This is a genomic window from Burkholderia sp. 28_3 (assembly GCF_003253915.1).
In the GTDB taxonomy this organism is placed as follows: domain Bacteria; phylum Pseudomonadota; class Gammaproteobacteria; order Burkholderiales; family Burkholderiaceae; genus Burkholderia; species Burkholderia cenocepacia.
The window spans coordinates 682454-796148 of sequence record NZ_QKZF01000001.1 but is presented as its reverse complement, the minus strand read 5'-3'; the positions used below and the strand labels follow the sequence as shown (position 1 = coordinate 796148).

The following is a 113695-nucleotide window of genomic DNA, read 5'->3' as shown; positions in this document are numbered from 1 at the left end:
TTTTTCGCTCGGCGATCTCCTCGCGGTGCGCAAGATCGCGCTGCCGGGCGCCATCGTGCAGATCACCGTCGCGACGCTGCTCGGCGGCGGGCTCGCGCTCACCTGGGGCTGGAGCCTCGGTGCGGCGCTGGTGTTCGGGCTGGCGCTGTCGGTCGCGAGCACCGTCGTGCTGCTGCGCGCGCTCGAGGGGCGCGGGCTCGTCGAAACGGTCAACGGGCGTATCGCGGTGGGCTGGCTGGTCGTCGAGGATCTCGTGATGGTGCTCGTGCTGGTGCTGCTGCCGCCCGTGGCGGGGCTGCTCGGCGGCACGCCGCCCGGTGACGCGCACGCGGCCGGCGGCAGCGTGTGGAGCACGCTCGGCGTCACGATGCTGAAGGTCGCCGCGTTCATCGCGCTGATGCTGGTGGTCGGCAAGCGCGTGTTCCCGCGCATTCTGTGGCTCGTCGCGCGCACGGGCTCGCGCGAGCTGTTCACGCTTTGCATGATTGCGGCGGCGGTCGGCATCGCGTTCGGCGCGGCGAAGCTGTTCGACGTGTCGTTCGCGCTCGGCGCGTTCTTCGCCGGGATGATGATGCGCGAGTCGGAATTCAGCCGGCGCGCGGCCGACGAGACGCTGCCGCTGCGCGACGCGTTCTCGGTGCTGTTCTTCATCTCGGTCGGCATGCTGTTCGACCCGAAAGTATTGCTCGACGAGCCGCTGCACGTGATCGAGGTCGCGGCGATCGTGCTGATCGGCAAGACGGTCGCGGCCGTCGCGCTCGTGATCGCATTCCGCTATCCGCTGAACACCGCGCTGACCGTCGGCGCGGGCCTCGCGCAGATCGGCGAATTCTCGTTCATCCTCGCGGGGCTCGGCCGTGCGCTCGGGCTGCTGTCGGCCGAAGGGCAGAGCCTGATTCTCGCGGTCGCGCTGATCTCGATCGCGATGAACACGCTGCTGTTCGCGATGATCGATCCGGCGCTCGCCTGGATCCGCAAGCATTCGGCGTTCGCACGCAAGCTCGAGGCGCGCGACGATCCGCTCGCCGCGCTGCCGATGTCGACGCCGCAGACGCATCTGACTGGCCAGGTCGTGATCGTCGGCTACGGCAAGGTCGGCACGCGGATCGCGCATGCGCTGGACGAGCGGGGGATCGCGTATGTCGTCGTCGAGCAGAATCGCGAGCTCGTTGAGAAGCTGCGCGCGGACGGCATCGCGGCCGTGTCGGGCGACGCGATCGAGCCGATCGTGCTGGTGCAGGCGCATATCGCCCGCGCCGGGATGCTGGTCGTCACGCTGCCCGACGTGTTCGACGTGCGGCAGATCGTCGAGATTTCGCGCACGCTCAACCCGACGCTCGAAGTCGTGCTGTGCACGAACAGTAGCGACGAGGCCGCGCTGCTGTCGAACGAGGGGATCGGCACCGTGTTCATGGGCGAGACCGAACTCGCGCGCGGGATGACCGAGCACGTGCTCGGCCGGATGGCGAAGCCGGTCGCGGCCGCGCATTGACGGCGCGCGGCATCGCGCCGGGCATCGCACACCGGGCATCGCACACCGGGCAGCGCACGGCGGCGCTGCCGGCTTCAGTCTCAGTAGAACGTCTCGAGCGTCAGCTCCTGCGCCATCACGCGATTGCCGGCCAGCAGGCCGCCGTCGACCGGCAGCGCGACACCGGTGATGATCCGCGCGGCCGGCGAGCACAGGAACAGCGCCGCCTGCGCGACGTCGTCGGGCGTCGCGAAATCGTCGAGCGGATACCATTTCCTCAATTGGTCGAATACCTGCGGGTTGCGCTGCACGCGCGCTTCCCACGCGGGTGTCTTGACCGTGCCGGGCAATACGATGTTCGCGCGCACGCCGTCGCGGCCGTATTCGATCGCGAGCGACTTCGTGTAGCTGATCAGCCCGGCCTTCGCCGCGCTGTAGGCCGGATGCCCGAGCGCATGCACGCCGTTGACCGAACCGATGATCGCGATCGCGCCGCGCCCGCGAGCACGCATGCCGGGCAGCACGGCTTCCACGCTCACGTAGGTGGCGGTCAGGTTCGCATCGAGATCGGTGCGCCAGCTCGCGGGCGTCGTGTCGCGCAGCGTGGTCGAGGCGGCCGTGCCTGCGTTCGCGACCAGCACGTCGACTTCCGGATGCGATTCGAGCATCGAGCACAGGCGCTCGGCGTCGGTGAGATCGTCGACGACCGGCGTCGCGCGCCCATCGGCGAGCGTCCCGATGAAGCGGTCGAGCGCCGCGCGGTCGCGATCGAGCGCGAGCACGCGGTCGCCGGCTGCGAGGAACGTGCGGCACAGCGCCTGGCCGATGCCGCCGGCGGCGCCCGTCACGAGGGTGGTGCGTGTCATGTCGGCTCCTGGTGCGGGTTCACAGGCCGAGCGCGGCGCGCGCCTGCTTCTCGTTGTCGCGCGTGATCAGCGTGCCGGACGTCAGCACGAGCGGCGGCGCCTGGTTCTTCGTGATCCAGTCGTACATGTTGATGCTCGTCTGGTAGCCGTGCTGGCGCGGATTCAGCAGGATCGAACCGTAGAAGCCCGTCGGCTTCGGCTTCGCGAACTCGTTGAGCGCGATCTGGCTGCCGTTGATGCCGACCGCGACCATCGCATCCGCGCCGATGCCGCGCCCCTCGGCGGCGCGCACCGCGCCGACCGTCGTGTCGTCGTTCGAGCCGAACGCGACCCAGCGCTTGAAGTTCGCATGCTTGGTGAGCGCGATGTTCGCCGCGTTGAACGCGCCTTCGGTGTCGGCCGTCATCTCGGGCGCGTCGATCACGTTCGCGGCCGGAAAGCCGGCGGCCTTCAGCGCGTCGACCGCGCCGGTCGTGCGCTCGCGCGCGGTCGGCAACTGGTCGTACGCGAGCCGGATGATGCCGACTTCGGCCGGATTCCAGCCGCGCCGCTTCGTCTCGTCCGCGATCGCCTGGCCGACCTGCTGGCCGATCTTGTAAGCGGAGATGCCCATGTGCGGCACGCCCGGGAGCGGTGCGCCGTGGCCGTCGACGAGCTGGTCGTCGACCGACATCAGCTTGATCCCCGCGCGCCTGGCTTTCGCCGCGATGCCGGGGCCGAGCTTCACGTCGGGCGCGCAGATGATCACGCCTTGCGCCTTTTGCGCGGCGAGGCTGTCGAGCGCAGTCGACACCTTCTCGCCGCTCGGCGCCGCGATCCTGATCAACGTGAAGTGCTGTTCCTTCGCGGCCTGTTCGGCGAAGCGCCATTCGTCCTGGAACCACGGATCGTCCGGCTGTTTGACGAGGAAGCCGATCTTCACGTCGGCGGCATCGGCCGCCCGGGCCGGGGCGCCGCCCAGCAGCGTGACGCTCACGGTGGCCAGCACGAGCGTTTTCCAGTGGAATCGCATGCGTCTCTCTCCGTTGTTGTAGTCGGGCGCGCAGGCAAGGCCGCCTGCGGCGCGCAAAAATTGTAGGAGGACGCGGCGGGAACGCTCAAATGATGCGGTGCGTTCCTAGAGAGTGGGATGGGGCGGGGCGATGCGGACCCGGCATCGCCCGTGGCTTCGTCAGCCGGCGGCGGCCGGCTTCGCGGGCGCGGGGGGGCCGGCTTGCGCGGTGGTCCTGGGCGACGCCGACGGTTTCTGCGTGACGGTCGTCGTCGCTGCCGCCGCTTTCGGCGCGGCGACCGTCTTCTGCGGCGCGGCGGCCTTCGCCGGCGCGTTCTTCTCCGCTTCGACCGGCGCGTCGGGCGGCACGCCGAGCAGCTGCAACGAGCCGCTCGTGACCGACGCGAACACCGGGCCGGCCACCGTGCCGCCGTAGTAACCCTTGCCGCGCGGCTCGTCGATCATCACCGCGACGATCAGGCGCGGGTTGCTCATCGGCGCCATCCCCGCGAACAGCGCGCGGTACTTGCCCTTCGCGTAGCTCGCGCCGACCTGCTTGCGCGCGGTCCCGGTCTTGCCGCCGATCCGGTAGCCGTCGACGCGCGCGCGGCGCCCCGTGCCGCCTTCGCCGACCGCCATCTCGAGCATCGAGCGGATCGCGGCGGCGGTTTGCGGCGACGTCACGCGGTGGCCGCGGTGCGCGTCGATCGTCTGCTGATCGGTGCCGTTCTTCAGCAGCGACACCGGGTGCAGCGTGCCGTCGCCCGCATAGGCGGTGTAGGTCTGCGCGATCTGCAGCAGCGACATCGACAGCCCGTAGCCGTACGCCATCGTCGCCTGCTCGATCGGCCGCCAGCGCTTGTAGCCGCGCAGCCGGCCCGACGCGACGCCCGGGAACGTCAGCTCCGGCGCGCGGCCGATCCCGTACTCCTGGTATTTGTTCCAGATCGTTTCGGCGGGCAGGTTCAGCGCCAGTTTCGCGAGCGCGACGTTGCTCGACTTCTGCAGCGCCTGCGATACCGTCAGCGACCCGTGGTTCGACGTGTCGTGGATCACCGCCGGGCCGATCTTGTAGGTGCCCGGCGACGTGTTGATGATCGTGTTCGGCGTGACCTTGCGCTCGTCGATCGACAGCGCGACGACGAGCGGCTTGATCGTCGAGCCCGGTTCGAACGTGTCGATCACCGCGCGGTTGCGCAGTTGCTGGCCGGTGAGGCGGGCGCGGTCGTTCGGATCGAAGGTCGGGTAGTTCGCGAGCGCGAGGATCTCGCCGTTCTGCGCGTCGAGCACGACGACGCTGCCGGCTACCGCGTTGTTCTCGATCACGGCCGCCTTGAGCTGGCTGAAGGCGAGCTGCTGGATGCGGCGGTCGATCGTCAGCTCGATCGTCGCGCCGTGCTGCGCGGGGACGAGCGGGCGCGTGTCCGACACGATGCGGCCGAGCCGGTCGCGGATCACCTCGCGCTGGCCGGACGTGCCTTGCAGGCGCGCGTTGGCCGCGAGCTCGACGCCTTCCTGGCCCTTGTCCTCGACGTTCGTGAAGCCGACCACGTGCGCGGCCGATTCGCCTTCCGGGTAGAAGCGCTTCGAATCGGCGATCTGCGTGATGCCGTCGATCGCGAGCTTGTCGAGCCGGCTCGCGGTATCCGCGTCGACCTGCCGCTTGAGCAGCACGAACGTCTTGTCGTTGCCGAGACGCCGCTTCACCTCGACGAGCGGCATGTCGAGCAGCTTCGCGATCTGCGGGTAATCGGTGTCGGCGACCTGTTTCGGGTTCGCCCAGATTTCATAGGTCGACAGGCTGACCGCGAGCATCGCGCCGTTGCGGTCGACGATGCGCCCGCGCATCGCGTCGAGCTCGATCGTGCGCTGATAACGCTTCTGGCCCTGGCCGACGTAGAAATCCTGGTTCGCGACCTGCACCCAGAAAGCGCGCGCGATCAGCGCGGCGAACGCGAGGAACACGACGACCACGATCAGCCGCGAGCGCCACATCGGCAGGCGCGACGCGAGCATCGGATTCTTGGTCGCCGCTGCGTACGGATCGGCAGGGTGGGTCTTCTTTTTTACGCTCATGCAATGGCCGGGTCGGGCCGCCGGGCGGCGGCGGGTCAGTCTGAATAATGCGATTGTAATAAATGAGTAAACACCGTGTGGGGAAAGTATGTTCCGGCCCCGCAAAAAGGCGAATGGCAGGCGATCGGGAACACGGCGGAAAAGGGAGGAAGGCGGGGCCGGGCAGGCATTCGCGGCGGCTGCACAGGACGAAACACGCACGAGCGTCGCATGCCGATCCGAGCGTGCGGTCTTCGCCGCCGCTCGATCGCGAGCGTCCCGGCGCGCGATCAATTGCCCGCACCCCGGTTATTTCTTTAATCCAGAAAATGAAAAGCGCCTCGAACCGAGGCGCCATTCATGCTGAATATCGAAATGAATATCACCGATACCGGAATAAACCCGAAAACCGCAGACGATTCATGTCAATAATACCTATCGGGCAACGGAAATAAATTCCCGATATTCCGGCTGGGTGGTGCAGGTATCGACCGCCTGCAGCCGCCACGCGCCGTCGGGATGTTCGCCGGCGAGCACCGCGGGGCCTTGTTCACGCCGCGTCGCATCGAACGACAACCCCTTCAACTGACAGACGGCATTGCCGCTGTCGGCCGCGCAGAGCGCCATCGCGCCCTCGACGTCGCGGACCTTGCCCCAGGTCGGAAGGTCGATGCCCTGATGTGCCTCGCGCGACCACAGCCCCTCGTCGGTATCGACCCACAGTACCGCGAAGGAGTGCCGGGTTGCCGATTCGCTGCCATTAATCCGAATGGTGAGGCGCATTGCATCGTCTCCTGAAAAAAATGACACATTCGACCGTTTGGACTTGAACAGTCTAGATAGACTGGTGTGAAACGCAAGTGATAATCCGCAATAAATCCGTATTGGGTCTATTTCGGTTTCAGATGAAACGACGTCTGACGATTCATGGTCATTCCCGAGGCGTCAGCACACGCGGGGGACACCGGCGATCGCGGTGTCCATGCGAAGACGCGTGGCGGTCCAGACATGGGATGACAGTGCCGCCGGCCGCGTCGATCGGTCGCGCGCTGGCCGCCGCCAAAACCGCCGCGGCAGAGCGATGCGGCACCGCCCGGACGCGGCCCGAGCGAACGTTTCAGCGTGTTGACGCGGCGGCCGGCACGACACACTCCGACAATCGCGTACAAATCGGCACACTTTCACGAAACTTTCGGGACAGACTTGCATGCGTTCGGGCCCCACACTGGGACCTTCCCGATCCTGTGCCGCGGACGCCCGTCCGCGCCGGCTGCCGCCACCTCGTGCCAGAGCGCGATCGACGCGATCGCAGGCCGCACGCCCGATCGGGAGCCGCCGGGGCGCGCGTCAGCCCCGGCCCGGCCGGTGAGCCATGAGCCGCCCGCAACCGCGGGCACCGCGCCGCCCGGCCGACTCTTCGAAGGAGACTATCGTGCTGATCTGGAAAACCGCGTTGTCGCTCAACTGGCGGACGAGCCTCGTGTCGCCGGCCAGCGCACCGGTCGCGGCGGCGAACGTCGGACGGCTGGTGCTGACCGGCGCCACCGGCTTCATCGGCAGTACCGTGCTGACGGCGCTCGTCAATGCAGGGCTGCTCGAACGCATCGTCTGCGTCGTGCGTGCGCAGGACCGCGGCCATGCGGTCGCGCGGCTGCGTGAAGCGGCGTTGCGCGCGGGGCTTGCGCCGTACTGGGCGTCGCGCCTGACCGATGCGAACGTGATCGTCGGCGCGCTCGGCGACGTGTGGCACGGCGCCGATGCACCGCGCCTGGCCGGCGCGACGCACGTGATTCACTGCGCGGGCCACGCGTCGCCGGCCGACGGCGCGCATCTGCGGGCCGACATCGCCGATGCGGTGCACTTTGCCGAACGCTTTGCGCGCGCGCCGCGCCTGCAGCGCTTCGTGTACGTCGGCACGGCCTACGCGCATGCGGGCCGCGGCGGAATCGTGCAGGAGGAGGCGGAGCGCGACGCGGGGAACGACGCCGCGCCGGGCGACGACGGCCTGCCGGGCGCGGTGCTCGCGGCCGACTACCTGCGCGCGAAGGCGGAAACGGAGCAGCGTCTGCGCGCGCTCGGGCTGCCGCTCGTCGTCGTGCGGCCGTCGCACGTGGTCGGCCACACGGTGCTCGGGACGCGTCCCGCGCCGAATTCGTTCTGGATGTTCCGGCTCGCGCACGCGGCGCGCCGCTTCACCGCGCGGCCGATGACGCGCATCGACATCGTGTCGGTGGACGACGTGGCGCGCGCGACGATGCTGCTGGCCGTCAAGCCGACGCTCGCGCACGACGTCTATCACGTGTCGGCCGGCGACGAGGCGCCGCAGGTCGCGCAGATCGTGCGCGCGATGGACGAGGCGGCGGGGATGACCGGGGCGCCGCGCTACGCGGCGTGCGCGCCGGCCGAGCTGCCGCTCGTGGTGCGCGACGTGCTCGGGCGCCCCGATCCGGCGCTCGAGCGCGTGATCGGCCGGGCGCTGCAGCGCTGCGGGGAATTCGCGACGGTCGATCGCGTGTTCGACAATCGCCGCGTGCGCGACGAAATCGATTTCGAGCCGCTGCCGTTCATCGATTACGTCGAGGAGTGCATGCGCACGTCGCGCGGCGTGGCCGTGACCGAGCTGATGCGCGGCGCGATCCATTAGGGCCCGTTCACGCGAACGACCGCCCGCGCCACACCGGCGCCCGTTCCTGCCGATCGCGGGCGGGCGCCGTTTTTACGCGTGGCTGCCGAGCTCGATGAGCCGGTCGAGCGCGCGGTAGATGTCTTCGAGGCCGTCCTGGCCGAACCGCGACTCGAGCTGACGATATTGCTCGTCGATGCGCGGACCGATTTCCGTCACCAGTTTCCTGCTTTGCGGCGTCAGGCTGACCAGCAGCCGGCGCTGATCCTCCTGCGCACGCGTGCGCGTGATCAGGCCGTCGCGCTCCATCCGTTCCAGCACGCCGGTCAGGCTCGGGCTCAGGATGCAGCAGCGTTTCGCGATCTGACCGGCTTCGAGCGCCTGCGCCGGTTCGCCGTCGAGCACGCGGATGATCCGCCATTGCTGTTCGGTCAGCGAGAATTCCTTGAGAATGGGGCGAAACAAACCCATCAGCGTTTCGCGAGCCTCGAGCAGCAGCATGGCCAGGTTGCGATGGTCGAGCGTACGGTTCATCGGGGGAGAGCAGAGGACGGGGACGCATCAATCTTAACAGCCGAAGCTGATGAATTTCGCCTATCAGGGTAATCGAGGTTGCCAGCGCACGATTGTTTAATTAAGATATTAACTATTGACGATGCGCCGCGACGCGCGGCAGGGGAATGACGCATGGAGCTGTCTTGCACGACCGCCGCGGCGCCGCCGTTGCCGGTCGCCATCGGTACCGTCTACGGGGCGCTACTCAACGAGCGCGCGGCGCTCGACGCGCTCGGCGACGCCGTGAATGCGCCGCCTTACGGCCGCCCGCCGCAGGCGCCGATCCTGTACATCAAATCCGCCAACACGCATGCGGCCGACGGCGCCGCCGTCGTCGTGCCGGCCGGCGTCGACGCGCTGGAGATCGGCGCGTCGGTGGCCGTCGTGTTCGCCCGGCGCGCGACGCGCGTGGCGGCCGCGCAGGCGCTCGACTACGTGCACGGCTTCACGCTCGCGAGCGACGTGTCGGTGCCGCATCCCGACTACTACCGGCCGGCCGTGCGCTTCAAGTGCCGTGACGGTTTCTGCCCGCTCGGCCCGGCGATCGTGCCGGCCGCCGCGCTCGCCGACGTCGACGCGATCGGCCTGACGGTGCGGATCGACGGCGAGGTGGCCGCGTCCGCGTCGACCGCGACGCTGATTCGCCCGGTGCGCACGCTGATCGCCGACGTGACGGCGTTCATGTCGTTCGACGCGGGCGACGTGCTGTTGCTCGGCGTCGCGGGCGGCGCACCGCATGCCCGCGCGGGCAGCACGATCGAGATCGCCGCGGCCGGCATCGGCACGTTGCGGCATACGCTGATGGCGGAGGGAGCACGATGAAGACGGCGCGCGTGATCTACAACGGCGCACTGCATGCGGCCGAACCGGCAGGCGACGGCGCGATCCGCCTGGATACGGGGCGGGTGGTGGCCGAGGACGCGGTGGCGTGGTTGCCGCCCGTCGCGCCGCGCACGACCTTCGCGCTCGGCCTGAACTACGCCGACCACGCGAAGGAACTCGCGTTCAACGCACCGACCGAGCCGCTGATTTTCCTGAAGGGGCCGAACACGTTCGTCGGCCACCGGTCGCTCACCGTGCGCCCGGCGGACGCCACGCACATGCACTACGAGTGCGAGCTGGCCGTCGTGATCGGCCGCCCGGCGCGCCGCGTGAGCCGCGCGCAGGCGATCGACTACGTGGCCGGCTATACGGTCGCGAACGACTACGCGATCCGCGACTATCTCGAAAACTACTACCGCCCGAACCTGCGCGTGAAGAACCGCGACACCTGCACGCCGCTCGGGCCGTGGTTCGTCAGCCGCGACGAGATCGGCGACGCGGGCGACCTGATGCTGCGCACGACGGTGAACGGCCGGGAGACGCAGCGCGGCAGCACGCGCGACATGGTGTTCGACGTGCCGGCGCTGATCGAGCACATCAGCAGCTTCATGACGCTTTCGCCGGGCGACCTGATCCTGACCGGCACGCCCGAGGGGCTGGCGGACACGCAGCCAGGCGACGAAGTCGTGACCGAAATCGAAGGGATCGGCCGGCTCGTGAACACGATCGTCGGCGAAGCGGACTACTATCGCGCCGGCTGAGGCCGTCGCCCAAGGAAGGAGAGCACATGACCATCAAGCACTGGATCGGCGGCCGCGAAGTGGAGAGCCGCGAAACCTTCACGACGCTGAACCCGGCGACGGGTGAAGTCATCACCGACGTCGCGTCGGGCGGCGAGCCCGAGGTCGACGCGGCCGTGCGCGCCGCGAAGGAAGCGTTCCCGAAATGGGCGAACACGCCGGCCAAGGAGCGCGCAAAGCTGATGCGCAAGCTGGGCGAACTGATCGAGAAGAACGTGCCGATGCTCGCCGCGCTGGAGACGCAGGATACCGGCCTGCCGATCGCGCAGACGAGCAAGCAGCTGATTCCGCGCGCGTCCGAGAACTTCAACTTCTTCGCGGAAGTGTGCGTGCAGATGAACGGCCGCACCTATCCGGTCGACGACCAGATGCTCAACTACACGCTGTACCAGCCGGTCGGCGTATGTGCGCTGGTGTCGCCGTGGAACGTGCCGTTCATGACGGCCACGTGGAAGACGGCGCCGTGCCTCGCGCTCGGCAACACGGCCGTGCTGAAGATGTCGGAGCTGTCGCCGCTGACGGCCGACCAGCTCGGGCGGCTCGCGCTCGAAGCCGGCATCCCGCCCGGCGTGCTGAACGTCGTGCAGGGTTACGGCGCGACGGCCGGCGATGCGCTCGTGCGGCATCCGGACGTGCGCGCGGTGTCGTTTACCGGCGGCACGGTCACCGGCAAGCGGATCATGGAACGCGCGGGCCTCAAGAAGTATTCGATGGAGCTCGGCGGCAAGTCGCCGGTGCTCATTTTCGACGACGCCGATTTCGATCGCGCGCTCGACGCGTCGCTGTTCACGATCTTCTCGATCAACGGCGAACGCTGCACCGCCGGCTCGCGGATCTTCGTGCAACGCACGATCTACGACCGCTTCGTGCAGGAATTCGCGCGCCGCGCGAACAACCTGGTGGTCGGCGATCCGGCCGATCCGGGCACGAATCTCGGCGCGATGATCACGCGCCAGCACTGGGAAAAGGTGACGGGCTACATCCGCATCGGCGAGCAGGAAGGCGCGCGCGTGGTCGCCGGCGGCGCGGACAAGCCGGCCGGGCTGCCCGACCATCTGCGCAACGGCAACTTCGTGCGGCCGACCGTGTTCGCCGACGTCGACAACCGGATGCGCATCGCGCAGGAGGAGATCTTCGGGCCGGTCGCGTGCATCATCCCGTTCGACGACGAAGACGAAGGGCTGCGGCTTGCGAACGACACGGCCTACGGCCTCGCGTCGTACATCTGGACGCAGGACGTCGGCAAGGTGCATCGCCTCGCGCGCGGCATCGAGGCCGGGATGGTGTTCGTCAACAGCCAGAACGTGCGCGACCTGCGCCAGCCGTTCGGCGGCGTGAAGGAATCGGGTACCGGGCGCGAGGGCGGCGAGTACAGTTTCGAGGTGTTCGCCGAGATCAAGAACGTGTGCATTTCGATGGGTTCGCATCACGTCCCGCGCTGGGGCGTGTGACGGGCGCAGGCCGTGTTGTCGCAAGAACGATAGGGAGACTTGAACGATGGGCAAACTGTCCCTCGCCGCGAAAATCACGCACGTGCCGTCGATGTACCTGTCGGAATTGCCCGGCAAGCATCACGGCTGCCGTGAAGCGGCGATCCGCGGCCACCAGTTGATCGGCGAGCGTTGCCGCGCGCTCGGCGTCGACACGATCGTCGTGTCGGACGTGCACTGGCTCGTCAACGCGGGCTATCACGTGAACTGCAATGCGCGGTTCGCGGGCACCTATACGAGCAACGAGCTGCCGCATTTCATCCGCGACATGCAGTACGCGTATCCGGGCAACCCGGCGCTTGGCCGGCTGATCGCGGAAACGGCCACCGAGCGCGGCGTCGCGACGCGCGCACACGAGATCGACAGCCTCGAACTCGAATACGGCACGCTCGTGCCGATGCGCTACATGAACGGCGACCAGCATTTCAAGGTCGTGTCGATCGCCGGCTGGTGCATGTGGCACACGCTCGACGAAAGCCGGCGCTTCGGCGAGGCGCTGCTCGAAGCGATCGAGAAGAGCGATTCGAACGTCGCGTTCCTCGCGAGCGGCTCGCTGTCGCACCGCTTCAACGACAACGGCAGCCCCGAGGAATCGATCCATCAGATCAGTCGCGAATTCTTCCGGCAGGTCGACCTGCGCGTGGTCGAGCTGTGGAAGCAGGGCGATTTCAAGACCTTCTGCGCGATGCTGCCCGAGTACAACACGCATTGCCACGGCGAAGGCGGCATGCACGACACCGCGATGCTGCTCGGGCTGCTCGGCTGGGATCGTTACGACCGGCCCGTCGAGATCGTCACCGACTATTTCGCGAGCTCGGGCACCGGGCAGATCAACGCGATCTTCCCGCTGCCCTGAGCGTTGCCGCCCGCCACGCCCTCGAATCCGACCGGAGAGTTGCCATGCCACACATCGTCGTCGAATACACCGCGAACATCCGCGACGACGCTCGCATTCCCGCGCTGCTGCGCACGATCAACGCGACGCTGATCGCGCAGGGCGGCGTGTTCCCGACCGGCGGCATCCGGTCGCGCGCGATCGAGCTGCACGACTACTGCGTCGCCGACGGCACGGAGGACGACGCGTTCGTCCACGTGACGCTGAAGATCGGCTCGGGCCGCACCGATGCGCAGAAAAAAGCCGCGTGCGACGCGCTGTTCGACGCGATCAAGGCCCATTTCGCCGAGCTGTACGCGAAACGCTATCTCGCGCTGTCGATGGAACTGACCGAGTTCAGCGAAAGCGGCTCGTACAAGCACAACAACATTCACGCCCGCTACAAGCGGGCCGGCTGAACCCCATTCCCGATCCGACCATGCTCGAACCCGCCCTCATCGACCAGCTCGCGCACCGTCTGCACGACGCCGAGCGCGCACGCACGCAGATCCGCCAGATTTCGCTCGACCATCCCGACATCACGATCGACGACGCCTATGCGATCCAGCGCGCGTGGGTGACCCTCAAGCTCGCGGAAGGCCGCACGCTGAAGGGACACAAGATCGGCCTCACGTCGAAGGCGATGCAGAGTTCGTCGCAGATCGACGAGCCCGACTACGGCGCGCTGCTCGACGACATGTTCTTCGCGGACGGCGGCACGATCCCGACCGGCCGCTTCATCGTGCCGCGCGTCGAGGTCGAGCTCGCGTTCGTGCTCGGCAAGCGGCTCACCGGCCCGAACTGCACGATCTTCGACGTGTACGACGCGGTCGACTACGTGGTGCCCGCGCTCGAGATCATCGACGCGCGCAGCCAGTCGATCGACCCCGACACCCAGCGGCCGCGCAAGGTGTTCGACACGATCGCCGACAACGCGGCGAACGCGGGCGTCGTGATCGGCGGCCGGCCGGTGCGCCCGCAGGACGTCGATTTGCGCTGGGTCGCGGCGATCATGTCGCGCAACGGCGTGGTCGAGGAAACCGGCGTGGCAGCCGGCGTGCTGAACCATCCGGCGAACGGCGTCGCGTGGCTCGCGAACCGGCTGTCGCGCTTCGACGTCGCGCTGGAGCCGGGGCAGATCGTGCTCGGCGGGTCGTTTACGCGGCCGTGCGCGGCGCGCTCGGGCGATACGTTCAGCGTCGACTACGGCCCGCTCGGGACGATCCAGTGCTATTTCGAGTGAGGTGAGCGAACGATGCAGATTCCGTCGAATGTCTTCAAGGCCGCGCTCGCGCGCGGCGACGCGCAGATCGGTTTGTGGCTCGGTCTCGCGAATCCGTACAGCGCCGAAGTGGTCGCGGGCGCCGGTTTCGACTGGCTGCTGATCGACGGCGAACATGCGCCGAACACGGTGCCGACGATCCTCGCGCAACTGCAGGCGATCGCGCCGTATCCGTCGCATCCGGTCGTGCGCGTGCCGTGGAACGATCCGGTGATCGTCAAGCAGGTGCTCGATCTCGGCGCGCAGACGCTGCTCGTGCCGATGGTGCAGAGCGCGGACGAAGCGCGCGCGGCGGTGGCGGCGACCCGTTACCCGCCGCACGGGATTCGCGGTGTCGGCAGTGCGCTGGCGCGCGCATCGCGGTGGAATCGCGTCGGCGAGTACCTGCATCGCGCGAACGACGAGATGGCCGTGCTCGTGCAGGTCGAGACGCGCGCGGGGCTGGAGGCGATCGATGCGATCGCGCGGGTCGACGGCGTCGATGGCGTGTTCATCGGGCCGGCTGATCTTGCGGCAGATCTCGGCCATCTCGGTCATCCGGGGCACCCGGACGTGCAGACCGCGATCGACGGCGCGATCCGCGCGATCAAGGCGGCCGGCAAGGCGCCGGGCATCCTGAGCGCGGATGAAGCAGCCGCGCGGCGCTATCTGGAAGCGGGCGCGTCGTTCGTCGCGGTCGGCGTCGATACGACGCTGCTGGCACGGAGCGCGGAGCGGCTCGCCGCGCAGTTCAAGGGGAGCGGCGGCGCCGCCGCGAAGCAGGGCGACTGCACGTATTGACGCAGCGGCGGGCGGTTTTCCCGTGCCGAGCGCCGGCCGTTCGTCGCGCGGCGTCATGCCGGCGCATGGCGGCCCTACTTATCCCGGTGCTTGCCGTCCCGCCTCCAGGTACCTTCCCGGCGTCGTCCCCAGCGCGCGCCGGAACATGTCGATGAACGCGCTCACGTTGTCGTATCCGAGATCGAGCGCGATCGTCGTCACCGGCACGCCGTCGGCAATGCGTTCCAGCGCCCGCAGCAGCCTGGCCTGCTGACGCCACTGCGCGAACGTCAGCCCCGTCTCGGCGACGAAGCGGCGGCTCATCGTCCGCGCGCCGATGCCGGCCCATTCGGCCCATTCCTCCAGCCGCCGGTCGTTCGCGAGATCCGCGGCCAGCGCATCGGTGATCTTCACGAGCCGCGGGTCCCGCGGCCGGACCAGCCCCAGCGCCTCGGCTTCCGACGCCGCGATTTCATCGAGGATCACGTCGGCGATCCGCGTCTGCGCGGCATTCAGATCGGAATCGCCCCAGCTCGCCGCGCGCTGCACGGCTTCGCGCAGCAGCGGCGTCGTGCGGATCGCGCGCGGCGTCGCCGGCAGCGCTGCGCAGCGGGCTTCGGCGACGAACGCCGACCAGCCGGCAATCGGCCCGAACGAACGCAACGAATGCCGGCAATGCGGCGGAATCCAGATTGCATGAATCGCCGGCACGACCCACTCCTGGTCGTCGAGGCCGATCGTCACGAGCCCGCTCAGCGCGCCGACGAGCTGGCCGCGCGCATGCGAATGCGGCGCGGTGATGCGCGGGTCGCGTTGCGACAGGACGGCGGCGACCACGAACGGGCCGTCGTCGGACGTGACGAAGCGGGCGGGCAGGAGTGGATCGGACATGGCCGGATATCGGTATCGAATGGCTGTTATACCGGAGATCGGCCGGATTCGCACGCCTACACTGCGTCCATCGATGACAACCGGAGTACGACGCGATGCGAGCCGAACAGATGCTTCCCGACCATGCCGACCGGATCGATGCCGGCGGAACGACGATCCGCAAGGGGACCGTCGGCGCGTTTCTGGTCAACGCGCGCGTATTGATCGACCCGAACGCTGCCCCGGCCGAGCGGGCGCGTGCGGAGGCCGACGCGATCGATGCGTTGCCCGCGCTGCGTGCGCTCGGCCTGTTCGACGTGCTGGAAGTACGCGATCCCGCGCTGCGCGCATGGCTCGATGCCCGGTAAGGCCCACCCTCCAGAATCGAAGGAATCACCATGAAAGCAGCAGTCGTCGAAGGCGCCGGACAGCGTCCGGTTCATACGGAGTTCGAATCGCCGAGTGCGATGCCGGGCCACAGCCTGATCGACGTGACGGCGTCCGCGCTGAGCCGCATCGCGCAGGGGCGTGCGGCGGGTACGCATTATTCCTCCGTTGGCGCTTATCCGTTCGTTGTGGGTGTCGACGGCGTGGGGCGTCTCGATGATGGCCGGCGCGTCTACTTCTTCGGTGCGCCCGCGCCGTTCGGTGCGATGGCCGAACGCACGATCGCGCCGGATACGCAGTGCGTGCCACTGCCGGACGCGCTCGACGATGTCACGGCCGCGGCGATCGCGATTCCCGGGATGTCGTCGTGGGCGGCGCTGACCGAACGCGCGAGGTTCGTCGCGGGCGAGACGGTGCTCGTCAATGGCGCAACGGGCACGTCGGGGCGGCTCGCGGTGCGGATCGCGAAGCATCTCGGCGCGGCGAAGGTGATCGCGACGGGCCGCAACGCGGCCGCGTTGCAGGCGTTGCTGAGTGCCGGCGCGGACGCGGTGGTGTCGCTGCAGCAGGACGACGTGCATCTGGCGCGGGCGCTCGAACCGCATTTCCGCGCGGGCGTGGACGTCGCGCTCGATTATCTGTGGGGCGCCAGCGCGCAGACGCTGCTGGTTGTCGCCGCGAAGGCGACGCCCGGCGGCCGGCGGCTGCGTTTCGTGGAGATCGGCTCGATCAGCGGCGCGGACGTGCTGTTGCCGGGCGCCGTGCTGCGCGCGACCGCGATCGAGCTGATGGGCAGCGGCTTGGGCAGCGTGCCGTTGCCGCGCCTGCTGGCGTCGGTGCGCGGCGTATTCGAAGCGGCCGGGGAGGCAGGACTCGCGATCGACACGCGCACGGTGCCGCTGTCGGCCGTTGGCGAACACTGGGGCGATTCGAGCAGCGTCGTGCGCCCGGTGTTCACGATGCGTGGCGAGTGAGCGGCGGATCGCCACGTGGCGGGCCGGATGTAGCGTGAGCGTTGGATTGCGCGGCGGCATCGGGCCATTCGCCGTCATGCCGCCGCGCGTAACGTGAAAGCAGGCGGGGCGGCCGATCACCCGCTGCCGCTCGTCGCGTCAGCTTTAAAACCGCTGCTGAATCCCCGCCGTGACCCCGACCTGCGTGGTGCCATACCCGGCGAAATCGCGCGACACGCCGACCTTCTGGTCGTGTTTCGCGATCGCGAACGCGCCGGCCGCATACAGCACCGTCCGCTTCGACAGCGCGTAGTTCGCGCGCACCGACACCAGCGTCGGGTCGGCGTCCGTGCCGCCCTTGATGTTCTGGTGATAGACGGCCGCGATCAGCGAGAACGTCGGCGTGAACTGGTACGACCCGCCGAGCCAATACATGTCGCTCAACTGGTTCGCGGCCGTGGTGTGGAACGTGCGCCGATAGTTGCGATAGCCGGCCATCGTTTTCAGGTTGCCGAAGTCGTAGCTCAGGCCCGCGTGGATGCTCTGGATGTAGTTGACGGTATCGGCCGGCGTGACGCTGTCGGCCGCGCCGTTTTGCCGGTCGAACGTGACGACGGCGGCGAACGGCCCCGTCTCGTAGCCGACCGCGAAATCGTACTTCGAGCTGGTCTTCATGCTGCCCGGCACGTTGCCGAAACCGTACAGCGCGCCGAACTTGAAGCCGCTGAATTCGCCGTCGTAGCGCACCGCGTTCGACGAGCGCGTGAACAGGCCGTCCTTGCGGCCGCCGGTCGCCATCGACGAGGTCGCCCACGAGTAGTTCTGCGCGTAACCCATCGGGTCGAACGGCAGCATGTAGTCGTAAGTGACGGTGAAGTTGCGGCCGAGCGACAGTTCGCCCCATTTGCCTTTCAGGCCGACCGTCGCGCGGCGCGCGAAGATCGAGTCCGGGCCGTCGTCGGACGCGCCGTTCGCGAGGTCGATCCCGCTTTCGAGGCGGAACACGGCCTTCAGCCCGCCGCCGAGATCCTCGACGCCGCGCAGGCCCCAGCGCGACGTGTTCTTGTTGCCCGATTTGAGCTTGACCGAATTGCCGCCTTGCGGCGCCGCATGGTTCGTGAATTCGATGCCGGCGTCCATGATCCCGTACATCGTGACCGACGACTGCGCGTGCGCGGCGCCTGCCGCGAGGCCGGCCACGGCGGCCGACCCGGTCAGGACGGCGGCGCGAAGGGAACGGTGTGCGCATGACTTCATTGGCGGTGTCTCCTTGGTTCTTGTGGGTTGGGTGAAACGGATACGGCGCGCGACCGCCCGCGGCGGACGCCGGGAAGCGTCCGCCGGACGGAAGGCTGTTGCGTGGCGCGAGGCGCGCGACATGCGCGGCGGCAGGCGAGCCGCCGCGCCCGGGTCAGCCCGCTTTCGCGAACGCCCAGCAGTCGTTGGTCGGGAATTCGATCCAGTGCTTGCCGGCCGCGCGCGGCACATGGCCGAACGCACGCAGGCGCATCTCGCCGCAATGGAACAGGTATTCCCAGCGGTCGCCGAGATACATCGACGTGACGAGGTCGGCCTGCAGCCGGTTCGCGCCGGGGCCGTCGGCGACCTGCACGCGTTCGAGGCGGATCACGGCCTGGGCGTCCTGGCCGGGTGCCAGCGTGTCACGGGCAAGCGCCTGCAGTTGCCAGCCGTCGCCGGCGAGCGTCACGCATTCGCCGTTGATCGCGGCGACGCGCGCGTCGATCCGGTTGTTGCTGCCCATGAATTCGGCGGTGTACAGCGAGCGCGGCGCGCCGTACAGCTCGGCCGGCGTGCCTTCCTGCTCGATGCGGCCGTTGCGCAACAGCAGGATGCGGTCGGACATCGCCATCGCTTCGGTCTGGTCGTGCGTCACGCAGAGCGCCGACAGCCCGAGCGACACGATCAGCTCGCGCAGCCACGCACGTGCCTCCTCGCGCAGCTTCGCGTCGAGGTTCGACAGCGGCTCGTCGAGCAGGATCACGGGTGGGTTGTAGACGAGCGCGCGGGCGATCGCGACACGCTGCTGCTGGCCGCCCGACAGTTGATGCGGAAAGCGTTCCGCGAGATGGCCGAGGCCGAGCTGGTCGAGCGCGGTCTGCACGCGGCGCTTCTGTTCGGCCGGTGCGACGCGGCGCAGCTTGAGCCCGTAGCCGACGTTGTCGGCGACGGTGCGGTGCGGCCACAGCGCGTACGACTGGAACACGAGGCCGAGCGAGCGCTGTTCGACCGGCAGGTCGATGCGCTGCGCGCCGTCGAAGAACACGCGGTCGTCGAGCTGGATGCGGCCGTCGGACGGCTGTTCGAGGCCGGCCACCGCACGCAGCAGCGTGGTCTTGCCGCTGCCCGACGCGCCGAGCAGGCACACGACTTCGCCGGCCTTCAGTTCGAACGACACGCCCTTGAGGATCGGGTTGGCGCCGTAGCTGAGATGCAGGTCGTCGACGATGAGCTTATCCATGAAGTTTCACTCCGAAGCGCAGGGCCACGCCGAGACCGGCGCCGACCATCGCGATGTTGATGACAGAGAGCGCGGCGACCTGGTCGACGGCGCCGGTCGCCCACAGCGACACGAGCAGCGCGCCGATCACTTCGGTGCCGGGCGACAGCAGGTAGACGGCCGTCGAGTATTCGCGCTCGAAGATCATGAAGATCAGGAGCCAAGCGGCGAGCAGGCCGAAGCGCACGAGCGGCAGCGTCACGTCGAGCGATACGCGGCTGCGGGTCGCGCCGACGCTGCGGCCGGCTTCCTCGAGCTCGGGGCCGACCTGCAGCAGCGCGCTCTGGATGAGCCGCATCCCGTACGCGAGCCACACGACCGTGTACGCGATCCAGATGCTCCACATCGAGTTCTTCAGCTCGCGCAGGCCGGGCACGAACAGGAAGATCCACAGGAACGCGAGACCGGCGAGGAGACCCGGCACCGCGCGCGGCAGCAGCACGAGGTAGTCGAGCAGCTTGGTCGCCCAGTCGGGGCGGCGGTGGCCGGCGAACGCGACGAGCGAGTAGAAGCCGATCGCGAGCGCGCCGCCGATCACGCCGATGCCGAGCGTGTTGACGATCGCGCGCACCAGGTTGTCCTGCTCGAACAGTTCGATGAAGTTCGACAGCGTCAGCACGTCGGCGAGCGGCACGCCTTCGCCCCAGTTGGTCACGAACGCGCGCAGCACGATGCCCGAGATCGGCACGATCACGGTCAGCATCAGCCACAGCGCGACGATCGCGAGCGCGACCCAGCGCCACACGCCGAGCGGCAGCACCGTCGCGCGGCCGGCCTTGCCCTTCACGGTGACGAAGCGGTTCGCGGTCTTCAGCAGGCGGCGCTGCAGCAGCACGAGCGGGAACGTGATCGCGACGATGCACACCGCGACCGCGGCCATCAGGTGATACGACGGCACGCCGAGCTTGTTGGTCAGCTTGTACAGGTAGGTCGCGAGCACGAGGTGGCCTTCCGGATCGCCGAGCACGAGCGGCAGCCCGAACACCTCGAAGCCGAGGAAGAACACCAGCACGCCGGCGAACAGCAGCGCGGGCATCGTCATCGGCAGGCTCACGTCGAGCGCGACGCGGAACGGGCGGGCGCCCGTCACGCGGGCGGCTTCCTCGACGTCCGAGCCGAGGTTGCGCAGCGCGGCCGACGAATACAGGTACACGTGCGGCACGTGCGTGAGGCCGACGATCACCGTGATCGCGAAGATCGAATACACGTTCCAGGGCACGTTCTGCACCCCGAACAGTTCCTTGAACCACACCGAGTAGAAGCCGACCGGGCCGGCCGCGACCACGTAGCCGAACGCGAGCACCATCGGCGACACGAACACCGGCGTGAGCAGCAGCGGTTCGAGCCAGCGGCGGCCGGGCAGGTCGGTGCGCACCATCAGGAACGCGAGGATGCCGCCGAGCGGGATCGAGATGAACAGCATCCCGCCGGCGATGATGAACGAGTTCTTCACGGCCGACCAGAAGTCGGGATCGCTGAAGATGAAGCGGAAGCCTTCGATGCCGAGCGTCTTGTTCGCATCGAAGAACGGCGCGGACAGCAGGCTCTGGAACAGGATGAAGCCGAGCGGCAGCGCGACCGCGACGGTCAGGACCGCGACGACGATCCAGCGCAGCATGCCGGCGAGCGGCTGCAGGCTGCTGACCGGCAGCGCGGGAATGGCGTCGCGCGGGCCGGTGGCGGGCGGAACGGCCGGTGCCGTGCCGCGGGTGCTGGTTGAAAGCATGAGTTCGCCCCTGCGGCCATCCGGATGGCCGCCTCAAGGAAGTCGGTAAGGGGAAGGGGCCGCCCGCGCGACGTGCGGCGGGCGGCCGAGGTCAGCGGCTCAGCGCATCAGCGCTTGATCGCCTGCTGCCATTGCTTCAGGAATGCGAGGCGCTTCGACTGGTCGAGATAGACGAGCAGACCGGTGCCGATCTGGATCGGCTTCAGCGAATCGCCGAGCTCCTTCGTGAGGCTCGCGGCCGACGTTTCGCCGCTCACGTCCGTGCGGATCGCGTACAGGTTCGCCTGGTTCGCGATCAGCGTCTGGCCGCGTTTCGACAGCAGGTAGTCGACCCACAGCTTCGCGGCGTTCGGGTTCTTCGCCTTCTTCGATACCGTGGCGAGGCGGCTCACGACCTGCGTGTAGTCCTTCGGAAACACGTAGCCGATCGACTTGTCCTTCTTCGCCTTCGCGTACGCATACGACCCGATGATGTTGTAGCCGATCAGGTTCTCGCCCGACGAGATGCGCTCCATCATCGCGCCCGTGCTCGACTGCAGCTTCGGGCCGGTCGCGCCGATCGCCTTCACGAGTTCCCACGTGACCTTCTCGTTCACGTGCGCGTCCTGCGTCAGGTAGTTGAAGCCGACGCCCGATTTCTCGATGTCGTAGGTCGTGACCTTGCCCTTGAACTTGTCGGCCTGCGTGGTGAGCAGCTTGATCAGGTCGGCGCGGGTCTTCGGCACCTCGTTCTCGGGGATCAGGCGCTTGTTGTAGACGATCGCCAGCGGTTCGAACGTCGTGCCGTACGCCTGCTTCTGGTACTGCGCCCATTGCGGCACGTTCGGGCTTTCGGGCGAATCGTAGGACGCCATCAGGCCGTCGTTGACGAGCTTGACCTGCAGGTCCATCGCCGAGCTCCACAGCACGTCGGCGCTGGTGCTGCTCGCTGCGTTCTCGCTGATGTAGCGGTTGTACAGCTCGGTGCTGTTCATGTCGTTGTACTCGACTTTCACGCCGTACAGGCTTTCGAAGTCCTTGATCAGCGGACGCACGAGGCCCGTGTCGGTGGTCGAGTAGACGATCAGCTTGCCTTCCTTCTTCGCGGCGTCGATCACGCCCTGGTAGTTCCCCGGGTAGCCGGCCGGAACCTGCGCGACGGCGCTGCCGGCGGCAGTGCCCAGAACGACCGCGAGCGCGGCGGCGAGTTGCTTCGGTGCAAACGGCATGTCTTCCTCCAGTGATGCGTGGGTTTTGTTCGAGTGACGCGGATGTTAATTGCGGGGCACTTTCAGCCTGCTTTCATTCCGGTGCGCAATCGCGCCGTCCGTGTCATGGATTTCCCGAGGTCGACGCGGCCACCGCCGCGGGTTGCGCGGCGTGCGGCGGGGCGAGAAGGGGGAGGACGCGGCGCGTGGTCGCGCGCTATGCGGAGGCGGCCAGCAACTGGCCGAGGACGCGGCCGCCATGCCGCGCGTGCGCGGCCGTCAGCGCGGCATAGCCGACGACGACGCCCGCTTCGCACCGGGCGCTTCGACAGAAGCCGCGGATCGGCTGCAGCGCGATGCCGGCCGCGCGGGCTTGCGCGACCCAGCCCGCGTCGTCGAGGCCGGGCGGCAGCCACAGCACGAAATGAAAGCCCGCGTGCTCGCCGGTCACCGTGTACCGGCCGCCGGCATGTTTGGCCAACTGGTCGAGCACGATGTCGCGCCGCTGGCGGTACGCGTGGCGGGCGGCGCGCAGGTGCTTCGCGAAATCGCCGTGGCCGATGAAGCGGGCCAGCGCCAGCTGGGGCGCGACGCCGACCGAGCGCGCGGTCGCGTGCCAGACGGCGGACAGCGCCGGCCGCAGTGCCGCCGGCACCACCATGAAGCCGATGCGCAGCCCGGAAAACAGCGTCTTGTTGAACGACCCGCAATAGATCACGCGGTCGCACGCGTCGAGCGATTTCAGCGCGGGCAGCGGGGCGGTCTGGTAGCTGAATTCGCCGTCGTAGTCGTCCTCGATGATCCACGTGCGGTGGCGCTGCGCCCAGTCGAGCAGTTCGAGCCGGCGCGAGACCGACATCGTGACGCCGAGCGGCGCCTGATGGGCGGGTGTCACGTACGCGGCGCGCGCATCGGGATGGCGCTCCAGCGACGCGGTATCGATTCCTTCCCGGTCGACCGGCACGTCGATCACGGTCGCGCCCGCGAACGTGAAGATCTGCCACGCCGACGCATAGCCGGGGTCTTCCATCAGCACCGTCGAGCCGGGCGCGAGCAGCGTGCGTGCGACGAGGTCGATCGCGTGGCGGATCCCGGTCGTGATGACGATGTCGGCGGCCCCGCACGGGATGCCGCGGTATTCCCGCAGGTACGCGGCGATTCCCGCGCGCAGGCCCTCGACGCCTTGCGCCGGCGTCGCGCCGAGATCGTCCGCCGTCGCGGCGAGCAGGCTGGCGCCGAGCGCCTTCTTCCATTGCTGCATCGGCAGCAGGCCGGGATCGGCGAGCCGCGCGACGAACGGGACGCCGGGGCGCACGCCGTGCTCGGGCTCGGCCGGGGCGGCCGGCGCCGGCGAAGCCGGGATGGGGCGCGGGGCGCCGTCGCGCGACTGAGCCGTCGCGCGCAGATAGCTGTCCGGCACGACCGCGCACACGCGCGTGCCGGACCCTTGCGTGCGGGCGATGTAACCCTCGGCGCACAGGATGTCGTACGCCGCTTCGACGGTGCCGCGCGCGACATCCCAGCGCGCGGCCAGCGTCCGGCTCGACGGCAGCGGGCTGTCGCCCGGCAGCAGGCGTTTCAGGATCGCGTCGCGAATCGTGTCGGCGATGCATTCCTGCTTCGACAGCGGGCTGCCGCCCGACAGCCCGGCAGGGCGCGGCAGGTCCAGCGGAATCGCGGCTTTGCCTCGCGGCATAGTGGTCCAGTCAATGGGCGATTTAATGGTCCTTCAGCTTATATCACTTTCGCCTTAGATTGCAGTCGACTCCACTCATCCGACCCACACGGACCTACCGCATGAAGACGCGCTCATTACCCCGCCGGGGCTGGCTGTTCCTGTTGATGCTCGTGGTGTGCCTGCCGCGCGTCACGATCGATGCGTACCTGCCGTCGCTGCCCGCGATGGCGGATGCGCTGCACGGCACCGACGCGCAGTTGCAACTCACGCTGACCCTCTACATGGTCGGCTATGCGCTGTCGATGCTGGTGTCGGGGCCGCTGTCCGACCGCTATGGCCGACGCCCGGTGCTGCTCGGCGGCCTGTGCCTGTACGTCGTCGCGAGCGTCGCGTGCGGATGGTCGACCAGCGTCCCGACGCTGATCGCCGCGCGCGTGTGCCAGGCGCTGGGCGGCTGCAGCGGCACGGTGATCGGCCGCGTGATCGTGCGCGAGCGCTTTCCGGCCGCGACGCAGGCCACGATGCTCGGGCATATTTCGGCCGGCATGGCGCTGTCGCCGGTGGTCGCGCCGCTGGCTGGCAGCGCGATTGCCGAGTGGCTCGGCTGGCGCGGCGTGTTCGGCTGGCTGGCGGCGGGCGGGCTGGTCGCGACCGCGATGGTGCTGCGCTACCTGCCTGAAACCCGTGAACGCGACGCGCGGCCGCCCGCCGGCGCCGGGCTGCTGCGGACCTACGCCGGCCTGCTGCGCGACCGGCGTTTCCTGCGCTATTCGTTCGCGATCAGCTTTGCCTACTGCACCTACTATCCGTTCATCGCGGAATCGTCGACGCTGTTCCAGCGGCACATCGGCGTGTCCGGGCCGGTCTATGCGGCGATCTTCGGCGTGACCGTGCTCGGCTACCTGATCGGCTCGAATGCGTTCGCGCGGACCAGCGCGCGCTGGTCCGCCGATTCGGTCATCGCGGCGGCGGCGGTCGCCAATCTGGCCGGCGCCGCCGCGCTGTGGGGCGGCGGCGCGATCGCTCCGACGTCGGTGACGGCGCTCGTCGTGCCGATGTTCGTCGTGATGATCGCGGTCGGGATCGCGATTCCGGCCTGCCAGTTCGCGGTGATGCAGCCGTACACGCAGATCGCCGGCACCGCGTCGGGGCTGTTCTTCTTTATCCAGATGGCGATCACGGCCGCGTGCGGCGGCGTGCTGGCGTGGCTGTCGGACGGTACCGCGCACCCGATGATCGTCGTCACGGCCGGCGCGAGCATCGCGTTCGTCGCGGTGGTGGCCGGTTTTCGCGAGCGCGGCGTGGCCGGCGAGGCGCGCATCGCGGCGCGCAACCGTGCGGCGGCCGAACGCTGAGGCGCGGTGGCCGGCATCGCGCGCGGCGGGTTCGCGACACCCGCGCAACCCGTGTTTCCGCGAGGCGTGGAGACGGAAAGGATCATGTAATGTAGCGGGCTGTTCGCTGACCTTACCGGAATCCCCATGCGTGTGCTGCTCGTCGAAGACAACCCGAACCTGGCCCAGTCGCTGAACGACGCGCTGAGCGCCGCGCGCTTCGCGGTCGATCACATGGCCGACGGCGAGGCGGCGGACCACGTGCTGCGCACGCAGGACTACGCGCTGGTGATCCTCGATCTCGGGTTGCCGAAGCTCGACGGGCTGGAGGTGCTGCGGCGATTGCGTGCGCGCCGCAATCCGGTGCCGGTGTTGATCCTTACCGCGCACGGGTCGGTCGAGGACCGCGTGAAGGGGCTCGATCTCGGCGCCGACGACTACCTCGCGAAGCCGTTCGAGCTGACCGAACTGGAGGCGCGCGCCCGCGCGCTGATCCGGCGCAGCCTCGGTCACGAGCATTCGCGCGTCGAATGCGGGCCGCTTTCGTACGACAGTATCGACCGCAGCTTCCATCTCGCGGGCGAGCCGCTGTCGCTCACGCCGCGCGAGCGCTCGGTGCTCGAGGTGCTGATCCTGCGTAACGGTCGCGCGATCAACAAGGACACGCTGTCGGAGAAGATCTTCGGGCTCGACGAATCGGTCAACGCGGACGCGATCGAGATCTACGTGTACCGGTTGCGCAAGAAACTGGAGAACACGGGCGTCGCGATCGTCACGCTGCGCGGCCTGGGCTATCTGCTCGAAGCGAAGGCGGAGACGGCTGAATGAGCGGCGCCCGCGCTCACGGTCATTCGCTGCCTCCCGAGGGAGCGCATGCGTTCCTCGGGGCGGCGCGGCGGCAGGCATGATGACCCGCCCGAACCTGCGCGCGCAGGTCGCGCTGTGGCTGCTGTTGCCGCTGCTCGGCCTGCTCGCGCTCGACTCGTGGCTCACGTACCAGCGTGCGATGAGCGCCGCGCACGTCGCGTTCGACCGCACGCTGTCGTCGTCGCTGAAGTCGATCCGCGAAGGCGTGCGGCTCAACGACGGCGAGGTCGAGGTCGACCTGCCGTATCTCGCGCTCGAAATGCTCGAATCGAGCGACGGCGGCAAGATCTACTACCTGATCCGCGAGGACAACGGCCACACGATCACCGGCTATCCGGACCTGCCGCTGCCGCAGGGGCGCGACGCGGGCGACGGCGCGCCGTTCGTCACGCGCTACTACGACGTCGTGTATCGCGGCGAGCAATTGCGGATGGCCGCGCTGCGCATTCCGGTGCACGACGTGCCGACCGCGCAGTCGCGCATCGTCTGGGTGATGGTCGGCGAGACGATCGAGGCGCGCCAGGCGCTCGCGCGCGAGATCCTGATCGGGTCGCTGCTGCAGGAAGGGCTGCTCGTCGTGCTGGCGCTCGGGATCGTGTGGCTCGGCGTCGGCCGCGGGCTGCGGCCGCTGAACCGGCTGTCGGCCACCGTCGCCGCGCGCAGCGAGGACGACACGACGCCGCTCGACACCGGCGCGATGCCGAGCGAGCTCGCGCCGCTCGTCGATTCGATCAACCAGTACATCGGCCGCACGCAGCGGATGCAGGTGGCGCGGCGGCGTTTCTTCGCCGATGCGGCCCATCAGCTGAAGACGCCGCTCGCGGCCGTGCAGGCGGGCGTCGAGCTCGCGTTGCGGCCCGACGAGCAGCCGCGCGCGAACGTGCACCTGCGGCGCGCGAACGGCGCGGTGCGGCAGGCCGCGAAGATCGTCCAGCAATTGCTGTCGCTGTCGCGGCTCGATTCGGACAGCGGCCATGCGGTCGCGCACAAGCCGGTCGCGCTGCACCGGCTCGCGCGCAGCGTGACGCTCGACTGGTCGCCCGTCGCGCGCGCACGCGACATCGATCTCGGCTTCGAGCACGAGGCCGACGTCGACGTGCTCGGGCAGTCCGACTTGCTCGGCGAAATGGTCGGCAACCTGATCGACAACGCGATCCGTTATGCGGGCGACCGTGCGGTGATCACGGTGCGCGTCTCGCGCGACGGCGCGGACGCGCGGCTCGACGTGATCGACAACGGGCCGGGCATTCCGGCCGACGAACGCGACGCGGTGTTCGAGCGCTTCCATCGCGGCAGCAAGACGCAGACGGTCGAAGGAACGGGGCTCGGGTTGTCGATCGTGCGGGAAATCGCGCGTGTGCATCAGGGCAGCGTGACGCTGGCCGATGCGGCCGGCGGCGGGCTGATCGTGACGATCCGGCTGCCGGCGGCGGTGAGTGATGCGATGCCGCGCGCCGCGTGAAGGGAACGGATGGTGCTATCCGGCTCAATCGCCGAAGCCGATCTCCGCTTCGACCGGCTGCCCGACTTCGAGCCACGCACCCGCACCTTCGACGACGATCGCATTGATGCCGAACGTCAGCGCACCGTCGTAGTTCGGATTCGCGCGATAGGTCTGCATCGTGTCGGTCGGCTCGTGCGGCCACGCGGGATCGGGCGCGCCGGTCGCCTGGTCGATCGTCGGCATCGGGCAGCGCGTGCACAGCTTCACGAGCCGCAGTCGCACCGGCGTGTCGCCTTGCGTGTCGAGATGCTCGACGAAATCCTCTTCGTACGCGTCGAGATCCGACACGACGATGTTCGGCCGGAAGCGGTTCATCGGGATCGCCGGCGCGCCTTTCGCGGCAAGCCGCGCGTTCAGGTCGTCGAGCGACGACTGGCCGATCACCAAAAGCGGATAGCCATCCGCGAACTGCGTATGCGTATCGATCTCGCCGGTCCATTTGCGATTGCAGCCGCGGCGTGCATCGGGGCCGAAGCGCGCGAGCTTCGTCGGCACGCCGAGGAATTCGGTGAGCCACGCGGCCGTTTCGGCGCCCGTGTCGATCGCGTCGACGGTGTCGCGCCACACGGTCGCCGCCATCTTCGGCGTGGCGGGCGTCGCGTCGCCGTCGAGCGGCGTGCGCAATGCCGGCATGCCCGGTGCGTTCAGCACGAGCGCATCGCTGTCGAGTGTCGGACGGATCAGCGCGAGACGCGGATGCGTGCGCTGCGTGAGCATCTGCCCGCGCGGATCGGTGATCAGCCAGTGGCGGTCGTAGGCGAGGCCCGTTTCAAGCAGTTGCGCGCGCGTGAGCGCGATGCCGGCGCAGGATTTGATCGGGTAGACGAAGAGTTCGGTGATGGCTGGCATGACGCTGGCTGACGGCGGGATGATCGAATCGCGATTGTGCCAGATCGGGCCGAAGCCGTTTGGGCGGCTGCGTACGGCCTACCGCCACGCATCCGTCAGCCGAGCGGGAAGCCGGTGTCGAAGGTCGTGCGCACGTCGAGCGGCTGGCGCAGCAACCCGGCCTTCAGGTAGAAGTCGGCCGTGCGCTGCTGTTCGGCGATCACCGTCGCGTCGATCGGCAGCCAGCGCGTGCCGCGGCGCTCGAATTGCAGCTTCGCGGCGGCCGGCGGAATGCCGATGATGCGCGCGAGCGCCGCCGAATACGCGTCGGCGTGCCGGTACGACCAGGCCTGCGCGCGCACGACGCGTCGCAGGAAATCGTGCAGCACGTCGCGCTTCGAGGCGATCGCCGCGTCGGTCGCCGCGAGATAGCTGAGGCCCGACCACAGTCCGCGGCCGTTGACCAGCACGCGCGCGCGGCCGCTCGTTTCGGCGAGCGCGGTGTAGGGCTCCCAGGTCGCCCACGCGTCGATCGAACCGGTGGCGAGCGCCAGCATCGTGTCGGCCGGCGGCAGGAAGCGGAACGACACGGCATCGGGCGGCAGGCCGGCCGCATCGAGCGCCTTCAGCGTGACGAAATGGCCGATCGAGCCGCGCGTGGTGCCGATGCGCTTGCCCTTCAGGTCGGCCGCGCCTTTCAGCGCGGCGTCGGGTTGCACGAGCACGGCCGTGCCGTACGGATCGGAACGGTTCGCGCCGATCACCTTGATGCGGGCGCCCGATGCGAGCGCGAAGATCACCGGCGCGTCGCCGATCGGCCCGCAGTCGACCGCGGCCGCGTTCAGCGCTTCCGCGAGCGGCGCGGCGGCCGGAAATTCGGTCCACGCGATGTCGTACGCGAGGCCGTTCAGTTCGCCGGCCGCTTCGAGCAGCGCGCGCAGCCCGCCTTTCTGGTCGCCGGCGCGCAGCAGCGGCCGTGTACCGGATTGCGCGCACAGCGCAGTCGGGGCGGCGGCGATCGTGGCAAGGGCGCTCGCCTGCGCGAGGAAGTGGCGTCGGGTCGGATTCATCGTGAAGTTCGGTTGAAGGAAGGATTCGTGGGTTCAATGCGGGAGCCCGGCCTGTACGTCGCGCACGGGTTCGTTGTCGACACGCAGCAGCAGCGCGGTCAGGGCGTCGCCGCTGGTGGCGCGCGCGGCCGGCCGGGCCACCGCATCCGAGCGGCACAGCAGGTCGGCGTCCGACCAGCCGGCGCTGCCCGGCAACGCCCGCGCGCGCAGCCAGCCGCGTCGATCCGCAAGCAGTTGCGTGCCGCCGAGTGCCTCGGGCGCGACGCCGGCAATCATCGCGAACGCGCGCCACGCATCGGCGGTCGTCGCGACGCAGTTCGCGCGCGAGCCGGTCGACGGCGGCACCGCCCCCCCGTTTTCCGTGACCAGCAAGGTCTGCCAGCGCGCATCTTCCGGCGGTGGCGTGGCGCCCGGCTCGAGCGCGACGACGCGCACGCGCTGGCCTTCGCGCCAGCGCTCGAGCGCTTGAGGCGCGGCGTCGCCGCACCGCACGTCGAGGGCCGGCAACGGGACCGGCACCGGCCACGCGCCTTGCGCCTGCGCGCCGCTGCCGGCGGCCAGCGCTTTCAGGTAGTCGAGCACGGCCCAGGTGTCCTGCGGGCCGAGTGTCGCCGCGAAGCCGGGCATCGTCGACGCGCCGTGCTCGTCCTGCGTGCCGTGGCGCACGCGCCAGAACAGTTCGCCGTCGAGGCGACGCGCGAGCAGCGTGCCGGCGAAGGTCGGCGGCCAGTGCGCGAGCGTGGCGGCGAGCGGCCCTTCGCCGCGTCCGTCCGCGCCGTGGCAGGCCGCGCAATGTTGCGTATACAGGTGCGCGCCGCGCATCACGTTCGCTACGGAAAACGGCGCGGGATCGCGCTGGAAGCTCGTCGGCACGGCCGGCGCGAGCCACAGCGAAGCGGGCGGCCACGGCGCGAACCACGCGACGGCCAGTGCGGCGATGGCCGATGCGATACGCCACTTGCGCGAAGCGAGCGCGGTGCACGCGAGCACGACGGCCAACGCCGTCACGCCGCAGGCGAGCGCGAGCTGCCGTGTGAGCCCCGCGTCGATGCGCAGCGTTTCGAGCGCGATGCGATGCGCCCACGGCCACGCGGCCTGGCCATCGGCGTCGCCGGTCAGGCCGATCGCGTGGAGCCCATGCGCCAGCGCGATTTGCGCGCGATACAGCAGTTGCAGGAACGCGATGGCCCAGTCGGCGAACGGCGGCGCATTCATCGCGCACGTCTCCGCCGGACGGCAATCAAACGTCGAACGGCATCCGGCATCTACCAGCTCGCATCGAGCCCGAGATGCCGCAGCGCGTCGTGGCGCAAGGCGGCGAGGCGCGGGTCGCCGCGATGGCGCGGGTAGGGCAGGTCGACGCGCAGTTCGGCGACGATCCGGGCCGGCCGCGGCCCGAACACGATCACGCGCTGCGCGAGGAACAGCGCTTCTTCCACGTCGTGCGTGACGAGCAGCGCGGAGAACCCGTCGCGCTGCCACAGCGCGGTCAGCTCGGCCTGCATCGTGAGCCGCGTCAGCGAATCGAGCTTGCCGAGCGGCTCGTCGAGGATCAGCAGGCGCGGATCGTTGACGAGCGCGCGGGCGAGTGCGACGCGCTGCGCCATCCCGCCGGACAACTGATGCGGAAACACGTTCGCGAACTCCTGCAGCCCGACGCGCGCGAGCGCATCGTCGACGCGATGCTGCGCGGTGCGCGCCACCCCGCGCGCTTCGAGGCCGAGCGCGACGTTCGCGCGCACGCGCCGCCACGGGTACAGCGTCGGGTCCTGGAACACGACGATGCGCGACGGATCGGGGCGCTCGATCGGCACGCCGTCCTGCGCGATGGTGCCTTGCCGCGCGGCGTCGAGCCCCGCGACGAGGCGCAGCAGCGTCGATTTCCCGCAGCCGCTCGGGCCGAGCAGTGCGACGAATTCGCCGGCCGCGACCGACAGCGACACGTCGTCGAGCACCGGCAGCGCGCCGCCGGGGCCGTCGAACGCGTGGCTGACGCGGCGGATGTCGATGCACGCGCCGCGCGGCGGCGTGACGGCGGGCGCCGCGGCAATGGCCGCGGACGGTTCGAGTACGGCGGCGCTTACCATTTGACGGTTCCTTTCTGCCACGCGAGCACACGGTCGCGCAGCGCGAACAGCAGCGCGATCAGCCCGGAAAACAGCAGCGCCATCACGATCAGCGCCGCATACATGTTCACGTACGACGCCCAGCCCTGCGCCCAGCTCAAATACCAGCCGAGCCCCGACTTGACGCCCATCATCTCGGCGACGACCAGCACCGTGAACGATGCGCTGAGCCCCATGAAAATGCCGACGAACACGTGTGGGAGCGCGGCCGGAATCGCGACGCGCAGCACGAGGAAGCGCGCGTTCGCGCCGAGCGTGCGCGCGACGTCGTAGTACTGCTTGTTCACGCTCGCGACGCCCGACCACGTCAGGACGGCAACCGGGAAGCCCGTCGCCAGCGCGATCAGGAACGCGGCGGCCGAATAGCTCGACGGGAAGAAGTAGAACGTGAGCGGCAGCAGCGCGGTGGCCGGCACCGGCCCGAGCACGCGCAGCACCGGATGCACCCAGTAGCCGATCCGGCGCGACCAGCCGATCGACACGCCCACCGCGAAGCCGACCGTGACGCCGTACGCGAAGCCGAGCGCGAGCAGCTTCAGCGTGTTGCCGGCGCTGCCGGCGAGGCGCGGCCAGTCGTCGACGTAGACTTCGATCAGCGCCTGCGGCGGCGCGAAGAACGGCGTCGGCAGCCAGCCGGTTTTCGCGGTGACGATTTCCCACGCGGCGAGCACGAGCGGCAGCGCGACGAGCCACGGGCCGGCCGGACGCACGCGTGCGAGCCGCGTGCGGGTCGCCGCAACGAGATGGCCGAGCGTCGCGGCGACGAGCAGCAGCGCGGCGATCGTCCACGCGGCCGTGCCGAACGTGTCGGTGTACGCCCAGTCGCTGAAGCCGACGATCCGGTTCGGCCACAGTTGCGTGAGCGCGCCGAGCGCGGCCCACGCGACTGCGGCGGCGATCCCGGTCGGCCAGGTACGCTCGCGCCGCGCTTGCGCGGCCAGCGTGGCGTCGCACGTCGTGCAGGCCGGACGCGCGGAAGCTGTAGCGTTGGCGGCGGCGCCGACCGGAGCCGATGCGGTGCGTGCGGCGGAAGCGTGTTCGATCGTCGACATCGCGTTACCCCAGTACGTTCGCATAGACCTGCTGCGCGAAGCGCTGCGGGTCCGTGCTCTTCTTCAGTACGCTGATGCGGCGGAAATCGTCCGCATAGAACGCGATTTCCTGCTGCAGGTCGACGTTGGTCGGGTGATGTGTGTAGGTGAGCGTCGCGTACAGCTTGCGCAGATCCTCGGGGCTGATCTTCGGCGAATACTTCGCGAACACCTTCGCGGCTTCGTTCGGGTTGTCGTGCGTGTACTCGGTGGCCTGCACGATCGAGCGCGCGAGCGCGGCGGCCGACGGCCGGTCGTTGCGCACGAGGTCGCCGCGCGCGCCGATCACGCAGCACACCTTGCGCGCGTATTCGCCGGACAGGTTGGTCGCGAGTTCGGTATACGCGCCGTTGCTGCGCTTTTCGAGCAGATAGAGGTTCGGGTCGCCGTCGGCGATCGCGTGGATTTCGCCCTTGTCGACCGCGACGCCGAGCAGATCGGCCGGATACTGTCGCCACGTGATGTCGCGCTCCGGATCGATGCCGTTCTTCGCGAGCAGGATCGAGAAGAAGTGCTTGCCGGGCGCGGCCAGATCGCTGACGCCGACCGTCTTGCCCTTCAGCGCCTGCAGCGTCGTGACGCCGGCTGCCTTCGCGCCAAGCAGGCGCACGCAGCCGCCGTGCGAGCTGCCGATGATCTTCACGTCGAAGCCGGCTTCGAGCGGCTTGAGCCAGCGGTGGATCATCCCGACCGCCGCGTCGGCCTTGCCGGTCGCGATCGATTCGAGCAACTGGTCGGTCGAGCCGCTGTAGTTGATCAGCTCGACCTTCAGCCCGTTCTTCTCGAAGAAGCCGCGCTCCTGCGCGACGACGATCGGCGTCAGGCAGAACGCGTTCTGGTTCCACGCGAACGTCAGCTTCTTCAGCGGCGGCGCGGACCAGGCCTTGCGGCCGAGCGTGATCGCCGGTACGGCGAGCGCGGCGGCGCCGGCCGCGCGCAGCAGCCGGCGGCGTTGGTCGTCGTGCGCGTCGGCGGGCGCGGGTGCGGTGGTGTGGGTCATTGTGTGGTCTCCGGGGTAGCGCAAGGGCGGCTCAGTCGAGCAGGTCGGGTTCGTCGGCGACGACGCGCGCGAACAGGCTGTCGAACGCATGCAGCGCACCGTCGGGGCCGCCGATCTGGCCGTGCGTATGGCGCGCGGTCGCGTGATCGATCGGCTGCGGCGTGCCGGCCGCTTCGGCCAGCAACTGCGTGTGCGCGGCGTTGTCGAGCGCGATGTACCACCACGCGGCGGCCTCGACCGTCGGGCCGGCCGTCAGGATGCCGTGGTTCTTCAGGATCACGCCCTTGTGCGTGGTGCCGTCCGGCTTCGCGAGCGCCTCGGCGATCCGCGCGCCTTCGCTGGTGTCGACGACCATCCCCGTGAAATCGTCGAACAGCGCGTGATCCTCGTAGAACACGCACGCGTCCTGCGTGAGCGGATCGAGCGGGCGGCCGAGCGTCGACCAGGCCTTGCCGTAGGTCGAATGCGTGTGCGCGGCGGCGACCACGTGCGGATGGGCTTCGTGGATCGCCGCATGGATCGCGAACGCGGCCTTGTTCAGCGGCCGCTGGCCGATCGCGGTTTCGCCGCGTGCGTTGACGAGCAGCAGGTCGGACACCTTGATCTGCGAGAAATGCACGCCGAGCGGGTTCACCCAGAAATGGTCGGGCAGCTCCGGATCGCGCGCGGTGATGTGGCCGGCGAGGCCCGACGCGAAGCCGAAGCGCGCGAACAGCCGGAACGCGGCTGCGAGCCGCTCCTGCCGGTGGCGGCGCTCGGCGGCCACGTCGATGCGCGGCGCGGGCGGATCGAACCAGAAGTGCTGGCGCGGGGTGTCGGCGAGCACGAGGCCCGATGCGGTACGGTTGGGGGGCGAAAGGACGGCGGACATGATCGCGTAGGGCTCCGTTGGGCTCAGGCGGCGCGGCGTGCCGCGTCGCGTTCGGCGACGGCGTTGCGCACGCGCGGAATCAGTTCGCGGCCGTAGTCGATCGCGTCTTCCAGCGGGTCGAAACCGCGGATCAGGAAGGTCGTCACGCCGAGGTCGTAGTAGTCGAGCAGCGCGTCGGCGACCTGTTCGGGCGTGCCGACGAGCGCCGTCGAATTCGAGCGCGCGCCGGTGAGCTTCGCGATCTCGGTCCACAGCCGCTTGTCGACGCGCGAGCCGCGCTCGGCCGCGGCGAGCAGGCGGCGCGCGCCTTCGCTCTGCTGCGGGCCGCCGGCGCCGAGTCCCGCCGCTTCGCGCAGCCGGCGCGTTTCGTCGAGGATGCGGTGCGCGCGCGCCCACGCTTCGTCCTCGGTCGCCGCGAGGATCGGGCGGAACGACACGGAGAAGCGCACCTGGCGGCCGTGCTTCGCGGCTTCGGCGCGTACGCGGGTCGTCAGGTCGCGCACCTGGTCGAGCGATTCGCCCCACAGCGCATAGACGTCCGCGTGCTTGCCGGCCACCGCGAGCGCGGCTTCCGACGCGCCGCCGAAGTAGATCGGCACATGCGGCTGCTGGAACGGCTTCACTTCCGAAAAGCCCTGCTTGAACCGGTAGTGCGCGCCGTCGTGATCGAACGGCTGCGTGTCCGTCCAGATCCGCCGCAGGATGCCCAGGTATTCGTCGGTGCGCGCATAGCGTGCGTCGTGATCGAGGAAATCGCCGTCGCGCTGCTGTTCGCTGTCCGAGCCGCCGGAGATGAAGTGCACGGCGAGCCGGCCGCGGCTGAACTGGTCGAGCGTCGCGATCTGCCGCGCGGCGAGCGTCGGCGCGGTGAAGCCCGGGCGATGCGCGAGCATGAAGTGGATGCGCTCGGTCGCGGCCGCTGCAAACGCGATCGTCAGCGTCGCCGACGGGCCGGTCGAGTGATGCGGCACGAGGATCCGGTCGAAGCCGGCTGTTTCGTGGGCGCGGGCAAAGTCGCGCACATAGTCGGGATCGACCACGGGGCCGGACGCCGGGTGGATTTCCGACTGCTTCTGGCTCTGGATCATGCCGATGAATTCGACGCTCATCTGGGTCTCCGGTGCAGGGACGTCCCGGCGCACGGCCGGGCAGGAATGGAGCGCAGGTTAACGCCGGGATCATGCGGAATGGAAATAATCAATCCCGATTTGAATATCAGATTTGCATGGTTTGGGGCCGCATGCGTTGCGCATACGCTGTGGGCTCGCGAATGATCGGGCGCGCGTTGGCGCCGTTCTCGTCGCCGTGTCCGAACTACCCAGGGAATCCGTTTCGATGTCCGCCAGCCTTGCCGCTTCCTCGCCGCCACCGCAACCTGCGCTGCGCCTTCTGCCTGCCGGCACCGCCGACGTTGCGGACGCAGACGCCGACGGGACGAACGACGCGCGCCTCGCCGCGCGGCTCGAACACCTCGCCCCCGAACTCGCCGCCGATGCGGCCCGCAACGACGTCGACGGCCGGTTTCCGCACGAGAACCTCGCGCGGCTGCATCGTGCCGGGCTGATCGCGCAGGTCGTGCCGCGCGAGCACGGCGGCGCCGGGGCGACGCTGGCGCAGGCGAGCCGGATCGTCGCTGCCGTCGCGCGGGCCGATCCCGCCACCGCGCTGGTGCTGACGATGACGTACCTGCAGCATCGCGCGCTCGGCCGCGCCGACAACCGCTGGCCGGCGCAGGTGCGGCGCGCGGTGTTCGACAGCGCGGTCGCGCACGGTGCGCTGATCAATGCGCTGCGCGTGGAGCCGGCGCTCGGTTCGCCGTCGCGCGGCGGGCTGCCGGCGACCATCGCGCGCCGCGATGGCGACGGCTGGCGGCTCTCGGGTCACAAGCTGTACAGCACCGGCATTCCGGCGCTGCGCTGGCTGGCCGTGTGGGCGCGCACCGACGAGCCGACGCCGCGCGTCGGCGTGTTTCTCGTGCCGCGCGACCCTGACACCGACGGCGATCGCATCCGCGTGATCGAAAGCTGGAATCACCTCGGCCTGCGCGCGTCGGGCAGCCATGAAGTCGTGTTCGACGACGTGTCGCTGCCGGCCGATCATGCGGTCGACGTGCGTGCGCCGGACGCATGGGTCGTGTCGGCTGCCACGCACGCGGATGCCGACGCGCAGGCCGATCAGCAGGCGTGGATGGTCGCGCTGCTCGGCAGCCTGTACGACGCGGTGGCGCGTGCGTCGCGCGACTGGCTGGTCGAATTCGCGACGACGCGTGCGCCGAGCGGGCTTGGCGCGCCGCTCGCGACGCTGCCGCGCGTGCAGGAAGCGGTCGGCGAAATCGAGGGCTGGCTGCACACGAACCGGGTGCTGCTCGACGATCACATCGCGCGCACCGACGCCGGCAATGCGCCGTCGGTGACGACCAGCGGTCTCGTCAAGCGCACCGTGACCGAGCAGGCGATCCGCACGGTCGAGCAGGCGCTGAAGCTGTCGGGCAATCACGGGTTGAGCCGCGGCAATCCGCTCGAACGCCACTATCGCGACGTGCTGTGCAGCCGCGTGCATACGCCGCAGGACGATGCGATCGCGGTGGCGGCGGGGCGCGCGGCGCTCGACGCGGCGACGCCCGGCGCAACGAACGCGGCGGCGGGCGGAACGTCACGCGACGGGATCGAACGCGGCCGACGCGATGCGTGAACGGGGTCGGGTGGCCCCGCAGGTCATTCGGGCGGCGCGTTGCCGACGCCGCCCGGTGTGGTCACGCAGCCTTATCGTGCGTCTGCTCGGCGACCGCGAACGCGGTCCGCGCATGCGCGGCGACGGCCGCGAGCGGCGCGTCGAAGCGGGCCGCATCGTGCCGGCGCAGCAGCCACAGGTCGATCTGCGGCTTGAAATCGGCGAGCGGCACGATGTCGAGCGCGTCGCGCAGCGGGCTGCCTTCGACGAGCGGCAGCGGCATCAGCCCGAGGCCGAAGCCGTTCGCGACGCTCTGCAGTTGCAGGTCGCGGCCGTACGCATCGAGCGTGACCGGCATCGGCAGGCCCTGCGCGTCGAGCGCGCGCCGCAGGCCCGCACGAAAGCCGCAGCCGTCCGGATTGAGCACCCAGCCGCGCGCGTGGCAATCGGCGAGCCGGTAGCTGCGGCGCGGCCAGTCGCCCTTGCGGCCGACCGCGACGAGCCGTGTGGCCAGCAACCGAACGCCTTCGACCTGCGCCGGCAGCACCATCTCGCGCGCGAGGAAGACCAGCGCCGCCTCGAGTTCGCGGCGGGCGATGCGTTCGACGAGCTGGCCGCCCCATGCGGTCGTGACCTGCGTCGCGAGCGCGGGCCACTGCGCGCCGAGATCCGCGATGAGCGCCGGCAGCATCAGCTCGCCGAGCCCTTGCGTGAGCCCGATGCGGAATTCGCCGGCGGGCGGTTGCCCGCCGGCCGTCAGTTCGCGCAGCGCATCGACCTCGCGCAGGATCGCGCGACACTGGTCGAATACCTGCCGGCCGATGTCGGTCGGGCGTGGCGGTTTCGTGTTGCGGTCGAGCAGCGTCACGCCGAGCGCTTCCTCGAGATTCTGGACGCGCCGCGTGATCGCGGGCTGCGTCATCCCGAGCTCGGCTGCGGCCTGGCTCAGGGTCTGGCAGCGGACGACCGCTGCAAAAGCGTCGATATCGCTAATTTTCATGTTTGTTCTGCATGGTCTTTCGGGTGCATCATGACGATCCATCATATTCGGCATCATATTCGAGGAGACAGCCGATGAGTACGCTTTCGTTGCAACAGACGCCGCTGCGTCCGTTCGTCGAGGGTCTGGATGCGCTGCTCGCGTCCGGCGCGAACGAGGCGCGCATTCTCGACGAGGGCGGCGCGCTGCTCGCCGCGCTCGTCGAACACGACGACTGGTTGCCCGACGCGTTCGCGCAGCCCGATCCCGAGCGTTACCGGCAGTACCTGCTGCATCTCGACCCGGACGAGCGCTTCTCGGTCGTCAGCTTCGTGTGGGGGCCCGGCCAGGCGACGCCGATCCACGACCACACGGTGTGGGGGCTGATCGGGATGCTGCGTGGCGGCGAGTTCTCGCAGCCGTACCGGTTCGACGCGGCCGGCAAGCCGGTGCCCGCGGGCGACGCCGTGCGGCTGCAGCCGGGCGAGGTCGATGCCGTGTCGCCGCGCATCGGCGACGTGCATCGCGTGACCAACGCGTTCGCCGACCAGGTATCGATCAGCATCCACGTGTACGGCGCGAACATCGGCAAGGTCGAGCGCGCGGTGTACCTGGACGACGGGACCGTGAAGCCGTTCGTGTCGGGCTATTCGAGTGCCTGACGTACAGCCCGCTGGCGTGGCCCGTTGCGGGTGCGCGCCGGCAGGGCGAAGATCGAGCCGTTCCGCTTCATTCACCGACTTCAACGTATTCAACATAGAGACATCGTGACGCAATCCGCCGATTCCATTTCCCGCTTTCCCGTCGCGTCGTACCAGGACGTACGCGCACGCCTGCTGGCCCGTGACGAGATCGCGCTGATCGACGTACGCGAGGAAGATCCGTACGCGCAGGGCCATCCGTTGTGGGCCGCCAACTTTCCGTTGTCGAAGCTCGAACTCGACGCGTGGACCCGGATTCCGCGCCGCGACACGCCGATCGTCGTGTTCGGCGAAGCGGGCGGCGAGGATCTCGCACCGCGCGCGGCCGCCACGCTCGCGCGGCTCGGCTACACCGACGTGCGGCTGCTCGACGGCGGCCTCGCGGGCTGGGTCGCGGCGGGCGGCGAACTGTTCATCGACGTGAACGTGCCGAGCAAGTCGTTCGGCGAATGGGTCGAGGCCGAGCGCCATACGCCGTCGCTGTCCGCGCAGGAGGTGCAGGCGCTGCTCGACGCGAAAGCCGATGTGGTGATCGTCGATGCGCGGCGCTTCGACGAATACCAGACGATGAACATCCCGACGTCGACCAGCGTGCCGGGCGCGGAACTCGTGCTGCGCGTGCGGGCGCTCGCGCCGAATCCGCACACGCAGGTGATCGTCAACTGCGCGGGCCGCACGCGCAGCATCATCGGCACGCAGTCGCTCGTCAACGCGGGGCTGCCGAATCCGGTCGCCGCGCTGCGCAACGGCACGATCGGCTGGACGCTGGCCGGCCAGACGCTCGAGCGCGGCGCGGCGCGCCGCTTTCCGGACGAGATCGACGCGGCGCAGCGCGCCGATGCGCGTCGGGCCGCCCGCGCGGTGGCCGAGCGCGCCGGCGTGCCGCGTATCGCGCTGGCCGACGTCGCGGCGCTCGACGAACCGGGCTGCACGCTCTATCGCTTCGACGTGCGTACGCCGGAGGAATACGAAGCCGGCCATCTGCCGGGCTTCCTGAGCACGCCGGGCGGGCAGCTCGTGCAGGAGACCGACCATCATGCGGCCGTGCGCGGCGCGCGGATCGTGCTGGCCGACGACGACGGCGTGCGCGCGGACATGACGGCGTCGTGGCTCGCGCAGATGGGCTGGGACGTGCGCGTCGTCGAGCCGGCCGGCACCGCGGCATTCGCCGAGCGCGGCCAGCCGCCGCGCGACGTGCCGGCAACGCCGCCCGCGACCGACGTGTCGCCCGCGACGCTCGCCGGCTGGCTGAAGGAGGCCGCGCCGGGCGAGCTCGCGATCGTCGACGTGACGGCCAGCGCGAACTACGTGAAGCGTCATATTCCGGGCGCGTGGTTCGCGGTGCGCGCCCAGCTGCGCGACGCGCTGGCGGCGATTCCGCCCGCGAAGCGCTACGTGTTCACGTGCGGATCGAGCCTGCTGGCACGGTTCGCGGCGGACGATGCGCGCGCGCTGCTGCCGGAGTCGGCCGACATCCGCGTGCTGACCGGCGGCACGGCCGCGTGGATCGACGCCGGGCTGCCGCTGGAGAGCGGCGAGACCCGTCTCGCGTCGCCGCGCGTCGACCGCTACCGGCGCCCGTACGAAGGCACCGACAACGCGGCTGCCGCGATGCAGGCGTATCTCGACTGGGAATACGGACTCGTCGACCAGTTGAAGCGGGACGGCACGCACCACTTCAACGTGATCTGACCGACGCGAGGCGACCGGCTGCGGCGCGTCGCGCGCCGCGCCCGGTCACGATGCGGATCGGCGCTTCGTATCAGCGCGTGAACGTATCGACGGCCGTGCGGCCGACGGCCGGATCGTCGGTGAAGAAGCCGTCGATGCCGGCGCGCAGGTACGCCTGGATCTCGCGCACCGAGCCGGCCGTGTTGCGCGTGGACGGCGTGCCGCCGTCCTTCAGCGACGCGGGCAGGAAGTTGTTCTCCGGACGGAACGTGTACGGATGTACGACGAGGCCGGCCTCGTGCGCATAGCGCACGTACGGCGTCGGCTGCTGCAGCGTGCCGTCCGCGGCGACCGCGATGATCGACGTCTTGTACGGCCCGACGCCGTTCGCGTAGGTCGCGATCTCGCGCATGCCGTCGCGCGTCGACAGGTCGCCGTAGGTGCGCGTGTCGTTCGCCTTCACGAAGTCGTACGGGCGCTGCTGCGCTTCGTCCATCAGCTGCACGAGCTTCCAGTTCGGCTGGCTCGACTTGATCCGGTTGCGGATCGCCTTCAGGTTCGCGACTTCGAACGACTGGATGTAGACGGTCGCCGTGCGCGACGTGTACGCATCCTTCAGCAGCGCGTCGACGAGGCGGTCCTCGAGCGGCAGGCCGATCGACTGGAAGTAGGTCGGATGCTTGGTTTCCGGATACAGGTGGATCGTGCGGCCGGTCTGCGCGGACATCTGCTTCGCGAGCGCGACGATCTCGTCGAACGTCGGAATCTCGAACTGGTCGTTGTACGCGGTGTTGGCGGGGCGCACCTGCGGAATCCGCTCGCGCGCCCGCAGCGTCTTCAGCTCGGCGAGCGTGAAATCCTCGGTGAACCAGCCGGTCAACTGCGCGCCGTCGATCGTCTTGGTCGCCTTGCGGCTCGCGAACTGCGGCAGCGTCGAGACGTTCGTCGTGCCCGAAATCTCGTTCTCGTGGCGCGCGACCAGCACGCCGTCGCGGGTCGACACGAGGTCGGGCTCGATCACGTCCGCGCCGTCCTCGATCGCCTTGCGGTACGACGCCAGCGTGTGTTCGGGGCGCAGCGCGCTCGCGCCGCGATGGCCGACCACCTGGACCTTCGCGGAAATCGGCTGCGTGGGATCGCGCGTCAGGTCGTCGTCGCCGCCGCACGCGGCGAGCAGGAACGCGGCGGCGCAGGCGAACGGGACGTAGCGCAGGGAGGTCGGGCGCTTGAGGAGCATGTCGATGAACCTTCGAAACGGAGTCGGAAAAGAGGGCGCTCGCGCCGGTGGCCGGGCAGGGCGCCGGGCTACGCGGAATCGAACGGTGCGCGATCGTCGCACCGAATAATTACATATGTATTACTTCGACCTTTCCGTTCGTTTTTCGGCGGCGAGGCACGCGCCAGGCGGTTGATCCGGGGCTTGCCCGCCCCGCATTCCGGCCGCCTCGGGCTGCCCGCGCGCCGGATGCACTAAACTTGCGGGAATTTTGCATCGCCGCCGCGGGGCCGACGCCCGCCTGGCGCGACGATGCGGCGACTCGCGGGCCGGCGCGGGCGCCCGGCGCCCGTGTGCGTCCGGGCCCGCGCCGGCCGATTTTTTCCGACCCATGACGACCCATACCGATCCCGCCTATCTGCTCGGCGAGCTGCTGAAGAACGTTTCCCGCTCCTTCTACCTGACGCTGCGCGTGCTGCCCGACGGCATGCGCGACCCGGTCGGCCTCGCGTATCTGCTCGCGCGCGCGGCCGACACGATCGCCGACACGGCGCTCGTCGCGCCCGACCGCCGCGCGGCGCTGCTGACCGACCTGCGCGACGACATCGAGCGGCTCGGCGACGGCGTGGCGCTGTCGCGTTCGCTCGAGGACGTGACGCGGTTGCAGACCGATTCGCACGAGCACGTGCTGCTCGGCTCGATGGAGCCGATGCTCGCGCTGCTGCGCGCGCAACCGGAGGCCGATCGCGCGTCGATCCGCAAGGTCGTCGCGACGCTCACCGCGGGGATGGAATTCGACCTGCGCACGTTTCCGGACGAGCAGTCGGGGCAGGTCGCGTCGCTGCCGACCCGCGACGTGCTCGACCGCTACACGTATCTCGTCGCGGGCTGCGTCGGCGAGTTCTGGACCGACATGACGGGTGCGCACACGCGCGCCGCGCGCGGCTGGGATCTGCCGGACATGCGCGAGAAGGGCATTCGTTTCGGCAAGGCGCTGCAGATGACCAACATCCTGCGCGACTGCGCGAAGGACTTGCGCATCGGTCGCTGCTACCTGCCCGACGACGTGCTGCGCGCACACGGGCTCGTCGTGGCCGACCTGATGCAGCCAGAAGCATCGGAACGTGCGCGCGGCGTGCTGGTCGACCTGCTGCGCGTCGCACTCGACCAGTATCGCGACGCCTGCCTGTATACGCTCGCGATCCCGCGCCGCTTCGTGCGGCTGCGGCTCGCGTGCCTGTGGCCGATAATGATCGGCCTCGAAACGCTCGAACTGCTGGCCGGCCACGATGCGTGGCTCGACCCGGCGAAGCCGGCCAAGGTGCCGAGAAAGCGCATCTACCGGATCATGGCGGCGTCGCTTGCGCTGGCCGGTTCGAACACGGCGATCCGCGCGCGTCTGACCGCGCTCGCCGATGCGGTGTCCGCGCGGCTCGCGCGCCCCGCAGCGCAGCACTGAAGCGCGCCGGCGCGACAGGCGCCGGCATCGCTTCCGGCCCGCGTTCGCCGGGCCGTTCCCGTCCAGTCTCCGGCACGCCGACTAAAACGTTTTCATGATTTCGTGTCTCGAAATGTGGGTGTCACGAACGTCAGCGATCCTGCGCGGCGGCGTGAATCGCGGCGTCAGCTTCGATCGCGCATTTGTAAGATGATTTTTTGCCGAAGGCGTCTGACGACATTGGACGGCCGCGTTGCACCCGTAAAAATGTAAAGCTAGGGTTTTCACCGGGAAATGCCGGAAAGGCCCGCCGCACAAGCATTTCGAGGTGTTATGTAACCGTTTGGTGAACCCGCGCGTTGCGTCGATCATACGATGACCGACTGCTCGTATTGGGAAACAATTGGTAATCCGTCAGAATCGCGTCGGCATGTACTCGCACATGTGTCAGTCATAAAACCACACCAGAAAAGAAATCATTCTTTGAGGACGGAGAATCAATGAAAAAGCGCGTCGCTTTCGCCATGACGGCAGTGGGCCTTGCAGCCGCTACCGCCGCCCACGCCCAGAGCAGCGTGACCCTGTACGGTATCGTCGACAACGGTCTGGCATACCAGAACAACGCAGCCCCGACGACGGGCGCGACGACCGGCGGTCACTCGAAGGTGTCGATGTCCAGCGGCGTATGGGCAGGCAGCCGCTTCGGCCTGAAGGGCAGCGAAGATCTCGGTGGCGGCACGAAGGCGATCTTCCAGTTGGAAGCGGGCGTGAACTCCGCGACCGGTGCATCGCAATGGACGGGCGGTATCTTCACCCGCCAGGCATGGGTCGGTATGACGAACCAGGCGTACGGTACGCTGACGGCCGGCCGTCAGTACACGGCGTACTACACGCTGCTGTCGCCGTATAGCCCGACGACGTGGCTGACGGGCGCATACGGCGCGCACCCGGGCGATATCGATTCGCTGGATACCAGCTACCGCGCGAACAACTCGCTCGTCTACATGTCGCCGAAGTTCTACGGCTTCACGGTCGGCGGTTCGTACTCGTTCGGCGGCGTGCCGGGCAGCGTGAATCGCGGCTCGACGTGGAGCGCGGCGGTCCAGTACCTGAATGGCCCGGCAGGCATCGCGGTCGGCTACCAGAAGGTCAACAACTCGACGCTCGGCGGCGGCGCGTGGGGCGACAACTCGACGGTCACGAGCGGCGGCCAGCCGGCGGTGTCCGCGATCAACAACGGTTATCAGACGGCGCAGTCGCAGCAGCGCATCGGCGTGACGGCCGGCTACCAGTTCACGCCGGCGTGGGACGTGTCGGCGTCGTACACGAACGTCAAGTACACGCCGGGCATCGGCTCGGTGTTCCACAACAGTGCGATCTTCAACACGGCTGGCGCCGTGCTGCACTGGAAGGCAGCGGCTCAGTGGGACTTCGCAGTGGGCTACTCGTACACGGCGGCGACGCAGTCGAACGGCATCACGAGCGCGGCCAAGTACCATCAGGTCACGCTGTCGCAGTACTACAGCCTGTCGAAGCGCACGGGCCTGTACGCACTCGAGGCTTACCAGCACGCGTCCGGCAATACGCTGAGCAAGGCTGGCACCATCCAGGCAGCGACGACGCAAATCGGCGACGGCGTGGCGGCAGGTTCGAAGCAGAACCAGATCGCTGTCGGCGTCGGCATGATCCACCGCTTCTGATGTCGCGCGGCGCGCAAGCGCCGCTCACGGCATGCGGTATGAAAAAACCGGCCTTCGGGCCGGTTTTTCCGTTTACGTCGCGAGCCGATGCACGATGCGTCGTGTCGGATCACTGATCGATCGGCGACTTCAGCGGCTGATGCTCGCCCGTCAGCCCGAACACGACGAGCTGCGCGGGTTCGGTCGCGCTCGCGTTGCGCGACACCTGATGGCGCGAGCCGGGCGGCTCGTACCAGCCTTCGCCGGCGCGATAGCGGCGCAGCGGGCCGCCGTTCACCTGCGACAGCACTTCGCCTTTCGACACGACGGCGAACACCGAGCCGAGATGCTTGTGCGCGTCGGAGGCCTGGCCGGGCGCATAGTCGACGGTCGCGACGACGACGCGCTTGGCCGGCGCTTCGGGCACGGCCTGCTGCATGATCGCGTGCACGCTGTCGCCGGCGTCGTGCGCGTGGGCGCCGGCCGGCAGTGCCGCAGCGAGCGCGAGCCCGGCGTACAGCGCGACGCGAGGGTGCGGAGAGCGGATCATCGTCGGCTCCTTACTCGGGCATCTTGCGGAACGCGATCGCGAAGCGGTTCCACGAGTTGATCGTCGCGATCAGCATCGACAGGTCGAACAGTTCCTCGTCGGTGAAATGCGGCTTCACGGCTTCCCAGACGGCGTCGGGCACATGATTGCTGGCCACCAGCGTCAGCGCCTCGGTCCATTCCAGCGCCGCGCGTTCGCGCTCGGTGAAGAACGGCGTTTCGCGCCACGTGACGACGGTCGCGAGACGGCGATCGGTTTCGCCGCCCTTGCGCGCGTCGGTCGTGTGCATGTCGACGCAGAACGCGCAGCCGTTGATCTGCGACGCGCGCAGGCGGACGAGTTCGGCGAGCGGCTTCTCGATCGAGCTTTTCGCGAGGAATTCCTCGGCATTGCGCATCACCTTGATGGCATTCGGGCTGGCGGCATAGAAGTTCAGGCGCGGTTGCATGGCAGGTCCTTTTCGGTCGGGTTGCGCCAGGGTGGCGCGACAGGACCTACTTTAGGACGTGCACTGGCCTGCTTGAATAGCCAATTCCATCGAAATTCAGGTGACCAGTGGCGACCCGCCCGCGATACCGGCATCCAGCAGCGCGGCCAGCTTCGCGAGCGCCGTGTCGATGCGCAGCGCGTCGATTCCGCCATAGCCGAACAGCAGCCCGGGGCGCACCGGCACGCCCACGTGGAACGCGGAGATCCCGTACAGGCCGACGTCCTGCGCTCGCGCCGCGCGGACCAGCGCCGCTTCGTCGAGCCCCGGCTTCAGGTGCGCGGCGAGATGGATGCCGGCGGTCGGCACGATCGCGTCGAACCACGGCGCGAGCGCGCCGCGCAAGTGTGCGATCAGCATCTTGCGGCGCGCGTCGTAGTGCTTCTGCACGCGTTTCAGGTGCCGCGCGAAATCGCCTTCGTGCATGAAGCGGGCGAGCGCCGCCTGCGTGAGCGTGCAGGTGTGCCAGTCGACGATCTGCTTCGCCTTGGCCAGCGCGCCGCGCAGCGCGCGCGGCGGAATCGCGTAGCCGATCCGCAGCTCGGGAAAGATCGTCTTCGAGAAGGTGCCGACGTACGCGACGAGGCCCGTGCGGTCGAGGCTCTTCAGCGATTCGACCGGCCGGCCTTCGAAGCGGAATTCGCCGTCGTAGTCGTCCTCGATGATCACCGCGCGGCGGCGCTGCGCCCATTCGAGCAGCGCGACGCGGCGCTCGAGCGTCATCGGCATGCCGAGCGGGAACTGGTGCGACGGCGTCACGTAGACGAGCCGCGCGTCGTCGGGCAGCCGGTCCGTGACGAGGCCCTGCGCGTCGACCGGCACGCCGATCACCGTCGCGCCGAGCGACGCGAACGCGGCGCGCGCGGGCGGATAGCCGGGATCCTCGACCGCGACGACGTCGCCCGGCCGCACGACCACGCGCGCGAGCAGGTCGAGCGCCTGTTGCGCGCCTTGCGTGACGAGCACGTCGTCCCAGCTGCAGGCGACCGCGCGGCTGAAGGCGACGTAGCGCGCGATCGCACCGCGCAACTGCGGGTCGCCGGCCGGATCGTGATACTGGCCGGGGCCGCGCGCCTGCTGGCGCAGTGCGTGATGCAGGCAGCGCCGCCATGCGTCGAACGGGAACAGCGTCTTGTCGGTCACGCCGCCGCGAAAGTCGAAGCCGGGCGAGTCTTGCGGCGTGGGCATCGCGAGCGCGTCGGGCAGCGCGTTCCACAGCGCGCGCGCATCGACCGCGTCGATGCGCGGCACGTCGTCGACGATCGACGGCGCCGACATCGCGGCGGCGTGCGGCACGCGCGCCAGGCCGTCGGCGACGAACGTACCGTCGCCGGCGCGGGTATTCAGGAAGCCCTCGGCCACCAGTCGCTCGAACGCGTCGAGCGTCGTCTTGCGCGACACGCCGAGCTGTTTCGCGAGGTCGCGTGTCGACGGCAGCCGCGCGCCGCCTTCGAGACGCCCGTCGACGATCGCGGTGCGCAGTTGCCGGAAGATTTGCCCCGTCAGGTCGTGACGGCCTTCGATGCGGATCGCGATGTCCATCGCAGTGGTTACCTCGATTCGTGTAATTTCGCGTGGATCAGCATACCGGAAGTCCGGCGTGCTAGCGGCAGTTCGACGGCTCGCCGTCGCAGTCGCCCTCGCCGGATTGGACCGCCGCCCGTCGCTGCCTTACGATCGACGACACCGTCACCGTGGAGCGACCTCATGCTGTCCGAAGACGAACTGGCGCTGCTCGACGCGATCCGCGCCACCGGCAGCCTGTCGCGCGCCGCCGCGCGGCTCGGCAAGGCGCCGTCGACGGTGTCGCACGCGGCGCGCCAGCTCGAAACGCGCTTCGACGCGCTGCTGTTCGACCGGCGCGGCTACCGGCTGCAGCTCACGCCGGCCGGGCAATTGCTGGCCGACGAGGCCGCGCGGCTGGCGCTCGACGTCGCCCGGCTGACGCAGCGCGTGCGGCAGGTCGCGAGCGGCTGGGAGGACCGGCTGTGGATCGTCAGCGACGAGGTGCTGGAGTTCGATACGCTTCTGCCGGTCGTCCGCGCATTCGATGCGCTCGATTCCGGCGTGTCGCTGCGCTTCACGCACGAGGTGCTCGGCGGCACCTGGGAAGCGTTGCGCGACGGCCGCGCGGACCTGGTCGTCGGCGCGACCAACGAGCCGCCGGCGATTCCGGGCTTCAAGTGGTTCGAACTCGGCGCGATGGACTGGGTGTTCGCGGTGTCGCCGCGCCACCCGCTGGGGGCCGCGAGCGGGGTGCTGACGCGCGATGCGATCGGCGCGCACCGCGCGGTCGTCGTCGCCGATTCGTCGCGGCGGGCCGGTCGCGCGTATGGCCTGCTCGGCGGGCAGGCGGTGCTCGCGGTGCCGTCGATGCGCGCGAAGATCCTCGCGCAGCGCGATGCGCTCGGCGTCGGCTGGGTGCCGCGCCGGCGCGTCGCGTCGCTGCTCGCGCGCGGCGAACTGGTCGAGAAGCCGACGGCCGACCCGCGCGAGCCGAACCGGCTGTACGTCGCGTGGCACGGCGACCGCGATGGCCGCGCGCTGCAATGGTGGCTGGAGCAACTGCGCGAGCCGCGACTCGCGCAGCGGCTGCTCGACGGGATCGACGTGGTCGGCTGAGCACGCTCGGGCCAACATGTTCGACGTTTTCGAACATGTCCGTCGCGCCCGTCGTACGGCAACGCCGCGCGCCGCGCGCATCCTGTGTTCACGGTCAACTCACCGGTTCACAGGAGAACATCATGCAACGCTTCGAAGGAAAGACGGTCCTCGTCACGGGCGGCAACAGCGGCATCGGCCTGGCGGCCGCCAAGGGATTCGCGGCCGAAGGCGCGCGGGTCGTCATCACCGGGCGCGACGCCGAAACGCTGGAAGCCGCCCGTCAAACGCTCGGCGAAGGCGCGCTCGCGATTCGCAACGAAGCCGGCAGCGTCGCGTCGGCGCGCGCGCTGGCCGACGCGCTCGCCGCCGCCGGCGTGCGGCTCGACGCCGTATTCGTCAACGCGGGCGTCGCGAAGCTCGCGCCGTTCGCCGACAGCGACGAAGCGATGTGGGATCTCGTGTTCAACACCAACGTGAAGGGCGCGTATTTCCAGATCCAGTCGCTCGTGCCGCTGCTGAATCGCGGCGCATCGATCGTGATCAACGGCTCGATCAACGCGCATATCGGGATGCCCGGCTCATCGGTGTACGCGGCGAGCAAGGCGGCCGTCAATTCGTTCGCGAAGACGCTGTCGACGGAACTGCTGCCGCACGGCGTGCGCGTGAACGTGGTGAGCCCGGGGCCCGTGCAGACGCCGCTGTACGGCAAGCTCGGCCTCGATGCGGCGACGCTCGACGCGACGGCCGACAAGATCAAGGGCCTCGTGCCGATCGGCCGGTTCGGCACGCCGGACGAAATCGCGTCGACGGTGCTGCACCTGAGCGCGCCGGAATCCGCGTTCATCGTCGGCGCGGAGATCATCGCGTCGGGCGGGATGGGGTTGCTCTGACGGGCGACACGGGCGGGGGCCGTCACCGGCGTTGCGATGCCGGGCGATCGGCCCCGCACCCGTGGCTATCGGGCAGTGCAGGCGCCGCGCGTGTCGTCGCCGGTTTGCAACTGCGTCACCGTCAGCCCCGCGAACGTCGCGCGGCCTTGCTCGGCGAACACGGCCACGCGATCCGCATCGCGCGGCGGAAAGATCAGGTCCGTCAGTGCGACGCGGCCGCCGTTCGCGAATACTTCGACCGACCCGCGATCGACGACGATCTCGAGCCGCAGTTGCCCGCGTTCGAGCGGCAGATCGACGATGTGCTCGCGGCTGAACGTGCCGGCGAAATTCGCTTCGCCGGATCGCGCGCGGTCGAGCGTCAGCGTGCGCTTCGCGGTGTCGTACACGATCCGGGTGCCGATCGAACCATCGGCCGAGCGCCGGACGATCAGGCCCGCGCGTGCGGCACGCTGCGGCGAGATCGTCACCGTGATGCGCTGGACGACACCGCGTGTGGCGGCCGATAGCGGTCGGGTAGCGGAGTCGACCGTCAGGTCGCCTTCATGCACGGCCGGCCGGCCGTCGGCCCATGCGTCGAACGCGGCGGCGGGCGCGACGATGAGGGTCGGCTCGCCGTCGATCGCCTTCAGCGACAGTTCGCGCGGCAGCGTGGTTGCGCCACGCCATGGCGTGGTCGGTACCTTGGCCGCGTAATCCCAGTTGCTCATCCATGCGATCGCGACCGGCCGGGCGCCCGATGCGCCGGAGAACGTGCCGGCCGCATAGAAGTCGGCGCCATGGTCGACCCAGCGGAATTGCGCGGGATCGGAGCCCGCCGGCGCGACGCGGTCGGGCGTAAACGTGCGGCCGTCGAAATCGCCGACGAAATACATGGCGCCGGAACCGCCCGCGATCGACCACGGATTCACGTTGACGATCATCACCCACTTGATTCGCTTCGGATCGCCGTCGAGCGGCAGCGGTATGAGGTCCGGCATTTCCCACAGCGCGCCCGCATGCGGCACGTCCGGCAGCGTGAAGTCGCTCAGGAACGACCAGTGGATCAGGTCGTCGGAACGATAGAGCTTCACGACCTGCGCATCGGCGACGACCGTCGTCATCAGCCAGTAGCCGCCCGCCGCATACCACGACACTTTCGGGTCACGAAATTCCTTCGATTCGGGATCGAGCGTCAGCACCGGGTTGTGCGCATACGGCTGCCAGGTCGTGCCCTGATCGAGGCTGTACGCGAGCGACTGCGCCTGGATGCCGGGCGCGTGACCCGAGCCGGGCTTGTAGACGCTCGTGTAAAGCGCGACGAGCGGCGTGTGACCCGGCGTGCCGAGGCCGGTCGTGTTCAGGGTGTCGGCGACGATCGAGCCCGAGAAGATTTCCTCGGTGGCGCTCGCGCGCATCGCGACCGGCTGCTCGCGCCAGTGGACGAGATCGGTGCTGGTCGCGTGCCCCCACGACATGTTGCCCCAGTCGTTGCCGAGCGGGTTGTACTGATAGAACAGGTGATAGCGGCCGTTCTCGTAGACGAGCCCGTTCGGATCGTTCATCCAGTTGCGCTGCGGCGTGTAGTGGAGGGCGGGCCGCCATTGCGGCGTGCCGGTTTCGGGCGGCGCGTGGCACGGGGCGGCGACGACCTGCGTGCAGGCCAGGCAGGCGAACAGCAGGCGAACGAGCCGGACGGAACAGCGGAAAGACGTCGATTTCATGCGGGGCCGGGCGCTTCGTCGGGCGAAGCGGGTAAGGAGCGCATCTGCCGCCTGTACCGACGACATGCGCAAAGGTCAAAAGAAACGGCGGAAGAAAAAGAGGAGGCGCACACGCGACACGCGCGATACGCGCCTCCCGAACCTCGTGCCTTGATTGACTATCGTTATCGTGGCCTGGCCTGATTACGCTGGCCGTTGCCGTCAGTTGTGACCGGCCCCCGTCGCCGGCAGGTTCGCCGGGATGTCGCCGTAGCCGCCGAGGCCGGCGCGCCCATACGCGCGGTCGACCGCCGTCGACGTGCCGTTGATGTTCACCTTCACCGTCGGCGCGAGCGTGCCGCCGCGGCGCGGGCCGATCGCATCGATGAACGACTCGACGAGCCCGCCCGGCATCACGTAGTGCGAATACGACTGGAATTCGCGCGGATTCTGGTTCGGGTCCTGCGCATACGGTGCGCCGGCCGGCGCGGAGAAGTCGGTCGGGTTGCCGAGCACGAGGCCGCTGCCGCCGTTCAGCGGCAGGAAGTCGCTGCGGATGCCGTTGCCGACGAAGCCGTACACGCCGTCCGGGCCGTCGACGCCGGCCGCCATCGTCGTGCGGTGGCTGATCGTGAACAGGTAGTACTTGCCGTCCTTCAGATAGATCTGCGGACGCTCGGTCTGGTCGTCGACGCAGTTCGCCGACAGGATCGGCGGCAGGAACTTCCATTCGGTCAACTGCGGGTTGGTCGCGACCGCGAGGCCGACGTTGGCCTTTTGATACACTGCGCCCGAATTCATCACCGCGTTGAGATCTTCACGGTTCGGATCGTTCGGCGCGTAGCCGAGATCGGCATCGGTGCAGGTTCGTGCGCCGCGCGGGCCGCCGGTGTTGCCTTCGAACACCATGTAGGTCTTGCCCGGATGCGCGGGGTCGGTGAACACGAACGGATCGCGGAACGAGAAGTAGGTGTTCTGCTGGCCGGTCTGGTAGTAGTGGCCGTCCGGTTCCAGCAGCGCCTTGTGATCGTCGAAGCCGGTGAACCACACGTGCTTGTCGTCGGCGTGGATGTGGCCGTCGGCGCGCGTGATGATCGCCTGCGGCGGCGTGATGTCGGCGCCGCCGGGCGCCGAGCGGTTGAACGACGTCGCGGTGTAGTAGAGGCTGACGTTGCTGCCGTTCGTGAGGCGCGCGGAACCCGACCATTCGGCGTTGTTGGTCATCGGCGCGGTGCCGAACACCCGGGCGCTCGCGCCGTCCGGGAACAGATGGCCGCCCCAGGTCCAGCCGCCGTTCGCGGGGCGCTGCGACGCGGGGATGCCGGCGCGGCGATAGAAGAAGCCGATGCGGGCGTGGACGTGACGGTCGTCGAACGTGTAGCCCGCGTGCGGATCGGCGGTGAGCGAGAAGATCACCTCCCAGCCCTTGTAGCTGAGCTGGTTCGCTTGCAGGTCGGCCAGCGGCCACGTGTCCCACACCCACACGTTGGAGTTGATCAGCGGGAAATCCTGCGGGATGTCCGGCATCGTCAGCGCCTGCGGCAGCGAGTTCCTGTCGGCGCCGGCAGTGTGCGATTGCGCGACGATCTGGCGGATGTCCGCCCGCGTCCAGCGCATCGTGAAGTTGCCCTCGGGATCGTAGGCTTGCTGGGTATGGGGCGTGGGCACGGGCGCGCCCGTGCCGCCGGACTGCGCGTGCGCGACGGACGCGAGGGCGGCGAGTGCGCCGCCAGCGAGCAGCAGACGTTTGGCCGCGACCGGACGGAAAAGGGGAAAGTATGTCATCTCGTCGTCGTTTCCTAGGAAGGTGAAAGTGAACGGCTGAGTGGGCATCGATGTCCAAACCGGTTTGGATGCTATTTCAAACCGGTTTGGAACGCAAAAGATATTTATTTGGCGGTAATCGTTACCAATTGGAAATAATTACCCGGTCGGCGCGTCCCGGGCTTCGGGCAGCCGGGCGGATCGACGCATGCGAGGAATGACGGTGAAGGTGAATCTGAAGGCGCTGTCGGACGCGCTCGGTCTGTCGCGGACGACGGTCAGCCGCGCGTTGAACGGTTACGATGACGTCAGCGAGGCGACGCGCGAGCGCGTGGCGAAGGCCGCGCGGGAAATGGGCTACGTGGCCGATCCGACCGCGCGCCGGCTCGCGACCGGGCGGGCCGACATGATCGGGATCGTCTATCCGTTCGGCGCCGGCGATCTCGGCGATCCGCGGTTTGGCGAGGTCGTCGCGGGCATCACCGAGCGGCTCGCCGAGCGCAATCTCGATTTCATCATCGCGTCCGCGCGGCCGAACGCGGAGCTGGACACGTACCGGCGGATCGTCGACGGCAAGCTCGTCGACGGGCTGATCGTCGCGCGCACGCGGGTCGACGATCCGCGTATCGCGTACCTGCAAGGGAGCGCGTTTCCGTATGTCGCGTACGGCCGCACGCAGACGACCGGCCCGTATGCGTGGTTCGACTTCGACAACGAGGCGGGCGCGCGCGACGCGGTGCGCCGGCTGATCGGCTTCGGGCATCGGCGCATCGCGATGATCAGCGCGCCGCTGGCGCTGAATTTCGCCGCGCAGCGGCGCGCCGGTTATCTGTCGGCCTTGCGCGAAGCCGGGATCGACGCGGATCCGGCGCTGCTCGTCGAGTGCGCGTTCACGCACGACGGCGGGCTGCAGGCGGCGCGGGCGTTGCTCGCGCGGGCCGAGCCGCCGACGGCGCTGCTGGTCGACAACAACATCGCGGGCGGCGGCGCGTTTCGCGCGCTGGTCGACGGCGGACTGCGCCTGGGCGCGGACATGTCGCTGATCGTCTACGACGGCGTGCCGCCCGATCTCGCGCATCCGTATCGCGTCACGGCGGTCGTGCAGCCGACCGGGCATGCATCGGGGCGCGCGCTCGCGGAACTGATGCTGCGGCTGCTGGACGACGGTGTGCACGACCACCGGCTCGAGGCGCCGGCCATCGAGGCGGGCGACACGGACGGACCGGCGCGCGGGTAGCCCGCCCGGCGACGGCGGCGAGGCAACGGCGGGGCGCGACCGGACTGCGCCCCGGTCGCAAAGGCCATAACGACGGCAGGGGCGAACGCGCATTCTTCTAGACGACCGGTCTAATCCGGCGCTATCATCCGTCCTCAAGCGTGCGGCGACGTCTCCGGCGGGCTCAAGCAGGGGACGCCGTCGTTTTATTTCGGCCGTTTCTAGACGACTGGTCTAATAGGCGTATATCGCATGCGGATGAATGAATCGCACGTTGCCGCGCGCCGGCGGACTAACCGACAGGCGTGGCGCGCCGACGTGCGGCCCCGTTCCCCCGTTCATTTTCGAAGGAGTGTCCGATCATGAAGATCCTGGTTGTCCTGACCTCGCACGACACGCTCGGCGATACCGGCAAGAAGACCGGCTTCTGGCTCGAGGAACTGGCCGCGCCGTACTACACGTTCAAGGACGCGGGCGTCGAGTTGACGCTGGCGTCGCCGAAGGGCGGCCAGCCGCCGCTCGACCCGAAAAGCAGCGATCCGACCGCGCAGACCGACGCGACGCGCCGCTTCGACGCCGATGCGGCGGCCAAGGCCGAACTCGCGTCGACGCGCAAGCTGGCCGAGGTATCGGCGGACGACTACGACGCGCTGTTCTACCCGGGCGGCCATGGCCCGCTGTGGGATCTCGCCGAGGATCTGCATTCGATCGGCCTGATCGAGCGTGCGCTCGCGGCCGGCAAGCCGGTCGCGGCGGTCTGCCATGCGCCGGGCGTGCTGCGCCACGTGAAGAACCCGCAGACCGGCGAATCGGTCGTGCGCGGCAAGCGCGCGACGGGATTCACCAACAGCGAGGAGGCGGCCGTCGAGCTGACCGAAGTCGTGCCGTTCCTCGTCGAGGACATGCTGAAAACCAACGGCGCCGAATTCGAGCGCAGCGCCGACTGGGCGCCGCATGTCGTCACCGACGGGCTGCTGATCACCGGGCAGAACCCCGCATCGTCGGCGCCCGCGGCCGAGGCGCTGCTCGCGAAGCTCGGCCATCGCTAACCGCATGGCGCCGGCCGGGCCGGCGCCGCGTCCTTGCCGTCGCCGGGCGCTGCCGGCCCGCCGACGGCCCGCATCGTTGCGTCGTGCGCACCGCGCGGCGCATTCCCAGCCGTTTTGCAGAACCAAGCAAAGGAGTCGTGGATGTCTGCCCTGTTCGAACCGTTCAAACTCAAGGATGTCACGCTGCGCAACCGCATCGCGGTGCCGCCGATGTGCCAGTACGTCGCCGAAGACGGCGTCGTCAACGACTGGCATCACGTGCATCTGGCCGGCATCGCGCGCGGCGGCGCGGGCCTCGTGATCGCTGAGGCGACCGCCGTGTCGCCGGAAGGCCGCATCACGCCGGGCTGCGCCGGGTTGTGGAACGACGCGCAGGCCGAGGCGTTCGCGCCGTCGGTCGCGGCGATCAAGGCGGCCGGCGCGGTGCCGGGCATCCAGATCGCGCACGCGGGCCGCAAGGCGAGCGCGAACCGCCCGTGGGAAGGCGACGACCATATCGCCGACGGCGATCCGCGCGGCTGGCAGACCATCGCGCCGTCGGCCGTGCCGTTCGGCGCGCATCTGCCCAAGGTGCCGCGTGAAATGACGCACGACGACATCGCCCGCGTGCAGGCCGACTTCGTCGCGTCGGCGCAGCGCGCACGCGACCTCGGTTTCGAATGGCTGGAACTGCACTTCGCGCACGGCTATCTCGGCCAGAGCTTCTTCTCGGTGCATTCGAACCAGCGCACCGACGAATACGGCGGTTCGGCCGAAAACCGCGGCCGTTTCCTCGTCGACACGCTGGCCGCCGTTCGCAAGGTCTGGCCCGAGCATCTGCCGCTGACCGCGCGCCTCGGCGTGATCGAATACGACGGCCGCGACGAAGAGACGCTCGCCGAGTCGATCGCGCTCACGCAGCGGATGAAGCGGGAAGGGCTCGACATGCTGAGCGTGTCGGTCGGCTTCTCGACGCCCACCGCGCAGATTCCGTGGGGCCCGGCGTTCCTCGCGCCGATCGCCGAGCGCGTGCGCCGCGAGGCCGGGCTGCCGGTGTCGTCCGCGTGGGGGATCGACACGCCGCAACTGGCGAACCGCGTGGTGGCGGAACAGCAACTCGATCTCGTGATGGTCGGCCGCGCGCACCTGGCCGATCCGCACTGGCCGTACTACGCGGCCAAGCAGCTCGGCGTCGAGCGTCCGTCGTGGACGCTGCCCGCGCCGTACGCGCACTGGCTCGAACGCTACCGGGTCGCGGACAAGGTGGCGTAAGCGGGGGCACGTCGACGCCGCGCCGCGGCGCTCCGCGCATCGCGCGCGGCGCCGGTCGGGCGCCGATGGATAGAATGGCGGTTCGTCCAGGCCGATGGCCTGCGCGAACTGCCATTTTTTCTTTTCGACAGAGGTGCCATGGGCGCACATGTGCCGTCGTCTCACGATTCCGCCGCGCGGCCGCGCGCGCAACAGATCGCCCGCGTCGCGTTGTATGCGGCGCTGCTGGTGCTCGCGCTGTGGGTGATCCGCGATTTCATTCCCGCCATCGCGTGGGCCTGCGTGATCGCCATCGCGATGTGGCCGCTGCTGAAGCGCTTCGAATCGCACCGGCTGTTCCGCGACCGGCCGACGCTGATCGCGACCGTCATCACGGCGGCGATTTCGCTGCTCGTCGTGCTGCCGGTGGCGGTCGCGACGACCCAGGCGATCGCGCAGGCGCATGACCTGCGCGAGTGGCTGCACACGGTCCAGGACAACGGCATTCCGTTGCCGGACGTGGTCAGCCGGTTGCCGTACGGCGCGGCGCAGATCACCGAATGGTGGCAGGCCAATCTCGGCCATCCGCTGCATGCGGCCACCGCGATGCACGGCGTCAACAGCGAGAAATTCATCGCGTTCGGCCGGCAATTCGGCACGAAGCTCGCGCACGTGCTGCTCGAATTCGGTTTCATGCTCGTCACGCTGTTCGTGATCCTGCGCGCGGGCCACAAGCTGTCGGGTGCGTTGCTGCAGGGCGCGCGGCGCGCGTTCGGGCGCAACGGCGCGGAACTGATCGAGCGGATGGTCGCGGCCGTGTACGGCACGGTGACGGGGCTCGTCGTCGTCGGGCTCGGCGAGGGCGCGCTGCTCGGCGTCGCGTATGCGCTCGCGGGCGTGCCGCATGCGGCGCTGCTCGGGCTCGTCACGGCGGTCGCCGCGATGCTGCCGTTCTGCGCGCCGGTCGTGTTCTGCGGCGCGGCGCTCTGGCTGTTCGTGCAGGGGGCGACCATGTGGGCCGTCGTGGTCGCGGCGCTCGGGTTCATCGTCGTGTTCGTCGCCGAGCATTTCGTGCGGCCGGTGCTGATCGGCGGTTCGACACGGCTGCCGTTCCTGCTCGTGCTGTTCGGCATCCTCGGCGGCGCCGAGACGTTCGGCCTGATCGGGCTGTTCGTCGGCCCGGCGCTGATGACGGTGCTCACGATGCTGTGGGCCGAATGGATCGCTTGAGCGCGCATGCTGTTGCGTCGGCTCGACGCAGCGGTGCGACGACGCGGATGCCCACGCACGCGGGTGACGGCTGCAACGATCGCTGACGATTCGGCGGGCGAGGACGCCTGCGATCGCAGGGATCCGGATAACGATCTCTACATTTCTTTTCGATCCGGACCCAAAGGTCGAGTAGCATGGGGCTTTCGATCACGCCGGCATGGCGCAGCAGATTCCCCGAGCATGCGATTGATTTCGATGTCCCGTCCCGCAGCGACGCTGTCCCTGGCCGCCAGCTGCCTGATGTTGCATGGCTGTGCGTGGTTCGACTCGTGGCTGCCGTTTTCGTATTCGCGCACGCCGCTGGCACGGGCCGCGTCGAGGCACGGCGCGACGCGCGCCGACGTCGTCCGCGCCGCCGGCAACCCGCGCAGCGTCTGGATGGTCCGCAACGGCAGCGGTGTCTGCTACAACTATTTCATCGAGCACGGCAACGATCACCGGTCGTACTTCGTCGTGTTCGACAAGGCCGGCGTCGTCACGCAGTACGGCTTCGATTCGTGCATGGACGCCGACCGCAAGGGCACGCTCCAGCCGGGCAAGGCCGCATCGCGCTAGCGCGGCCGCCTGCGCCGCGCTAGCGTGTCACGCACGCGTCACGCGATCGTATCGAGCACGCCGCCGTCGGCGCGCAGCGCGGCGCCCGTCGTGGCCGAGGCGAGCGGCGAACACACGTACACGACCAGGTTCGCGATTTCCTCGGGCAGCGCCGGCCGCTGGATGATCGACGTCGCGCGCTCGGTGCGCACGAAATCCACCGCGACGTCGTCGATGCTGCGGCCCGTTTCGTCGGCCTGCGCTTTCAGCATCGCGCGCACGCCTTCCGACATCGTCGGCCCCGGCAGCACCGAATTGACGGTCACGTTGGTGCCGGCCGCGAGTTTTGCGAGGCCGCGCGCGATCGACAACTGCGCGGTTTTCGTGAACCCGTAATGAATCATGTCGACGGGAATGTTCAGGCCCGATTCCGACGAAATGAACACGATGCGCCCGGCATTGCGTTCGATCATCCCTTTCAGGTAATGCCGCGCGAGCCGCACGCCGGACATCACGTTGATCTGGAAATAATGTTCCCATTCGGCATCGTCGATGTCGAAGAACTGCTTCAGGCCGTAGATGCCCGCGTTGTTGACGAGAATGTCGGCATCCGGCGTGTGCTGCGTGACACGCGCGACGCCGGCCGCATCGGACAGGTCGGCGGCGACGCCGTCGAAGCTTGCGCCGGGCACGGTGTCGCGCAGTTTCTCGAGCGCGGATTGCACCGACGTGTCGCTGCGGCCGTTGACGACGACGCGCGCACCGGCGCGCGCGAGTCCTTCGGCGATCGCGAGCCCGATGCCGGCGGTGGAAGCGGTGACGACCGCGGTCTTGCCTTTCAGATCGATCTGCATGAGCGTGGCGGGGGGAAGAGTGAACGGGAAGCGCCGCGCGTGCCGCGGCGGACGGAATTCAAAGCTTAGGCAAATTCCGGTCAATAGGCCATCTCGCGAGCGCGTCGGCGGCGGTCATGCAGGAATGCCGGGGAGGGAAGTCGTGAAGTGCCGGCGTGGATCTCGGTCGCGAGAGATCCGTGCCGGCTCGGGGCAACCACGCGTGAGATCGGGTACCGCGCGTGCTTCACCCGCGCGGTACCCGACCGACGACGTATTCGCCGGCCGCGATGGCAGCAGGTCGAATGTCGGCCGGAAAGAGTCGGCGCCACTGCCGATGCTGGCGGATGCCGTGCATGCCGCCAGCCCATTTCGTGACTATTGCCCGCGGAACGGGTGAGCCGTCAACGCCGGAAGGCGAATATCAGGAGCACGTGACGAACCAGTCCCACCAGTAGTATCCGACCAGCTCCTGGGTGCTTCTTTCCAGCGTATAGAGCCCGAAGCACGCGCCAAGCGTTTCTATCCCGCTCTCTCTTGCCTTGGAGCCAATGCTGACGAAAGTCTGCGGCTTCGTCACCGGCGGCAGGCCGTCGCGCGTTTCAGGATTCAGTTGCACGGCGTTCACGTCGAGGAAGTCCTGCGAAAACGGGTTGAATACCTGCTGGCCGAACAGGTGCGAAACCTGATAAATCAGCACCGCGTCGTCCACGTTCCCATAGAGGGAGACTGCCCTCAGTGAAACCGTGTCGCCCGGATACAGCGTCAGAACAGGGTCGGCCGGGCCGTTTCCGATCGACCCGCCCCGCGCACCGGTATACAGCAGGCGCACGGCGCGGTGATCGACGGAGATCGGTAATTCGGGCTGCCTGCTCGGATGCGGGTATCTCCACTTGATGTATTCCGTGTCGATTACCGCAAGGATGTCGATTTGCTGCGCGCTCGGGTCGAGCGTGAGGCTTCCAAGATCGGCTGTCATACGGGTGCTCCATTTTGGTTTTGTCGTGGAAAAGGCGCGGCACCGTCCGGGGCGCCGCGCAAGATCTGCCGACTTGAATCGCTCCCGTATCGCTTCGGAGCGAGTTGTCGGCGGCGCTCGCGTCAAGCAGCGGCGGCTTGCCAGACCCAGAAGAAGTAGCCGAACAAGGATTTCCTGTTCTGGCTCCGCGTATAAAGCGCAAAAGACGTGGCGAGGTACTCGGATCCGGCGGATTTTGCGACGGATTCGAATGCCTGGAAGACCTGGGATTGCGCCGAGGTCGCGATGAGGTCCGGCGTTTCGGCAGCGCTCGCCGCGCCAGCCTGTTCGATGGTCACCGCGGTAAACGGAGCGAACACCTGAGCGCCCGAGTATTGCTGGACGTGGTAAATCAGCGCAGCGTCTCCGGAATTGTCGGCCAGCGACGTCCCCATCAGGGATACCTTGTCGCCGACATTCAATTTCAGGCCCAGATTACCGTTTCCCTCCGAACTGCTCACGCCGGGCGCGTGGCCGTTGAGCATGAACAACGCAGTGCTGGGGATGCTGGTCGGGTTCTGCGCGTTCAGGCTCGGATTGGGGTGACTTCTCTTTATGTAATTCGTGTCGATAACTGCAAGAATTTGAACGGACTGAGCGGCTTTTTCCAGATTGATACTGTTCGGATCGATTTTCATTGGAATACCTCCGTGGTGGGCCAATTGCCCGTGCGGTGCGCGTGGCGCATCGGCGATGCGCTTTTTCAGTATTGGCCATTTATATTGGTTTTAGTACCTGTCAGGTTTGATGGGGGATTTATTTTAATGAAAATTGCTTTTCGCGGACGAGATGGGGTCGATGTCGCGGTGTAATCGACTGTAATTGATTTTATGGATTTTTTCGGTCTGGAATCGGGTTGTCAGGTGTGAATTAAAACGTTCGTCGCCGCGTAATCGACTGTAATTGATTTCGATTGCCGAAGAGGACGATATTGTCCTTGACGCGCCAATGACGCGTCGTCGGATTTAAATTCATAACGCTTAATGAATGGAGATCAGCCATGGCTACCGAAGTCACTCTTGCATCGAGCGCACAGGACATCAACATCATCGCGGTGATCGATACGGAATGGGTCAAGAAAACGTATCCGAATCCGAGCCAGGATCCGAACAAGCCGACGGGCATCGCCCACAATGGCCAGTTCCTGATTTGCACCGGCGCGCGTGGCGTCAAGGGGCAGGGTACGGCCGACCTGGAAATCACCGCATATCCGGGTGACCGCGTCCAGTTCACCGGCGTGTCGATCTACGACAACTCCGACGATGCCGTGATCATCTACAACATCCCGCGCTATCAAGGCGACGAGGTATTCAACCCGTTCGTCTGCAACACCGTCGTCCGCAATGGCGCGGTGGAACCCAACCCGGATTCGGGGAGCCGCAATGGCCTCCCGCCGCTGAAGAAGCAACTCACGTTCGCGACTTTCGACTCGTCGGTCCGGAAAAGCGGCACCGAATATTTCGGCGTTTGCTTCGCGCTTTACAAGCTCGTCGGCGGGCAGAACCAGGAACTGTTCGGCTACTACTGGTGGGATCCGAAGATCTACGTGCCGGCCTGACCCGATCGTCTCGACGTCGGCGCCCGAGCAGGCGGAAACGCCTGTAGGCGGGTACAGGGCGCGATGTCCCGGCCCAAGCGCGACATCGTGTCGGGCGCCGGCGACGGGCAGGATCGTGCCCACGATCATCGTCGTGGGCACGATTCAACCGAACATCGAAGCCGGACGGTGCGGTTGCGCGGCGCCGCACAGTCTTGTACGGTGAGCATTCGTCCGAACCGGAGCCCGCCGCGTGAACCGTACCGCCAACCGATCCACCGTACCGTCGCCGTTCTGGCGCGATACCGCGCTGCCGTTCATCGAGGCGCGCACGGTCGACGACGGGCGTGCGATCTGCTATGCGAAACACACGCACGACACGCTGTCGGTGGGCGCGATCGTCGGCGGCACGAGCACGTACGTAAACGGTGCGACGAACGCGCACGTCGGCCGCGGCGTGCTCGTGATCATCGATCCGGAGCAGGTACACGCCTGCAATCCCTACGGCCCGGATGCGTGGGCATACCGGATGGTCTATGTCGACGTGCCGTGGCTCGCGCGGCTCCAACACTCGCTGGGGCACGATCCGAACCGCGATTTCCACGGGTTTTCGCCGAAGTGGACCGACCGCGGCGACCTGTTCGCGCAATTTGGCGGCTTCTATCGCTCGCTCGTGTCGCCCGGCATCGATGCGCTCGGCAAGGAAAGTGCGGCGGTCGAATTCTTCACGGCGCTGCACGGCGCGCTCGACCGTGAGCTGCCCGACCGGCGGCCGGGAGACGACAACGCGAAACTCGCCCGCGCAGCCGACTACATCGCCGCCCATTGCCGCGAGTCCGTCACGCTCGATGCGATCTGCGCGGCGGCCGACCTGTCGCCGTCGTACCTGATCCGCGCGTTCAATGCGCGTTACGGGATGACGCCCCATGCGTTCCTGATCGATCGGCGCGTGCAGTACGGCCGCACCGAGTTGCGCCGCGGCCGGCCGATCGCCGAAGTCGCGCTCGACGCCGGCTTTGCGGACCAGGCGCATTTCCAGCGCGCATTCCGGCGGATCGCGGCCGCGACGCCCGGACAGTATCGCAGCGCGATGCGCTGACCGGCGAAGCCGCTACACGTCCAGCAGGAACAGCGCGCTGCCCGCGAGCAGCAGCGCCATCAGCCGGTTGAACACGCGCATGCGCCGTGCGTTCGCGAGCCGGTGCCGCAACGACGCGCCCGCATAGCCCCAGCATGCGATCGACGCGAAGCAGATCACCAGATACAGCGCGGCGAACTGCCAGACCTGCGCGCGGTCGCCATCGGCCGCATATGCGCCCATCGCGGCCACGCACGCGAGCCATGCCTTCGGATTGAGCCACTGCATCGCCGCGCCGGACGCCGCCGACGGGCCGGCCACGTGCGGATCGGCCGACAGCCGGCCGTCGTCGAGCGCGAGCCGCAGCGCCATGTACAGCAGGAACGCGATTCCCGACCACTGCGTGGCCGTCGTCAGCACGGGCCAGCGCGCGAGCGCCGCGTGCAAGCCGAGGCCGATCAGCAGGAACAGCGCGACGAAGCCGAGCGTCGCGCCGGCCGCGTAGCGCAGGCTCGCGCCGAGGCCGTGGCGGGCGCCCGCGCTGAGCGCGACGATGTTGACGGGACCGGGGGTGATCGACGAGGCGAGCGCGAACGCGGCCATCGAAACCAGCATGCTCATCAGGTGTCTCCATGCGACATGTCTAAAGTCGTATCGAGACTACGGGCGCCGCGTCGGCCCGTATTGAAGAAAACTGCCCTCGGCGGCGCGCGACCGCCGTCAGTGCAGCGCGCGCGGCGCGTGCGCCGGCCGCGCGTCGCGCGGACCAGACGGATTGGCCGAATCGGCCGAATCCACCGCGCCGGCGACATCGGCCGGCCGCAGCGGCCCGCCCGAGCAGGGTTGCGTCGATACCGAGAAGCCGAACGTGTTGACGCCGCCCGAGCACGCGACGAACACGCCGCCGCCGTGCATCTCGGCCACGGCCTTGACGATCGACAGCCCGAGCCCGTGGTTTTCCTTGCTGTTCGCGCGCGCTTCCTCGAGCCGGTAGAAGCGCTCGAACACATGCGAGCGCAGCACCGGGTCGATCGGCTCGCCGGGGTTCGACACGGCCATTTCGACGAGCGTGTCGCGGCGCGTGATCGTCACGTTCAGCGTCGCGCCGGGCGCCGAATGCTGGATCGCGTTGATCAGCAGGTTCGTCATCGCGCGGCGGAACAGCGACGGATCGACGGCCGCGCGCGCATCGCCGTGCAGTTCGGCGCGCAACCGCGCCTCGTCGAGCGGGATTTCGAGGAAGTCGAGCATGCGCCGCACCTCGTCGGCGAGCGATACGTCCTTCAGGTCGGTCGCGCGTTCGCCGCGGTCGCTGCGCGACAGGAACAGCATGTCGTTGATGATCACGCGCAGCCGCTCGAATTCCTCGAGGTTCGACTGCAGCGTCTGGCGCATCCGGTCGACCGACCGGTCGCGGCTCGTCAGCGCGACCTGGGTCTGGCCGATCAGGATGCTGATCGGCGTGCGCAGCTCGTGCGCGACGTCCGCGTTGAACGCTTCGAGCCGCGCGTAGGTTTGCTGGATCCGTTCGAGCGCGCCGTTGAACGACGTTGCGAGATCGCGCAGCTCGGTCGGCAGCGCGTCGGTGTGCAGCCGCTGGCGGCGGTTCGTCGCGCTCACGCTCGCCGCGTCCTGCGAGAGCCGGTCGAGCGGCGCGAGCCCGAAGCGCGCGACCGCGCGGCTCAGCAGCAGCGTGATGACGGTGGCCGTCGCGATCAGCGCGGCCAGCGTCCAGCCGAAGCGGCGCAGCATCCGCTGCGTCCGTTCGCACGACGTCGCGACCACCAGTTGCAGCGTCGGCCGCTCGCCGGCGCCGGCCAGCGTGATGGTTTTCGTCATCACCGCGTAGCTGCTGTCGTTGAGCTGGTAGCGCTGGAACGCGCCGAACGGCGGGTCGAGCGGCACGCCGTCGACGGGGCTGCCGAAGCGGAACGCGGGGTTGTCGCTGATCACCTGGTAGTGCGTCGAGCCGTCGGGCGGCTCGAGATCGGCGAGCTTTTCCTGCATCAGGCGGCCGCGCGCGGCCGTGGTCGCGTGCGACACGATCATCTGGGCGACCTTGGCGCGCGTGTCGATCGTCGCGCGCAACTCGGCGAACAGCTGGCGCTCCATCATCACGAACAGCCCGCAGCCGACCAGCGTGAACACGAGCAGCGACACGATGCCGAACATCGCCGAAAGCCGCAGGATGATCGAGCGTTTCATGCGCGCCGCTCCGCGTCGCCGTCCTCGCGCGCTTCGAGCACGTAGCCCATCCCGCGGATCGTGTGCAGCAGCTTGTCCGCGAACGGGCCGTCGAGCTTCGCGCGCAGGCGCTTGATCGCCGTTTCGACGACGTTCGCATTGCTGTCGAAGTTCACGTCCCACACGAGTTCGGCGATGGTCGTCTTCGACAGCACCTCGCCGCTGCGCCGCGCGAGCACGCCGAGCAGCTGGAATTCCTGCGCGGTGAGGTCGAGCCGCGTGCCGTCGCGGGTCGCGCGGCGGCCGATCAGGTCGACGCGCAGGTCGCCGATCGAGATCAGCGTCGATTCCTGCACGCGGGCGCGGCGCGTCAGCGCGCGCAGCCGTTCGATCAGCTCGAGGAACGAGAACGGCTTGGTCAGGTAGTCGTCGGCGCCGCCGCGCAAGCCGCGCACGCGGTCGTCGACGCGATCGCGCGCGGTCAGCATGATGACGGGCGTCTGCTTCTGCGCGCGCAACGCACGCAGCACGCCGAAGCCGTCGAGCTTCGGCAGCATCACGTCGAGCACGACCACGTCGTAGTCGAATTCGACGGCTTTCCACGCGCCGTCCTCGCCGTCGAGCGCGGTATCGACGACCCAGCCTTCCTCGGTCAGGCCGCTCTTCAGGTATTCGACGACTTTCGGTTCGTCTTCGACGATCAGCACTTTCATGTTGGTTTTCCGCGTAACCGGGTTAAGGGCAGGTCAAAGGCCGACACCCGCGCCGCGCTGCGGGGCCGCCGACGCGACGTCGGACGGCGCCGGGCCACTCTCGGTGCCACCGTCCCAGCCGCCGCCGAGCGCCTTCGCGAGAAACACGACGAGCGCCGCGCGCTGGCCCTGGATCTGCACGGCCTGGCGCTCGCTCGTCAGCAGTTGCTGCTGGGCCGTCAGCACGTCGATGAACGGCGTCAGGCCGCCCGCGTAGCGATCCTGCGCGAGCGACACGAGCTTGCGTGCGTCGTCGACGGCCGCGGAGGCCTGCTGCGCGGCCTGCGCGAGCACCGACAGGCCGGTCACCGCATTTTGCACCTCCTGGAACGCGGTGAGCACGGTCTGCCGGTAGCTGGCCTGCGCGGCGACGTAGCCGGCCTGCGCGAAATCGACGCCGGCCTTCAGCTTGCCGCCTTCGAACAGCGGCTGGCTGAGCGACCCGCCGACCGACCACAGCAGCGCCGGCACGGTGAACAGGCCCGCGAAGCGGGTCGCGTCCCAGCCGAGGTCCGGCGACAGCGTGATGCGCGGGAAATACGCGGCGCGCGCGACGCCGATCTGCGCGTTCGCGGCGGCCATCGCGCGCTCGGCCGACGCGACGTCGGGGCGCCGTTGCAGCAGGTCGCTCGGCATGCCGGTCGGCAGCGTGGGCGCGTTGATCGGCACCACGCGCGGCGGCAGCGAGAATTCGGGGGCGGGCGCGCCGACCAGCGTCGCGATCGCGGTTTCAACCTGCGCGCGCTGCTGGATCAGCAGTTGCGCCTGCGTGCGCGTCGCGTCGAGCTGCGCGCGCTGCTGCAGCAGATCGAGCCCCGATACCGCGCCGAGGTCGTGGCGCGCGCTCACGTAATCCAGCGCCTTCTGCTGCAGATCGATCGAACGCTTGACGACGTCGATCTCGGTGTCGAGTTCGCGCAACGCGAAATAGCTCGACGCGAGATCGGCGCTCAGCACGAGGCGCGCATTCGCGAAATCGTCGCGCGCCTGCTCGGAGCTGGCCTGCGCGGCTTCGACGTTGCGCCGCACGCGGCCGAACAGGTCGAGTTCGTAGCTGACCGCCGCGCCGACCTGGATCTCGTTCTGCACGGTCGACATGCTGCGCGTCGCGTAGTTGGTCTGCGGCCGGTCGGCGGAGATCTTGAAGCGCTGGCCGCTCGCGTTCAGGCCGACGGCCGGATACTGCGCGGACGCGACCGACGCGAGCGTTGCCTTCGCCTGGTCGTAGCGCGCGGCCACCGCCTTCAGGTTCTGGTTGTTGCGCAGCGCGTCGGCTTCCAGCGCGTCGAGCTGCGCGTCGCCGAACGCGGTCCACCAGACCGGATCGAGCGGCGCGCGGGCCGGCGCGGCCGGCTGCCAGTATTGGTCGGCCGGATCGAGTCGCCACGTGGCCGGTGTATCGACGGGCGGGCGCCGGTAATCCGGGCCGACCGTGCAGCCGGCGGCGACGGCGGCCGCGACGATGGCGGCGAGCGCCACGGGCCGCACGCGCGTGCGCATCGCGCTCACGACTTCGCTCCCGCGACCGCGGAGGCCGGCTGCGCGGCCGGCGCCTGCACGACGACCCGGTCGCCGTTCGCGAGCGCGTCGCTCGGGTTCGCGACGAGGCGGTCGTTCGGCGTGATCGGCCCGTCGACTTCGAGCGTCTGGCCGATCGTGCGCACGACCGTCACCTGCTTCAGGTGGACCTGGCCGTTCGCATCGACGGTCGCAACCGTCGGGCCTTCGGCGCGGAACAGCAGCGTATTGGCCGGCACCTGCAGGCGGCCGACCGGCGTCATCGGCAGCGTCGCCTGCACGTACGCGCCGGGCAGCAGCCGCCCGTCCGGGTTCGGCAGCGTGATCTCGATCTGCAGCGAGCGCGTCGCGACGTCGATCGCCTCGGACGTGCGCGTGATCGTGCCGTCGAACGTCCGCCCCGGCAGCTCGGCCTGCGCGACGCTCACGTGCTGGCCGACCTTCACCTGCTGCGCATACGCCTGCGGCACCTGCACGTACAGGCGCAGCCGGTCGGCCTGCACGACCGTGAACAGCGCGCGGCCCGCGTTGCCGGAATTGACGAGGTCGCCGACGTCGACGTTGCGCTGCGTGACGATCCCGTCGATCGGCGCTACGATCCGCTGGAAGCCCTTCAGTTCGGTGAGGCGGCGCATGTTCGCATCGGCCGCCGCGAGGTTCGCGGTGCCCTGGTTGAACGCGCCTTGCCGGTCGTCGAGTTCCTGTTGCGACACCGCATCGCGCTGGCGCAACTGCTGCGCGCGGTCGAACGACGTCTTCGCGAGCGCGAGCGCGGCTTGCGCCTGCTGGCGTTGCGCGGTGGCCTGCGCCAGTTCCTGGTTCAGCTCCGGCGTATCGAGTTCGGCGAGCGTTTGCCCCTGTTTCACGTGCGCGCCGATGTCGGCCTGCCAGCGCAGCACGTAGCCGCTGGCGCGCGCATGGATCGGCGCCTCGATGAAGCCGCGCAGCGTGCCGGGCAGCGTCAGCTTGCCGCCGGTGGCCGCGTCGACCGGATGCACGACGTTCACGTACTGGCGCGTGTTCTGCTCGGCGACCGCGTCGAGCCGGTTGCGGTTCAGCCCGTTGACGATCAGCGTGCGCGCGGCGCCGGCGGCCAGCAGTACGCCGATCACGATCAGGACGACCCGTCCGCGTCGCGACACCGACGCGCGCGTCGGCAGGTGCATGCCGTGTTCGTCCACCTGGATGCCGACGGCGCTGTGATGTTTCTCTTCCATGAATTCAACCAATTCAACCGGGTAGTGGGGCGAAAGTCAGTGTCCGGCCTGGCGCGCGCGCCGACGGGCCAGCCGTGAATGCACGCCGCCGAACACGAGCGGCACGAACAGCAAGGTCGAAACGGTCGCGAACAGCAGCCCGCCGATCACCGCGCGGCCGAGCGGCGCGTTCTGCTCGGCGCCTTCGCCGAGACCGAGCGCCATCGGCACCATCCCGATGATCATCGCGAGCGCCGTCATCAGCACCGGCCGGATCCGGGTCGCGCCGGCCTCCAGCGCGGCCGTGAGCGGCGGCGCGCCGGCCGCGAGCCGTTGCCGCGCGAACGACACGACCAGGATGCTGTTCGCGGTCGCGACGCCGACCGTCATGATCGCGCCGGTCAGCGCGGGCACGCTCAGGTGCGTGCCGGTGACGAACAGCATCCACGCGATGCCGGCGAGCGCGGCCGGCATCGCGCTGATGATGATCAGCGGGTCGAGCCACGACTGGAAATTGACGACGATCAGCAGGTAGACGAGCACGATCGCCATCGCGACGCCCGCGCCGAGGCCGATGTACGACGTGCGCATCGTCTCGATCTGGCCGCGCATCGTGAGGTCGGTGCCGCGCGGCAGCGTCGCGCGTGCGTCGGCCACGATGCGGTCGATCTCGCCCGCCACCGCGCCGAGATCGCGGCCCTCGACGCTCACGTACACGTCGATCGCCGGGCGGATGTTGTAGTGCGTGATCACGGCGGGATTCACGGTACTGCGCACCTGCACCAGATTGCCGAGCAGCTGCAGCGGCGTGCCCGTGCGGCCGCTGGCGGAGATCGGCGTGCCGAGCAGGTCGTCGACCGACGACAGGTTGTATTGCGGGGTCTGGATCTGCAGCGGGTACTGGACGCCGGTGCGCGGGTTGATCCAGAACGACGGCGTCGTCTGCGAACTCCCCGACAGCGAGATCAGCATGTTCTGCGCGACGTTCTGCGCGGAGAGATTGAGCTGCTGCATGCGCGTACGGTCCATGTCGGCCAGCAGGGTCGGCTCGTCGTTGCGTTGCAGCACGTGCACGTCGACGGCGCCGGGGATTTGCCTGATCTTTTTCATCAGGCTGCTCGCAATGGTCATGTTACTCGCGAGATCGTTGCCGAGCACCTGCACGTCGATCGCGGCCGGCTGCCCGAAGTTGAGGATCTGCGTGATGATGTCCGACGGCTGGAAGAAGAACTCGACGCCCGGGAAGCGCTGCGGCAGCAGCGTGCGCAGCGTCTGTACGTAGTGCCCGGTCGCGCGGTGGCCGGGCTTCAGCGCGATCAGCAGCTCGCCGTCGAGCGTGCCGATCGTGCCCGCGTTGCTGTACGACAGGTTGATGCCGCTCACCGGCAGGCCGAGGTTGTCGACGATCGCGCCGAGCTCGTCGGGCGGCACGGTTTCGCGGATCACGCGCTCGACCTGGTCGGCGAGGCGCGCGGTTTCCTCGATCCGGTAGCCGGTCGGTGCGCGCATGTGCAGCCGGATGTTGCCGGAATCGGCGTTCGGGAAGAAATCGCGGCCGAGCATGAACACGAGGCCGGTCGACAGCACGCAGAAGCCGAGGAAGCACAGCGCGTAGAAGCGGCGGCGCACGAGCAGGATGCTGAGCAGCACGATGTACCACGCGCGCAGCCGCTCGAACGCGTGGTTGAACGCGTGATGGATGCGGGCGAAGCGCGACGCCGAATGGTCGGCACCGGTGTGCGCCTGCTGCGGGCGGAACAGCAGCATCGCGAGCGTCGGCACCAGCGTGCGCGACAGCACGTACGACGCGAGCATCGCGAACACCACGGCTTCCGCGAGCGGCACGAACAGGAAGCGCGCGACGCCCGTCAGGAAGAACATCGGCACGAACACGATGCAGATGCACAGCGTCGACACGAGCGCGGGCACCGCGATCTCGCCTGCGCCTTCGAGGATCGCGTCGTGCAGGTTCGTACCGAGATGGAGGTGCCGCTCGATGTTCTCGATCGTGACGGTCGCGTCGTCGACGAGAATGCCGACCGCGAGCGCGAGCCCGCCGAGCGTCATGATGTTGATGGTCTCGCCGAGCGCGGACAGCGCGATCAGCGACGTGAAGATCGACAGCGGAATCGAGATCGCGATGATCAGCGTGCTGCGCCAGTTGCCGAGGAACAGCAGGATCATCATCGCGGTCAGCACGGCGGCGATCAGCGCCTCGTGGATCACGCCCTGGACGGCCGCGTTGACGAACACCGACTGGTCGAACAGCGGCGTGATCGTGAGCCCCTCGGGCAGCGTCGGGATCACCTTCGGCAGCAGCGCCTTCAGGTCCGACACGACCTTGAGCGTCGACGCGTCGCCGCTTTTCAGGATCGAGATGAGCACGCCGCGCTGGCCGTTCTGGCGCACGACGTTGGTCTGCGGCGCGAAGCCGTCGCGGACCGACGCCACCTCGCGCAGGTAGGTCGTCGCGCCGTTGACGGTCTGGACCGGCAGGTCGTTGATGTCGGCGACGGTATCGGCGGACGCGTTCGTGTCGATCCGGTATTCGGTCTGGCCCATCTTCGCGGTGCCGGTCGGCAGCACGAGATTCTGCGCGTTGACCGCGTTGACGATGTCGGCCGGCGTGAGGCCCTTCGCGAGCAACGCCTGCGGATCGAGGTCGATCGCGACCACGCGGGTGCGCCCGCCGTACGGGAACGGGATCTGCGCGCCCGGCACGGTGATCAGTTGCGGGCGCAGGAAGTTGAGCGCGATGTCGGCAAGCGACTGTTCGCTGAGCGTCTTGCTCGACAGCCCGAGCTGGATCACCGGAATGCTCGACGCGGAATAGGTGATCACGAGCGGCGGCGTCGCGCCCTGCGGCATCTGCCGCACGATCGCCTGCGCGGACGAGACCGTCTGCGCGATCGCCGTCTGCACGTTCGAGCCCGGTTGCAGGAACACCTTCACGACCGCGATGCCGGGCAGCGACGTCGATTCGACGTGCTGGATGTTGTTGACGGTCGTCGTCAGCACCCGTTCATGCACGGACGTGATGCGGTTCGTCATCTCCGTCGCGGAGAAGCCGTTGTAATTCCAGATCACGCTGATCACCGGGATGTTGATCGCGGGCAGCACGTCGACCGGTGTGCGCATCAGCGCAAGCGGGGTGGCCAGCACGATCATGATGGCCATCACGATGAACGTGTAGGGGCGCCTGAGCGCGAGATTGACGATCCACATGGAGGCGGCGGGGCAGGCGGTGATCGGGCGGCGGTGAAGGGAACCCGAATGATAGGCGTCGGCCCGGCACGGGTTACTGTCGCGAAACTGGCGGAATCGTCAGGTTGAGGCGCGCGGGCCGTCGGCCGATTCCGCAGACGGAATGCGCCGCCGCGATCGCGACGGTTTCGCGTATCGGGCGGCGCTCACAGCTGCTCCATGCCGAAGCGGGCGAGCGCATCGAGATCGACGACGTCGATCTGGTTGTACGCGAGCCGCAACGCGCCGAGCTTCTCGAGTTGCTGCAGCGCCTGGTTGATCCGCTGACGCGACACGCCGACGAGCATCCCGAGTTCCTCCTGCGAGATCGACAACGACGGGCCGGTATCCGGGTACAGCGCGGGGTTGAAGAGCTGCGCGAGCGCCTGCGCGACGCGCGCGTCGACGTCGAGCAGCCGGCTGTTCTGGATCGACGCGATGAATTCGCCCATCCGGTTGTTCAACTGATGGATCACGAAGCGCGTGAACGGCAGGCTCGTGTCGAGCAGCGCATGGAACGTGTCGACCGGCACGAACAGCACGGTCGAGCGCTGGATCGCGACGACCTCGTACTTGCGCAGCTCCCGCTTGATCACGCTGCCTTCGCCGAACCAGCCGCCCGACGGCACGCCGGAGAACGTGCAGCCGCGCCCCGACACGTTGAAGATCGCGAGCTTCAGCAGCCCCCGATGGACGCCGATCCAGTATGCGGAAGGCGCGAGCCGGTGCGCGATCACGTCGCCGGCTTCGCACTGTTCGACGTGCGACTGGGCCAGCACGAGCGCCTGGTGCTCGGGCGCCAGCGTGCGGAACCACGCGCATTGGCCGAACAGCGTCGCCAGCGGCGGCAGCGGGCCCGGTGCGGGAGGCGGGTCGGCCGGGGCGGCGGCCGCGTCGGGATGGTCGTGCATGGGTGCGGGTTTGCGAGGATAGGGATAACGCGCAGCGCTCGAGCGGCACTCTGTCGTTTCGATGACAGACGGCTCACAATAGCGCCCGTTAGGCTGTCGGCAATTGAACCACATCAAAACGATCCGGGGTGCGTGCGCTCCGGTCGACAGAACACGGGAGACAGGATCATGACGCAGATGTTCGAGGCCGGGCTCGGCCGCCGCGATGCCAATTACGTGCCGCTCACGCCGATCGATTTCCTGATCCGGGCGGCGGAAGTCTACGGCGAGCGCCTCGCGATCGTGCACGGCGACGTGCGGCGCACGTGGGGCGAGACCTGCACGCGCGCGAAGCAGCTGGCGAGCGCGCTCGCGCAGGCCGGCGTCGGGCGCGGCGACACGGTCGCGGCGCTGCTGCCGAACATCCCGGCGATGGTCGAGGCGCACTTCGGCGTGCCGATGGCCGGCGCCGTGCTGAACACGATCAACACGCGGCTCGACGTGTCGTCGGTGCTGTTCATGCTGCGTCACGGCGAGGCGAAGGTGCTGATCGTCGACACCGAATACGCGGAGGTCGCGCAGCGCGCGGCGCTCGAGGTGCCGGGCCTGAAGATCGTCAGCGTGGCCGACGCGCTGCCGGCCGACCCCGACCGTTTCGCGGGCGCGACCGACTACGAGACGTTCGTCGCCGGCGGCGACCCCGACTACGCGTGGACGCCGCCCGCCGACGAATGGGAGGCGATCGCGCTGAACTACACGTCGGGGACGACCGGCGACCCGAAGGGCGTCGTCTACCACCATCGCGGCGCGTACCTCGCGGCGATCAGCAACATCCTCGAATGGGACATGCCGAAGCACGCGGTGTATCTGTGGACGCTGCCGATGTTCCACTGCAACGGCTGGTGTTTCCCGTGGGCCGTCGCGGCGCGCGCGGGCGTGAACGTGTGCCTGCGCAAGTTCGATGCGAAGACCGTGTTCGACCTGATTCGCCGCGAGCGCATCACGCACTACTGCGGCGCGCCGATCGTGCAGAGCGCGATCGCGAACGCGCCGGCCGAGTTCCGCGCGGGGATCGACCATACGGTGCACGCGATGGTCGCGGGCGCGGCGCCCGCGCCGGCCGTGATCGCGAAGATGAAGGAGATCGGCTTCGACCTGCTGCACGTGTACGGGCTGACCGAGGTCTACGGCCCGGCGACCGTTTGCGCGAAGCAATCGCACTGGGACGCAGTGTCCGACGAGGAACGCGCGCGGCTGAATGCGCGTCAAGGCGTGCGCTACCACCTCGAAGCGGGCGCGACGGTACTCGACCCGGACACGATGACGCCGGTGCCGGCCGACGGCGAGACGCTCGGCGAGATCATGTTCCGCGGCAACATCTGCATGAAGGGCTACCTGAAGAACCCGAAGGCGACCGACGAGGCGTTCCACGGCGGCTGGTTCCATACCGGCGATCTCGCGGTGCTGATGCCGGACGGCTATATCCGGATCAAGGATCGCAAGAAGGACATCATCATCTCGGGCGGCGAGAACATCTCGAGCATCGAGGTCGAGGACGCGCTGTACCGGCATCCGGCGGTGGCCGTGGCGGCCGTCGTCGCGATGCCCGACCCGAAGTGGGGCGAGGTGCCGTGCGCGTTCGTCGAACTGCGCGAAGGCGCGAGCGCGACCGAGGCGGAGATCGTCGCGCACTGCCGGCAACTGCTCGCGGGCTTCAAGGTGCCGAAGGCCGTGCGCTTCGGTGAGCTGCCGAAGACGTCGACCGGCAAGATCCAGAAGTTCCAGTTGCGCCACGCGGTCGGCTCGGACAAGGCGATCGACCTGGCCGGCGACAAGAAGTAGTCGAGGCCCGGCCGCGGCCGATCGCCCGCCGTCGGTCACGCGTCGCGTTCGAGCCGGAACACGCTGACCGCGTCCGACAGTTGCGCGGCCTGGTCGCGCAGCGCGACGGCCGCGCGCTCGGCATCCGAGATCAGCCGCGCATTCTGCTGCGTCGCGTCGCCGATCTGCGTGACGGCCAGGTTCACCTGCTCGATGCCGGTCGATTGCTCGCGCGACGCGGCGCTGATCTCGCCGATCAGCGTGCGCACCTGGTCGACCCGCGCGACGATGTCGCGCATCGTGCCGCGCGCGGCGTCCGCGATCCGGTAACCCTGTTCGACGGTCGTCGACGATTCGGTGCTCAGTGCGTCGATCTCCTTGACCGCGGCCGCGCTGCGCTGCGCGAGCGCGCGCACCTCGGCCGCGACCACCGCGAAGCCCTTGCCGTGTTCGCCCGCGCGGGCGGCTTCGACGGCCGCGTTCAGCGCGAGGATGTTGGTCTGGAACGCGATGCCTTCGATCGCGCCGGTGATCTCGGCGATCCGGCGCGTCGCGCGGCCGATGTCGTCCATCGTCGCGACCACGCGTTGCACCGCGGCGTCGCCGTTCGTCGCGGCGGCCGACGCGTCCGCGACCAGCGCGTTGGCTTGCGCCGCGTGCTCGGCGCTCTGCTGCACCGCGGCGGTGATCTCCTCCATGCTGGCGGCCGTCTGTTCGACGCTGCTGGCCTGCGTCGCGATCCGCGCGGCGATGTCGCCGCTGCCGGCCGCGATGCCGACCGTGCCGTGCGCGATGTCGGCGGCGCTGTTGCGCACTTGCGCGACGATCCGCGCGAGGCCGTCGCCGATCCCGTCGACCGCCTGCACGAGCCGGCCGATCTCGTCGTTGCCCGTGCCGCCGGGCGCGCCGCCCGCGCCGTCGCGGATGCGCACGCTGAGGTCGCCCGCCGCATAGCGTTCGGACGCGCGCGCGGCGGCTTCCAGCGGCCGGCTCACCACGCGTCGCACGACGATGACGAACAGCGTCGCGAACGCCGCGACGAGCACGGCGCCGATCATCAGGAAGCGGTTGCGGGTGGCGCGCATGGTGGCAAGCAGCTCGTCGTCGAGCGCAACGCCGCCGACGAGCCATTGCCACTGCGGAATCGTCGTGAACGACACGAATTTCGCGCTCGGCCCGCCGTCGTGCGCGGCGGGATCGGTCGACGTGTACGCGAGCCGGCCTTCGCCGGCCGCCAGCATCTGCGCGTAGGGCGCACGCGCGTCGTCGGCCCGCTGGCCGGCCGCATCGGGATGCACGACGAAGGTGCCGCGCGACGGACCTTGCGATGCATCGAGCACGAAGTAGTAGCCGTTGTCGCCGATCTTCAGTGCGCGGATGCCGTCTTCGACGAGCTTGAGCTCGGCGCCGATGTCGAGGCCGACGAACAGCGCGCCGATCACGCGGCCGCCCGCATCGGTCACCGGTTTGTACTGCGTGATGTACGGCCGGCCGAACAGCTTCGCGAGGCCCGTGTAGCTGCGCCCGGCGACGAGCGGCGCATACGCGGGGCCGGCGCGGTCGAGCTTCGTGCCGACGGCGCGCGCGCCGTCCTGCTTCTTCAGCGACGTCGTGATGCGCACGAAATCGTCGCCGTCGCGCGCGAAGATCGTCGCGATCGCGCCGCTTTTCTTCAGGAACTGGTCGGGAATCGAGTAATCGAGGTCGAGCGGCTGGCCGCCCGCGAGGAGGGTCGGCGCGGCCACGCCGCCGATGTCGACGGTGCGCGCCGGGTCGAGCGTGAAATCGGCCGGCAGGAAACTCGCGAACAGCGACATCGAGCGGTTGGCTTCGGCGCTCAACGCCTGGTCGAACAGGTCGACCATCGCGCGGATCGACTGCTCCTTGTCGGCGATCCGCTGATGCGCTTCATCGGCGAGCTGCTGGCCGGCGAAATGGGCGAGCGTCCACGCAAACACGGTAAACAGCAAGGCGACGAGCGCGCACGCGAGCGCGGCCAGACGCGCGCCGACGCTCACTCGGCCCAATTGGGTCATTCTCATGAGACATCCTGAGTGGGAGTGAGAGGAGGCGGAACGCACGCGTCACCGCTCGTGGTCCCGTTAATACGGCAACTTTCGCGAAATCTTTAGCGGATGTCGCGGATCACGGGCCCGCAGGCGGGCGAAGGGGAAGCGGAGGTCAGTGCGTGACGAGCCACGCGACGGCCAGATAGCGGCCGACTTTCGCGATCGTCACGATGACGAGAAAGGTCGGCAGCGGCTCGCGCAGCACGCCGGCGATCATCGTCAGCGGATCGCCGATCACCGGCGCCCAGCTCAGCAGCAGCGACCAGCGGCCGTAGCGCGCATACCAGCGCTCGGCGCGCGCGAGCGCGGACGGTTTGACCGGAAACCAGCGGCGCTCGCGAAAATGCTCGATGCCGCGGCCGAGCGCCCAGTTGATCGCCGAGCCGGCGACGTTGCCGACGCTCGCGACCAGCACCAGCGCCCACGCGGGTTCGCGCCCGGCGAGCAGCAGGCCGGCGAGCACGGCTTCGGACTGGAGCGGAAACAGGGTCGCGGCGACCATCGACACGGCGAACAGGCCGCCGTAAGTGAGCAATTCGGACATCGCGCGATTGTACCGGCCATGCGGCGGCCGGCTCCGGTCACGCGGTCATCGGCTCACGATCTCATGCGGCATCCGTCGTGCCGAACAGCAGGTGCGAGATCACCGACTTGTCGACCGGTTCGTCGTTGAGCGTGCTGGCGAGCAGTTCGCCCGCGAGCTGCTGCGGCGAGAACACCATGTCGGGCTTCAACAGCCGCAGCCGTTCGAGGTTGCGCTGCTGGTTCACGAGCGCGACCGTGCGCACCGACGGTGCGATCTCGCGAATCGCGAGGATGATGAATGCGTTTTCGGCGTCGTCCGAACGCAGCGCGAGCACCGCGCGGGCGGTCGCCGCGCCGGCGCTCTCCAGCACCGCATGGTCGGTCGCATCGCCGACGATCAGGTCGGTCGCGGCCGGATAGTTGTGCTCGACGCCGGCCGGCACGACGACGGTCACCGCGTAGCCGCGCTTGCGCAGCCCGTCGTGCACCGCATGCGCGACGGGCGTCGCGCCGACGATCAGGAAATGATGCTTGCGGATCACGTTCGAAATGCCTCCCTTGACGATCCGTTTCAGATTGCCGCCGATCACCGGGCCGACGACCGCGCTGATCGACGTCGCGAACACCGTGATGCCGAGCACGATCACCGACGCGGTGAACAGGCGTGCGGTCGGCGCGTGCGGGACGATGTCGCCGTAGCCGACGGTCGACATCGATACGATGGAGAAATAGACGGCGGTGGCGAGATCGTGGACGGGCGGCGTGAATTCGTCGCCGAGATAGAGCACGCCGAAGGTCGCGTAGATCAGCAGCGACACGATGCTCAGCAACGCGAACAGGCTGCTGGCGGCGATGCTCGCGCGGTCGAAGTGCCGCCAGTAGTACAGCAGCGCGACGACCAGCACGGCCGTATAGACGAACACCGCGTGGCTGCGATAGCCGCCGAGCACGCTGATGGCGGCCGCCGCGACCAGCAGCAGGATCGACAGCACCCACGCGACGCGGGCGCGCAGCACGATGCCGATGGCCATCGTCGCGAGGCCGGCCGCTACGACCACCTGCGGCAGCACGACGAGCCCCATGTTGTCGACGAGGTTCAGCGCATCGGCGAGCCAGGCGCGATGCAGGCCGAGCCGCGCGTGCTCGACGACGGGGCGCAGCACCATGAGTGCATCGAGCGCGAGCAGGAGGGCGAGATACCAGTGCAGGCCGATCGGCGCGAACAGGCGCCGCAGGCGGGTAGTGACGTGCTTCATTCAGTCGCCCGGCAGGGCATGTCCAACGAACCAGCCGCTACCCTAAAGCATTCGGCGTTCGGCTGCTTTTTCGCGGGGCCCGATGGTCGCCGCCACGGAGCCGGCACGCCGGCCGTTCAGTTCCAGCCGACCATGATCGCGCCCATCCCGACGAGCAGCCCGCCCGTCACGCGGTTCATGGCCCGCATCCGCGCCGGCCGCTGCAGCGCGCGGCTCAGCCGGTGCGAGAACAGCGCCATCGACGCGACGCCGCCCGCGAACAGCAGCGCGAACGTCGCGGCGAGCAGCAGGTATTGAAGGTTCAGGCTCCAGTCGGCAGTCGGGCTGATGAACTGCGGAAAGAACGACGGAAAGAACAGCAGCGTCTTCGGATTCAGCCCGGAAGTCGCGACGCCGCGCCAGAACAGCGCGCGTCCGGAGTCGGCGTCCGGCGCGGCGATCGCCGTTCCCGCGTCGACGTCGGCCGGTGCCGCGGCTGCGCCGGCCGGCGCGCGGCTCAGCCATTGCTTGCCGCCGAGCCAGACGAGATACGCGGCACCGGCCCAGCGCAGCACGGTCAGCGCGTGTTCGTCGAGGTGGACCAGCGAATTGAGGCACAGCGCGGTCAGCGCGAGTTGCAGCAGCACGGCGAGCGTGCCGCCCCAGACGCACGGCAGCGCGCGGCGCCAGCCGGTGCGCAGCGCCTGGTTCATCGCGAGCAGGTTGACGGGGCCGGGCGCGTAGATGAGGACGACGGAAGCGGCGAGGAACGACAGATAAAGCTTGAACGACATGACGGACGGGCAGGAACGGGGAAGCAGGCACCGGCCCCGCACGCGGTCGGATAGGCGTGCGGGCGGCGGGGAATCGCATGCCTGCCGGCCGGCACCGCAACTCGTGATTGCGGCCGTGCGTCCCGCTGCGAGGGGTTGTCGCGGGGAGCGTGCCGGGCAGCAGGCATGGAGAAAATGTATCAAGCGGCCTGGTTAAAAGGCTTCCTGTTTTCCAGCAAAACACGCCTGAAACCGGAATCCCGTTCAGATAGAATGCCGATTTTCAGTAGAAGATTCTTCTCATCATGGCTACCCGCGAACGCACGCCGAAAACGCTCGACAATCAGGACCGCAAGATCCTGGGGGCATTGCAGAAAAATGCGCGTCTGTCGAACGCCGAACTGGCCGAACAGATCGGCATGTCGACCACCGCCTGCTGGAACCGCACGCGGCAACTCGAACTCGACGGCTACATCGACGGCTATGTCGCGCTGGTCAACCAGCGCAAGCTCGGCTACGCGGACATCGTGATCCTCGAAGTCACGCTCGATCGCCATGAAGACGACGCGCTGGCGCGCTTCGGCGCCGAACTGGCGGCGCTGCCGGAGGTGCTCGAGGCGTATCTGGTGTCGGGCGAGTACGACTACTGGATCAAGGTCGCGGTGGACGGCACGGCCGGCTACGAGCGCTTCCTGCGCGAAAAGCTGTACCGGATTTCGAGCATCCGCCACAGCCGCTCGATGTTCGCGCTGCGATGCATGAAGGACGTGCCTTCGATTCAGGTGTGAGGGAGCGGAGACGGGCGCACGGCCGTCGCTGCAGCGACGGCGGGTGCGATCGGACGCAGGCGCGGAGGAAAGCCGGCGAACGGTTGACAGGAAGGGCGTGCTGGGCAGACGGCCCGCCGGGCACAAAAACGGATGAATCTTCCGTCCGGCATGGCCCGGCGCAAGCGCGCGCAAGTCGAGAAGAATGGCATCCCGTCCGGGCCGCAACCGGCTGACGGTCCGCGCCGACACGAATCGGCGCCGGTCTCGGCCTGAAACACGGCCTCGAGACGACCTTGAAACGCTTCCGATGCGGTGCGCGTATCCGGCCGGGAAGGATGAACCCCGGCCTCTTTCTACATGCCCGGCGCGCCCGTCGGGTACGCCGCGCGACCGCCGCGGTCGGCGTGCGTCAGCGCAAACGCGTCAGCCGGCCGGCCGTTCGCTCAGCGCGGCAGACGCGCGTGTGCTTCAGCGATGACTTCGCAGTTCTCGAGGTGGAGCGCCCAGGCCTCTGCCAGCAGCTCGCCAACACGTGCGAGCCAGCCAGTGGATTGGGTGGAACGATCGGAGACATTAGACGTTTGCATGACGAAGCCCCATATAGGTGGCGAGTTAGGGATAACCCTAATCATAGCGAAGCAGCACCGTCTTGTGAAATGCGATTTCGTTATATGAGAATTACTGACAATTTGTGTTGCTGCTGCGCAACATGAATGTCGGCCACCCGGGCACGCCGGGCAGGCGTGACGAGGCCGTGCCGGCACGGCCTTGCGTGGAGAAACAACGAAGTCGGGCGTAGGAAAAAAAGTGCGCTTACCGGCCGATCCACCCGAAGCGCCACGACAGCCGCCGCGTCGCGGCCCGCAGCGCTTGCGCCAGCGCGCTGTCCGGCCCGCGCGGGAAGCCGCGCGACGAGCCGATGATCGCGATCACGAGCCGGATGCTGCCGGTGTGATCGAATACGGGCGCGGCGATCGTCCCGATGCCGGGCACCGGCGCGTCGAACGCGAAATCGAGTTCGTCCGCGCGGATCGCGGCGAGCCGGGCGCGGAAGGCCGCATCGTCCGGCGCGGCGTGCGCGCCGGCGAGGCGCACCGGCTCGTTGGCGAGCAGGTCGGCCAGCACGTCGTCGGACATGCCGGACGCGAAAATCCGGCCGATCGCCGTATTGACGAGCGACATCACGGTGCCGACTTGCAGGCTCACGTGCTGCGGCCGCGCCGATTCTTCGAGCCGGATCACGGTCGGCCCGAGCGGCCCGAGCGTCGCGGCGGCCACGCTCATGTCGGTCGCGCCGGCGAGCGCGACGATCTCGGCTTCCGCATCGCGGGTCGGCGACACGCGCTGCATCGCGATCAGGCCGAGCGCCTGCGCGAGCGGACCGCCGTCGAAGCAGCCGGCGTCGTCGCGGCTCAGCAGGCCGATCTTCTGCAGGCTGACCAGATGCGGAAACGCCTTCGCGGCCGGCATGCCGGCCGCCGTCGCGAGATCGCGCAGCGGCAGCGCGCGGCCCGCCGACACCAGCGCGAGCAGCAACTCGCCGGTGCTGTCGAGCGCATTGATCCCGCGCTGCGCTTTTGCGTCGTCGGCCAGCGCGGGCGGTACGCGCGCGGCGGCCGGCGCGGGCGCGGACGCCGGCGCCGGGTCCGCACCTGCGGCGCCGAGCGACGCGGTCGCCTGCCGCGCCGCGTCGCGCAAGGCCACGGCGATCGGGCCGTCCCAGTCGACATCGATCGATCCCGTCGAACCGATCACCGTCAACGCGAGTTGCAGGCGCCCCTGCGCATCGAAAACGGGCACGCACATCCCGCTGACGCCGGGGCTCGGCCGGTCGATGCTGCGTTCGATGCCGCGCATGCGTATCGCGTCGAGTTCGGCGGGTTGCGCATCGGCGTCCGGCGCGACCGGCGCGCCTTCGGCGCCTGCCAGCGTATCGCCCGCGCCGGCCTGGCTGGCCGCCATCGCGTCGAGTTGCGCGGCGTCGCCGAACGCGCGGAACACGCGGCCGGTCGCCGTCGTGTCGAGCGACATCACCGAACCGACGTGCAGGTTCACGTGCAACGGATAGCCGCCGTGCTCGATGCGCACGATCGTCGGGCCGAGCACGCCCGGCACGGACAGCGCGACGCTCAGGCCGACCGTTTCCGCGAGCCGCACCGCGTGCGGAAGCGTCGCGCGGTAGGCCGGCTGGCGCTCGATCGACATCAACCCGAGCCGCAGCGACAGCGGGCCCGGCTCGTAGTTGCCGGTGAGCGCGTCGCGTTTCACGAGCGCGAGTCGCGTCAGGCTCACGAGATAGGTGTGCGCCTGAGCGGTGGAGAGATCGGCCGCCGCGGCCAGCTCCGACAGCCCGAGCGGCTTGCGCCGGCGCGCGAGCGCGTCGAGCAGCCGGCCGCCGACCTCGACACTCTGGATGCCGCGCTGCGCCTTGGGCGGCGCATCGTCCGCGCTGACTTCGTGGTTCTGCACGCGATGATTCTTCCGTTGACGAAACCCCGCATGGTATCCGACGCCATTTCTCGCGCCAGCCCGCAGGTTTACCCGTATTAGACAATAACAAGCACGTTTGCCATTGACAAATATTCGGCGCGAGCAGATGATCCGCTGACACCCCTCAACACATGGCTCGCAGCCACGGAACGCACAATGGCCAAAGCATTCGCCTCCCAAGCCGATCTGGAAGAGAAGAAAGTCACCTGGACGAAGCTGTCCGAGAACGCCTACGCGTACACAGCCGAAGGCGACCCGAACTCGGGCGTGATCATCGGCGACGACAGCGTGCTGATCGTCGACACGACCGCGACGCCCGCGATGGCGCAGGACCTGATCGCGAAGATCCGCAGCGTCACCGACAAGCCGATCAAGCACGTGGTGCTGTCGCACTACCACGCGGTGCGCGTGCTCGGCGCGTCCGCGTATTTCGACGAAGGCGCGCAGCACGTGATCGCGAGCCGCGGCACGTACGAGATGATCGTCGAGCGCGGCGAGGCCGACATGAAGTCGGAGATCGAGCGCTTCCCGCGCCTGTTCGCCGGCGTCGAGACGGTGCCGGGCCTGACCTGGCCGACGCTCGTGTTCGAGCGCGAGATCACGCTGTTCCTCGGCAAGCTCGAAGTGAAGATCATGCACGTCGGCTCGGGCCACACGAAGGGCGACACGATCGTCTGGCTGCCATCGCAGAAGGTGCTGTTCTCGGGCGACCTCGTCGAATACGACGCCGCGTGCTATTGCGGCGACGCGCAGCTCGAACAGTGGCCGGCCACGCTCGAGGCGCTGCGCGCGCTCGGCGCCGAGAAGCTCGTGCCGGGCCGCGGCCCCGCGCTGCTGAATCCGGCGGAAGTGAACAAGGGCCTCGACTACACGAAGGATTTCGTCACGACGCTGCTCGCGCAGGGCCGCAAGGCCGTCGAGCGCAATCTCGACCTGAAGGCCGCGATGGCGCTCACGCGCGAAGCGATGGACCCGAAGTTCGGCCACGTGTTCATCTACGAGCACTGTCTGCCGTTCGACGTGTCGCGTGCGTTCGACGAGGCGAGCGGCATCGCGCATCCGCGCATCTGGACCGCGCAGCGCGACAAGGACATGTGGGCCGCGCTGCAGGACTGAGCGGCACACGGCGGCGGGGCGGCGCTCACATGATCGCCTCGCCGTTTCCCTGAAGGTTGCGGCAGTCGCGGCGGCATCGCGCCGCGGTGCCGGCAACCGTATCCGGTCTCACAAGAAAGCAGGGCGCATGCACGCCCTCGGAGACTGCCGCGCGCTCGACATCGCGCGGCCCGTTTGGAGAGAGACATGCCCCAATCGCTTCCCGCCGAAGCGACGCTCGCGCACGCGAGCGCGTCGGCGCCGACTTCCGCATCCGCATTCAGCGACGCGCTGCTGTTCCGCAAGATCGCGTGGCGGATCGTCCCGTTCCTGTTCCTCTGCTACGTCGTGTCGTTCCTCGACCGCATCAACATCGGCTTCGCGCAGTTGCAGATGAAGCACGATCTCGGCTTCAGCGATGCGATGTACGGCCTCGGCGCCGCGGTGTTCTACGTCGGCTACGTGTGCTGCGAAGTGCCGAGCAACATGCTGCTCGCGCGCTTCGGCGCGCGCCGCACGTTCACGCGGATCATGCTGCTGTGGGGCCTCGCGTCGACCGGGATGATGTTCGTGTCGCAGCCGTCGCATTTCTACGTGCTGCGCTTCCTGCTCGGCGTGTTCGAGGCCGGCTTCTTCCCCGGCATCGTGCTGTACCTGACCTACTGGTTCCCCGCGAACCGGCGTGCGGCGGCGATCTCGGTGTTCTTCGCGGGCGTCGCGGTGGCCGGTGTGCTCGGCGGCTTGTTGTCCGGCTGGATCATGCGCGACATGAGCGGCGTGCTCGGGCTGCACGGCTGGCAATGGATGTTCGCGATCGAAGGGGCGCCGGCGATCCTGCTCGCGTTCGTTGCGTTCACGTTGCTCGTCGACAGGCCGCAGGACGCGCCGTGGCTCACGTCCGACGAAAAGGCGCGCGTCGCCGCGCTGTGCGCCGAAGGCCGCGCACACGGCAATGCGCACGACGGCCGCAGCGTGATGACCGCGCTCGCGAATCCGCGCGTGTATCTGTTCGCGTTCATCTATTTCTCGCTGACCTGCGCGTCGCTGACGCTCAACTTCTGGATGCCGCTGATGATCCGCGACTTCGGCGTGACCGACGTCGTCGCCGTGAGCCTCTACACGGTCGTGCCGAATGCGGTGGGCGCGGTCGGGCTGGTGCTGATCGCGCGCCGCTCGGACCGCACCGGCGAACGCCGCAAGCACTTCGCGTGCTGCACGATCGGCGGCGGCCTCGCGCTCGCGGCGCTGACGCTGCACCTGCACAGCTTCGCGGCGATGCTCGCGTGCCTGTCGATCGCGGCCACGCTGATCTTCGCCGCGCTGCCGATCTTCTGGGCCGTGCCGACCCGCTACCTGTCCGGCAATGCCGCCGCGGCCGGGATCGCGTTGATCAGCAGCATCGGGATCACGAGCGGCATCGTCAGTCCGTGGGTGATCGGGATGATCCGCACACGCACCGGCAGCATGGATCTCGCCGTGTACCTGCTGGCCGCGCTGCTGGTGGCGAGCGGCGTGGCGCTGATGCTCGGCGTGAAGGGCGAGGGCGCGCGGCGCGGCTGAACGTCGGCTTCGGCCGGTCGCCGTCGGCGGGCGGCGGCGACCGGCGTTGCACGTCCTGCGCGCTCCCTGTTGACCTCCGTGGAGGAGACGATCGATGTCAGCCCCTCTCCCGGCAGACGCCGCGCATGCCGCAGCGTCCGGCCCTCGTGCGTCGGACCACGACGCGCTGTACCGCCGCATCGGCATGCGCATCGTGCCGTTCCTGTTCGTCTGCTACATCGTGTCGATCCTCGATCGCAGCAACATCGGCTTCGCGCAGTTGCAGATGCGGCAGGATCTCGGCCTCACCGACGCGATGTACAGCCTCGGCGCGGTGCTGTTCTTCGTCGGCTACGTGCTGTTCGAGGTGCCGAGCAACGCGTTGCTGCGCCGCTTCGGCGCAAGACGCACGTTCGCGCGGATCATGTTCCTGTGGGGCGCGGTGTCGGTCGCGATGATCACCGTCGACAGCGCAAGGCAGTTCTACGTGCTGCGCTTCCTGCTCGGGCTTTTCGAGGCCGGCTTTTTCCCGGGCGTCGTGTTCTACCTGACGTACTGGTATCCCGCGCGCCGTCGCGCGTCGGTGCTGTCGATCTTCTATGCGGGCGTCGCGGTGGCCGGGATGGTCGGTGGACTGCTGTCGGGCTGGCTGATGCGCGGGATGTCCGGCGTGCTCGGTCTGCACGGCTGGCAATGGATGTTCGCGATCGAGGGCGCGCCGGCGCTCGTGCTCGGCGTGACGGCGTGGTTCTGGCTGTGCGATCGCCCCGAACACGCGCGCTGGCTGTCCGACGACGACCGGCGGCGGCTCGCGGCCGACCTCGCTGCCGATCGCGCGGAGGCACCCGCGCACGCGGCTTCGTCGCTGCGGCAGGTGCTGGCCGAGCCGCGCACCTATCTGTTCGCGTTCATCTATTTCTCGCTGACGACCGCGCTGCTGATGCTGCTGTTCTGGATGCCGCTGATGATTCGCGAATTCGGCATTCACGACGTGGTTCACATCAGCCTGCTGTCGATCGTGCCGAACGCGATCGGCGCGGCCGGGCTGATCGCGATCGCGCGGCGCTCGGACCGCAAGCGCGAACGCCGCCGGCATTTCGCCGCATGCGCGTTCGGCGGCGCGGTGGCGCTCGCGTTGCTGACGCTGCATCTGCCGAGCATCGTCGCGATGATGGCGCTGCTGTCGATCGCGGCGATGCTGATCTTCGCCGCGCATCCGGTGTTCTGGGCCGTGCCGTCCGCGTATTTCGCGGGTGCCGGTGCGGCAGGCGGCATTGCGCTGATCAGCAGCATCGGCGTATCGAGCGGGATGATCACGCCGTGGATCGTCGGCGTGATCCGCACGCGCACCGGCAGCATGGATTCGGCGATGCTGATGATCGCCGGATTGCTGGCCGCGTGCGCGGTCGCGATGCTGCTGGGCGTGCGTGCCGCACCGCGCGACGCGGGTCCCGCCGGCAATCAGCGCGCCGCGGTGTAGCGCGGCGCGGGCGTATCGGCCGACAGGTGCGGCGCCATCGTGCGGCGCGCGGCCTCGTATGCGTCCCATTCGTCGCCCGCGTGCAGCGACGGGATCGTCACGAGTTCGCCGCGCTCGAACCCGACCAGCGCCGCATCGACCATGTCGTGCGCGGTCATCACGATTTCCTTCGGCAGGTGCTCGAGCGGCAGGCCGCCCGTCTGCCAGAAATCGGTGGCCGTCGCGCCGGGCAGCACGGCCTGCACCTGCACGCCCTTGCCGGCGAGCTCGTGATGCAGCGACTGGCTGAACGCGAGCACGAACGCCTTGCTGCCGCCGTACACGCCGTTCAGCGTTTCCGGCGAAATCGCGACGATCGACGAAATGTTGATCACCGCGCCGCGGCCGCGTGCGACGAAGCCGGGCACCGCCGCATAGGTCAGGCGCGTGAGCGCGGTCACGTTCAGGTCGATCATCCGCGTCATCGCGTCGACGTCGCTGTCGAGCAGCGGCGCATGCGTGCCGATGCCCGCGTTGTTCACCAGCAGCGTGATGCTCGCGTCCTGTTTCAGCTTGGCTTCGACGGCGGCGAGCGCTGCGCGGTCGTTGAGGTCCGCGTCGACGATCTCGACGCTGCGCTGCGTGTCGTTCGTGATGCGCTCGGCGAGGGCGCTCAGGCGCTCGCGGCTGCGCGCGACCAGGATCAGGTCGTAGCCGCGGCGCGCGAGGCGGTCCGCGTAGACGGCGCCGATGCCCGACGACGCGCCGGTAATGAGGGCGGTACCGCGATGGGCTTGCGTCATGATGTACTCCGTTTCGATGAGGATGGCCGGATGGCGTGAAAGCATTCTGGCCTCGAAGCGCTTCGACACAAATGACGTAGATGGGTATGATTCCGGACATCGCAGCGATCGACACGGGACCGGAGGACGCACATGCACCGAATCGGCTTTTTGATCAGCGACGGCTTCCAGATCATGGCGCTCGCCGCGCAGTCGGTGTTCGAGTACGCGAACATGGGTCTGGAGAAGCCGTTCTACGCGATGGACAACTATTCGGTCGACGGCGGCGACGTGCGCTCGTCGCTCGGGCTGCCGGTCGCCACGCGCGCGCTGCGCGGGCGGATCGGCGTCGACACGTGGATCGTCGCGGGCGTCAACGATCCGCTCGCCGCGCCGGCGCCGGCCGGCGTCGTCGCCTATCTGCGCCGCGCGAGTACGCGTGCGCGGCGGATCGCCGGCATCTGCACGGGGGCGTTCGTGCTGGCCGAGGCCGGGCTGCTCGCGCAGCGTCGCGCGACCACGCACTGGGCGTTCGGCCGCGACATGCAGCGGCATTACCCGGAGATTCGCGTCGAGGACGACCGGATCTATATCGTCGACGGCCCGATCTGGACGTCGGCCGGGATGACGGCCGGGCTCGATCTCGCGCTCGCCATGGTGGAAAAGGATCTCGGCGCCGATGCCGCGCGGTCGGTCGCGCACAAGCTGGTGATGCACCAGCGCCGGGCCGGCGGCCAGTCGCAGCATTCGGAAATGCTCGATCTCGCGCCGAAATCCGACCGGATCCAGAACGCGCTCAACTACGCGCGGCAAAACCTCGGCCGCGCGCTGACCGTCGAGGATCTGGCCGAGGCCGTGCACCTGAGCCCGCGCCAGTTCAGCCGCATATTTACGCTCGAAACCGGACAGTCGCCGGCGAAGGCGATCGAGCGGCTGCGGCTCGAAGCGGCGCGGCTGATGATCGAACAGAGCCGCCATCCGCTTGACGTGATCGCGCAGGAGAACGGTTTTCGCGACCGCCGGCACATGCGCGAGGCGTTCGTGCGCGGGTTCGGCGTGCCGCCGCAGGCGCTGCGGCGCGACGCGCGGGCCGACGAGCGGGAAACGGGCTGACGAGCGTGGCCGCCCGCCGCCGGCGCGAGTCGGAAAAAGCGCGCAGAATCTCGTCGACATGCTTCGCGAGGAGACACGATGCACGCCGTACCGTTCGACATTGCGATACCTGATCAAGCGCTCGATGATCTGCGCCGGCGCCTGCGCGACGCGCGCCCGCCGACGCTGACCCCCGCCGAGCCCTGGCAGCAGGGAGTGGACGGCGCATGGCTGCGCGAGCTGGTCGCGTACTGGGCCGGGGGCTTCGACTGGCGTGCGCTCGAGCGTGCGCTGAACCGGCTGCCGCAGTTCGTCGCGGACGTGGACGGGCAGCGCGTGCATTTCATCCATCGGCGTGGCGCGGGACCGACACCTTATCCGCTCGTCATCACGCACGGCTGGCCGGGCTCCGTGTTCGAATTCGATGCGCTGCTCGATCGGCTGTGCGACCCGGCGGCATTCGGCGGCGATCCTGACGACGCGTTCGACGTCGTCGTGCCCTCGCTGCCCGGTTTCCTGTTCTCGCCGGCGCCGGCGGCCCCCGGCATGTCGGCGTTTCAGGTCGCCGATCGCTGGGCCGGGTTGATGGCCGGCCTCGGGTATCGACGCTTCGGCGCGCAGGGCGGCGATATCGGCGCGGCCGTGTCGGTGGCGCTCGGCGCGCGACATGCAGACAGGGTGGACGGTGTCCATCTGAACTACCTGCCCGGCAGCTACGAGCCGGCGATCGACCCGGCCGCGCCGCTGACCGACGACGAGCAGGCATTCCTGAAGCAGCGCACCGACTGGGTCGCGATGGAAGGCGGATACGCGCACGTGCACGCGACGAAACCGCAGACGCTGGCCGTCGCGCTCAACGATTCGCCGGCCGGGCTGGCCGCCTGGATCGCCGAGAAATTCCGCACGTGGAGCGATTGCGACGGCGACGTCGGGCGGCGGTTTTCGCACGACACGCTGCTGACGGGCATATCGCTCTACTGGTTCACCGGCTGCATTGGCTCGTCGATGCAGATGTATTGGGAAAACCGGCTGCAGCCGATGCGCTTCGCGCCGGGGCAACGCGTGGCGGCGCCCGTCGGCTTCGCGCGCTTTCCGAAGGAGATCAGCCGTCCGCCGCGCAGTTGGCTCGAACGCGTGTTCGACGTGGTGCAGTGGACCGACATGCCGAGCGGCGGCCATTTCGCGGCGCTGGAGGAGCCGGACTTGCTCGCCGACGATATTCGGCGGTTTTTCCGGCGTTTCCGGTAACGGGCGGGCAGCCCGCTCGGCGGAAACCTGGGCCGCAGGGCGCTCGCGCGGTTCAGGCGTGACGGGAGCCGGCGCGATGCGAATCGCGTCGCGCCGCCGCCGCGTGTCTTATCGCGTGACGAACGCCGTGGCCGCATCCGGCGCCGTACGCGCATGCTTGCGCTGGCGCAGCAGCGCGACGCGGCAGTTCTCGCGCGCCGTTTCGCGGCCGTCGTCGTCGAGCAGCACGAGGTCGCCGCGCATCACGTTCAGCGTGATCACGTCCTCGCCCGGCGCGCCGAGGGTTTCCGGCGTGTGCACCGAGCCGGCCGGTTCGAGCACCGTCGAGCCGGCGTGCGCGATCCAGTCGTATTCGCGGTAACGCCACGCACCCTGCAGCGTATGGACGAACACCTCGCCGTCGTGACGATGGCGCGGCAGCGTGCCGCCGGCCGGCATCTTCAGCAGCGCGGTCAGCGTGTCCTCGGCCGCATTGATGTGCAGGTACTTGATCGCGAGCCCCGGCAGGTCGGCGCTCATCGGCAGCCACGGCAGCGCGTCGCCGGGCAGGCAGGAGATCGGCGGCAGGTCGGTGGAGAGCGGGGCGGACGGCTGCGTCATGGCGGAAGGCGGAGCGGAAACGGAAAGAAGCCCGCATTATCGCAGAGCCGGATCACGCGGCCGAACGGAGTCGGCGCCGCGGCGAAGGCCGGCACGGCGGGGGCGATCCTTACACGCTGAAATATACAGTCAAACTGTACAGTTTGACTGTCGATGTGCTATCTTGAATTCATGAACGCGCCATCGTCTCCCCCCGACCCACTCCCGCTGGCCGGTCTCGCCGGCGAACTCCGCATCTCGGTCGGCAAGCTGATGCGGCGGCTGCGGGAGCAGACTCATCCGAACGACCTCACGTCCTCGCAGAAATCGGTGTTGCTGCGGCTCGACCGCGACGGCCCGGCGACCGTGTCGGCGCTTGCGCGTGCCGAAAGCGTGCGCCCGCAATCGATGCGCGTGACGGTCGCGACGCTCGAGGCGCTCGGCGCGGTCGCCGGCGCGCCCGATCCGAGCGACGGCCGGCAGACGCTGATCGCGCTCACGCCCGGTTTCCGCAAGGTGCTGCAAGCCAACCGCGCGGCCAAGGACGACTGGCTGTTCCGCGCGCTGCACGCGCAACTGTCGGCGGCGGAACAGGCCGAGCTCGCGGCGGCCGTGAAGCTGCTGCAGCGGCTCGCCGAATTCCAGGACCCGGCGCGTCCGTGAACCGCGCCGATCCACTCGCCGCAAGGACAATCCGCGCATGAACTTCCTGCCTCTCGTGTCGTACTTCTTCGGCGGTGCGTTTCTCGCGAACGTCGTGCCGCATCTCGTCAGCGGGCTGCGCGGCGAGCCGTTCCAGACGCCGTTCGCGAATCCGCCCGGCCGCGGGCTGTCGTCGTCCACCGTGAACGTGGTGTGGGGCGTCGTGAACCTCGTCATCGCGTATGCGCTCGTGTGCCGGGTCGGCGATTTCGACCTGAAGCGCACGGCCGACGCCGCGGCGCTCGGCCTCGGCATCCTGGTGCTCGGCCTGTTCCTCGCGCGGCGCTTCGGCGCGCTGCACGGCGGCAACGAGCCGGACCGGGAGCGGCCATGAGCGTGCCGGCCGCGGGCGTATTTCGCTCGCTTCGCAGTTTCAACTATCGCGTGTGGGCGATCGGTTCGCTGGTGTCGAACATCGGCACGTGGATCCAGCGCACCGCGCAGGACTGGCTCGTCCTCACGCAACTCACGCATCACGATGCCTCGGCGGTCGGCACGGTGATGGCGCTGCAGTTCGGGCCGCAACTGCTGCTGTTGCCGTGGACCGGCTACGCGGCCGACCGCTTCGACCAGCGCAAGCTGCTGATGGCGACGCAGGCGCTGATGGGCGCGCTGGCGCTCGTGCTCGGCGTGCTGACGGTCACCGGCGCCGTGCGGCTCGAGCACGTGTATGTGTTCGCGTTCCTGTTCGGCTGCGCGTCGGCGTTCGACGCGCCGGTGCGGCAGACCTTCGTCGCGGAACTGGTTGGCGACCGCGAGCTCGCGAACGCGGTCGCGCTCAATTCGACGTCGTTCAATGCCGCGCGGATGGTCGGCCCGGCGGCGGCCGGGTTCCTGATCGCATCGGTCGGCACCGGCTGGGCGTTCCTCGCGAACGGGCTCAGCTTCTTCGCGGTGCTGGCGTCGCTGTCGCGGCTGCGGGAGGACGAACTGCGCGCGAACGTGCGGGCGGATCGCGCGCGCAGCAGCCTGCTCGACGGGTTCCGCTACGTGTGGCGTCGCCCGGACCTGACGGCGATCCTCGTGATGCTGTTCCTGATCGGCACGTTCGGGCTCAATTTCCAGCTGTTCATTTCGACGATGGCCGCCAGCGTGTTTCACGTCGACGCGCGCGGGTTCGGGTTCCTGTCGTCGATGATGGCGGTCGGCACGATCTCGGGCGCGCTGCTCGCCGCGCGCCGCGAGCAGCCGCGGTTTCGTCATCTGTGGATCGGCGCGACGCTGTTCGGGCTCGGCTGCACGTTCGCCGCGCTGGCGCCCGGCTACTGGTCGTTCGCCGCGGCGCTGGTGCTGACGGGCATCGCCGCGATCACCTTCATGAACTCGACCAACAGCCTGATGCAGCTGTCCACCGAGCCGGCGATGCGCGGCCGCGTGATGGCGCTGCGCCTCGCGGTCGCGTTGGGCGGCACGCCGATCGGCGCGCCGGTGGCCGGCTGGGTGGCAAACCATCTCGGCCCGCGCTGGGCGCTCGGCGTCGGCGCGGCGTCCGGCTTTGCGGCCGCGCTCGTCGCGACCCATTTCGTCGCGCGCAAGCGGGCACAGCCGCGTACGGGCGGCGACGCCGCCTGACCGGACCGCAAGCCGCCGCTACGCCGCCGGCCGTGCCGCCGCATGCGCGGCGTCGAGGCACGACTGGAACAGCAGCGCCGCCCGCGACGGCCGCGGCGAGCGCCGCAGCAGGCTCACGAACCGGCAACGGTAATTGAACCGGTGCGGCGCGATCGGCTGCATCAGCCCCTTGTTTTCGAAACTCTCCGCATAGTGATCGGGCAGGAAGCCGAGATAGCGGCCCGACAGAATCAGCGTCGCGATCGATTCCTGGTCCGATGCGGTCGCGCTGCGGGTGAGCTTTGCGCGATGGCTCAGCTCCATGTTCGGCGAATGGAAACCCAGCCCGGCGAACGCGTGGTTGCGGATCGTCGTCCACGTAAGCTTGCCGTGCGGCGCATCGAACAGCGGATGCTGGCGGCCGCAGTAGAGCAGCATCCGTTCGTCGAACAGCTCCGAATACACGAGGCTGCCCGAGTTGCGGTGCACGGGAATGATCCCGACCTGGTAACTGCCGTCGATGATCCCGCGCTCGACCTCGTTGATCGACGCGACGTGCAGGTTCAGCGCGACGTCGGGCGCTTCGTCGGCGAACTGGCGGATCGCGTCGCCGAGGCGGGCATTCGCGTTGGTGGCCGTCTTGTCGAATACCGCGATGTGCAGTTCTCCGCCCATCCGGTCGTGAATGCCGTCGATCCTGCTGCGAAATGCTTCCATCGATGCGAGCAGCCGCAGCGTCTCCTCGTACACCGTCTGCCCCTCGGGCGTCAGCGTGAAGCCCGCGCGGCCGCGCCGGCACAGCACGAGGCCGAGCCGCGTTTCCAGATCCTTCACGTGCCGGCTGATCGTCGAGATGCCGATATTCAGTTCCAGTTCGGCCGCCGCCATCCCGCCGCACTGCACGACGCCCTTGAAGACCCGCAGCAAACGGAGATCCATGTCGCTGAGCTGCCCGAGCAGCGCGCGGCTCTTCGGTTTCTTTGCTTGCATAGTTGAGCAAGTGAACATTGATATTGCGATATTCAAAAGACTAATTGGCGTCCCGACAATGTGCAACATCATCACAAGGAGGAGGGGCGCGCCGCGCCGACCGACATGACCGACATCACCACCGCCCAGCACGACGACACGAACCTCCGCACCGACGCCGCCTGGCTCGATGCGCACTGGATGCCGTTCACGGCCAACCGTCAGTTCAAGGCCGATCCGCGCATGATCGTGTCCGGCAAGGGCGCGTATTACACCGACGCCGAAGGCCGCAAGATCTTCGACGGCCTGTCGGGCCTCTGGTGCACGGGCCTCGGTCACGGCCGCACGGAAATCGTCGAGGCCGTGAGCCGCCAGGTCGCGCAGCTCGACTACGCGCCGGCCTTCCAGTTCGGCCATCCGAAATCGTTCGAACTCGCCAACAAGATCAAGGAGCTGACGCCGGCCGGCCTCGACTACGTATTCTTCACGGGTTCGGGCTCGGAAGCGGCCGACACGTCGCTGAAGCTGGCCCGCGCGTACTGGCGCGCAAAGGGCAAGGGCACGAAAACGCGCCTGATCGGTCGCGAGAAGGGGTATCACGGCGTGAACTTCGGCGGCATCTCGGTCGGCGGGATCGGACCGAACCGCAAGCTGTTCGGTCAGGGCCTCGATGCCGATTTCCTGCCGCATACGCAACTGGCCGAGAACAGGTTCTCGCGCGGCATGCCCGAGCACGGCGCCGAGCTGGCCGACCGCCTGCTCGAGCTGATCGCGCTGCACGACGCGTCGAACATCGCGGCCGTGATCGTCGAGCCGTTCTCCGGTTCGGCGGGCGTGGTCGTGCCGCCGAAGGGCTATCTGAAGCGCCTGCGCGACATCTGTACCGCGCACGACATCCTGCTGATCTTCGACGAGGTCATCACGGGCTTCGGCCGCGCCGGCGCGATGACGGGCGCCGACGCATTCGGCGTGGTGCCGGACATCATGAACTTCGCGAAGCAGGTGACGAACGGCGTGCAGCCGCTCGGCGGCGTGATCGCGACGAAGGAAATCTACGACACGTTCATGGCCGCGGGCGGCCCCGAGTACATGCTCGAGTTCCCGCACGGCTACACGTATTCGGCGCATCCGGTCGCGTGCGCGGCCGGCGTCGCGGCGCTCGACCTGCTGGTGAAGGAAGACGCGGTGGCCCGCGTGCGCGATCTCGCGCCGCATTTCGAGGCGGCCGTGCACGGGCTGAAGGGCCAGCGCCACATCGCGGACATCCGCAACTACGGGCTGGCGGCCGGCCTGACGATCGCCGCGCTGCCGGGCGAGCCGGCACGGCGCCCGTACGAGATCGCGATGCGCTGCTGGGCGAAGGGCTTCTACGTGCGTTACGGCGGCGACACGATCCAGCTCGCGCCGCCGTTCATCGCCGAGAAGCGCGAGATCGACAACCTGGTCAACGCGCTGTCCGACGCACTGAACGAAGTGGACTGAGCCACCGCTCGCCCGCAGCGATAACCGAATTCACGAAAGAGCCCGAAACATGAAACACGACAGCAATGTGACTTCCACCGTCGGCCACCTGATCGACGGCAAGCGCGTCGACGGCGGCAGCCGCGTCCAGCCGGTGTTCGACCCGGCCACCGGCGAATCGCACAAGAGCGTCGCGCTCGCCGACAAGCTGACCGTCGAAGCCGCGATCGCGTCCGCGCAGGCCGCGTTCCCGGCGTGGCGCAACACGCCGCCGCTGAAGCGTGCCCGCGTGATGAGCCGCTTCAAGACGCTGCTCGAGGAACACGCCGACGAGCTGTGCGCGCTGATCACGGCCGAGCACGGCAAGGTGCTCGCCGATGCGATGGGCGAACTGCAGCGCGGGATCGAGAACGTCGAATACGCGACCTACGTGCCCGAGTTGCTGAAAGGCGAGCACAGCAAGAACGTCGGCCCCGCGATCGATTCGTGGAGCGAGTTCCAGGCGCTGGGCGTCGCGGCCGGCATCACGCCGTTCAACTTCCCGGTGATGGTGCCGCTGTGGATGTGGCCGATGGCCGTCGCCTGCGGCAACACGTTCGTGCTGAAGCCGTCCGAGCGTACGCCGTCGTCCACGCTGCGCATGGCCGAGCTCGCGCTCGAGGCCGGCCTGCCGCCGGGCGTGCTGAACGTCGTGAACGGCGACAAGGAAGCGGTCGACACGATCCTGACCGATCCGCGCGTGAAGGCCGTGAGCTTCGTCGGCTCGACGCCGATCGCCGAATACATCTACTCGACCGGCTGCGCGCACGGCAAGCGCGTGCAGGCGCTCGGCGGCGCGAAGAACTTCGCGGTCGTGATGCCGGATGCGGACATCGGCAATGCGGTGAACGCGCTGATGGGCGCCGCGTACGGCTCGTGCGGCGAGCGCTGCATGGCGATTCCGCTCGTCGTCGCGATCGGCGACGAAACGGGCGACAAGGTCGTCGCGGGGTTGAAGGCCGAGATCGAGAAGATGAAGGTCGGCCCGGGCAACGGCGCGGGCGTCGACATGGGCCCGCTCGTCACGAAGCAGCATTTCGAGAAGGTGACGGGTTTCGTCGAAGCGGGCGTGGCAGCCGGCGCGACGCTCGTCGTCGACGGTCGCGGCGTGAAGGTCGACGGCCATGACGGCGGCTACTACCTCGGCCCGTGCCTGTTCGACAACGTGAAGCCCGGCATGCCGATCTACCAGCACGAGATCTTCGGGCCGGTGCTCGGCGTGATCCGCCTGAAGTCGCTCGACGAGGCGATGGCGCTGATCGATGCGCACGAGTACGGCAACGGCACGTGCCTGTTCACGCGCGACGGCGAGGCTGCGCGCTATTTCGGCGACAACATCCAGATCGGCATGGTCGGCATCAACGTGCCGCTGCCGGTGCCGGTCGCATACCACTCGTTCGGCGGCTGGAAGCGTTCGCTGTTCGGCGACCTGCATGCCTATGGTCCGGACGCCGTGCGGTTCTACACGAAGCGCAAGACGATCACGCAACGCTGGCCGTCGGCCGGCGTGCGCGAGGGGACGGTGTTCAGCTTCCCGTCGAGCCGCTGAGCCCACGCGCGCACCGGCTGCATGCGGCCGGTGCGACGTGCGAAGCGGCCGGAGCCCGCCCCGATCGGCGATCGGGGGCGGGCTTTTTTTACGTCCTCACGAAATGCGCGGAAGGCGGCGAAAGAAGGCTTACGGCGCGACCACGTGCCACACGTTCTTGAAGTTGTCGCCGTTGCGCTCGCCCTGTTTCATGTCCTTCGAGAAGAAGTACAGCGGCTTGCCCTTGTACGCCCATTGCGGGCTGCCGTCGTCGCGCTTGACGATCGTGTAGGGCCCGACCGGTACGTCGGTCGCGCTGGCCTTGTAGGGTGGCCACAGGGTTTCGCATGGGCCTGTACAGGCGCTGGTGCCGGCGTTGGGCTTGTCCTTGTCGAATGCGTAGACGGTCATGCCGTTGGCGGCGACGAGCGCGCCGTTCTCGACTTTCGTGATCGAACCTTGGGCCGAGGCCGAGGCGGACGCCATGGCGAGCAGGACGGAGCTGACGAGCAGCGCAGCTTTCATGTGTGCCTCCTGGTAGTCGGTGGGCGGGCGCGATCGCGTGCACGGGCGAGCGTGCGCGACGACCGCGGTGAATGGCGCCGGAACGCAAGGCCGTTGCCGCGGCGGGCGACGCACGGTCGAACGGCGGCAAACGGGGGCGCTTCATTCACGATAGGCGGTTTTTGGCGGGGCTGCGAGAAGATCGGGGGGCGTATCGGCCCGACGTATGCAGCACGCAACGGCATGGCGGGCGCCTGCATCCGGTATTCGGCATCCGTCCCCGAACGCGGCGCACGCCGACGCATCAGCGGTTCGCGCGATTGGTCAGTGCGACGCCCGCGATCACGAGTGCGCCGCCGGCGAGCATCGACGGCGACAGCGGCTCGCCGAGCAGCACGACCGACAGCAGCACGCCGAACACCGGCACCAGGTTGGTGAACACGGCCGCGCGGGCCGGCCCGAGGAGGCGGATGCCCTGCGAATACCAGACGAACGCGATCACCGTGCCGACGGCGCCGAGATAGAGCATCGATGCGACGGCCTGCCACGTCAGCGGCGTGCCGCCAGTCGCCGTCGCGTCGAACAGGTGCGCGACGAGCAGCAGCGCGAGGCCCCAGAGCGCCGCGTACGTGGTGGCCGCGAGCGGCGACAGCCCGTCGAGCGCGCGCCGGCCGATCACGGTGTAGGCGGCCCAGCTCAGCACCGCGCACAGCATGAAGCGTTCGCCGGCGCCGAACGTATTGCCGAGATCGGTCAGCACGCGCAGCCAATCGCCGCGGCTGATCACGACCAGCGCGCCGCACAGCGCGACCGCGATGCCGGCCCAGCGCGACAGCGACAGGCGTTCGCGCACGACGACCGACAGCAGCACGGCGGTGGCGACCGGATTCAGTGCGACGAACAGCGCGGTGCGCCCGGCCGGCATCCGCGCGAGCGCCGCGAAAAAACACACGTTGTACAGGAAGATGCCGGTCGCGCCGAGGCCGAACGTCGTCACGATCTGGCGTCCGCTGAGTGTCGGCAGCCCGCCTTCGACCTGCCAGGTCAGCACGACCAGCAGCAGCGCGGCGATCGCGAAGCGTCCGGTGGCCGCCGAGGTCGCGGACATCGTCGCGGCGAGGATCCGGCCTGCGATGAACGTGCCGCCCCAGAACAGCGCGACGAGCGTGAGCTTCACGTAGATGGCCGCGTGCGGCGGGGGGGCGACGACGCTGGCGGGCGGGGCGGGAGCATTCATGTGGCGTGCAATCTCGAAAGGAAGCGTGTGCCGCGAGGCGTGCGTGGCCGCGCGCGGCTAAACGATGCCGAGCCGCGCGATGGCCGGCCTGCGGGCCGATTCAGGGAAGGGGGCCGGGCGGGCGTCGTCAGCGGAACGCGGGCGCCGACGCGAGCGCGGTGAGCACGGCCGGCATCGCGAGCGCGGCGGCGATCGTCTGGAACGCGGTGATGCCGGCCATCAGCGGCGCGTCGCCGCCGAGCTGGCGCGCCATGATGTACGACGCCGACGAGGTCGGCAGCGCCTGGAACAGCAGCGCGACGGTCAGCGCCGCATCGCCGAGCCCGAACAGCCGGCCGGCCGCAAGCGTGATGAGCGGCATCGCCACGAATTTGAACGCCGATGCGACGCACACCGGCTGCCACCATGCGCGGGCCGCATCGAATGTCAGCGCCGCGCCCACGCACAGCAGGCCGAGCGGCATCGACGCGGCGCCGAGCGCCCGCACGGCCGGCTCGACGGCGGCCGGAAACGCCACGCCGCCGGCCTGCATCGCCATCCCGAGCGCGCAGGCGACGACGAGCGGATTCGACAGGATCTGCCGCACGAGCGCCGCCGCGCCGAGCCGCGTGTCGCCGTAGCGCGCGAAGACCAGCACGCACATCAGGTTGACGGTCGGCACGATCGCCGCGACGCAGACGGCCGCGAGTGCAATGCCCTTCGCACCGAACAGCCCGGCGGCGAGCGCGGTGCCGACATAGTTGTTGAAACGCACGGCGCCCTGGAACACCGACGTGAAGCCGGCGCCGTCGACCCGCACGAACTGGCGGACCAGCAGAAGAAGCGCCGCGGCGAATGCGGTCGAACCGACCAGCGCCGCCGCGAGCGGTAAAACGGGCAACGATTGCAGCCGCGCATTCGCGAGGCCGTCCGCGAACAGCGCGGGCAGCAGTACGTAGTAGCAGAGCCGCTCGGCGTGCGGCCAGAACGCTGCGGCGATGAAGCCGGTGCGCCGCAGGCCATGACCGAACGCGACCAGCAGCGCGACCGGCGCGAGCGCGAGCAGGATCGGGCCGATCATCGGCGCGCCTTCATGCGGGTCGTGCCGGAGCGCCGGCGCGGCCGGCAGGCAACGCAGCGGAACGACGCGGGAATCCATCCGGCGGACGACATGGCGACATGCAATCGAAAGAGTGACGATGCCGCCAAGTTAACACGCGCAAGCAACAGGAATAATGGTGAATTATCGGGTGTTCAATGAGAAATTCTCATCGATGACGCGGTCACTTCGGCGGCCAGCGCGCGGGCGAAACGTTCGGCCGGACGCGACTGGTGTTCGAGCAGGACGACCGCGCGGCCCATCTGCGGCCGGCCGAACGGCAAGCGCGTGACCGGCGGCAGACGCGCAAGCGTCGCGTCGGGGAGCGCGACGATCGCCGCACCGAGCCCGCGCGCCACCATGCGCGCGATCGTTTCCGCGCTGTCCAGCACCATCTCCTCGCGCACCCGCACGCCGATGCGGCGCAGCTCGGCGGCGATCATCCGGCCGGCCCACGCCTGCGCGTCGAAGCGGATGAACGGCAGCGCATCGAGCAGCGCGCCCGCGTCGCGTTCCGCATGACCGGGCGGCGCGAGCAGCCAGAAGCGATCCTCGTACAGCGTGGTCCACGTCAGTTCCGCCGGATGCGGGCGCACCGGGCGCGTCGTGATCGCTGCGTCGAGCTCGCCGGCCGCGACGCGGTTCGCGAGTTCCACCGACATGCCGGCCGACACGTGCACGCGCAACGACGGATGCGCGGCACGCAGCGCGAGCAGCGCGTCGGGCAGCGGGCCGGACAACGCGGTCTGGATCGCGCCGATCCGCAGCCGGCCGACCAGCTTCTTCTCGTCGCTGAGCGCATCGGGAATCCGGTCGACCATCGCGAGCACCTGCTCGGCCTGCGCGAGCAGGATGTTGCCGGCTTCGGTGAGCACCGGCTGCCGGCGCGAACGGTCGAACAACTGCACGTTGTATTCGCTTTCGAGCGTCTTGATCTGCAGGCTCACCGCCGATTGGGTGAGGCCGATGGCTTCGCCGGCGCGCGCGAAGGTCCGGTAGCGGGCGATGGCGACGAGCGTTCTGAAGGCGCGGAGTGACATGGGCTCGGTGAGATGGACGAACGGGGCCGGCACGCGGATTGCTCGACGATGCCGGCGGCGCAGTGGCGGCATGCCGCTCGGGGTGTCGACGACCGCCGAAGCGGACGGCTGGCGCCGGCACGCTGGCGGACATCATGCCCGTGCGTGCGGAAACGGGCAACCGACGCGCGCCCCGGCCTGCGCCGAAAGGCGCGGTGCGGGACCGGCGGATCGGCCGGTGCGTGTTTTCTCATGCATGGCGTCGTGCCGGACATGCACGCCGGTCCGCGCACGCGTGAGCGGCCGCGGCCGTGCGTGCCGCCCGTGTCCGTTTCATCGATGCGCCGGGGCGACGCGAGCCGTTGCGGTCACCCCGACCCTTCGCGGAGGTAACGACGATGCCAGACGATCCCGGTGAAGTCGCGCGTGCGAGCTATCGCGCGTATGTCGACAAGAACCGCGACGCGATCGAAGCGCTGATCGCGCCGGACTTCCATTTCACGAGCCCGCTCGACAACCGGCTCGACCGCGACGCGTATCTGGCGCGCTGCTGGCCGAACAGCGCGATGCTCGCAGGATTCGAGTTCGTCGACGTGGCGGTGCATGGCGAATACGTGTTCGTCGTGTACGAAGCCGTCACGACCGCCGGACGGCGGTTTCGCAACGCCGAGCGATTGCGCGTACGCGACGGCCGGATCGTCGAGGCCGAGGTGTATTTCGGCTGGTACGTGCCGCACCAGGCGCCCGATGGCGGGTTCATCGAGGCGGGCGGGTGAAGGCAGTCGCGTGCATCGGCGCACTCATCCCGCCGCGTCCTCACCCAGCGCCTGGATGAACCGCGAAAACAGCTCCGGTTGCGACGAAATTCCGAGCTTTGCATACACATGCCGTCGATGCACCTTCACCGTTTCCGGTGAAATCGCGAGCCGCTCGGCGATCGCCTTCGACGAATTGCCGCGCAGCACCATGCGTGCGATCGACATCTCGCGGTCGGTCAGCACGCCCGCGCCGAAGCGCGCGAGTGCCTGCTCGACACGTGCGCCGAGATCGGCGTCGGGCATCACGCGCGCGGCGTCGCCCACCAGCCGCCAGTGCTGCCGGATCGCCGCGAGCACCCACGGCATCGCGGCCGTCAGCTTGCCGAGCGGCTCGACGTCGAAGCGCGTCGACGCACCGAGCGACAGCGACAGCAGCGTGTCGGCATTCGGCCGCACGAGAATCTGGATCTCGTCGTCGCCGACCGCGTCGCGGAAATAGCTGAGGAAATACTCGCTCTGCCGGAACAGGTCGGGCGCGACTTCCTCGAGCCGGTAGCAACCGTCGGCGAGCCCGTCGTGCGCGGCCTGCAGGAACGGATCGAGCAGATAGACGCCGTTCAGGTAGAGCGGCACGGGCGACGCGCTGTCGGTGCCGCCGGTGTCGTATTCGTCGAGCACGAGCGGCACGCCGTCGCTGCCGACCGCGGTCGCGAGCGCGTTGTCGAACGGCACCATTTCATTGAGCAGCAGCACCAGGAACCGCCAGAAGCGCGGCTGGCCGAGATGATCGATTGCGCGGCCAAGCGCCTGGTGCATTGCGATTTCCGAAAAGAGACGATCCATACCACCACCGGAAGGGCGTAACACGAAGGGGGAATAGCGGTCCTGAAATTGGCTTCCTAGACTGCCACGCAATCAATCGGGCCCGAGTATGGGTTGTCAAAAAAGAGCAGCATAGGCGCAGGAGAACGAAATGGCGATGATGTCGGAATCGACGGGCACCGTGCAAGCGGCGCCCGCAATGGAAGACGCGCCGCGCGCGCTGTCGCAGACGCTCAGCGTGCGCGACGCAGTGATGATCACCGTATCGGGCGTGACACCGGCCAGCTCGATCTTCGTGATCGCGCCGTTCGCGATCCAGCAGGCCGGCAGCGGCGCCGTGCTGTCGTTCGTGCTCGGCGGCGTGCTCGCGCTCGCGTTCGCGCTCTGCTATGCGGAACTCAGCGCCGCGCATCGCAGCGCGGGCGGCGAATACGTGATGGCCAAGCGCGTGTTCGGCACGCTGCCCGGCTACCTGACCTTCATCACGGTGCTGTCGGTCAGCGTGTTCATCCCCGCCGTGCTCGCGAGCGGCGCCGCGCCGTACCTGAACAATGCGCTCGGCACGCACTTCAGCAACCAGTCGGTCGCGCTGACGATCGTGCTGCTCAGCTATCTGCTCGGCATGCTGAACATCAAGACGAACGCCTGGATCACCGGCGCGTTCCTGGTCGTCGAAATCGGCGTGCTGATGCTGATCGCGGGGCTCGGCTTCGGGTCGCCGCATCGCGGCGCCGAAGTGCTGATCGCACCGGTCGTCGCGAGCGGCAATGCGCTCGTGCCGGCGACGCTCGCGGCCATCGTGCCCGCGATCGGCACCGCGATCTTCTGCTACAACGGCTTCGGCTCGGCCGCGTATCTCGCGGAAGACCTGCGCGGCGGCAACCGCAACGTCGCGAAGGCGGTGATCTATTCGCTGCTCGTGATCCTCGTCGTCGAACTGGTTCCGCTCACCGCGATCGTGCTGGGTGCGCCGTCGCTGACGGAACTGACGAAGAGTGCCGATCCGATCGGCTATGTCGTGCGCTCGCTGAGCAATCCGGCCGTGTCGCGGGTGGTCAGCGGCGGGATCTTCCTGTCGGTGTTCAACGCGATCATCGCGATCGTGATCACGATGGGTCGCCTGCTGTACAGCAGCGGCCGGCATGCGCTCTGGTCGCGCACCTGCAACCGCGCGTTCTCGGCGATCCATCCGCGCCTCGAATCGCCGTGGCTGGCGACGATCGCGCTCGCGATACCGTCGGCCGGGCTCGTGTTCGTGTCGAGCCTCGACGAGCTCACCGCGTTCACGGTCGACCTGTTGCTGCTGATCTACCTCGTCGTCGGGCTGGCCGCGCTCGCGAGCCGGTTCGTGCGCCGCGACGTCGAACATCACTACCGGATGCCGCTGTGGCCCGTGACGCCGCTCGTCGCGGTGGCGGGCGCCGCGTATACGCTGGTCACGACGTTGGCCACCGCGACGAAGCCGACCGACCTGATCATCATCGCGGGGCTGCTGGTCGCGGCACTCGTGATGTACGTGGCCTGGGCGCGCCACAGCGAAGCGTTCCGCGCGCTCTGAGCACCGGATCGACACCTTGCAGCACCGATATACCGAACCATTGAAAGACGGGAGGAATTGCATCATGCGCACGAGAGATCTCGGCATCCGCATCGGACTCGGCACGCCGGGCCGCTTCAACGCGATCACGGACGTACCGGGCGTGCGGGTCGGACATTGCACGCTGAACGTCGAGAACGGCGACGCGTCGATCCGCACCGGCGTCACCGTGATCGAGCCGCGCGCGGGCGCCGTGCACGATTCGCCGTGCTTCGCGGGCGTGCACGTGCTGAACGGCAACGGCGACGCGACCGGGCTCGAATGGATCCGCGAAGCGGGCCTGCTGACGACGCCGATCGCCTATACGAACACGCACAGCGTCGGTGCGGTACGCGACGCGCTGGTCGCGAACGAACGCGAAGCGGCGGCCGGCCGCGTGTACTGGTGCATGCCGGTCGTGATGGAAACCTACGACGGACTGCTGAACGACATCTGGGGGCAGCACGTGAACGCCGCGCACGTGCAGCGCGCGCTGGCCGCCGCGCAATCGGGGCCGGTCGCCGAAGGCGGCGTGGGCGGCGGCACCGGCATGATCTGCCACGAGTTCAAGGGCGGCATCGGCACCGCATCGCGCGTGCTGGCGGACGAGGCGGGCGGCTGGACCGTCGGCGCGCTCGTGCAGGCGAACTACGGCGTACGCGAGATGCTGCGCGTGGCCGGCTACCCGGTCGGCGAAGTGCTGCGGCACGTGCATTCGCCGTTCCGCGACGCGGACGCGAAAGGCGAGCCCGGCATGGGTTCGATCGTCGTCACGATCGCGACCGACGCACCGTTGCTGCCGCATCAATGCACGCGTCTCGCGCAGCGCGCGAGCGTCGGGCTCGCCCGCGTCGGCGGCGGCACCGAGGATTCGAGCGGCGACATCTTCCTCGCGTTCGCCACCGGCAACGACGGCTTGCCGGCCGCGAACTACGGCAGCAAGGGTACGCCGACCACCGGCGTGCAAATGGTCAACAACGACCATATTTCCGCGCTGTTCGTCGCGGCGGCCGAAGCAGTGGAGGAGGCGATCGTGAATGCGCTGGTCGCGGGCGGCGACGTCGCGTCGCGCGGGGCGCGGGTCGAGGGGCTCGGGCCGGCGCGCTTGCTGGATGCGTTGCGCGAAGTGGGTTGGCGACCGGGGCGCGGCGCCTGAAACGGCAAGCGCCGCTTCAATCGAAGCGGCGTGGGGCGGAACGGCGATGCGGCGATCGGCCGGACCGCCGTCCGCCCGCGCAGGTCATGCGCGCGGTGCGGGCGATACGGGCCTGGCCGTGACGACGCGGCGTCATGCTCAGCTGCCGAAATAGATGTTGCAGAAGCTGACGGGGCCGACGCAGGCATTCGGGTCTTCCTGCTTCGATTGCGCACGATCGACGCGGCCGGCGGCCTTGATCGCCTCGGCGCGGTTCGCCTGTTGCGGTGCGACGTCTGCCGGCGCCGGCTGTGCGTGGGCGACAGCAGCGGTGAGCGACAGGGCAACGAGGGCGAGGTGCAGCGGCTTCATTTGAGTTCTCCTGGGTGAGTGCCAGTCTCGCTGGCAGTGAGGAAACTATAGGCTCGCACTGCTTAAAGATTAATCACCGCGGCTGTAGAGCTTATTTCCATCCGGAACAACGATCCCGTTGCGCGCGCATCGGCCTTCAATGGCGGTGCCGGTTGAACGGCGCGTCCTTGTCGAGCAGCGCGCTGCGCATGAAGTGCAGGCAGCCGACGATCCGCTGCATGCTGCGACGCGCGTCGGGCACCGCGTACCACGCCTGCAGCGTGTGCTGCGCCGCGCGGATCGCGAGATTCACGGATTTCAGCGTGCGTGCATGGTGGCCGGGCGTCGGATCGTCGAAGAAGCGTGGCAGTTCGTTCAGCACCGCGTCGATCGAACCGGTCCAGCGCAGCGTCTGCGGCGGTTTGGACGCGCAGAACGCGTGCAGTTCGTCGCGCAGGTCGATCACCGCATGGCCGACCTCGAGCGTCGACAGCATCCAGCGCATCGCATCGCGATGCTGCCGCGTGCGGCGCACCAGCAGCGTCCGCAGTTGCGCCATCAGGTCGTGCGTGCTCGACTGGAAGCGCTGCGCGAGGCCGTCCGGCGCGCCTTCGCATGCGAGCGTCACCTGGCGGCGCAAGTCGTGCGCGATCCGGCCGGTGAGCCAGGGCATGTGGGTCGGGAACACGACGGCGAACACGAGCGAGCACGCGAGCATCGCGACGACGATCGCCAGCCCGTTGTTGACCAGCACTTCCGGCGTATACGCGATCGCGTTGTCGGGGCCCGCGAGCAGGCAGAAAAACACCGCGAAGCCGATCCCGTAGCCGGACAGGCCCGGCCGCATCGCGAGGAACGCGCCGAGGCCGAGCACCGGCGCGAGCGCCGCGCACAGCAGCGGAAAGCCGTCGATGTTCGGATACACGTAGCACAGGAACAGGTAGCCGACCGCGGTCGCGAACGCCGCGCCGACGCTCATCTGCGCGACGAATTTCGGCGCGCGCGGCGAGGTCGAGCTGAGCGCGCATGCGATCGCGGTGGCGATCACCGCGAGCGAGCCGCTCGGCCATTCGGACGCGATCCAGAATGCGCTCATCGCACCGACGGCCACCACCGTGCGCAGGAAGGCGAAGCCGACGAAGAACGCATTGGTCTTCACCGCGTAATGCGTGACCGAGCGCTCGAATGCGTGGTCGTCCTGATCGAGCGACGCGTAGGTATCGACGTAGCCGAGATATTCGCCGATGAACCGGTACAGCAGCTCGATCGCGGTATCGAAGTCGAGCAGGCCGCCGGCCGCATGGTCCTCGATGGCCCGTCGCGACGCGCGCGCGGCCTTCGGCAACGCACCATGGAAGCGGCGCAGTTCGAGCAGCGCGCCGGTGGCCGGTGCGATGCCGTGCTGGCGTTCGTCGCGCAACGCGGCGAAGCGCAGCGCGAGCGCGTCGACGTGCGGCGCCAGCGCGTCGAGCACCGCGTCCGAATGATTCGCGCGCAGCCGTTTGACGAGCTGGTGCAGCGCATGCAGCCGCGTGCATGCGTTCATGAACTCGCTGTTCAGCCGCGCGAGCCGGCGGCTGCGCGCGCGGATGTGCGGGTCCTCGAACGACGCGAACGCGCGGTTGGCTTCGAAGCCGACGATGTCGTCGACGAAATCGGCGAAGCGCCGTTCGAAATCGCCGCGCGCGACGTCGCCCGCCAGCGCGCCGGCCGTGAACGCCGCGAACGTCGCGTGGCGCGCGCTCAACGAGCGCATCAGCGCCTTCGCGGAACTCAACGGCAGGATCAGCGCGCTGACCGCGCCCGAGCACGCGATGCCGAGTGCGACTTCCGCGGCGCGCGTGAGCGCGGACTGGAACAGCGTCTGCGGCGTCATCACGGCCGGCAGGCCGATCAGCGCGGCCGTGTAGCCGGCGAGCACGAAGCCGTACCAGCGGAAGTGGCGGTTGCGCACCGCGAGGGCGATGCAGCCGCCGATCCACAGCGTGATGCCGGCCATGTACAGCTCCGGCTGCTGCGCGAACAGCCCGCCGAGCGCGAGCGCGCCGACGAGGCCGGCCGCCGTGCCGAGCACGCGATAGAAGCTCTTCGCGAACACCATGCCCGACAGCGGCTGCATCAGCACGAACACGGTCGTCATCGCGGTGCGCGGCTGCGACATCTCGAGACGCATCGCGATGCCCATCGCCAGCAGCGCCGCGAGCACCGTTTTCGCGAGATGCAGCCAGATCAGCCCGTCGGTCGCGGCCCAGTCGCGCGCCGCGTTGCCGAGCGGATCGAGCCATGGCCTCCATCGTGCCGGTTCGATGGAAGATCGCTCGATCGCAGGTTGTGGCTTCATGAAAAGAGGGGGCCGGCGCGGTGCCGCGGCGCGTCCGAACGGCCCGTTCGACTGGTGAGGCGCCGATTGTAGGAGCGCGGCGCCCGCGCATTAACGCAGTTGCGGGGAAACGATAGTTGCAGCCGAAGTAACAATCTGTCGCATCCAGTGGAGGAAAATGGCGGCTCCGCTACAGGTTGCTCACAGGAATGGATACCCTACAAAACATGCGGGTGTTTTCGCGCGTCGTCGAGACGGGCAGCTTCACCGCCGCCGCGCAATCGCTGAATTCGACGACCGGCGCGATGTCGCGCGCGGTGTCGGAGCTCGAGGCGCGCCTGCGCACCCGTCTGATGAATCGCTCGACCCGCCGTCTCGCGCTGACGTCGGCCGGCGAAAGCTATCTGCGGCGCTGCCGCCAGATCCTCGCCGACGTCGACCGCGCGGAAGAAGAAGCGAGCTGCGCGCACGAGCGCCCGGCCGGCGTGCTGCGCATGCACAGCTTCGCGAGCGTCGGTCACCACTACGTGATGCCCGCGCTGACGCGCTATCACACGCAGTACCCGGACGTGTCGATCGAGCTGTCGCTGTCGCAGCGCATGCCCGACCTGTTCGACGGCACGAGTGACATGGCCGTCGTCACCGCGTCGTCGCTGCCCGATTCGGAACTCGTGTCGCACCTGCTCGGGTCGACCTTCAGCATTCTGTGTGCGTCACCCGACTACGTGAAACGGCACGGCGTGCCGGCCCGCCCGCAGGATCTCGCCGCGCACGCGTGCCTGACGCTGTGCACGCCGGCGTTTCCGACGCACGAATGGGTGCTCGAAGGGCCCGAAGGCGTCGAGCAGATCCACGTCGCCGGGCCGGTGCAGACCAATACCGCCGAATCGCTCGCGCTCGCGATCCGCGACGGCATCGGGATCGGCATGCTGCCGCTGTATTCGGCGATCGACGCGCTGCGCGACGGCACGCTGGTCCGTGTGCTGCCCGCGCATATCCTGCAGAAGATGAACGTGTATGCGCTGTACCCGTCGCGCCGTTTCGTCGATGCGAAGGTGCGGACCTGGGTCGAGATGTTGCGTGCGCAAGTGCCGGGAATGATCGCGCGCGACGTCGAGATGCTGAACGCGATCGACCGCGAACCGCAGGCCGCCTGAGCGCAGGCCGCCTGAACCCCGTGCGCGCATCGGCGCGCGGCGGGTTGTTTCCTGCAAACATCCACTACGCGTCGCTCGCCATGCATGCTCGATGCGAGCGACGCACGTCATCACAGCGCGGGCTTGGCCGCCGCGCCCGATTCGGTTGCAGGCGCCCCGGCCGGGCCGTAGGCGGCCTGCGCCGCTTTCCGCTCGGCGAGACGCTTCGCCTGCAGTCGTTCCTGCGCCGCCAGGATGTCCTCCGGATAGTTGCCGACTTCACCGCGCGCGGGGTTGTAGCCGACTGACTCGAGATCGATCAGTTCCTGCAGCACCTGCGCGCGCGTGACGGGCGACTTCGCCTGCTGGGCGAACGACAGGGCCGGTGCGGCAAGCAGGATGGCAGCGGCGGCGGTAACGACGAGCGATTTCACGAGGTTCTCCTGAATACGGGGTGGGTGGCCGGATCGACGCGCGACGCGCGGCTCCGACCTTCGACGTCAGTCTACGCAGCGGGCCGATGCGCAAACACCCCGATTCCAGGAGGGCTGCGTTCCAGAAGCAACAACATTGGCGCTGTCGCCCGCCGCGGCCGGACCCGTGAGCAAACACGGGCGCCGTGCACACGGGCGCGGTACAGGCGGGCGACGTTGCGCGCTGCCGGTCAGAAGCGCGTGCGCATGCCGATCGTGCCGACGACCTGGTTCGCCGTGCTCGATGCGCCGCCCGACGTGTTGATGAACGCCTGGTAGCCGCGGCCGGACGCATGCTGGAACATCGCTTCCGCGTACAGGTCGGTGCGGCGCGACAGCTTGTACACGGCCTGCAGGTCGACCTGATGCCACTTCGGATCGGTGCCGTGCTTGCTGTCGGGATTCGACACGCTGGCGTCCGTGTACACATAGGCGGCGCCGAGGCTGACGGCCGGCGTGACCGCATAGCGCACGTTCACGTCGTAGTTGTTGAACGCGATCTGGCCGCTGGAGCCGAACGAGCCGGTGTTGTCGTACTGCGAGCGCGTGTAGACGAAGCCGACGGTCGCCGGCCCGAATACGTAGCTGACGCCGCCGCCGTACGTGCGCATGCGGTCCGAGCCGATCGACCAGCCCCCCTGGTTCAGGCTCTTCGCCTCGGCCGAATCGGTCGCGCCGGGGCTCGCGCTCGTCGAGCCCTTCGTGCCGTTCATCTGCAGGTAGGCGCCGGCCAGCTTCAGCGGGCCGTTCGTGTAGCTCGCGGCCACGCTGTACGCGCGGTTGGCGCTGAAATTCGCCGAGTTGGAGAACGCGTACAGCGCGCCGACCTTGAAGCCCGCGATCGTGTCGCTCGTGTACTTGACCGCGTTGTTGATGCGCAGCGAGTGGTTCAGGTTGTCGTTGTCGAACGGATGCGCGAAGCCCGCATCGCCGAGATCGCCGGCCGTCGCGGACAGCGGCGCGACGAAGTCGACCATCGTGTCGTACTGGCGGCCGAGCGTCAGCGTGCCGTAGCCGGCGCGGCTCAGGCCGACATACGCGTGGCGGCCGAACAGCTTGCCGTCCTGGCCGAGCCCGCCGTTGTTCACGTTGAAGCCGTTCTCGAGCACGAACAGCGCCTTCAGCCCGCCGCCGAGATCCTCGGTGCCGCGCAGGCCGAAGCGGCTGCCGTTGATCGTGCCGGTCGCCATGCGCCACTGCGACGCGCCGTTCACGTTGTTGGTATAGGCGATGCCGGCGTCGATCAGGCCGTACAGCGTGACCGAGCTTTGCGCGTGGGCGAGCGGCGCGAACAGGGTGGCGGCGCACGCGCCGGCGATCAGGGTTTTTTTCATCGGGAAGCTCCTGCGTGTGGGACTGGAAACCAAAGTTCGGCGCAAGTATAGGAATGCGCCGCACGCGCAAGGGCCTTGGGGCCGCGAGCGCACTGTTCCTGATCCGGCAAGAGTCCTTCACAAAACTGACACGCGGCGTCGCGCGCGCGTCGGGCCGGCGGTTCCTGCGTGACGGCCGGCATGCGGCTGCCGTCCCGCGCAGCCCGGCTGTCGCGTCGATGCAACATGCGCGGCAGGTGCGCGCGTCGCCGCTTTTCCTCCATACTGATTGCCCGGACCGCACGGTCGTCGACGCAGATCGCGCGGCCGTGTTCACGCATGCACGACAAGAGGCCTCCCCATGAACCTGTTCAACGTACGCCTGCGCGGCCGCGACGGCCTGTTCACGATCGGCATCGATGCCGGCAAGATCGCGCGCATCGACGCGCAAACCGCGCCGATCGCGTCGACGAACCCCGACCATATCGACGGCGGCGGCCGTCTCGCGATTCCGCCGCTCGTCGAACCGCATATCCACCTTGATGCCGTGCTGACGGCCGGCGAGCCCGCGTGGAACATGAGCGGCACGCTGTTCGAGGGCATCGAGCGCTGGGCCGAGCGCAAGGCGACGATCACGCACGAGGACACCAAAACGCGCGCGCATGCGGCGATCGGCATGCTGCGCGACCACGGGATCCAGCACGTACGCACGCACGTCGACGTGACCGATCCGACGCTCGCCGCGCTGAAGGCGATGCTGGAAGTGAAGGACGAGGCGCGCGGGCTGATCGATCTGCAGATCGTCGCGTTCCCGCAGGAGGGCATCGAATCGTTCGACGGCGGCCGCGCGCTGATGGAGCGGGCGATCGAACTCGGCGCGGACGTCGTTGGCGGGATTCCGCATTTCGAGAACACGCGGGAGCAGGGCGTCAGCTCGATCCGCTTCCTGATGGACCTCGCGGAGCGCACGGGCTGCCTCGTCGACGTGCACTGCGACGAGACCGACGATCCGCATTCGCGCTTTCTCGAAGTGCTTGCGGAAGAGGCACGCGTGCGCGGCATGGGGGCACGCGTGACCGCGAGCCATACGACCGCGATGGGCTCGTACGACAACGCGTACTGCTCGAAGCTGTTCCGGCTGCTGAAACGGGCAGGGCTGAACTTCATCTCGTGCCCGACCGAGAGCATCCATCTGCAGGGCCGCTTCGACACGTTTCCGAAGCGGCGCGGCGTCACGCGCGTCGCGGAACTCGACCGTGCCGGCCTCAACGTGTGCTTCGGGCAGGATTCGATCAAGGACCCGTGGTATCCGCTCGGCAACGGCAACATCCTGCGCGTGCTCGACGCGGGCCTCCATATCTGCCACATGATGGGCTACCAGGACCTGCAGCGCTGCCTCGACTTCGTGACCGATCACAGCGCGACGGCGCTACACCTCGGCGACGGGTACGGCATCGCGGTCGGACGTCCGGCGAATCTCGTCGTGCTGGATGCGGACAGCGACTACGAAGCCGTGCGCCGGCAGGCGAAGGCCACGCTGTCGATGCGCCACGGGCAGGTCATCATGCGGCGCGAACCGGAGCGGATCACGTATCCGGATTGACGAGGAGGCGGGCCATTCCGGCCCGCCGGACGCCGTGCATTCATGAAATGCATGAGTCGATTCGAAAAATACGTTTGTCTCATGAGAGGTGCAGGCCTACGATGCGGTGCTGACGACGGCGTGCGGGTTGCATGCCGTTTTTTCGATTCCCCGTTCGCCGAACTTATGCGCCTCGATCTTCCGTCCCCTCCCGCGGCATCCTCGCCAACCGCCAGCCCGTTCGCGCGCGTGGCGGTCGTCACGGTCCTGACCGGTATCGGCGCGGGGCTCGGCGGCATGCTGCTCGCGTTGCTGCTGCATGCGATCCAGCACGTCGCGTACGGCTACAGCGTCGCGCACGTGATCGGCGCCGAGAGCTTCCTCAGTGGCGTGACCGGCGCCGAGCCGCTGCGCCGGTTGGCGGTGCTGGTCGTCTGCGGGATCGTCGCGGGCGGCGGCTGGTGGGCGCTTTACCGGTATGGCCGGCCGCTCGTCAGCATCCGCCGCGCGGTGCGCGCGGCCGATCCGCGGATGCCGTTCGTCAGCACGATGGTTCACGCGCTGCTGCAGATCGTCACCGTCGCGCTCGGCTCGCCGCTCGGCCGCGAAGTCGCGCCGCGCGAGATCGGTTCGCTGCTCGCCGGGCGGCTTGCCCATGCGGCGGGACTCACGCCCGACGACTGCCGGCTGATGGTCGCATGCGGCGCCGGCGCGGGGCTCGCGGCCGTCTACAACGTGCCGCTCGGCGGCGCGATCTTCGTGCTCGAGGTGCTGCTCGGCACGTTCGAACTGCGTGCGCTGGTCGTGGCGGTCGTGACATCCGCGATCGCGGCGATCGTCGCGTGGCTCGGTCTCGGCAACGAACACCAGTACACGGTGCCGGCGTTCGTGCTGAGCACGCCGCTCGTCGCATGGTCGGTCGTCTGCGGGCCGCTGTTCGGCTTCGCCGCGTACGGGTTCGTGCGGCTCACCACCCGCGCGCGGGCGAACGCGCCGAAGGACTGGCGGCTGCCGGTGTTCGCGCTGCTCAACTTCGCGGTGATCGGCGTGCTGGCGATGCGGTTTCCGCAATTGCTCGGCAACGGCAAGGGGCCGGCGTCGCTGGGTTTCGACGGCACGCTGACGATCGGCCTCGCGGCGGCGCTGCTCGTGCTGAAGGTGCTGATCGAGGCCGGCAGCCTGCGGGCCGGCGCGGAGGGCGGGCTGCTGACGCCGGGTCTCGCGAACGGTGCGCTGCTCGGGATCGTGCTCGGCGGGCTGTGGAGCGCCGTGTGGCCCGGCGCATCGCTCGGCGGATGCGCGCTGATCGGCGCGACCGCGTTTCTCGCCGCATCGATGCAGATGCCGGTCACGGCCGTCGTGCTGCTGCTCGAATTCACGCGTGCGAATCACGACAGCCTCGTGCCGATGCTGCTGGCGGTGGCGGGATCGCTCGTCGCGTATCGGTTCGCGCAGCGGCTCGCTGAGCGGCGGGTGACGGACGTGGCGACGCTGAGCGAGCCAGTGAAGTGACGACGGCGCGTTGACGCGCGGCGGCCATTACCCTCGAAGGCGGCGCGGATCGTGCCGCCTTTCTCCGTTTTTCCCCGTTTCCCTGTCCTGACACGACGCGAGCGTGATTTTGCGCGCCGAAGCGCGTCCGCCGGTTCTGTGCAAGAATCCGCGCGTTTCCGCGCCTCAACCAACAACGATACGCGCGGATGTCCCTATCAGGAAACGAGGAGCTCAAGTTGATCCAGCGCATTTCCCGCTTCTTCACGCAGGTGGTCCACCGCGTGTTGCCCGACCCGTTGATTTTCGCGATCCTGCTGACGATCGTCACGTTCGCGCTCGCGTTCGGCCTCACGCCGAACACACCCGTGCAACTCACGACGATGTGGGGTTCGGGCTTCTGGAACCTGCTCGCGTTCTCGATGCAGATGGTCATGATCCTCGTCACCGGCCACGCGCTGGCGAGTTCGCCGCCCGTGCGGCGCCTGCTCGTCGCGCTCGCGAGCACCGCGCGCACGCCCGGCCAGGGCGTGATGCTCGTCGCGTTCGTCGGCGCGCTGGCCTGTGCGATCAACTGGGGCTTCGGGCTCGTGCTCGGCGCGATGCTGGCGCGCGAAGTCGCGCGCCGCGTGGCCGGCAGCGACTACCGGCTGCTCGTCGCGTCCGCCTACATGGGCTTCCTGAGCTGGCACGG

Annotated in this window: 100 protein-coding genes (2 of these 100 cut by a window edge); 47 read left to right on the top strand and 53 right to left on the bottom strand. The window is 68.7% G+C overall.

Features of this window, described 5'->3' with window-relative positions; genetic code table 11:
* On the top strand, positions 1-1492 hold the 3' portion of the coding sequence (locus DFS13_RS03760) for a cation:proton antiporter (RefSeq protein WP_006493088.1). Its footprint begins 224 nt before the window's first position; the window shows 1492 of its 1716 coding nt (coding positions 225-1716); its start codon lies beyond the left edge, outside the window; the stop codon is at positions 1490-1492.
* 80 nt (positions 1493-1572) lie between these two features.
* On the opposite strand, the gene DFS13_RS03755 is transcribed toward DFS13_RS03760, so the two are convergent.
* The 4 genes from DFS13_RS03755 to DFS13_RS03740 all read right to left on the bottom strand — a co-directional run bounded on the left by DFS13_RS03755 (position 1573) and on the right by DFS13_RS03740 (position 6166).
* Complete coding sequence (locus DFS13_RS03755; protein WP_060212344.1) at positions 1573-2337, bottom strand: SDR family oxidoreductase; 765 nt, start codon at positions 2335-2337, stop codon at positions 1573-1575.
* A 19-nt stretch (positions 2338-2356) separates the two neighbouring features.
* A complete protein-coding gene (locus DFS13_RS03750; RefSeq protein WP_111441374.1) occupies positions 2357-3349 on the bottom strand; it encodes an arabinose ABC transporter substrate-binding protein in 993 nt (330 codons plus the stop codon).
* A 159-nt stretch (positions 3350-3508) separates the two neighbouring features.
* The gene (locus DFS13_RS03745; protein WP_006494975.1) at positions 3509-5404 is read right to left on the bottom strand and encodes a penicillin-binding protein 2; all 1896 of its coding nucleotides are present in this window, start codon (positions 5402-5404) and stop codon (positions 3509-3511) included.
* A 414-nt stretch (positions 5405-5818) separates the two neighbouring features.
* On the bottom strand, positions 5819-6166 hold the full coding sequence (locus DFS13_RS03740; protein ID WP_006483554.1) for a DUF3564 family protein: 348 nt from the start codon (positions 6164-6166) through the stop codon (positions 5819-5821).
* 649 nt (positions 6167-6815) lie between these two features.
* Here DFS13_RS03740 and DFS13_RS03735 point away from each other — a divergent pair.
* The gene (locus DFS13_RS03735) at positions 6816-8027 is read left to right on the top strand and encodes an SDR family oxidoreductase (RefSeq protein ID WP_006494973.1); all 1212 of its coding nucleotides are present in this window, start codon (positions 6816-6818) and stop codon (positions 8025-8027) included.
* 72 nt (positions 8028-8099) lie between these two features.
* Here the strand turns inward: DFS13_RS03735 and hpaR are convergent, their stop codons facing one another.
* Positions 8100-8540, bottom strand: coding sequence for a homoprotocatechuate degradation operon regulator HpaR (hpaR, locus tag DFS13_RS03730; protein ID WP_006490704.1), 441 nt, complete (start codon positions 8538-8540; stop codon positions 8100-8102).
* A 153-nt stretch (positions 8541-8693) separates the two neighbouring features.
* On the opposite strand from hpaR, the gene DFS13_RS03725 reads away from it, so the two are divergent.
* Genes DFS13_RS03725 through hpaI form a run of 7 tightly spaced genes read left to right on the top strand, consistent with a single transcriptional unit; the run spans position 8694 to position 14609 of the window.
* Positions 8694-9383 (top strand): fumarylacetoacetate hydrolase family protein, encoded by a 690-nt coding sequence (locus DFS13_RS03725; RefSeq protein WP_048985568.1) that lies wholly within the window; start codon positions 8694-8696, stop codon positions 9381-9383.
* On the top strand, positions 9380-10144 hold the full coding sequence (locus tag DFS13_RS03720; protein ID WP_034202418.1) for a fumarylacetoacetate hydrolase family protein: 765 nt from the start codon (positions 9380-9382) through the stop codon (positions 10142-10144). Before DFS13_RS03725 ends, DFS13_RS03720 begins: the two co-directional genes overlap by 4 nt.
* A 26-nt stretch (positions 10145-10170) precedes the next feature.
* On the top strand, positions 10171-11634 hold the full coding sequence (gene hpaE, locus DFS13_RS03715; RefSeq protein ID WP_059723322.1) for a 5-carboxymethyl-2-hydroxymuconate semialdehyde dehydrogenase: 1464 nt from the start codon (positions 10171-10173) through the stop codon (positions 11632-11634).
* A 46-nt stretch (positions 11635-11680) separates the two neighbouring features.
* On the top strand, positions 11681-12529 hold the full coding sequence (gene hpaD / locus DFS13_RS03710) for a 3,4-dihydroxyphenylacetate 2,3-dioxygenase (protein WP_006494970.1): 849 nt from the start codon (positions 11681-11683) through the stop codon (positions 12527-12529).
* A 44-nt stretch (positions 12530-12573) separates the two neighbouring features.
* Positions 12574-12966, top strand: coding sequence for a 5-carboxymethyl-2-hydroxymuconate Delta-isomerase (locus DFS13_RS03705; RefSeq protein ID WP_006494969.1), 393 nt, complete (start codon positions 12574-12576; stop codon positions 12964-12966).
* A 20-nt stretch (positions 12967-12986) separates the two neighbouring features.
* The gene (gene hpaH, locus DFS13_RS03700; protein WP_006490710.1) at positions 12987-13790 is read left to right on the top strand and encodes a 2-oxo-hept-4-ene-1,7-dioate hydratase; all 804 of its coding nucleotides are present in this window, start codon (positions 12987-12989) and stop codon (positions 13788-13790) included.
* 12 nt (positions 13791-13802) lie between these two features.
* Positions 13803-14609 (top strand): 4-hydroxy-2-oxoheptanedioate aldolase, encoded by an 807-nt coding sequence (gene hpaI, locus DFS13_RS03695; RefSeq protein ID WP_111441373.1) that lies wholly within the window; start codon positions 13803-13805, stop codon positions 14607-14609.
* A gap of 78 nt (positions 14610-14687) precedes the next feature.
* Here hpaI and DFS13_RS03690 read toward each other — a convergent pair whose 3' ends face one another.
* The gene (locus tag DFS13_RS03690) at positions 14688-15479 is read right to left on the bottom strand and encodes a helix-turn-helix domain-containing protein (RefSeq protein ID WP_006490701.1); all 792 of its coding nucleotides are present in this window, start codon (positions 15477-15479) and stop codon (positions 14688-14690) included.
* A gap of 95 nt (positions 15480-15574) precedes the next feature.
* On the opposite strand from DFS13_RS03690, the gene DFS13_RS03685 reads away from it, so the two are divergent.
* Together DFS13_RS03685 and DFS13_RS03680 are read left to right on the top strand one after the other, a co-directional pair.
* Positions 15575-15826 carry a hypothetical protein gene (locus DFS13_RS03685; RefSeq protein ID WP_006490702.1) on the top strand — a complete coding sequence of 84 codons (252 nt, stop codon included), beginning with the start codon at positions 15575-15577 and terminating at the stop codon, positions 15824-15826.
* 30 nt (positions 15827-15856) lie between these two features.
* Positions 15857-16819 carry a zinc-binding alcohol dehydrogenase family protein gene (locus DFS13_RS03680; protein ID WP_111441372.1) on the top strand — a complete coding sequence of 321 codons (963 nt, stop codon included), beginning with the start codon at positions 15857-15859 and terminating at the stop codon, positions 16817-16819.
* A gap of 144 nt (positions 16820-16963) precedes the next feature.
* Here DFS13_RS03680 and DFS13_RS03675 read toward each other — a convergent pair whose 3' ends face one another.
* From DFS13_RS03675 to DFS13_RS03655, 5 genes are all read right to left on the bottom strand, one after another.
* On the bottom strand, positions 16964-18055 hold the full coding sequence (locus tag DFS13_RS03675; protein ID WP_034202414.1) for a porin: 1092 nt from the start codon (positions 18053-18055) through the stop codon (positions 16964-16966).
* A 154-nt stretch (positions 18056-18209) separates the two neighbouring features.
* Entirely contained in the window at positions 18210-19277 is a 1068-nt protein-coding gene (locus DFS13_RS03670; protein WP_109342435.1) for an ABC transporter ATP-binding protein, read from the bottom strand.
* The gene (locus tag DFS13_RS03665) at positions 19270-21042 is read right to left on the bottom strand and encodes an iron ABC transporter permease (RefSeq protein ID WP_006490713.1); all 1773 of its coding nucleotides are present in this window, start codon (positions 21040-21042) and stop codon (positions 19270-19272) included. Before DFS13_RS03665 ends, DFS13_RS03670 begins: the two co-directional genes overlap by 8 nt.
* A gap of 107 nt (positions 21043-21149) precedes the next feature.
* Entirely contained in the window at positions 21150-22250 is a 1101-nt protein-coding gene (locus DFS13_RS03660; RefSeq protein ID WP_006490712.1) for an ABC transporter substrate-binding protein, read from the bottom strand.
* Positions 22251-22446: 196 nt separating this feature from the next.
* Positions 22447-23925, bottom strand: coding sequence for a PLP-dependent aminotransferase family protein (locus DFS13_RS03655; RefSeq protein WP_111441371.1), 1479 nt, complete (start codon positions 23923-23925; stop codon positions 22447-22449).
* 101 nt (positions 23926-24026) lie between these two features.
* Between DFS13_RS03655 and DFS13_RS03650 the strand changes: the two genes are divergently transcribed.
* The 3 genes from DFS13_RS03650 to DFS13_RS03640 all read left to right on the top strand — a co-directional run bounded on the left by DFS13_RS03650 (position 24027) and on the right by DFS13_RS03640 (position 27570).
* The gene (locus DFS13_RS03650) at positions 24027-25262 is read left to right on the top strand and encodes a multidrug effflux MFS transporter (protein WP_111441370.1); all 1236 of its coding nucleotides are present in this window, start codon (positions 24027-24029) and stop codon (positions 25260-25262) included.
* A 126-nt stretch (positions 25263-25388) separates the two neighbouring features.
* On the top strand, positions 25389-26069 hold the full coding sequence (locus tag DFS13_RS03645) for a response regulator (RefSeq protein ID WP_006484260.1): 681 nt from the start codon (positions 25389-25391) through the stop codon (positions 26067-26069).
* 79 nt (positions 26070-26148) lie between these two features.
* Positions 26149-27570 carry a sensor histidine kinase gene (locus DFS13_RS03640; protein ID WP_034203352.1) on the top strand — a complete coding sequence of 474 codons (1422 nt, stop codon included), beginning with the start codon at positions 26149-26151 and terminating at the stop codon, positions 27568-27570.
* Between the two features lie 24 nt (positions 27571-27594).
* Here the strand turns inward: DFS13_RS03640 and DFS13_RS03635 are convergent, their stop codons facing one another.
* The 8 genes from DFS13_RS03635 to DFS13_RS03600 all read right to left on the bottom strand — a co-directional run bounded on the left by DFS13_RS03635 (position 27595) and on the right by DFS13_RS03600 (position 35707).
* Positions 27595-28461 carry an MOSC domain-containing protein gene (locus tag DFS13_RS03635; RefSeq protein WP_006484261.1) on the bottom strand — a complete coding sequence of 289 codons (867 nt, stop codon included), beginning with the start codon at positions 28459-28461 and terminating at the stop codon, positions 27595-27597.
* Positions 28462-28556: 95 nt separating this feature from the next.
* Positions 28557-29510 (bottom strand): ABC transporter substrate-binding protein, encoded by a 954-nt coding sequence (locus tag DFS13_RS03630; RefSeq protein ID WP_111441369.1) that lies wholly within the window; start codon positions 29508-29510, stop codon positions 28557-28559.
* A gap of 33 nt (positions 29511-29543) precedes the next feature.
* A complete protein-coding gene (locus DFS13_RS03625; RefSeq protein ID WP_111441368.1) occupies positions 29544-30725 on the bottom strand; it encodes a cytochrome c in 1182 nt (393 codons plus the stop codon).
* 50 nt (positions 30726-30775) lie between these two features.
* On the bottom strand, positions 30776-31597 hold the full coding sequence (locus tag DFS13_RS03620) for an ABC transporter ATP-binding protein (protein WP_111441367.1): 822 nt from the start codon (positions 31595-31597) through the stop codon (positions 30776-30778).
* Positions 31591-32688 carry an ABC transporter permease gene (locus DFS13_RS03615; RefSeq protein ID WP_006488659.1) on the bottom strand — a complete coding sequence of 366 codons (1098 nt, stop codon included), beginning with the start codon at positions 32686-32688 and terminating at the stop codon, positions 31591-31593. Before DFS13_RS03615 ends, DFS13_RS03620 begins: the two co-directional genes overlap by 7 nt.
* Positions 32689-32692: 4 nt before the next feature.
* A complete protein-coding gene (locus tag DFS13_RS03610; protein ID WP_006494956.1) occupies positions 32693-33727 on the bottom strand; it encodes an ABC transporter substrate-binding protein in 1035 nt (344 codons plus the stop codon).
* 31 nt (positions 33728-33758) lie between these two features.
* Positions 33759-34598 carry a class II aldolase/adducin family protein gene (locus tag DFS13_RS03605; RefSeq protein ID WP_006482666.1) on the bottom strand — a complete coding sequence of 280 codons (840 nt, stop codon included), beginning with the start codon at positions 34596-34598 and terminating at the stop codon, positions 33759-33761.
* Positions 34599-34621: 23 nt separating this feature from the next.
* Positions 34622-35707: an LLM class flavin-dependent oxidoreductase gene (locus DFS13_RS03600; RefSeq protein ID WP_034202405.1), complete on the bottom strand. Its 1086-nt coding sequence runs from the start codon at positions 35705-35707 to the stop codon at positions 34622-34624.
* 226 nt (positions 35708-35933) lie between these two features.
* Here DFS13_RS03600 and DFS13_RS03595 point away from each other — a divergent pair, with 226 nt between their 5' ends.
* Positions 35934-37289 carry an acyl-CoA dehydrogenase family protein gene (locus DFS13_RS03595; protein WP_034202404.1) on the top strand — a complete coding sequence of 452 codons (1356 nt, stop codon included), beginning with the start codon at positions 35934-35936 and terminating at the stop codon, positions 37287-37289.
* Positions 37290-37350: 61 nt separating this feature from the next.
* Here the strand turns inward: DFS13_RS03595 and DFS13_RS03590 are convergent, their stop codons facing one another.
* Complete coding sequence (locus DFS13_RS03590; RefSeq protein WP_006482083.1) at positions 37351-38325, bottom strand: LysR family transcriptional regulator; 975 nt, start codon at positions 38323-38325, stop codon at positions 37351-37353.
* Positions 38326-38342: 17 nt separating this feature from the next.
* Here DFS13_RS03590 and DFS13_RS03585 point away from each other — a divergent pair, with 17 nt between their 5' ends.
* Positions 38343-38909, top strand: coding sequence for a cysteine dioxygenase (locus tag DFS13_RS03585; RefSeq protein WP_111441366.1), 567 nt, complete (start codon positions 38343-38345; stop codon positions 38907-38909).
* 105 nt (positions 38910-39014) lie between these two features.
* Positions 39015-40640, top strand: coding sequence for a rhodanese-related sulfurtransferase (locus DFS13_RS03580; protein WP_111441365.1), 1626 nt, complete (start codon positions 39015-39017; stop codon positions 40638-40640).
* A gap of 70 nt (positions 40641-40710) precedes the next feature.
* Here DFS13_RS03580 and DFS13_RS03575 read toward each other — a convergent pair whose 3' ends face one another.
* Positions 40711-41856, bottom strand: coding sequence for a glycerophosphodiester phosphodiesterase (locus DFS13_RS03575; RefSeq protein WP_034202402.1), 1146 nt, complete (start codon positions 41854-41856; stop codon positions 40711-40713).
* Positions 41857-42226: 370 nt separating this feature from the next.
* Here DFS13_RS03575 and DFS13_RS03570 point away from each other — a divergent pair, with 370 nt between their 5' ends.
* Positions 42227-43294 (top strand): phytoene/squalene synthase family protein, encoded by a 1068-nt coding sequence (locus DFS13_RS03570; protein ID WP_006493278.1) that lies wholly within the window; start codon positions 42227-42229, stop codon positions 43292-43294.
* Between the two features lie 479 nt (positions 43295-43773).
* Positions 43774-44973, top strand: a complete 1200-nt coding sequence (locus tag DFS13_RS03565; protein WP_006485807.1) for a porin — start codon at positions 43774-43776, stop codon at positions 44971-44973.
* A 109-nt stretch (positions 44974-45082) separates the two neighbouring features.
* Here DFS13_RS03565 and DFS13_RS03560 read toward each other — a convergent pair whose 3' ends face one another.
* From DFS13_RS03560 to DFS13_RS03550, 3 genes are all read right to left on the bottom strand, one after another.
* Positions 45083-45502, bottom strand: a complete 420-nt coding sequence (locus DFS13_RS03560) for a cupin domain-containing protein (RefSeq protein WP_006485809.1) — start codon at positions 45500-45502, stop codon at positions 45083-45085.
* 10 nt (positions 45503-45512) lie between these two features.
* Positions 45513-45950, bottom strand: a complete 438-nt coding sequence (locus DFS13_RS03555) for a carboxymuconolactone decarboxylase family protein (protein ID WP_006479143.1) — start codon at positions 45948-45950, stop codon at positions 45513-45515.
* 96 nt (positions 45951-46046) lie between these two features.
* Complete coding sequence (locus tag DFS13_RS03550; protein ID WP_006485811.1) at positions 46047-47531, bottom strand: PLP-dependent aminotransferase family protein; 1485 nt, start codon at positions 47529-47531, stop codon at positions 46047-46049.
* 165 nt (positions 47532-47696) lie between these two features.
* Between DFS13_RS03550 and DFS13_RS03545 the strand changes: the two genes are divergently transcribed.
* Positions 47697-48611, top strand: a complete 915-nt coding sequence (locus DFS13_RS03545) for a LysR family transcriptional regulator (protein WP_034202401.1) — start codon at positions 47697-47699, stop codon at positions 48609-48611.
* 122 nt (positions 48612-48733) lie between these two features.
* Positions 48734-49483, top strand: coding sequence for an SDR family oxidoreductase (locus DFS13_RS03540; protein ID WP_006481722.1), 750 nt, complete (start codon positions 48734-48736; stop codon positions 49481-49483).
* Between the two features lie 65 nt (positions 49484-49548).
* Here DFS13_RS03540 and DFS13_RS03535 read toward each other — a convergent pair whose 3' ends face one another.
* On the bottom strand, positions 49549-51186 hold the full coding sequence (locus tag DFS13_RS03535) for a glycoside hydrolase family 32 protein (RefSeq protein WP_034202400.1): 1638 nt from the start codon (positions 51184-51186) through the stop codon (positions 49549-49551).
* Positions 51187-51387: 201 nt separating this feature from the next.
* On the bottom strand, positions 51388-52950 hold the full coding sequence (locus tag DFS13_RS03530; protein WP_060212381.1) for a glycoside hydrolase family 68 protein: 1563 nt from the start codon (positions 52948-52950) through the stop codon (positions 51388-51390).
* A gap of 187 nt (positions 52951-53137) precedes the next feature.
* Between DFS13_RS03530 and DFS13_RS03525 the strand changes: the two genes are divergently transcribed.
* From DFS13_RS03525 to DFS13_RS03505, 5 genes are all read left to right on the top strand, one after another.
* The gene (locus DFS13_RS03525) at positions 53138-54166 is read left to right on the top strand and encodes a substrate-binding domain-containing protein (protein WP_111441364.1); all 1029 of its coding nucleotides are present in this window, start codon (positions 53138-53140) and stop codon (positions 54164-54166) included.
* A gap of 341 nt (positions 54167-54507) precedes the next feature.
* Complete coding sequence (locus DFS13_RS03520) at positions 54508-55194, top strand: type 1 glutamine amidotransferase domain-containing protein (protein ID WP_006481723.1); 687 nt, start codon at positions 54508-54510, stop codon at positions 55192-55194.
* A gap of 141 nt (positions 55195-55335) precedes the next feature.
* A complete protein-coding gene (locus tag DFS13_RS03515) occupies positions 55336-56445 on the top strand; it encodes an NADH:flavin oxidoreductase/NADH oxidase (protein ID WP_006494940.1) in 1110 nt (369 codons plus the stop codon).
* 138 nt (positions 56446-56583) lie between these two features.
* Complete coding sequence (locus DFS13_RS03510; protein WP_006485660.1) at positions 56584-57654, top strand: AI-2E family transporter; 1071 nt, start codon at positions 56584-56586, stop codon at positions 57652-57654.
* Positions 57655-57876: 222 nt separating this feature from the next.
* Positions 57877-58251 (top strand): hypothetical protein, encoded by a 375-nt coding sequence (locus DFS13_RS03505; protein WP_006494939.1) that lies wholly within the window; start codon positions 57877-57879, stop codon positions 58249-58251.
* A 38-nt stretch (positions 58252-58289) separates the two neighbouring features.
* On the opposite strand, the gene DFS13_RS03500 is transcribed toward DFS13_RS03505, so the two are convergent.
* The 3 genes from DFS13_RS03500 to DFS13_RS03490 form a co-directional block, all read right to left on the bottom strand.
* Positions 58290-59084: an SDR family NAD(P)-dependent oxidoreductase gene (locus tag DFS13_RS03500; RefSeq protein WP_006485656.1), complete on the bottom strand. Its 795-nt coding sequence runs from the start codon at positions 59082-59084 to the stop codon at positions 58290-58292.
* A gap of 403 nt (positions 59085-59487) precedes the next feature.
* On the bottom strand, positions 59488-60042 hold the full coding sequence (locus DFS13_RS03495; RefSeq protein ID WP_034202397.1) for an inclusion body family protein: 555 nt from the start codon (positions 60040-60042) through the stop codon (positions 59488-59490).
* 122 nt (positions 60043-60164) lie between these two features.
* On the bottom strand, positions 60165-60719 hold the full coding sequence (locus DFS13_RS03490) for an AidA/PixA family protein (protein ID WP_034202396.1): 555 nt from the start codon (positions 60717-60719) through the stop codon (positions 60165-60167).
* Positions 60720-61081: 362 nt separating this feature from the next.
* Here DFS13_RS03490 and DFS13_RS03485 point away from each other — a divergent pair, with 362 nt between their 5' ends.
* Entirely contained in the window at positions 61082-61639 is a 558-nt protein-coding gene (locus DFS13_RS03485) for an inclusion body family protein (RefSeq protein ID WP_006485654.1), read from the top strand.
* A gap of 232 nt (positions 61640-61871) precedes the next feature.
* Positions 61872-62717, top strand: a complete 846-nt coding sequence (locus DFS13_RS03480) for an AraC family transcriptional regulator (protein ID WP_060265968.1) — start codon at positions 61872-61874, stop codon at positions 62715-62717.
* A 12-nt stretch (positions 62718-62729) separates the two neighbouring features.
* Here DFS13_RS03480 and DFS13_RS03475 read toward each other — a convergent pair whose 3' ends face one another.
* From DFS13_RS03475 to DFS13_RS03445, 7 genes are all read right to left on the bottom strand, one after another.
* Complete coding sequence (locus tag DFS13_RS03475) at positions 62730-63317, bottom strand: LysE family translocator (protein WP_006485658.1); 588 nt, start codon at positions 63315-63317, stop codon at positions 62730-62732.
* Between the two features lie 99 nt (positions 63318-63416).
* Positions 63417-64901: a heavy metal sensor histidine kinase gene (locus tag DFS13_RS03470; RefSeq protein WP_006494936.1), complete on the bottom strand. Its 1485-nt coding sequence runs from the start codon at positions 64899-64901 to the stop codon at positions 63417-63419.
* Complete coding sequence (locus tag DFS13_RS03465) at positions 64898-65593, bottom strand: heavy metal response regulator transcription factor (protein WP_006485649.1); 696 nt, start codon at positions 65591-65593, stop codon at positions 64898-64900. Before DFS13_RS03465 ends, DFS13_RS03470 begins: the two co-directional genes overlap by 4 nt.
* A 33-nt stretch (positions 65594-65626) precedes the next feature.
* Positions 65627-67132: an efflux transporter outer membrane subunit gene (locus DFS13_RS03460; protein WP_111441421.1), complete on the bottom strand. Its 1506-nt coding sequence runs from the start codon at positions 67130-67132 to the stop codon at positions 65627-65629.
* A 5-nt stretch (positions 67133-67137) separates the two neighbouring features.
* Positions 67138-68367, bottom strand: coding sequence for an efflux RND transporter periplasmic adaptor subunit (locus DFS13_RS03455; protein WP_080322732.1), 1230 nt, complete (start codon positions 68365-68367; stop codon positions 67138-67140).
* 36 nt (positions 68368-68403) lie between these two features.
* Positions 68404-71571, bottom strand: a complete 3168-nt coding sequence (locus DFS13_RS03450) for an efflux RND transporter permease subunit (RefSeq protein ID WP_111441363.1) — start codon at positions 71569-71571, stop codon at positions 68404-68406.
* A 185-nt stretch (positions 71572-71756) separates the two neighbouring features.
* Positions 71757-72500, bottom strand: a complete 744-nt coding sequence (locus tag DFS13_RS03445) for a Crp/Fnr family transcriptional regulator (protein ID WP_166677896.1) — start codon at positions 72498-72500, stop codon at positions 71757-71759.
* Between the two features lie 168 nt (positions 72501-72668).
* Here DFS13_RS03445 and DFS13_RS03440 point away from each other — a divergent pair, with 168 nt between their 5' ends.
* A complete protein-coding gene (locus tag DFS13_RS03440) occupies positions 72669-74321 on the top strand; it encodes an acyl-CoA synthetase (RefSeq protein ID WP_034202390.1) in 1653 nt (550 codons plus the stop codon).
* Between the two features lie 35 nt (positions 74322-74356).
* Here DFS13_RS03440 and DFS13_RS03435 read toward each other — a convergent pair whose 3' ends face one another.
* The 4 genes from DFS13_RS03435 to DFS13_RS03420 form a co-directional block, all read right to left on the bottom strand.
* Positions 74357-76342, bottom strand: a complete 1986-nt coding sequence (locus tag DFS13_RS03435) for a methyl-accepting chemotaxis protein (protein ID WP_111441362.1) — start codon at positions 76340-76342, stop codon at positions 74357-74359.
* 139 nt (positions 76343-76481) lie between these two features.
* Positions 76482-76913 (bottom strand): YqaA family protein, encoded by a 432-nt coding sequence (locus DFS13_RS03430; RefSeq protein ID WP_048985523.1) that lies wholly within the window; start codon positions 76911-76913, stop codon positions 76482-76484.
* A gap of 61 nt (positions 76914-76974) precedes the next feature.
* The gene (kch, locus tag DFS13_RS03425) at positions 76975-78150 is read right to left on the bottom strand and encodes a voltage-gated potassium channel protein (protein ID WP_006481934.1); all 1176 of its coding nucleotides are present in this window, start codon (positions 78148-78150) and stop codon (positions 76975-76977) included.
* A gap of 116 nt (positions 78151-78266) precedes the next feature.
* The gene (locus DFS13_RS03420) at positions 78267-78923 is read right to left on the bottom strand and encodes a LysE family translocator (RefSeq protein ID WP_060265980.1); all 657 of its coding nucleotides are present in this window, start codon (positions 78921-78923) and stop codon (positions 78267-78269) included.
* 284 nt (positions 78924-79207) lie between these two features.
* Between DFS13_RS03420 and DFS13_RS03415 the strand changes: the two genes are divergently transcribed.
* Positions 79208-79690: an Lrp/AsnC family transcriptional regulator gene (locus tag DFS13_RS03415; RefSeq protein WP_006479115.1), complete on the top strand. Its 483-nt coding sequence runs from the start codon at positions 79208-79210 to the stop codon at positions 79688-79690.
* Between the two features lie 795 nt (positions 79691-80485).
* On the opposite strand, the gene DFS13_RS03405 is transcribed toward DFS13_RS03415, so the two are convergent.
* On the bottom strand, positions 80486-82141 hold the full coding sequence (locus tag DFS13_RS03405) for an IclR family transcriptional regulator (RefSeq protein ID WP_069352247.1): 1656 nt from the start codon (positions 82139-82141) through the stop codon (positions 80486-80488).
* A gap of 177 nt (positions 82142-82318) precedes the next feature.
* Here DFS13_RS03405 and DFS13_RS03400 point away from each other — a divergent pair, with 177 nt between their 5' ends.
* From DFS13_RS03400 to DFS13_RS03390, 3 genes are all read left to right on the top strand, one after another.
* Positions 82319-83278, top strand: a complete 960-nt coding sequence (locus tag DFS13_RS03400) for an MBL fold metallo-hydrolase (RefSeq protein ID WP_006482658.1) — start codon at positions 82319-82321, stop codon at positions 83276-83278.
* A gap of 186 nt (positions 83279-83464) precedes the next feature.
* A complete protein-coding gene (locus DFS13_RS03395) occupies positions 83465-84817 on the top strand; it encodes an MFS transporter (protein WP_034202385.1) in 1353 nt (450 codons plus the stop codon).
* 94 nt (positions 84818-84911) lie between these two features.
* A complete protein-coding gene (locus DFS13_RS03390) occupies positions 84912-86276 on the top strand; it encodes an MFS transporter (RefSeq protein ID WP_111441361.1) in 1365 nt (454 codons plus the stop codon).
* Here the strand turns inward: DFS13_RS03390 and DFS13_RS03385 are convergent.
* On the bottom strand, positions 86258-87058 hold the full coding sequence (locus DFS13_RS03385) for an SDR family oxidoreductase (RefSeq protein ID WP_034203351.1): 801 nt from the start codon (positions 87056-87058) through the stop codon (positions 86258-86260). The two genes, DFS13_RS03390 and DFS13_RS03385, sit on opposite strands and share 19 nt — an antisense overlap.
* A 132-nt stretch (positions 87059-87190) precedes the next feature.
* On the opposite strand from DFS13_RS03385, the gene DFS13_RS03380 reads away from it, so the two are divergent.
* Both DFS13_RS03380 and DFS13_RS03375 read left to right on the top strand, forming a co-directional pair.
* On the top strand, positions 87191-88150 hold the full coding sequence (locus tag DFS13_RS03380; RefSeq protein WP_080322736.1) for a GlxA family transcriptional regulator: 960 nt from the start codon (positions 87191-87193) through the stop codon (positions 88148-88150).
* 78 nt (positions 88151-88228) lie between these two features.
* Entirely contained in the window at positions 88229-89377 is a 1149-nt protein-coding gene (locus DFS13_RS03375) for an epoxide hydrolase family protein (protein ID WP_111441360.1), read from the top strand.
* A 108-nt stretch (positions 89378-89485) separates the two neighbouring features.
* Here the strand turns inward: DFS13_RS03375 and DFS13_RS03370 are convergent, their stop codons facing one another.
* Positions 89486-89977, bottom strand: coding sequence for a 2,4'-dihydroxyacetophenone dioxygenase family protein (locus DFS13_RS03370; protein WP_034202382.1), 492 nt, complete (start codon positions 89975-89977; stop codon positions 89486-89488).
* Positions 89978-90130: 153 nt separating this feature from the next.
* Between DFS13_RS03370 and DFS13_RS03365 the strand changes: the two genes are divergently transcribed.
* The 3 genes from DFS13_RS03365 to DFS13_RS03355 are packed head-to-tail and all read left to right on the top strand — an operon-like array spanning position 90131 to position 92230.
* The gene (locus DFS13_RS03365) at positions 90131-90619 is read left to right on the top strand and encodes a MarR family winged helix-turn-helix transcriptional regulator (protein ID WP_230205861.1); all 489 of its coding nucleotides are present in this window, start codon (positions 90131-90133) and stop codon (positions 90617-90619) included.
* 37 nt (positions 90620-90656) lie between these two features.
* The gene (locus DFS13_RS03360) at positions 90657-90992 is read left to right on the top strand and encodes a hypothetical protein (RefSeq protein ID WP_006482655.1); all 336 of its coding nucleotides are present in this window, start codon (positions 90657-90659) and stop codon (positions 90990-90992) included.
* On the top strand, positions 90989-92230 hold the full coding sequence (locus DFS13_RS03355; RefSeq protein ID WP_048985517.1) for an MFS transporter: 1242 nt from the start codon (positions 90989-90991) through the stop codon (positions 92228-92230). Before DFS13_RS03360 ends, DFS13_RS03355 begins: the two co-directional genes overlap by 4 nt.
* Positions 92231-92248: 18 nt before the next feature.
* On the opposite strand, the gene DFS13_RS03350 is transcribed toward DFS13_RS03355, so the two are convergent.
* The gene (locus DFS13_RS03350) at positions 92249-93199 is read right to left on the bottom strand and encodes a LysR family transcriptional regulator (protein ID WP_006494919.1); all 951 of its coding nucleotides are present in this window, start codon (positions 93197-93199) and stop codon (positions 92249-92251) included.
* Between the two features lie 105 nt (positions 93200-93304).
* Between DFS13_RS03350 and DFS13_RS03345 the strand changes: the two genes are divergently transcribed.
* Both DFS13_RS03345 and DFS13_RS03340 read left to right on the top strand, forming a co-directional pair.
* A complete protein-coding gene (locus DFS13_RS03345) occupies positions 93305-94660 on the top strand; it encodes an aspartate aminotransferase family protein (protein ID WP_012493315.1) in 1356 nt (451 codons plus the stop codon).
* Between the two features lie 49 nt (positions 94661-94709).
* Positions 94710-96227, top strand: a complete 1518-nt coding sequence (locus tag DFS13_RS03340) for a CoA-acylating methylmalonate-semialdehyde dehydrogenase (RefSeq protein ID WP_034202380.1) — start codon at positions 94710-94712, stop codon at positions 96225-96227.
* Positions 96228-96356: 129 nt separating this feature from the next.
* Here DFS13_RS03340 and DFS13_RS03335 read toward each other — a convergent pair whose 3' ends face one another.
* The 4 genes from DFS13_RS03335 to DFS13_RS03320 form a co-directional block, all read right to left on the bottom strand.
* Entirely contained in the window at positions 96357-96731 is a 375-nt protein-coding gene (locus tag DFS13_RS03335; RefSeq protein WP_006479101.1) for a hypothetical protein, read from the bottom strand.
* Between the two features lie 283 nt (positions 96732-97014).
* The gene (locus DFS13_RS03330) at positions 97015-97947 is read right to left on the bottom strand and encodes a DMT family transporter (protein WP_111441359.1); all 933 of its coding nucleotides are present in this window, start codon (positions 97945-97947) and stop codon (positions 97015-97017) included.
* A gap of 127 nt (positions 97948-98074) precedes the next feature.
* Positions 98075-99007 carry an AEC family transporter gene (locus DFS13_RS03325; protein ID WP_204371270.1) on the bottom strand — a complete coding sequence of 311 codons (933 nt, stop codon included), beginning with the start codon at positions 99005-99007 and terminating at the stop codon, positions 98075-98077.
* A gap of 173 nt (positions 99008-99180) precedes the next feature.
* Positions 99181-100065 carry a LysR family transcriptional regulator gene (locus DFS13_RS03320; protein ID WP_058903089.1) on the bottom strand — a complete coding sequence of 295 codons (885 nt, stop codon included), beginning with the start codon at positions 100063-100065 and terminating at the stop codon, positions 99181-99183.
* 377 nt (positions 100066-100442) lie between these two features.
* Between DFS13_RS03320 and DFS13_RS03315 the strand changes: the two genes are divergently transcribed.
* On the top strand, positions 100443-100820 hold the full coding sequence (locus tag DFS13_RS03315; RefSeq protein WP_006482852.1) for a nuclear transport factor 2 family protein: 378 nt from the start codon (positions 100443-100445) through the stop codon (positions 100818-100820).
* 24 nt (positions 100821-100844) lie between these two features.
* On the opposite strand, the gene DFS13_RS03310 is transcribed toward DFS13_RS03315, so the two are convergent.
* Entirely contained in the window at positions 100845-101645 is an 801-nt protein-coding gene (locus DFS13_RS03310) for a helix-turn-helix transcriptional regulator (RefSeq protein WP_006482848.1), read from the bottom strand.
* 130 nt (positions 101646-101775) lie between these two features.
* Between DFS13_RS03310 and DFS13_RS03305 the strand changes: the two genes are divergently transcribed.
* Both DFS13_RS03305 and DFS13_RS03300 read left to right on the top strand, forming a co-directional pair.
* Complete coding sequence (locus tag DFS13_RS03305) at positions 101776-103182, top strand: APC family permease (RefSeq protein WP_006494913.1); 1407 nt, start codon at positions 101776-101778, stop codon at positions 103180-103182.
* A 64-nt stretch (positions 103183-103246) separates the two neighbouring features.
* Positions 103247-104356, top strand: coding sequence for a P1 family peptidase (locus DFS13_RS03300; RefSeq protein ID WP_060212396.1), 1110 nt, complete (start codon positions 103247-103249; stop codon positions 104354-104356).
* 138 nt (positions 104357-104494) lie between these two features.
* Here DFS13_RS03300 and DFS13_RS03295 read toward each other — a convergent pair whose 3' ends face one another.
* The gene (locus DFS13_RS03295; protein WP_006482828.1) at positions 104495-104707 is read right to left on the bottom strand and encodes a hypothetical protein; all 213 of its coding nucleotides are present in this window, start codon (positions 104705-104707) and stop codon (positions 104495-104497) included.
* Between the two features lie 136 nt (positions 104708-104843).
* On the bottom strand, positions 104844-107027 hold the full coding sequence (locus DFS13_RS03290; RefSeq protein WP_111441358.1) for an FUSC family protein: 2184 nt from the start codon (positions 107025-107027) through the stop codon (positions 104844-104846).
* A gap of 188 nt (positions 107028-107215) precedes the next feature.
* Here DFS13_RS03290 and DFS13_RS03285 point away from each other — a divergent pair, with 188 nt between their 5' ends.
* Positions 107216-108163: a LysR family transcriptional regulator gene (locus DFS13_RS03285; RefSeq protein ID WP_012493318.1), complete on the top strand. Its 948-nt coding sequence runs from the start codon at positions 107216-107218 to the stop codon at positions 108161-108163.
* A 110-nt stretch (positions 108164-108273) separates the two neighbouring features.
* On the opposite strand, the gene DFS13_RS03280 is transcribed toward DFS13_RS03285, so the two are convergent.
* Both DFS13_RS03280 and DFS13_RS03275 read right to left on the bottom strand, forming a co-directional pair.
* Positions 108274-108576, bottom strand: a complete 303-nt coding sequence (locus tag DFS13_RS03280) for a DUF4148 domain-containing protein (protein WP_006482838.1) — start codon at positions 108574-108576, stop codon at positions 108274-108276.
* Positions 108577-108806: 230 nt separating this feature from the next.
* Entirely contained in the window at positions 108807-109949 is a 1143-nt protein-coding gene (locus DFS13_RS03275; RefSeq protein WP_006482831.1) for a porin, read from the bottom strand.
* A 340-nt stretch (positions 109950-110289) separates the two neighbouring features.
* On the opposite strand from DFS13_RS03275, the gene codA reads away from it, so the two are divergent.
* From codA to DFS13_RS03255, 3 genes are all read left to right on the top strand, one after another.
* Positions 110290-111531, top strand: a complete 1242-nt coding sequence (codA, locus tag DFS13_RS03265) for a cytosine deaminase (protein ID WP_060212400.1) — start codon at positions 110290-110292, stop codon at positions 111529-111531.
* A 165-nt stretch (positions 111532-111696) separates the two neighbouring features.
* On the top strand, positions 111697-113022 hold the full coding sequence (locus DFS13_RS03260; RefSeq protein WP_111441357.1) for a chloride channel protein: 1326 nt from the start codon (positions 111697-111699) through the stop codon (positions 113020-113022).
* Between the two features lie 218 nt (positions 113023-113240).
* A protein-coding gene (locus DFS13_RS03255) for a TIGR00366 family protein (RefSeq protein WP_012493319.1) crosses the window boundary here: on the top strand, positions 113241-113695 show its 5' portion. The gene runs 868 nt beyond the window's last position; only the first 455 of its 1323 coding nucleotides appear in the window; it begins with the start codon at positions 113241-113243; its stop codon lies off the right edge, out of view.

Excerpts from the sequence above, each read along its gene's own strand:
- DFS13_RS03755 (WP_060212344.1), bottom strand. The coding sequence starts at position 2,337 with ATGACACGCACCACCCTCGTGACGGGCGCCGCCGGCGGCATCGGCCAG.
- DFS13_RS03750 (WP_111441374.1), bottom strand. The coding sequence starts at position 3,349 with ATGCGATTCCACTGGAAAACGCTCGTGCTGGCCACCGTGAGCGTCACG.
- DFS13_RS03745 (WP_006494975.1), bottom strand. The coding sequence starts at position 5,404 with ATGAGCGTAAAAAAGAAGACCCACCCTGCCGATCCGTACGCAGCGGCG.
- DFS13_RS03740 (WP_006483554.1), bottom strand. The coding sequence starts at position 6,166 with ATGCGCCTCACCATTCGGATTAATGGCAGCGAATCGGCAACCCGGCAC.
- hpaR (WP_006490704.1), bottom strand. The coding sequence starts at position 8,540 with ATGAACCGTACGCTCGACCATCGCAACCTGGCCATGCTGCTGCTCGAG.
- DFS13_RS03725 (WP_048985568.1), top strand. The coding sequence starts at position 8,694 with ATGGAGCTGTCTTGCACGACCGCCGCGGCGCCGCCGTTGCCGGTCGCC.
- DFS13_RS03720 (WP_034202418.1), top strand. The coding sequence starts at position 9,380 with ATGAAGACGGCGCGCGTGATCTACAACGGCGCACTGCATGCGGCCGAA.
- hpaE (WP_059723322.1), top strand. The coding sequence starts at position 10,171 with ATGACCATCAAGCACTGGATCGGCGGCCGCGAAGTGGAGAGCCGCGAA.
- hpaD (WP_006494970.1), top strand. The coding sequence starts at position 11,681 with ATGGGCAAACTGTCCCTCGCCGCGAAAATCACGCACGTGCCGTCGATG.
- DFS13_RS03705 (WP_006494969.1), top strand. The coding sequence starts at position 12,574 with ATGCCACACATCGTCGTCGAATACACCGCGAACATCCGCGACGACGCT.
- hpaH (WP_006490710.1), top strand. The coding sequence starts at position 12,987 with ATGCTCGAACCCGCCCTCATCGACCAGCTCGCGCACCGTCTGCACGAC.
- hpaI (WP_111441373.1), top strand. The coding sequence starts at position 13,803 with ATGCAGATTCCGTCGAATGTCTTCAAGGCCGCGCTCGCGCGCGGCGAC.
- DFS13_RS03690 (WP_006490701.1), bottom strand. The coding sequence starts at position 15,479 with ATGTCCGATCCACTCCTGCCCGCCCGCTTCGTCACGTCCGACGACGGC.
- DFS13_RS03685 (WP_006490702.1), top strand. The coding sequence starts at position 15,575 with ATGCGAGCCGAACAGATGCTTCCCGACCATGCCGACCGGATCGATGCC.
- DFS13_RS03680 (WP_111441372.1), top strand. The coding sequence starts at position 15,857 with ATGAAAGCAGCAGTCGTCGAAGGCGCCGGACAGCGTCCGGTTCATACG.
- DFS13_RS03675 (WP_034202414.1), bottom strand. The coding sequence starts at position 18,055 with ATGAAGTCATGCGCACACCGTTCCCTTCGCGCCGCCGTCCTGACCGGG.
- DFS13_RS03670 (WP_109342435.1), bottom strand. The coding sequence starts at position 19,277 with ATGGATAAGCTCATCGTCGACGACCTGCATCTCAGCTACGGCGCCAAC.
- DFS13_RS03665 (WP_006490713.1), bottom strand. The coding sequence starts at position 21,042 with ATGCTTTCAACCAGCACCCGCGGCACGGCACCGGCCGTTCCGCCCGCC.
- DFS13_RS03660 (WP_006490712.1), bottom strand. The coding sequence starts at position 22,250 with ATGCCGTTTGCACCGAAGCAACTCGCCGCCGCGCTCGCGGTCGTTCTG.
- DFS13_RS03655 (WP_111441371.1), bottom strand. The coding sequence starts at position 23,925 with ATGCCGCGAGGCAAAGCCGCGATTCCGCTGGACCTGCCGCGCCCTGCC.
- DFS13_RS03650 (WP_111441370.1), top strand. The coding sequence starts at position 24,027 with ATGAAGACGCGCTCATTACCCCGCCGGGGCTGGCTGTTCCTGTTGATG.
- DFS13_RS03645 (WP_006484260.1), top strand. The coding sequence starts at position 25,389 with ATGCGTGTGCTGCTCGTCGAAGACAACCCGAACCTGGCCCAGTCGCTG.
- DFS13_RS03640 (WP_034203352.1), top strand. The coding sequence starts at position 26,149 with ATGACCCGCCCGAACCTGCGCGCGCAGGTCGCGCTGTGGCTGCTGTTG.
- DFS13_RS03635 (WP_006484261.1), bottom strand. The coding sequence starts at position 28,461 with ATGCCAGCCATCACCGAACTCTTCGTCTACCCGATCAAATCCTGCGCC.
- DFS13_RS03630 (WP_111441369.1), bottom strand. The coding sequence starts at position 29,510 with ATGAATCCGACCCGACGCCACTTCCTCGCGCAGGCGAGCGCCCTTGCC.
- DFS13_RS03625 (WP_111441368.1), bottom strand. The coding sequence starts at position 30,725 with ATGAATGCGCCGCCGTTCGCCGACTGGGCCATCGCGTTCCTGCAACTG.
- DFS13_RS03620 (WP_111441367.1), bottom strand. The coding sequence starts at position 31,597 with ATGGTAAGCGCCGCCGTACTCGAACCGTCCGCGGCCATTGCCGCGGCG.
- DFS13_RS03615 (WP_006488659.1), bottom strand. The coding sequence starts at position 32,688 with ATGTCGACGATCGAACACGCTTCCGCCGCACGCACCGCATCGGCTCCG.
- DFS13_RS03610 (WP_006494956.1), bottom strand. The coding sequence starts at position 33,727 with ATGACCCACACCACCGCACCCGCGCCCGCCGACGCGCACGACGACCAA.
- DFS13_RS03605 (WP_006482666.1), bottom strand. The coding sequence starts at position 34,598 with ATGTCCGCCGTCCTTTCGCCCCCCAACCGTACCGCATCGGGCCTCGTG.
- DFS13_RS03600 (WP_034202405.1), bottom strand. The coding sequence starts at position 35,707 with ATGAGCGTCGAATTCATCGGCATGATCCAGAGCCAGAAGCAGTCGGAA.
- DFS13_RS03595 (WP_034202404.1), top strand. The coding sequence starts at position 35,934 with ATGTCCGCCAGCCTTGCCGCTTCCTCGCCGCCACCGCAACCTGCGCTG.
- DFS13_RS03590 (WP_006482083.1), bottom strand. The coding sequence starts at position 38,325 with ATGATGCCGAATATGATGGATCGTCATGATGCACCCGAAAGACCATGC.
- DFS13_RS03585 (WP_111441366.1), top strand. The coding sequence starts at position 38,343 with ATGAGTACGCTTTCGTTGCAACAGACGCCGCTGCGTCCGTTCGTCGAG.
- DFS13_RS03575 (WP_034202402.1), bottom strand. The coding sequence starts at position 41,856 with ATGCTCCTCAAGCGCCCGACCTCCCTGCGCTACGTCCCGTTCGCCTGC.
- DFS13_RS03570 (WP_006493278.1), top strand. The coding sequence starts at position 42,227 with ATGACGACCCATACCGATCCCGCCTATCTGCTCGGCGAGCTGCTGAAG.
- DFS13_RS03565 (WP_006485807.1), top strand. The coding sequence starts at position 43,774 with ATGAAAAAGCGCGTCGCTTTCGCCATGACGGCAGTGGGCCTTGCAGCC.
- DFS13_RS03560 (WP_006485809.1), bottom strand. The coding sequence starts at position 45,502 with ATGATCCGCTCTCCGCACCCTCGCGTCGCGCTGTACGCCGGGCTCGCG.
- DFS13_RS03555 (WP_006479143.1), bottom strand. The coding sequence starts at position 45,950 with ATGCAACCGCGCCTGAACTTCTATGCCGCCAGCCCGAATGCCATCAAG.
- DFS13_RS03550 (WP_006485811.1), bottom strand. The coding sequence starts at position 47,531 with ATGGACATCGCGATCCGCATCGAAGGCCGTCACGACCTGACGGGGCAA.
- DFS13_RS03545 (WP_034202401.1), top strand. The coding sequence starts at position 47,697 with ATGCTGTCCGAAGACGAACTGGCGCTGCTCGACGCGATCCGCGCCACC.
- DFS13_RS03540 (WP_006481722.1), top strand. The coding sequence starts at position 48,734 with ATGCAACGCTTCGAAGGAAAGACGGTCCTCGTCACGGGCGGCAACAGC.
- DFS13_RS03535 (WP_034202400.1), bottom strand. The coding sequence starts at position 51,186 with ATGAAATCGACGTCTTTCCGCTGTTCCGTCCGGCTCGTTCGCCTGCTG.
- DFS13_RS03530 (WP_060212381.1), bottom strand. The coding sequence starts at position 52,950 with ATGACATACTTTCCCCTTTTCCGTCCGGTCGCGGCCAAACGTCTGCTG.
- DFS13_RS03525 (WP_111441364.1), top strand. The coding sequence starts at position 53,138 with ATGCGAGGAATGACGGTGAAGGTGAATCTGAAGGCGCTGTCGGACGCG.
- DFS13_RS03520 (WP_006481723.1), top strand. The coding sequence starts at position 54,508 with ATGAAGATCCTGGTTGTCCTGACCTCGCACGACACGCTCGGCGATACC.
- DFS13_RS03515 (WP_006494940.1), top strand. The coding sequence starts at position 55,336 with ATGTCTGCCCTGTTCGAACCGTTCAAACTCAAGGATGTCACGCTGCGC.
- DFS13_RS03510 (WP_006485660.1), top strand. The coding sequence starts at position 56,584 with ATGGGCGCACATGTGCCGTCGTCTCACGATTCCGCCGCGCGGCCGCGC.
- DFS13_RS03505 (WP_006494939.1), top strand. The coding sequence starts at position 57,877 with ATGCGATTGATTTCGATGTCCCGTCCCGCAGCGACGCTGTCCCTGGCC.
- DFS13_RS03500 (WP_006485656.1), bottom strand. The coding sequence starts at position 59,084 with ATGCAGATCGATCTGAAAGGCAAGACCGCGGTCGTCACCGCTTCCACC.
- DFS13_RS03495 (WP_034202397.1), bottom strand. The coding sequence starts at position 60,042 with ATGACAGCCGATCTTGGAAGCCTCACGCTCGACCCGAGCGCGCAGCAA.
- DFS13_RS03490 (WP_034202396.1), bottom strand. The coding sequence starts at position 60,719 with ATGAAAATCGATCCGAACAGTATCAATCTGGAAAAAGCCGCTCAGTCC.
- DFS13_RS03485 (WP_006485654.1), top strand. The coding sequence starts at position 61,082 with ATGGCTACCGAAGTCACTCTTGCATCGAGCGCACAGGACATCAACATC.
- DFS13_RS03475 (WP_006485658.1), bottom strand. The coding sequence starts at position 63,317 with ATGAGCATGCTGGTTTCGATGGCCGCGTTCGCGCTCGCCTCGTCGATC.
- DFS13_RS03470 (WP_006494936.1), bottom strand. The coding sequence starts at position 64,901 with ATGAAACGCTCGATCATCCTGCGGCTTTCGGCGATGTTCGGCATCGTG.
- DFS13_RS03465 (WP_006485649.1), bottom strand. The coding sequence starts at position 65,593 with ATGAAAGTGCTGATCGTCGAAGACGAACCGAAAGTCGTCGAATACCTG.
- DFS13_RS03460 (WP_111441421.1), bottom strand. The coding sequence starts at position 67,132 with ATGCGCACGCGCGTGCGGCCCGTGGCGCTCGCCGCCATCGTCGCGGCC.
- DFS13_RS03455 (WP_080322732.1), bottom strand. The coding sequence starts at position 68,367 with ATGGAAGAGAAACATCACAGCGCCGTCGGCATCCAGGTGGACGAACAC.
- DFS13_RS03450 (WP_111441363.1), bottom strand. The coding sequence starts at position 71,571 with ATGTGGATCGTCAATCTCGCGCTCAGGCGCCCCTACACGTTCATCGTG.
- DFS13_RS03445 (WP_166677896.1), bottom strand. The coding sequence starts at position 72,500 with ATGCACGACCATCCCGACGCGGCCGCCGCCCCGGCCGACCCGCCTCCC.
- DFS13_RS03440 (WP_034202390.1), top strand. The coding sequence starts at position 72,669 with ATGACGCAGATGTTCGAGGCCGGGCTCGGCCGCCGCGATGCCAATTAC.
- DFS13_RS03435 (WP_111441362.1), bottom strand. The coding sequence starts at position 76,342 with ATGAGAATGACCCAATTGGGCCGAGTGAGCGTCGGCGCGCGTCTGGCC.
- DFS13_RS03430 (WP_048985523.1), bottom strand. The coding sequence starts at position 76,913 with ATGTCCGAATTGCTCACTTACGGCGGCCTGTTCGCCGTGTCGATGGTC.
- kch (WP_006481934.1), bottom strand. The coding sequence starts at position 78,150 with ATGAAGCACGTCACTACCCGCCTGCGGCGCCTGTTCGCGCCGATCGGC.
- DFS13_RS03420 (WP_060265980.1), bottom strand. The coding sequence starts at position 78,923 with ATGTCGTTCAAGCTTTATCTGTCGTTCCTCGCCGCTTCCGTCGTCCTC.
- DFS13_RS03415 (WP_006479115.1), top strand. The coding sequence starts at position 79,208 with ATGGCTACCCGCGAACGCACGCCGAAAACGCTCGACAATCAGGACCGC.
- DFS13_RS03400 (WP_006482658.1), top strand. The coding sequence starts at position 82,319 with ATGGCCAAAGCATTCGCCTCCCAAGCCGATCTGGAAGAGAAGAAAGTC.
- DFS13_RS03395 (WP_034202385.1), top strand. The coding sequence starts at position 83,465 with ATGCCCCAATCGCTTCCCGCCGAAGCGACGCTCGCGCACGCGAGCGCG.
- DFS13_RS03390 (WP_111441361.1), top strand. The coding sequence starts at position 84,912 with ATGTCAGCCCCTCTCCCGGCAGACGCCGCGCATGCCGCAGCGTCCGGC.
- DFS13_RS03385 (WP_034203351.1), bottom strand. The coding sequence starts at position 87,058 with ATGACGCAAGCCCATCGCGGTACCGCCCTCATTACCGGCGCGTCGTCG.
- DFS13_RS03380 (WP_080322736.1), top strand. The coding sequence starts at position 87,191 with ATGCACCGAATCGGCTTTTTGATCAGCGACGGCTTCCAGATCATGGCG.
- DFS13_RS03375 (WP_111441360.1), top strand. The coding sequence starts at position 88,229 with ATGCACGCCGTACCGTTCGACATTGCGATACCTGATCAAGCGCTCGAT.
- DFS13_RS03370 (WP_034202382.1), bottom strand. The coding sequence starts at position 89,977 with ATGACGCAGCCGTCCGCCCCGCTCTCCACCGACCTGCCGCCGATCTCC.
- DFS13_RS03365 (WP_230205861.1), top strand. The coding sequence starts at position 90,131 with ATGTGCTATCTTGAATTCATGAACGCGCCATCGTCTCCCCCCGACCCA.
- DFS13_RS03360 (WP_006482655.1), top strand. The coding sequence starts at position 90,657 with ATGAACTTCCTGCCTCTCGTGTCGTACTTCTTCGGCGGTGCGTTTCTC.
- DFS13_RS03355 (WP_048985517.1), top strand. The coding sequence starts at position 90,989 with ATGAGCGTGCCGGCCGCGGGCGTATTTCGCTCGCTTCGCAGTTTCAAC.
- DFS13_RS03350 (WP_006494919.1), bottom strand. The coding sequence starts at position 93,199 with ATGCAAGCAAAGAAACCGAAGAGCCGCGCGCTGCTCGGGCAGCTCAGC.
- DFS13_RS03345 (WP_012493315.1), top strand. The coding sequence starts at position 93,305 with ATGACCGACATCACCACCGCCCAGCACGACGACACGAACCTCCGCACC.
- DFS13_RS03340 (WP_034202380.1), top strand. The coding sequence starts at position 94,710 with ATGAAACACGACAGCAATGTGACTTCCACCGTCGGCCACCTGATCGAC.
- DFS13_RS03335 (WP_006479101.1), bottom strand. The coding sequence starts at position 96,731 with ATGAAAGCTGCGCTGCTCGTCAGCTCCGTCCTGCTCGCCATGGCGTCC.
- DFS13_RS03330 (WP_111441359.1), bottom strand. The coding sequence starts at position 97,947 with ATGAATGCTCCCGCCCCGCCCGCCAGCGTCGTCGCCCCCCCGCCGCAC.
- DFS13_RS03325 (WP_204371270.1), bottom strand. The coding sequence starts at position 99,007 with ATGATCGGCCCGATCCTGCTCGCGCTCGCGCCGGTCGCGCTGCTGGTC.
- DFS13_RS03320 (WP_058903089.1), bottom strand. The coding sequence starts at position 100,065 with ATGTCACTCCGCGCCTTCAGAACGCTCGTCGCCATCGCCCGCTACCGG.
- DFS13_RS03315 (WP_006482852.1), top strand. The coding sequence starts at position 100,443 with ATGCCAGACGATCCCGGTGAAGTCGCGCGTGCGAGCTATCGCGCGTAT.
- DFS13_RS03310 (WP_006482848.1), bottom strand. The coding sequence starts at position 101,645 with ATGGATCGTCTCTTTTCGGAAATCGCAATGCACCAGGCGCTTGGCCGC.
- DFS13_RS03305 (WP_006494913.1), top strand. The coding sequence starts at position 101,776 with ATGGCGATGATGTCGGAATCGACGGGCACCGTGCAAGCGGCGCCCGCA.
- DFS13_RS03300 (WP_060212396.1), top strand. The coding sequence starts at position 103,247 with ATGCGCACGAGAGATCTCGGCATCCGCATCGGACTCGGCACGCCGGGC.
- DFS13_RS03295 (WP_006482828.1), bottom strand. The coding sequence starts at position 104,707 with ATGAAGCCGCTGCACCTCGCCCTCGTTGCCCTGTCGCTCACCGCTGCT.
- DFS13_RS03290 (WP_111441358.1), bottom strand. The coding sequence starts at position 107,027 with ATGAAGCCACAACCTGCGATCGAGCGATCTTCCATCGAACCGGCACGA.
- DFS13_RS03285 (WP_012493318.1), top strand. The coding sequence starts at position 107,216 with ATGGATACCCTACAAAACATGCGGGTGTTTTCGCGCGTCGTCGAGACG.
- DFS13_RS03275 (WP_006482831.1), bottom strand. The coding sequence starts at position 109,949 with ATGAAAAAAACCCTGATCGCCGGCGCGTGCGCCGCCACCCTGTTCGCG.
- codA (WP_060212400.1), top strand. The coding sequence starts at position 110,290 with ATGAACCTGTTCAACGTACGCCTGCGCGGCCGCGACGGCCTGTTCACG.
- DFS13_RS03260 (WP_111441357.1), top strand. The coding sequence starts at position 111,697 with ATGCGCCTCGATCTTCCGTCCCCTCCCGCGGCATCCTCGCCAACCGCC.